A 115,343-nucleotide genomic window follows, 5' to 3' on the forward strand; every position below is an offset into this window, starting at 1 on the left:
GCGCCGCCGCTTTCGGGAGCAGGGCTTAATTGGATTGCAAGACCGGTCGCCGATTCACCGCAATCACCCTCAGAAGACGCCACGGCAGACGGCAAGGCGGGTTGCGACGCTCGCCTTGCAACATCCTGCATATGGTTGCAATCGCCTACAAGTTCTGCTGCACAGCGAGGGAATGCGCCTATCGGCGGTCACGGTGCAGAAACTCTTGAGAGAGCGCGGCCTCGGCTGCCGTCGGCAGCGATGGTTGACGCTTGAAGCGCTCGCTACCAAACGATCGCTCAGACTCACGGCCGAGCAGTCTGCCTTCGTCGAAGCCAGCAACCCGAGCTTTCGTGAGCGTCACAGTGAAACTCAGGCGCCCGGGGAGGTGCTCTGCGCCAACGTTCTGCCTGTTAGTCGCCTCCGTAACGAAGGCAGGATCTTTCTGTGTTTCGCCGTTGATATCTACTGCGCCTATGCCTTTGCCGCGCTTAAGGTCGGCTGGCATGAGCAAGCGCTCGCCGAGTTGATGCAAAACGTCGTCGTACCCTTCTATGGCGTGCGTGAGCTCGTAGTGAGGGAGGTGATCGCCAGCGCTGCGTTGCAATGCGGCGAGGTAAGAGATTACGCGCCCACTTTCGCGACTGACGAGATCAAATACCATGCCACTGGACTGCGCCCGGGGCATGCTCACGGCTTCGCCGAGCGTTTCGGCCGGATCGTGTCCGGCGAGTTCTTCTGCGGTCGGCGAGTGGCGTCGGATCGTTTAGACATGGATGGCATGCAGACGGAGCTGAGGCTCTGGCTTGAAAAATACAACGCCAAGCGCTCTCTCGACGGCTATCGCAACTACGGGACTCCGCCGGCTGAGATGATGGACCGATGGCTCGCGGTACGCGGTCCCACCACCAACTGAGCAGACGACAATGACGTTTCGTCGGCTGCGCTCATCACGATCTTCCTTGTTCAGGACCAAGGCTGACAACCTGTCATGCAACAGAACTACCATATTCAATCATTTACCTCAACAGACCTTGCAATTTTTCTATCATCTACTATCATTTCTTCGAAACCTTCAAAAGGAGGCTAGCCTTGGCCAAGCGACCAACGGTTTCGGATTTGGCTCGGGCATCCGGGGTCAGCGTGTCGACGGTCGACAGGGTTTTGAACAGCCGCCTTCCGGTGCGCGAGGAGACGGCGCAGCGGGTCTACGAGGCGGCGGCCGTCATCGGCTACCACGCTGCGCCCCTGATCAAGCAGCGGATCCACCAGGATCTCCCGGAATACCGGCTGGGCTTTCTTCTGCAGAAGCCCGAGCAGCATTTCTATCAGGAGTTCGCGCGCGAGTTGGAGGCCGCGACGACCCATGCGTCGCGGTTCCGCGGCGTTGCGGTCATTGATTTCTGGTCGAGCCAGGCTCCCGAGGACATCGTCGTCCATCTGGAGCAACTGGCAGCGAAAACGAACGCCGTCGCGTTGGTCAGCCCCGATCATCCAACGGTCACGGTCGCCGTGGAGAGCTTGAAAGCACGCGGTATTCCGGTGTTTTCGCTCCTGTCCGATTGCGCCTCCGGCGTACGGGAGGGCTATGTGGGCCTCAACAACCGCAGGGTAGGACGCACCGCCGCGTGGATGATCGCGAAGTGCGCCAGGCGGCCCGGCAAGGTCGCGGTGTTTGTCAGCAGCCACCGCTTTCACGGCCAAGAGTTGCGTGAGATCGGCGTGCGCGCCTATTTCCGGGAACACGCACCGGACTTCATGGTGCTTGAGACGCTGGTCAATCTCGAGACGGCCGATTTGACCCACGATGCAATGCTCGACCTGCTCGAGAGGCATCCCGATCTCGTCGGGTGCTACATAGCCGGGGGCGGCATGGAGGGAGCTATCACGGCGGTGAGAATGGCCATGCCTGCCCAGCCTCCGGTCATGATCTGCAACGAGATAACGCCTGAGTCGCGCGCTGCACTCGCCAACACCATCGTCACCATGGTGCTCGCAACGCCGCTGGCGCGGCTGAGCAGCGATCTCGTCGATCTCATGGCGCATACCATCAAGGACGGCGCCGCCAACGCGCCGGGACAGACCTTCCTGCCCTTCGACATCTACCTGCCGGAGAATATCTAAGCGTCTCTGCGATAAAATCTATCATAGATGGGCGTTGGTGCATGGGTCCGGACTTGAGCGGATGTCGATCTTTGAAGCGGCAGACTATGCGGTGGCCGCCTTGCGGCGGGCGGATTTCGGGCGTGCGCAGGCAAGCATGCGGTTGAGGACGGCGCAGCCGATGGCGACTTCGGTCTGCTGAACGGGAAGCGACCGTGCCCAAACGCCGCCCGATGGTGGACTTGTATCGCCGGCGTTGTCACGTTGTTTGAAATGTGGCCGCGTGAGGCCGATACCGCGCTTTTCAGGCAGGCCGTGCACTCACGGCTTCCCACGCGGCCATGGCTTGGCGTCGATGGGCTCGAATTTGTGCTGCGGAGCGGTTGGTCTGGGATGGGACGAAGAGATTTCGGACGGCGGAGAAGATCGACACGAAATGCTGCAATGAGCCGACCGACCGGAAACCCTGTCGCGTTCGTTCCCGTTTTCGGAACGGCAGGTGAGAATTCTCCACCCGGTTGTTCAAGCCTTTATGCGAGCGGTGTTCCACCTTCGGCATGACCTGGCGTTGGGCCGCCCCGTAGGAGCGCAGTTTGTCGGTGATCATACGCTTTGGCGGCAGACCCTGCTTCTTCAGAAGTCGCGTCAGCAGGCGCCTGGCGGCCTTGCTGTTGCGACGCGTCTGGACGATCTCGTCGAGCACATATCCGTCCTGATCAACCGCTCTCCACAACCAGAATTTCTGACCGTTGATGCGCACCACGACTTCATCCAGGTGCCAGACATCATCTTTCGTCGGCGACTTGCGGCGTATGCGGCGCGCATAATCAGGGCCGTGCTTTCGGTACCATCGGCGGATGGTCTCGTAGGAAACGACGATCCCGCGATCGAGCAGCATTTCCTCGACATCGCGCAGGCTCAGATTGAAGCGGAAGTAGAGCCAGACAGCACGGGCCACGATTTCGATCGGATAGCGGTGGTTCTTGTAGGTCGGTGCACTCACGGTCATGGGCGCGCTGCTACCTCAATTTCCTTACCCCTCAATCAATGTGACAGCACCCCATCGGCGCATCAAGCGCCGTATCCGGCCGATGCTCGGCTTCAAATCGACGGCCACCGCAGCCACCATCCTGACCGGCATCGAAATGATTCACATGATGCGCAAGCGACAGGCGAGGTACGCCTTCAATCCGAATCCGTCCTTGGCCGAGCAGTTCGAAAATCCTCGCCGCCTGATTGACCTCGCATCAGGGCCTCTCTGTGCCCCTATTCAGCCCTTGCAACAAAACCGCTCGACGTCACATCACAATCGATTCATTGTTCGCAGGAACTGCTTTAGAAGCGCGCCGGCAGCCTGGGCGGGGGGCTTGGGGTTAGACTGCCGGCGCACGCCACTCATGAAGAGCGGCCCCTTTTCGCGGTTCCGACACCCATAGTCAACCCGGCAGTGTCTGGGTGCCCGCTGTGCTCTTGTCAGAGCGGCGCGATGTCGACCGTGTCGGCCGATCCTGCCCAACTTGGTGGGCCGCTCTCATCGGCCAACCTGATGCTCCAGCCAGTATCGCGTTGCCGACCAGCATGAGTTCGCCGCTAGCAATCCTTCGTCGGTAATTACATGGGGGAATCGCGGGAGCCGCGCTATATCACCACCGAAACCGGCGTTTGGTTATCGGTTGCGCGAAGTCGAGTAAGTGGGCGGGACGTGCAGCCAATTCTGCTCCACAATGTGGGCAGTCTTATACGTTCCGATACTGGCTCGGGGCTTCGTTACTCCCGCAGCTTCAGCATGGTCTCACAAAGATCCCACGCTGGCTTCGAGGCTGATGAGCCTGCTAAGCCGATGGAGAACTCGCAATGCCGGCATGGCTACCATAACGTGGCGGCACTTGATATTGCATCGCAGCAAGCGTAGAGCACCGCGCGCTTACCGGAGTGTCGCCCATGGCCCTTACCAATGCTGGTAGTGAGGCAGAACCCGTCGAACAATCGAGCCATCCCGAGATCGAACAGCACAGCACCAAGGTTCTGATGCTGGGCGCGCTCGGCGTCGTCTATGGCGACATCGGCACCAGCCCGATCTATGCATTCCGTGAGGCATTGCATGCTTCGTCCGGTGGCAATGTCGCCGAGCGCGGCGATATTCTCGGCGTGCTGTCGCTGATTATCTGGTCGCTCACCATCACAGTCACAGTAAAATACATCATGTTCGTGCTGCGCGCCGACAACCGCGGCGAGGGCGGCGTGCTGTCGCTGATGGCACTGGCGCGCGGCAGTTTCCCGAAGCGCTCGGCGGTCATCCTCGGCATCGGCATCGTCGGCGCCTCGCTGTTTTTCGGCGATGCCGTCATCACGCCGGCGATCTCGGTGCTTTCGGCGGCCGAGGGCATGAATGTCATTACCCCCGCGTTCCAGCCCTATGTGGTGCCGCTGACACTGGTCATCCTCGCCATGGTGTTCGCGGTGCAGCGCTTCGGTACGGGCGGCGTGGGCCTGGTGTTCGGCCCGGTGACCGCCGTATGGTTTCTGGCCATCGGGCTTTCCGGCCTCAACCACATCATCGACGATCCGGAAATCCTGCTGGCAGTCAGTCCACATTATATCGTCGCCTTCCTGATCAACTCGCCCGACGTTTCTTTCGTGACCATCGGTGCCGTCTTCCTTGCCGTCACGGGCGCCGAGGCGCTCTATGCCGATCTCGGCCATTTCGGCCGCAAGCCGATCGTGATCGCCTGGCTGGCGATCGTGTTTCCTTGCCTGCTGCTCAACTATGCCGGACAGGGGGCCTTCGTGCTGGCGCATGGCGGTGTCGTCGGCCATCCGTTCTTCGAGATGAACGAGGGATGGATGCTGATCCCGATGGTGGTGCTGGCAACCGCCGCGACCGTGATCGCCAGCCAAGCGGTGATTTCCGGCGCTTTCTCGCTGACCAGACAAGCGGTGCAGCTCAACATGCTGCCGCGTTTCGTGATCCAGCATACGTCGGAAAAACAGTCAGGCCAGATCTACTTGCCGCGAATCAACCTGCTGCTGGCACTGGTGGTGATGCTGCTGGTGGTCGGCTTTGGCGAATCCAGCAAGCTGGCCTCAGCATACGGTATTTCGGTGACCGGCAACATGCTGGTGACGACGGTGCTGCTCTATGTGGTCATGCGGCGCATCTGGAAATGGCCGTTTGGCGTCGCGGCAGGATTGACGGCGCTGTTTGCCTTCATCGACATCGGCTTCTTTGCAGCCAACATCGTCAAGGTGTTCGAAGGCGGCTGGGCTTCGCTTGCCGTTGCCGCGGTGGTCGTGATGACCATGTGGACCTGGATAAGAGGCACCAGGTATCTGTTCGAAAAGACCCGCAGGAACGAGATCCCGCTCGATTTCCTTGCCGGCAATCTGTTGAAGAAACCGCAGTTGGTATCCGGCACGGCCGTGTTCCTGACCAGCGATCCGCAAAGCGCGCCGACCGCGTTGATGCACAGCCTGAAGCACTACAAGGTGCTGCACGAGCAGAACGTCATCCTTTCGGTGGTGACGGCGCCGCAGCCGGTGGTGCCCGACAGCGAACGCGTCAAGATGGAGACGGTCAACGAGCTGTTCATGCGGGTGACGCTGACCTTCGGTTATATGGAACAGCCCAACATTCCACGCGCGCTGGCGATCTGCCGCAAGCAGGGCTGGAAGTTCGATATCATGACCACGTCGTTCTTCCTGTCGCGGCGCTCGCTCAAGGCCTCGCCCAATTCCGGCATGCCTGTGTGGCAGGACAAACTGTTCATCGGACTGGCGCGCACGGCGGCCGATGCGACTGAATATTTCCAGATCCCGACCGGGCGCGTGGTCGAGATCGGAACCCAGGTGGCGATTTAGGGCATGCCGCGGCGTTGGTGCACGGATCTTTCATTGGTGTGGGTTTAGGCAAGCGGTAACCGCAATAGCCTTTGTAGCGTAGCCATGCCTTTCAAACACAATACCAGCCGCCGCCATCATATTGAGAAGATGAAGTTCAGGGTGACGAACTGGCCAGCACCGCTATTCTGATCTGGCGATCGAGACCACTTTGACGCTGGGCCTTGTGTTTGGCCGGTGGTGTCACATTGATTGAGGGGTAAGGGAATTGAGGTAGCAGCGCGCCCATGACCGTGAGTGCACCGACCTACAAGAACCACCGCTATCCGATCGAAATCGTGGCCCGTGCTGTCTGGCTCTACTTCCGCTTCAATCTGAGCCTGCGCGATGTCGAGGAAATGCTGCTCGATCGCGGGATCGTCGTTTCCTACGAGACCATCCGCCGATGGGTGCCGAAAGCACGGCCCTGATTATGCGCGCCGCATACGCCGCAAGGCACCAACGAAAGATGATGTCTGGCCCTGGATGAAGTCGTGGTGCGCATCAACGGTCAGAAGTGCTGGTTTGGGGAGCAGTTGATCAGGACGGATATGTGCTCGACGAGATCGTCCAGACACGTCGCAACAGCAAGGCCGCCAGGCGCCTGCTGACGCGACTTCTGAAGAAGCAGGGTCTGCCGCCAAAGCGTATGATCACCGACAAAATTGATAATCCATGGCGCTCGCGCTGCGCTCGGCAAAGCAGCGGGCAAGCAGGATCCTCGAAGCCTTTGGCTTAGTAAGTTGCGGCAAAGGCGGCATCCCAATGTCGCGGCTGTCGCGCTCGCCAACAAGAATGCGAGGATCGTGTGGGCCATGCTCTCGGGCGGCACAGTCTACGAGCACGCACCATCGGTGAAAGCAGCTTAAGGCGAAGCGGCAAACGAAGGAATAACAGAAGGAGGTCTCACCCCAGCAATTGCAACAAAATGGTAGGAGATGGTGAAACGGTCATTCCGTTGCTTCCCGAACCTGGTGTGTGGACCGGCTTGGCTTCGGCCAATGTCTAGGGGGCCGAAGAGGTGGAAGCGCGCGAAAATCCATCGGGGCTCGCGGCGACGACGTTGTCCAGCCGCATCAGGAAGCCGGATATACGTCAGCAGTTGTGACCGACGATCTTGATCTAGGAGACCTGTGCGCGGGAAGCATTTAGCGTTGATTTTGTTTGATCTTTTCCGCTTCCGGGGTAAAGGGTGCAAAGATATCAGCGCCGACGTCGTCAGCTGTGTCTTCTGACGCTCTCGTGTGAGCGTCAGTGGTGTTTTTGCCCGCTATCCAGCCATAGTGATGACCTTCAAACTGCGTTTCATATTGTAGGCGATGGCAGTGAGGCGAATTTGAACGCCTGCCTTTGCAAGCCCTCGCCATCGCATCCGGCGAAGGCCGTAGCTTCGTTTCCACGTGCCAAAGATCTTCTCGATCCGGCCACGAATGCGATGGATCGGTTGGTTCCAGGCCTCAAGGCGTGCCAGTGTTTCGGCTTCGTCCCGTCCCCACATGCCGGTGGCGACGATGCGTGGCGTTCCACCCTTGGCACGCACCGCGTCGCCGAAATGATTGCCGCGATAGGCGCTATCGGCAAACACCTGGCCGGGATTGTCAGGCAGAGCATCGGGACCGGCCTTGCCGTCGTTGATGTTGGCGGGTGTGACGGCGATCTCCTCGACCAGAGCTGTATCGGCGTCGGCACCGACATGGGCCTTGAAGGGGAGCATGAGGAACTGTGGGGCAGTCACGTTGCGGCCGACCAAACGGGCACTTTCTGTGGCGCGGTTCCGGCCCGTTCAGAGAGCCTCCGCCACCAACCGCCCCACAGTTCCTCATGCTCTCCAGTTTGCCTATGACCAGGTGCCATGATGTGCCGCAATGATCGACGGGCCGTCGTCTCGGAACGCAGCCCTTAGACTTCGAAACGAGCCTTCATCTCGTCCGTGCGAGCCCAGGCTGCCCCGGGTATCAACTCGATAAATTTGGCAAATACGCCTCGGAATGAGGTCCTGGTCGAGTCGTCTGTCAAAAGCGCGGCCTGGTTGGCAGGAAGCAGTGGCCTCATGTCGGTCAGAAAGCGCGGGTTTGCGAGTTTAGCGAGCATACGCTCCTCTGCCTGAGCCCGAGAAATCGCCTGGCCAGACGACTCAAGGTATTGGCCTAAGAGCTCGATAACATGCTTGGCATCCAGCCCTTCAAATGTTCCGAGCGCATGAGCAAGGTCGTATAGATCGCGACCCTTGTCGCGCTGGAGTAGCGCCCGCAGTTTCGTCGCCAGCATTTCCTCACGCGAGAATGTTGGCACATTGGTCTTGCCGGTGAACCAAGGGTTCTCGACGTCAAACTCGACTTCGGCAGGTGGATCGAACGCCGTGATCTCGCGTGTATTGATTTCGACCTTCAGCCGGATCAGGACACCGCTCCCGTCTTCCGGTTCGATGCGGAATCGGAGCTTGGGTGCAACGGGGCTTTGCTCGAACTGGGCCTTTCCGAGCCACGGCTCCAGGACCGCGCGCAGCCGGTCAAGAATAGGCCCGATCGGTCCATTCGATGTCCGAACCAGATCAATGTCCTCGGAGTATCGTAGGGGAGAAGCGAAATGCAGCTTGTTGAGTGCAGTGCCGCCTCGGAAGCGTAGCTCTTCTCGGAGCACCAGGTCTGAGAAGACTTCGACGATGGCGCGGCTAATGATCAGATCCTGTTCGATCTGACGCTGATCGGCCCACGGAACGACGTTGCCCCATGCAACAATGTTTTGAGTCGGAATCACTCGTCCACCTCCGGCGCGCGGCGGACAATGACATGCCATTTGGAATTGCGCTCAATCGGCACCGGCGCAAAATCCGAATCGCGGGCCTCTTTTCTATCCAACTCGATCCACGGTGGAACTCCGCGTTCATTCAGTGTTTTGAGCATGGCTTCGGCGCGATCCCCATGGCCCAGTCGTTCTAGAAGGTAGCCGAGCCGTTGAATGACGGGCCGTTCAGTGGCCACTGTCAACTCAGCGAGTTTCGTCGGCTCGATCGTCGGGCCAAGGTCATTCAGCACGGTCGCGACGTTGTCGATCCCGCCCGACGCCTGCGGATAACGCAATAGGTCGAAAGCGGTCAGCGCACTGGACGACACCTTCATCGTGCCGGTATCGGTCTTGCGCTCTTCAAGGCCACTCGCCACTGCACCCATGTCTTTGCGGTAGTAGAATGCAATGAGATTCCGTCCCGCTTGGATCTTGGGTATGCGCTTCGTGGCAACGACCTGGAACTCCATAACAGCCTGATGCGTGGCGCCATGCATTTCCGCCGCCTTGAGCAGACCCACATAGTAGGGTTGATTTGCATGGCGCATCAACGCATCGATGTACCACGAAGGCGGCGGGGCGCCCCAAGAGGCGAACTGGGGTGGTACGATCACATAGAATCCCTGTCGGGGATTGAGCAAATGTTTGCGGCGCTGCAGGCGCTCAGCAGCGTCGAGGAAAGCCCCACGCGACACACCCAATGCTTGCTCAGCTTCGTCAATCGAAAACACCACACGCCCGGCAGAAAGCAGGCTGGCCAAATATGTTGATAGGGCGGAGCGTTGATCGTGAACCATGTCCGATTATCCGCTTTTAGTACGGAATATTCAACATGGTTTGTGGAGCCGCGATAAATCGTGCCGACAAATCCGTTCCTAGAGCGGAGAATCCGACATGAAATGGTGGGCTGATAGCTCGATCAGCATCGAAATTGAGCGGTGCGAGCAACCGTCGCGGAAACCCTAGAAGGGGATCGCTTGGGCCTTCAGAAACAGCTCCCATTTTCCTAGCGCCTTGAGCGCAACGCGGTAGGTTTTTTCGTCCTTGCAGTAGATAATTGGCGGTAGGTTGTCGGTATCTTCGCTGCGGTCGCGCAGAAATGAATGGGCCGCGCTTCGGAGGCGGGTCTGCGCATCACGTGTCAGGCGGTCGCGATGTCGCTGGATCTCCGCAGCATGTTCAAACTCCGTGTGCCTTTGCCTCTCGATCTGATGGAGGATCTCTTTCGCCATTGCCAGGCCGTGCACTCCGCGCGCGGCAGCTTCAAGCGGCGTTCTCCCTTCCAGACGTTCGTTCGGGGTCTTCAGCCACTCCAATTCAGAACCACCAAACAGTTTCGCGGCCTCGGCTCCGATCTCATCGCCGCGGCCACGTCTGGCATCCTCGGCAGATTTGGCGGCAGCGGCCTTCCGTTCAGCCTCCTTGATCGCGATCGCATCAAGACGCCGTACGATTTCTTGCGAGATTGGCAGGTGAAGCAGGTCCTCAACATCCACCCTGCTTCCCCGGAACAAGGTCTGGATCAAACCGAGTTTCGCTGAAATATCGGCTTGAGTATCGGCGTCGTTCAGGAGATCAAAGTAACTTGGCCCTGCATCGCTTGCCGTGGCCAGCCAGCCTTTTATCGTCAAACCGCGCCGCTCATCGTCGGGAACCTGGCCCATGATCCACGTCGCAACTTTCACCGCATGGTCGAACACGGCGCGCCGCTGGGCATCTGCGAGTACCCACTCGGTCCATCGCTCGACCAGCCCGCCATCCAAGACAAAACCATATGTTCGTTCTACTGCGACACCAGCGTCAACGAGATATCGCAGGTAGGAGTCAACGGCCCGCCATGGGGCAGCGAACCGACCGTGCTCTTTGATAGCGGCAGCCTCGAGTTCGCTGCTGACACGTCGGAATAGCGGCGCAATGAACCGGCGCGTCTCGAGGTAATTCGCTATGGGAACGGCCTTGACGAGTTGCTTCCCCGTCTTCCGGCCCAACAGTACCTCGGTGAGGATAACAGCTTGCCAGATGGCCGGTGGTACCGAGAAACATCCGTAGCCCGCCACATCGACACCGATATACTGCAGAAGGCCAAGATCGCGGAGGGCGTCCATTCTCGGCACGCTGTCGCCCTTGCCCGAAAAGGACCCCATCGAGGTCAGGTAGTCCTTGATCAGCCGCCCTGCTTCCGACTGCAGCTTCTTCTCGGCCGCAATCCGGCTGTTCTGGTCTTCCTCTCTCAGTCCCGTGACTGCGTCGTCTATGGTTTTATTGAACAGCCATCTCCGAGGCGCCATGCACAACACAGCATCGGCGACAATCCCAGGAGAAGCATCACGCGGGATCCTTGAAAGATCGATCTCAATCGCCGCGATCCCGTGCTCACGAATGCGACGGATTTTCTCCTCGTCGCACGGATGAGTGACGGCCACCTCGACAAACAATTCATGCCCTTTGACGGTGACGTAGAGATCAGGAACAATTCCGTCGGGGTCGTTGTATTCGATGCGGGCAGATTCGAGCTTGATGTCGGTCGCGCCGGGGAGCGCCCTTTCCACCGCCCCGTGGATTGCGATCCGCTTCGGAACCACGAGGGTCAGGCTGTCCGCGACGATCTGTTTTGCGATCTTATGGAGAGCCGTTTCGGGGGCTCCACCGCAAGCAGGACCGTAGTGAGCAAAATGAGGCACGACCTTGTCGGCCTTCGTCCTGGCAACGAGTCGGATGCCACAGCCTGGACACACACAATCGCATTTCAGGCCGCGTTCAACTTCTGAAATGTGAACTAGCTTTCCCCCAGACTTCTGACCATAGACAAGCTCCGCCCGGTCCGATCCGAACAATCGATGACCTGCTGGACGCATCCTCACCGGTCCGCCGCCGCAGCTGGGCTAGCACCCCGTAGGATCGCCACCTGAATTGCTGCATCACCCGGCGTCGAATGAAGCCAAAGCTCAACTACGCTGTCACCCAAAATCGGTCCGGCGGCCCCTACGATACGCTCGGCGACGATGTCATCAGCGCCTTCCCCATAGATGAGATAGATTCCTCGCTGATATCCAGCCTGCGACGTGAAGAGAGAGAGCGTTGCGAGATCCTTTCGAATTCCCGCAGCACTCGGAGGTGCCGATTTCACCTCGATCACGGCGTAATTTTCCATATAGCCGGGCCGGTGAACCAGCAAATCTGGTTTTGTTCGGTCGGCACCAAACTGGGCGAGAATTGGGTGAGAGGCTTTGTCGGCTTCGCCTGTCAGGCGATATGTCGTGTCGTCTGGCCAGCGGCTTCGAAGCTGATGATAAAGCTCGTAACAATAGACACGCTCACGATATACGCCGTCACCGCCATCAAAGGGCAGGTAGAAATATTCTGGCGGGACCGCAGCCGTTGCGATAGCCAGAATGACCGAGAACTGTTCCATAGGCCCCCCATGTGGCAACGAGAATAACTCTGACAGGGCCTGAGCGGAATGGATTTCGCATGAGGGGTGGCGAAACCATGAAGCGGCCCCAGCGCCGACTTCGGAGATGGGGCTACGGCAGTCGAGGAAGGTTGCCCACCACACCCTGGTAAACGGTCATGGGCCGGTACCGGAGGCTGCCCCTTCGGTGTTCGAGGCCCGGAGATATGCTCATGCCGCCGCCCGAGGTGCCTGTGGCTGATACCGGGCCATTCGAGCCAATCCATCCGGGCTCGGCATCGGATTGATCTGCAGAAGGTGCGAAGCGAGACCCAGTTTAGCATTGATCCCTTGCGCCAGCAGGAATGGGGGGATTATGCGCTGCCAATGACCCGTAATTTCATCGCTCGGGTCTCGAGCAGATATGTTTCGACCCCCGCAACCAGATGCAGGCCTTCTTCAGTGATGGCTGCCCGCGAAAGACCCGGCTGGACGATGCGGACATCGAACTCATATCGGTAGTCCTGCCAGCCCGCCTTTAGTTTCTTGAGGAATGCGGCCGTGCCTTGCTCAAAGCGCGAGCTTTGTCCTTTGTCGAGACGCAGCTTTTCGCGCTTGAGCATATGCGTGAACATCCGGTTGGGACGATCGCGCCAACGGGCCGACTTCTGGGCTTGGCCGCAGACCTCATAAAGGTCCTTGACGCGGGCTCCAGGCGTCTCCGCGCTCGAATATTTGCAATGAGAGAGCGTGACTTGAACCAAACCTTCGGTGACGCGAAGCGAAACGACATCCGCGATTTCTCCGGCACCGTCGTCATCGAAGACGAGATCATGGGCCTCGCTATCGGCAAGCAGCATGTCGATCACGCGCCGCTGCACCGAATCCGCGCGTTTCTCGGGACCTTGCGCCTCGGCCCGGATATTGGTCTTCGACCAGTCCCAGGCCTCGATTCGGTCGGCGGGGTAGGGCTCGACCGCCACACCTTCCGCCAAGGCATAGAGATGGCTGTAGATCAGGAGCGAACCATCACCGAAGTCGATTTGTGGCGAGTCGTCGCCGAAGGACTCGGACAAGGTCTTCACCTTGCCCCCGACCTTGATAGTGGTTTTGGGTCCGCCACGCTGGGGGTAGCGGGCACCTCCTTCGGAGAACACAATCTCGAACTCGGCGGCGTGCGCATCGCTCCGAACCGCGAACCGCAGCGGCCCGGTACGCCCATGGTCGAGAAGATCGATGTCGCATGCGGTGAACAACACCGGCTGGTCGTCGAAGCTGATCTCGACTCGGTCTTCGATCTGCGTCAGCAGCGATTCCGGCCAATGGATCGCGACCGGTGGAACGGCTGGCCGCTCGCTAATCTGGCGAGGCCGCATCGCGCTCTTGAAGACCCCGTCGGTCGTGATGCCCGGATCGTTCACTGCTTCGCCGATGTCCGCGCACCATTCGACCCAATCGGCGAGATCGCGAACCGGGGTGATCGACCAGAACTTGCCCTTAGCCGAGCAGCCGCGCGAGGCCGGGACGCCATCGAGGAAGCCGGTCGCGAAGACGTTATTCTTGATCCGAGACTGGGACTTGGCGGTATCCAGCCCGTCGGCGACATCGACACCCATATACATGGAATAGCGAACGCCACGTCCCTGGTGATGGGTGAGGCCGAGATTGCGCAGAATCAGGCGATTGAAGCCGTGCAGGCTGCGGAACACTTCCTCGCCCTCGACGCGACGCGCGGTATCGCCGCCCACGACCCTGGCGAGCCGGTCATAGGGGCCTTTCGCCGAACTGCTGATGTAGAGGAGACCTCTGCTGGGATCCCAGTGCATCATATGCAGATCCCAGATGACGTTGGTCGCATGCAGCGCCGTCGTCCACCCTGCCTGTTCCTCGGAGCGAGTGACGAAGAGGGCCACGCGCTGGTGAGGATTGACCTTCATGCCGAGATAAACACCCGAATTGTATAGATCCTCAGCCCGCAGCGGCTCCCAGACATCGCAGGAGGTGCGGAAGACGACCGCATTCATTTTCGGTTCGAGGGTCTGCAGGGGAATGTCGCTGAGATCGCCGACAAAGCCCTTGAACATCTCGGCGCGGCGGACCTGCCGGTCGATCTTGGCCGTGCTCAGCGCCTCGACCAAGGCATTCCAGTCGGCATCTTCGGCATAGAGTTTGGCCAGCGACCGGTCGATGTCGTCCACGCCTGTGTTGGCGATCACCGTCGCGTCGCCAAGCCGGGGATCCTGCCGTGTGAAGCGGCCGACGAACTGAATGGTGACGGCAATGCTCTTGTGCGGATCGTGGAGGCCCGCGATTTTGAGTTCCGGCAGATCGAAACCTTCTCCCAGCATGTCGACGCAGACGATGATCTTGCTCTCAAAACGTCGCAGGGCGGCGAGGTTCGCGCGGCGCTCGCGCAGTGGCTGCTGGCTATGGACAATGACGGGGCGGAATTCGGGGTATAGGGTGCCGTAGAGCTGGTGGAGGTCCTTGGCGCGCTCGATTGTGGAGCAGCGCGCCATGGCGAGATGGTTGAGGCCCATATCGAGGTCGGCCTGAAGGATCTCTCCGAGCTTCTCGGCGATCGCCTGATCGGCATCGGCCTGATCGAGACCGAAGATCGCCTCAAAACGGATCGGCTTAAAATAGCCCTCGGCCTGCGCCTTCTTGAGTGGGTAGGTGTAGATGAAATCGCCATCGACCCTTCGACCGTCCTCGCGGAACGGTGTCGCGGTGAACTGGGTGATCGGTAAAGGTGGGGCGCGTTCGACGAACAGGCCGCGGAAGCGCGCCCAGGTTGGCGCGCCGATATGATGGGCCTCGTCGATAAACAGCGCCGAAGTGCGCGCGGCTATCTGTTCCTGAACCGGCGCATCGGCGCGCCCGGCGATCTGCATGGTGGTGACGACGACATTGGCGCTGTCGAAGATTTCATCGACCTCCGCCGGGCTGGTCGGAATATGGGATAGCCGCATGACCAGCGGGAAGGCCGCCTTGTCCTCAAGGCATTGCTGCTGCTTGAGGACACCGAAGGTCTCGAACTTGCCGGCGATCTGCTCGCGCAGGGCGTCGGTCGGGACCACCACCAGCAGGCGCTCGAAGCGCTGAAGGGCATTGAGGGCGAGCATCGTCTCGGTCTTGCCGGTTCCGGTCGGCATGACGATGGTGGCCGGATCGGTCGATCGCGTCGCATGGGCAAGGGCAGCATGAAGCGCGCCGATCTGCGGACGCCTCAGGCCCGGCCGCGCAGGCTGGCCGTCCGTGGCGGCTCGTCCTTCTCGTAGGTGGACCGCTTCGGTCCATGAGGCGGAGACCGCAGCCAATCGCTCTGCGCGCGCAGCGCGGTCCAGCGTGTCGATGTTGGCTGGAAGCCCATTCAACCACCGGCCTTCGCCCAGTTCTAGCGCTTCGGCGATCCGCGTTGGCTCCGTTGCACCGGACACCAGGAGAATAAGATCGGCCTCCAATGGCGTTGACGTCTTCGCGCTGATGATCTTCAGCGTTTCACCTGATTTGAGGGTGGTCTCATAGGCATTGACGCGGCGGATCGCGAAGCGGTGTAGCCTGCAGCGCACACGTTGCGCCGGGACTGCCAACTGGCGCACGGGGCTTCCCAACACCTTGCCATCGACGGCAAGGCGAGCGGGCAACAGCAGCTCGACCTCGGGATTGAAGAGGTCGTCCTGGCTGGAACCGGCAGCGCGCTTGCGGGAGGCCATTGGGACTTTCTCCGTCAAGCCGCCATTGCCGGCAGCGAGGGCGAAACAGTAATCACCGTTGCGCTCGTCATCAGGATGATCAGGCCCTGCTCGGCGCCCGTCATGTCGAGATAAGCGCGCACCTGCGCGCGATAGTGGTCAAGCGTCTGCGGGTCGGGATTCACGTCGCTCTTCCAGTCCACGACAACGACCGGCCAGCCTTTTGCACTGACCGTCAGCGCATCAGCGATGCCGGCCGTCGCTATAAGTTCAGTGTCCTCGGAGTGAAGCGCATAGACGGGGAACTCGGCGAGCAGCGCGGGCCGGAGGGCCGCTATCTCCGGCAAAGTCAGGGTCCTCGTGACGCAACCTGCCAGTTCGTGTGGGGCTAGCCCGGCAGTCGGATCGGCGACGGGAAGCTTGCCGAGCGCACGGATGAGTTCCTCGGCGCGGGTCGCGAGCGCCGCAGGCACGTCATCGGTCTCGCCGGTCAAAACCTCTTCCATGAGCTTATGCAGGATGAGCCCGCGCTCGCGGCCACCCTGCACGGGAGTAGGCGCTTCGAGCTCAACCGGCGGACCATCATCCGAGCTAGTCCAGATGTCAGCCTCCTCCTCTTGCAACATCGTGCCAGTTGAACTTTCGTCGCGGCTCGGGGCGAGCCAGGTCAATCGCATCTGTTGATCGGCGATCACGCTGGCCTCGCCGGCGAAGTCCTCTCGCGTCTGTGTGTTGCTGGCCCCACCAACCGCCACGATCGGATCAAGCGGCAAATGGGACGCGTCGAGGGCGGGTAGCGCGGCGAGCGAAAGATCGACAAGACCGATCCAGGCCGACTTGGAAGGCGTCACGTCGAGCCGCGGCAGAACCAGCAATTCCCGGGCGCGCGTCGCCGCGACATACCAGAGCCGGACGCGTTCGCGATCCAGCTCATCCTTTTCGGCCTGCCGTGCGATATCGTAGCCCAACGGCGCGACGCCGAGGACCGGGCACAAGAAGGTGTCGGTCTGGCGATCGATCACCGCGCTGTCGGGCGCCATCACGCCGGTCATGGTGTTGATTGGGATGACGACCGGCCATTCGAGGCCTTTGGCGGCGTGCATAGTGAAGAGGGCGACAGCTTCTTCCTGCGCGTCGGGCCGGCCCTCGACTGCACGGGCCTCATCCGTCCAGGCCGCCGTCATTGCCTCGGAGAAGGTCCGCAGGCCGCGCACCGCATAACCGGTCGAGAGGCTGAGATAGAGATCGACGTTGGCGAGCGCGCGCTCGGCCTGACCGCGATGCCGCTCGAGCAGAATGGGGCGCACCCGCAGTACATCCACGGCCTGCGAGAGCAAGTCATGCGGCGTCGTGCTATTGCCGCGGCGATAGAGCGCCTGCAGTTTTTCAATCACATCGTGGGCCAACGGATGGCCGATTGCCGCCGGGTCGACGCCAAGGTGGAGGCGCGGTATCCGGTCGGGTTCTTCCTCTGAGCGCGGAAGCGCCCAGACGATGTCCAGCAGTTCCTCTTCGCTGAGCCCGACGAGCGGGCCGCGCAGCAGCGCACCGAGTGCCAAGGTGTCGCGGCGATCGGCCAGCACTCGGGTCAACGCAATGAGATCCTGAACTTCCTGCCGGCGGAAAAGGCCCTTGCCAGCCTGGGTCGCCACCGGAATGCCGCGCCGTTCGAGGGCTTCCTCATAGCGCCACAGATCCGCGCCGGTCGGAGCAAGGAGGGCGATGTCTCCCGGCTGGCAGGGGCGCTCCGCGCCGGCTTTGCGATCCAGGACCGGATGGCTGCCAATCAACCGGGCGCACAGGTCAGCCACCGCATCGGCTTCGGCGTTGCGTTGCTGCTCGGCGCTGGCCTTGCCGTTCTCGTCGGCCACGGCAATGTCGAGCGCGGCGACGCAAAGGCCATCACCGCGATCCTCGTGGAAAGGATCAAGCGCTGTGAAGCCTGGCTGTCCATCGACCGACAGGATGGCCTCGAAGCGCTCGTTGACGAAGGCAAGGATCGAGGCGCAGGAGCGGAAATTGGTGGAGATCGACAGAAGGCTGTCGGGGTCCTGCGTGCGAAAGGCATCGCGAGCCTGCACATAGGCGCCGACGTCGGCGCCGCGAAAGCGATAGATTGCCTGCTTGGGATCGCCCACCAGGAAGAGCGCGCCCGGCCGGATCCGGAACCGTGTCCAGTCGTCAACGTCGTGGACCGGATCGCCGCACAGCCGCCAGAAGATCTCGGTTTGCAGGGGATCGGTGTCCTGGAACTCATCCACGAGGACACGCGCGAAGCGCTGTCCCAGCGCGCGCCGGACATCGTTATGGTCGCGCAGCAGGTCGCGCGCGGCGAAGATCAGGTCATCAAAGTCGAGCTGGGCGCTCGCCCGTTTGTAGTCGCGATAGCGCTGCAGGATCGGACGAGCGTCGTCGATCAGCGCCTCCAGAACCTGGCCGGCCGCGGCTTGAAGAAGCAAACCCCAAGCCTCGCAGCAAGCGTTGTAGGAGACCTCCGCTGCATCGTTCAGCCGATCTCCATCGGCCTTGGAGAGGCCGGCCTGCTTCGCCGCGGCAGCCCATTTGCCCTTCTTGCGATAGGAGGCGAAAGCGCCTGCCTTGGTGCAAAGATCCGGGTGCGGACGCAAGGTCAGAAGCTTGACCAGGCCGGAGGGCGGCGCGGGATCGGGACCGGCAGCCAACGCGGTCGCCATCTCGGCCAGCCGCTGGATGATCGCGAGCGTTTCCGGCTCGGTCGCCGCTGCCCTGCGCATGAAGGCCGCGAAATCCGCCGTCGCCTGCCGAAAGGCTGTCAGATGACCGTCAAGCGGCGAGACCGGTGGCGCTGCGAGGGTGCGGCAGCGGCGCAGATTCTCAGCGATCTTGTGGACGAGCGCCACGGTTTCACCGGGGCTGTGCAGCACCATTTCGGCTAGGATGCCGTCCTGATCGCCGGACAGACGCTCGCGCAGCCAGCCATCGACGATCTCAAGGAAGGTGAGATCGGCCTGGTTGCGGTCGATGACGCCGGCGCCAGGATCGATGTCGGCTTCGGCCGGATAGGGCTTTATCAGACGCTGGCAGAAGCCGTGAATGGTCGAGCAGGTGATTTCGTCGATCACGGCGGTCGCGGCGGCGAGATTGTCGCGCTGCGCCTGCGACAAGCCACCGGGCAGCGCCACGCGCAGCTCGGTCGAGATGTTGCCGACCGCAAGATCGGCAACAATTTCGCGCACCCGCGAAAACAGCTCACTGGCTGCTAGCTCTGTAAAGGTGACGGCGGCGATGGCGTGCGGGGGAACGCCCTCCGCGAGCATGACGGCGATGCGTCCGGCCATGACGGCAGTTTTGCCGGAGCCTGCGCCAGCTTCGACCAAGATCGAGCGATCATGGAGACTGATCGCGTCGCGTCGCGCGTCGTCATCCTTAAGGGCCCTAGACACGCTGCTCATTATTCCGCCTCCCAGATTTGAGTGACCTGACCGAGCCGTTCGGTCGCGGCCGGCATCTTGCGTTTGCAATAGGTGGCGCTGGCATTCGCCGGCAGGGCAAAGGCGAGATCGTCGTAGTCGCCGCCGGTGTCGGGGCCTGGCAGCGCGGCACCGCCGGCGAAGCTGCTCCTCGCCGCGCGCAGATAGTCAGTGATCTCAGCGAGGACCGCGTCCGGATCTTCGAGCTGGAGGTTGATTGGCTCACGCGGGTAGAGCAGCGAGGCGCTGATCGTGACATCATCGCCCAGCAGCGCCTTCACCGCGAAGGCATAGAGGCAGCGCTGAAGCTCACGGCCGCCGTTCAGCCGGATGTCGCCTCGCGGAGGACGGCCGGTCTTGTAGTCGCGGACCATCGCGCGCTTGCCGTCGCCTGCGATGTCCAGCCTGTCAATATAGCCGGCGATGTTGAAACCCGTGTCGGGAATCGTGACCGGCACATTGGGGTCCCACGGCGTCTGCGCGTCCGACTTGGGCTCGGCCCCGCCGAACGGCACCTCGCTATAGGAGCGGGCACCCGGCAGAAGCACATCGCCATAGGCAAGAGCCCGCGCCGCCATCAGCCGGGCATCACCCAGGGTGCGCCCCCAGATGACGGCCGGCGGGACCGCACGTTCGCTTTCCCAATCGGCGGCGACAAGCGCCGCGGCCCGGTCAACCGTCGCCGTGATCGCCGCGGCGTCGGCGGACACCAATCCACCGGCGCTCTCCAGATCGCGTAAGGCGCGATCGAGAACCATGTGAACCAGATCGCCGACGCCGAGTGCGTCGAGCACGAGCGGTTCGATGGTGCTTTCTGGCACGCGCCAGCCGAAGGCATAGACCCAGGCAAAGCTCAGCGGGTTGCGCAGCAGACGCCGGAGTGAGCTGGCCGATTGGGTGCGGGCCAGGATTGCGAGAATGAGCGGATGATCGGGCCGGATGAGGCCGTCATGCGGCGTGATCTCGGTGTGCCGCCAGTCGCGCCAGCAGCCTTGCGCGCTGAGCGCCTGCCGGTCGGCGCTAAACTCCTGCGGCCTGGCCATGAGGCGGTCGGTTTCGCTAAACGCATGGATCGGAACGGCGTTGCGACGGAGATAGATTTCCTGACCGTGCGCAGAGAGGAGGGGCTGCGTCCCAGCAGCCGTCCGTCGCTGTCGCGACGGGCGCGCGAGAGGACGACTTCGCCGGTCGTCGTTGCCAGAATCGTCTCGAAGTCTCGGCGATCGGCCAGGCTCACCGGGAGCGGGTCGAGCTCGGCAGTGGGGATGATATGGTCCGGGATCAGCCGGTCCTCGGCAATTCCGCGCGGCCAGTGCGAAGAGTTGAGGCCGATCAGCCGCACAAAGCGCCGCGGCGAGGCTGCTAGCGCGCTAGCAGGCATCCAGCAGACGGACACGCACGCCTCCAGCCCGTCATCCTGCTTCAGGGTTTCGAGGGTGGTGTCGATCGAGGCCGCCGGCCCGGCAAGGAGGCCCTTGCGCCAGATGGCGAGCGCGCGGCCCTTAAGAAAGCCCTCACCGATCTCCGGTGCTGCGTCGGCCCCCTTGGTGAGAAGGTCGATTGCCGCGCGCAAGGCCAGGGCATGATCCGCGTCGTCCGGCCAGTCCTCGGGCTTCAATCGCGCCAGCAGGCGGTCCCAGGCGTTGGGCGTCGACATCGGCGCATCGGCCGGCAGGATCCGCAGCCAGCCTTCGGGAAGTGACGCAAAAGGCGTGGAATCCCGACACAGGGCGGCGAGACGACGGATCCGGGACTGCGACAGGCCGCGAACGACGATGTCGGCTAGCGCGGCGGCGGCCTGGCCATCGCGGGTGGTGACGGTCTTGACGCCTTGGACGAAGTGCAGGTCGATGTTGGCGTCCGCGCGCAGGCCGAGGAAGTGATCGTCGTAGTCGCCGGGCGAGGCCGTTGCGATCGCGATATCGGACGACGCCGCGCGCCCAGAGGCGAGAAGCGACCGCGCCCAGCGCATGGCCTCGATGGCTTCGTGATAGGCCGTAGCCGCGCTGACGGTGCTGACTTCCGGGGTCTGCGACGGCGCGCGCAGCACCGCGACATCCGTGCCCTCCAACCAGGCCGGCGCCGGCCTCGGCCCGGCCGTCCATCGCACGGGAATGTGCGCGGTGAGCGCTTTCAGGAGCGGCCGCCAGCAGGGCGAGAGTTCGGTGAGGCCAGCGATCTCCATCGGGCCGAGAACGGCGGGCGCATGGGTGATACGGCTGGTAGCGTCGGCGACGATGTCGATGGGCCGCATCATGGCGGCTGGTAACTGCGCCAGGACCGCCGACTCCAATCGAGCGATGGCGTTGAGTCGCGGATGCTCGACCGCGCGCGCTGCAAGGTCGATACCAGCGCGCCAGGCCTTGTGCAGGGTGTCCGCGGCTGCGTCTATCATCCCGGGCAGCGACTTGATGCTCTCCAGCTCGCCCATCGGCGTTGCCGGCAGGACCGTCTGGATCGCCACGCGAAGGCTTTCATCATCAATTGGGCGGACGAAACCTCCAGCGAGCCGCACTGCCGCCTGCTCGAACGACATGACCTGCAGGCCATGACGGCGGTCGCGCGCCGCCGCCAGGCGGCCTTCCCGCATGGCGAGGAGGCCGTGAACGACGAGGGTGGATCGGCCCGAGATGGCCATGGTGGTTCCCTCCTTTCGAGGTCAGTTCTCATTCGGGCGCCGGCTCAGAGCCGGGGCTGCCGCGCTGGCGAGCGCGTGACTGTTGCGTGGCGGTATTATTTTGGCGGGGCTACTTTGTGGGAAGTCTGTCAAACCCGTTCAGAGAGGCTCTCTATAGCAGGTAGACAGTAGAATACCGGACGAGATGCTTCTGATGGAATGTAATCCACAAGTTTATCGTTAGTATCGACCAGATATATGGCTCCAAAGGCGCCGCCAGAGGCCTGGTGTCGCCTTGGGCGGAGCAGGTTGAGCAGAAGGCTCGACCGTGGGCGATTGCCCGTAGAAACGAGCTTTGGCGGCACGATCACGACTGCGCTCGGACTCCACCTGCTCGTCGCTCCACGGGCCGGCTTCGACCACCTTGCCGCGGTCGATCACATAATGTGACCGGCACTTCAACGTCCAGTTGCCGATTGACGGATGAAGCGAGATGGTCTCACCGTCGAAGGTCATCTTCCAGTCCGTCGGCGTGAACGGCGTGACAACTTCCTCGCCGCAGCCGCAGCAGCAGCTGTGGGCCGATGTCGCATATTCCATCGACACGTACAGCACGCCTGACCCAAGGCGCTCGGGGATGTGGTCGACGAAACGATGCTCGAGTCGCTTGTGCCGTATCACGTGAGATCCCCATTGATCAGCATGTTGCCGTCGGTGGTGTAAGTGCAGTGATGCTCATGTTCGAGGTCTCGGTAGAAGCCGCGGATTTTCTTCCACTTCACCACTGCCAGCACAGCATTCAGGGCATTAAGATCCGCAACCTGAATGTTGGACGCATAAATGTCCTCCACGCCGCCACCGACGAATGAAATACGCTGAGGCATATGATCCCGCTTCTGAGGCGTGCTGGCGGTCACCCGTAGGATGCCGCCGAGTGATCCTTCGTCGAGCTCAAGGCCCATGCCGACATCGACGAACGCAGCGCCAATCGTCTCGAGCTTCTCCACGATTAACCGCTTCGCGTCACCGGCATCGAGGGACAGGAACGCGAAGGTGACGCCGTTGAGAAGCTCGAGGTTGGCCGGGCCAAGCGCCACATCATGCGCCACAATGTTGCGATGCATCCGGCTATAGATACCCTTCAGATATTCGACTTTCTTTGGCGCCTCTCGCAGTTCCTCCAGGCTCGGAGCGCCCGGTGCCCGAAACGCGTTGTGGGTCAAGAACTCGTCGCTGTCGAAGAGTCGGATCTCGCGAACCGGCGTCTTGGCGACGAAGTCCAGAATGTAGCCGCCAGTGCCGCCGACGCCAATGATGGCAACCCGCTCGCCGGCCAGCCGCTCAGCCAAGGCGCCGATCCCGACACGGTCGGAGGCGGTCTCGACATAATTGAAGACGCTGTCCTCCTCCGCTTCAGGCTCACGGATGGTGCGGGCCGTCGTGCCGGGGTTCAGCACCGCGGCCGGACCGGCGATGATATTGGCGTAGCTGGTCATCTTGTGGTGATAGTCCGTGTAGCCCTCGGCCGGCTTGCTTGAGAAGGCATGCGTCGCCTTCAGGCCATGGCCGAGATCGAAGGCGCCAGTCTGGTGCGCGATGCCCTGGATGGGCGACCCATCGGCGTGACACGGGAAGTCGCCATCCCAGTGGGCGACATGGGTGTCGGGCTTGCGCGTCCGGTCCCCGGCCAGCGTGAGGCTGGAGATCAGCGTGCCGATGCGCAATTGCCGGTGCGCATCGACATAGGGTACCTCGCGCATGACGAGATACCCACCGCGCTGCTGGACAAAGTAGCCCTCGTCCCGCAACCGCTTGAGGTCCGGATTAAGACTGAACAGTGCGTGTGACATTGAACACCGTCCCCTTCTTCTTGACGTCGACAGAGCCGCCAGCGCCGAGCTCACCGGCGTGCGGCGTCGACGCCGCGTGCCGGTAGGTCATCGAGAAGACGACGTTGGGTTCGTGCTGACCCGGGAAGGCGAGCTGGACGATCTGCTCGAACGTCACCGTGCGGGCGTTCACGGTGCGCGGCCGCGAATTGACGATGATCTCGAACGTCAGCCGCGCGGTGATGAACCGCTCGATGCCGGGCTCGGCCAGATCGATAAGCTCGCCAGGCTCGATCAAGCGGTCTTGGCCGCCTCGCACCTCAAGGAAAACGCCCTCGCCATCGCCGGGCTTGGCAAGGCCATAGAGCACCGCCCCGCTGATGACGGGCTTGCCCCAGCGCAGCTCGTCGTCGTTGAGCGTCAGCTTGAAGTCGCGATCAGTCAGGAAGGCGACGAAGCGCTCGGTACCGTGCTCGCGCAGGTCGAAGGGTTCATCCAGCCGCACATCCTCAAAATCGCCCGAGGTTAGGACCGCGAAGAGGCTGTAGCCGTCCTGAGGGTCCAGAGCGGCGGCTTCGAGCAGCTGGCGGCCGAGCGGCACAGGATCGCTCACCTGGCGGGACAGGAAGTTGAGATCACCCTGGGCGAGGAGGAAGCGATATCCACGCGCCGGACGCAGCGACCGCCCTTCGCGCAGGGCGTCGCCGACGTCGTCGAAGTCGAGAAGTTCTTCAGTGTTCATACGATTGGTCCTTAGGTTGGGCCGAGGCGGGGCCACGGCTCTAAGGGTCCAATCGGATCGAGATTCGCCGACCGGTAAGGTCAGGCGAACTTTTTTTGCAGGGGGCCGTCGGGTGTCGGTCCGCAGATGAAGAAGGCCGGGCAGTTGGGGCAGGTGCGCGATGAGACCTCGGCCGGGAACCGTCCAGCGCGGATGTCGCCGAGAAACTTTGAAAGCTTGTCCGTGCGTCCCTTCAACTCGCGGTCTGAGAGGGAAAGCTCGGATGCCTCGCCGTCGGAGAGATGGACGAGCTCCGCAACAGCGCCTGGATAGGCCTGTTTGACCGCCAGGATCAGCGCCGCGGCGCCGACATCCTTGCTCTCGGCCGATCGCATGTGACCCGTGCGGACGCGGCGCACGGCGCGGATACCGTCCGGCCGCATCAACACCTCGTCCGGCTCGACGACGATTTCTTCGCCGTCGAGGTTGATACTGACCGCCACCGGCGCCTCAGCGATCGCTCCTGCGCGGCCTGACAGAAAGAAACGCAGCATCGCCGATGCGAGATCGCGGAATTCAGCGCGATAGCCATGCTCGCCTAGTCCCTCGCGGGCAAGCGCAGTATCGGTGCGATCAGTGAGTTCCTGCTCGGTCACAGGCACGTCCGACGCGATCACCGCCTCGACTACCGAGCGAACCGCCTCGTGCAAGTGCATAAAGGCCGTAGTGGTTCGGCGCCCACCGACATGCAGGACATGGGTGTAGAAAAAGCGGCGCGGGCAGGATTCATACAGAGCGATTTGCGGAGCTCCGAAGCGCAACCGCCCGTCGATGACCAATTCGACTCCCCGCGCTTCCGCCGGCACCGGAAGCGGCCGCGCTGGGACAACCGAGCGCCGTGTCAAGGCGCTCCCGAGGCGGTCGAGGAATGGCGAAAGAGGTCGACTGTGACCGTTGCTCTTCTCTGTCGGCGCATAAAGGATCAGGCGATCGCGGGCGCGCGACTGTGCCACGTAGAAGAGGCACTCCTGCTCCTCTGCCTGCCCTGCGCGATATGCCTCGAGCGCGCTGCCTTCGGCGCCCGCAATCATGCCGTCGGGCGCTGGACATGGCGGCGGCGGCGGCGTGCGCGGGATCGTATCGCTGTTGAGCCCCGGCATATGCACACCGCCGAACTCGAGGCCCTTTGCGCCGTGGATGGTCATTAGGCGCACGGCGTCGAGATGTTGAGCGGCCGCCGGCAATTGGCGCAGGTCGCGATCGTCACCGAGACGCACAAGCCTGCGCACACGATCGAGCATGCGTGTGATCGGTAGTCCGCGGCCCGCCGGCTGGACGCGCATGAAGTTGAGAAACTGCCAGATTGCGATGCCGCGCGTACGATCGGCGAGGTCCTCGGACGCGCCAAAGCGCGCGGCGATGCGCGTGCGATCGAGCAATAGCGTCGCGAGCACGGTCCAGGGCGAGGCTGTCTGGTCGAAGCCGCTGAGCGCGATCGCAAGCTTGGAGAGTGCCTGACGGCCGGCGTCGCTTACGCTCGGGATTGCATCGACGTGCTGAAGCCAGCTGCCGGGGGGTGCTCGGCTGCCCGCAGGTGCTCAAAGATCGCCGCCACGTCAGAGAAGGAAGTTGTGAAGTCGGGCCAGCACGCAATACGCAGCAGGCCCATGGCGCGCCGATCGACGAGAACGGAGAGCAAGGCCAGGAGATCCTTAACCTCGGCCCGCTCGAATAGGCTGCCAAGAAACAAGACGGGGACACCAAGCCGTTCGAGGTCCTGCCCGATCGTCGACAGCTTCTCATTGCCGGTGCATAGGACCGCCTGGTCACGGTAGGCAAAGCCCTCACTGCGAAGCTGCTCGATCGCGTCTGCAAGAGCAACTTGCTGCTGCTCGGCCCGCTGCACGGTCCGCAGTTCGGGCTTTTGATCATTGCCGTCGCGATCCGCGTCGAGGCCGCTGTCCGCGTCGCCCGCGCGCATCATGTTCCCGAAGCCGGAGAAGCTGGCGACGATCTCCGGCACCGAACGATAGTTGCGCTTCAGCCGTCCGCGCTTGCCGCCAGGAAAGTCCTCTTTGCCAAATCGGGTCATGTTGAAGGACGACGCGCCCCGGAACCGATAGATCGACTGCTTGGCATCGCCGACCATCCAGAGATTGCGGCCATTTTTCCGTAGCGCGCTCAGCAAGCGCACACTGCTGCGGTTCACGTCCTGATACTCATCCACCAGGACATGGTCATATTGCGCCTGTAGCGTTGCGCAGATGGCCGCGTCGGTCTCAAGCAGCTGTACCGGCAGAGTGACGAGATCGCCGAAATCAACACAATGCGCGTTGCGCTTGAGCTGTTCATAGGCGGCGTAGACGCGTGCCACCTCGCGGGCGCGTTCAGCGACCTCGCGCGTATCGGAGTCCCCGGCTTTCGCAAGCATTGCGTCGGCCAGCGTGGCGTAGGTTTCGGCGTCGACCACCTCGTCTTTTGCCCGCGAGACGGCGGCCAACATGTCGGCGATGATCTGGGTCGGATCGTAGAGATTGCGGTAATGAATAAGCCTCAGGCGCGGGAACTCCTCCTCGAGGAGCTCGACCGCCTCGGTCCGATCCATAATCCGCGGGTCTTTCGGCAGGCCCAGTTCTGCATGGAAACGACGGATGATATCGAGACCGAAGGCGTGGAACGTGCCGATCCACATCGCGGCAGCGGCCCCGGGCCGCTTGCGGGCGATCCGCTCCGCCATCTCGCCCGCCGCCTTGTTCGAGAAGGTCAGAAGTAAGATGCGCCGCGGATCGACACTCTCCTCCAGAAGGCCTTCGACGCGAGCGATCAACGTCTGCGTCTTGCCAGTGCCAGGACCCGCCTCAAGCAGATAGGCTTCGCCGCGATGGGCCGCCGCCGAGGCTTGCAGCGAATTCAGCGGCCGCTCGACATACGTCGCGGCTGGCGCGGGAGGCACCGGCGGCAACAGCACGGCGTCGAACAGCTGCTGCGCGACGACCTCGAACGGTGCGCCGAATTTCGCGGCAATGGCGGACGCGGAGAGCCCTTCGTCGATATGAAGTGCGCGCGCCAGTGTGCGCGGGAGCAGCAGCTCGCGTGCAAACAGGTCCATCTGGACCTCACGGCGTTGCCTGCGGCCATAGTCGACAATCCGATCCATTCCAACCGGCGACGGCTCTGCGGCGCGGCTGGGATCAATCGTCGGTACCGGCTCGCCCTCAGGATCGTCGCCGAGCTCGACATGACCAATCTCGTGCGCGACCAGGAAGGCTTGCTCGAACGGCGAGCCGACACTCTCGTGAAGGATCAGATCGTCGGCGGCGACGAAGGTCGCACGGCCGCCATTGAGGACGGCTGCCCCAGCGGCCGTCGGTTCGACATCAATCCCCCGTCGCCTGGCCTCGGCGACAGCAAAGTCATAGGGCGACCAAGGATCGGCGCCGGAAGCAACGAGGCGAGCATGAAGCTCTGCGGCGACTTGCCTCGCGAGCTCCACGCTGTCCATATCATTCCGCCTCTGCCAACAACCGGGCGCGCTTCTCTACCGGGACGCCTGCGTCGATCAGCACCTGCTCGAAGGTGACCTGCCCGCCGATCGCCGGCTTGCCGTCGGCCTTGTAGCTGCGCCCGGCAGCCAGCTGCGCGGGACCCCAGGACAATTCCAACTGTGTGATCGAACTGCTCAACGCCTCGGCCAACATCCCGAGAAACCGTCGCGGGATACTGATGAGGGAGATCCGTCGCTCGCGCAGCGCGGTCACGACCTGCCGGGGCACGTCAAGACGCTGGGCGACGGCACGCCAATCGGCGACCGTCAGCGCCGCGAAGGGGTCGGTCATCGCCGCCGGCATGGCCGCCGCGTGTTGCGACCAGGCAGCGTCGAGGAGGGCCTGATCGGCAGCGGCCAACGGCGCGTCATCGTCGTAGACTTCGCGGCTAAGCTCGCGCGACAGGTCGACGAGCTCTCGGGCATATTCCGGATAAAGCCGCAAATAGCGCTCCAAGGTTGACCGGCCAGGCTCGCTCTCGACCGCGAACGCGTCGAGCACAGACTCGCGGGTTGGACGTTCTCCTGCGGGGCTCACCGCTCTTCTCCATCGGCCATGGCGGCCCGCAGAGCGGCGAAGGCTTTGTCGCGATAGGTTCGGACGGTCTTTTCGGAGCGGCCCAGGGCCTGGGCGATGGTCATGACGTCCGGCTCCTTTGAGTCAATGGGGAAGCCCTGTCTCAGCATGTGAATGATCCTGCTTTGTTCTATCGGTAGAGCCGCAATCGCCGCATCTAGGCGCAACCGGTAAGCCGGATCGTCTAAATCCGACAAGGCGAACGGGTCGTGAGCCCCGGCAGCAGCCTCGACCTCCGGTGACAGCTCACCGCTTTCCTCGTCATATTCGAGCGGTCGGGAACGGTTCTCGTCGCGCCAGGCCTGCTCCTGAGCATCGCGCCGCAGGCTAGCCAGCGCGCCGTCGAAACGCACCTCGAAGTAGTCGACCTTGTCGAAATAGGCGGAGCGATCCGCCGACAGTAGCTCGACGAACCGGCCGAACACCCTGTCGCGCACGACCCCGCGCGTCAACGATTCCGTCTTGCCATCAGGGCTTTCCGCCCTGGACAAACTACGCATTACCCGTTCAATCAGGATCCGATAGAGGCGCTCAAACCACATCTCGTTGTTATCGCGACGGCTCGCGCGGATGAAATAGACGAGACATTCGCTGGGGACGTATGCTGGGTCGGAGCGCTTCCTGATTGCAGCCCTGGCGATCAACTCTTCACGCGACAGGGCCGCCAGTTTGGCGATCAGCGCTTCTACCCTCTGGTCGCGCTTGTAGAGTTCGCCGCTGAGGCGTCGCTTGCGCAGCGGTGTTACTGCCGCTTGGCGCGTGCGCTGCGCGTCTGCCTCTTGCCCTCCACCGGCAGCTCCCTCAAACTGGTTCATCGCGCCGCCTCGCTTTCCATATCGCGCCTCTTGTTCAGACGCGTCTCGAGCGAGCGGATGCTGTCGAGCACCGCCTCAAATTCCGGAGGATCGCCGAAGATCATACCCTTCATGGCTCTGTAATCGACGCGCAACTGTTCGATCATGGCGTCATGCGGTGCAAGCGCGAACGAGCCAGGCACGGCGCTCGCGAGATCGAAGTCCGGTCGATTGAAGAACATCCGGGCATGCGCGACGCAGTCCGCGCCGAGCGCGCTGTTAGCGATGGCGGCGTCGCCCACCGGCGCCGCTCCGAGTTGGTGCAGATCATAGTAGTGTCGAGACACGCGCTGGCCGCCCCCACGCAGCTCTCGGCGCTTGTCGAACCAGCGTCGCAGCCCATGGAGGATGACGATCTTATCCCAGAAGGTGCGTTCAGGGTCGACCGTTCGCACGGCCGGCACGGTCAGGTCGAGCGCCGGCAGATCATCGTCGACATAGGGTTTGATCGGCACTTCGCTATTGGGGTCGAGCGCGGATTTCGCGCCAGACTCGATCTTGATCGCCGCTCGCACATAATCCGATCGCGGCGTTGCCGCCGGATACCAGATCAGCAGCGTCTGCCCATCGGGATCGGCATCGTCGGCGTCCACTCGTCCCGCCCCGGTATCGAGGCCGGCGGCCTTGAGCCTTTCTTGTAGGATCACAGTCAACTCGACGCGCAGCGGGCCGTTGATGCAGGCTTGGCAGGCGTCCTTGATCGCATCGAGGCGCGCCTTGCGTTTCTTACCGCTCAGCGCATCGAGCTCCTCGATGGTCGCCGGTTCGCCAATGTCGTCCCGAAACACCGTGACGTCGATATCCTCGGAGAAGCGATTGATCAGGCCGAAGCCTTTGGACAAGGAGGTTCCGCCCTTGAAAAGAAGGCGGGGTCCCCCCTCTTTCAGTCCATTGAACAAGGCATCCAGCGTCCAGCAGACCCAGAAGTCCTTTTCGATATTCTGGGATGCCGTGCCGAGGCGCAGCGCCGTCGTATCGAAGGCGCTTAACATCGTGTCCGACCCTGCCGCGAGGACCTCGTCGAAAGCCGCATTCATGTCTTCACGGTCCGGGTCGCGCCGCGCTTGGCGGTTCGTGTCTTGTCGGCAGAGTGCGGTTTCGGCTTCCGTCGGCCGATGGCTGCGTGATCATCGTCGCCGTCCCTCGGTCGTTGTCGCTGACGATCATGATCAGCATCGGCACCAGCATGATCATCATCACCGACATGCCAACGACCAACGCCAGCGTCGTTTTCGACAAGCGGCTTGAGAAACACCCACATCCAGGTTGGCAGCGCCGTCATACCCGCAGTGATGTCAGCTTTCAGCTGCGGGCCCGCAACGTGATCCTCGAAGAGCTTGGCGAGCTTGCGCTTGATGTGATCACTCTCTCCTTCACGGACCAGGAGATCGCGGAGCCAGTGAAGCGCCTGAACGACGCGCATCGCCGGTCGCCCGGCCCAGAACAGCTTGCTGGCCGCAGTCGGACGGAAGGTGATCGTGACGTTACCGAGCTTGATTGCACGACGGCGGGCGTCTGTATGAACCACGATTTTTGCCGGGACCGCGTCGGTCAGGCCCAGATCGTTTGCTGCGGTCATGCCATCGACAAGCATCCGGGTTTGGTCGCGTCGACCAACGGCGTCGATGACCGAGCGCGGATCGGGCGGGTTGGTTTTTTGGGTGAGCTTGTTGAAGCCAGGCTGATCGTAGAGTCCTCGATCGATTCGCCTGAGGGTTTGGGCTTTCGTCAACCGCTGCAACGCCTTATCGACGGCGTCCCGCGAGGCGAGATCCACGAAATCACTGGGCGTCCACACCTTGCGCGGCGCGTCTGCACGGATGCGGTCAAGCATGGCTGTCTTCAGATCGGGCGAGTCGCTGCTCATGTCCGAAAATTGTAGACGTTTTTCGGACGCTTAACAAGCAGCCTGTCCGAAAGATATATACAAGTTTCGGACAGAGCCATCTCATTTCCGCTTAGGACCGACTCGGTTGCCAGTCGCTCATCTGCAAAATGTTTCCGCCGAGTTTTGCGAACGCGCGTTGGCGGCAGGAGAAAACGAGAATCTGCTGATCGCGTGATTGACGATGCAAAGCGTCGAACATGCGCTCAATGCGATCGTCATCGGAATAGACCAACGCGTCATCCAGGATGACCGGTGTGGGTCGCCCGTCGCGGGCGAGCAGACGGGCGAAGGCCAGCCGGGTCAGAACCGAAAGCTGTTCTCGCATGCCGCCACTCAACCTCTCGACATCCTCGTCCTGACCATTGCGACGAACGGTCTGCGGCAACAGTGTATTCTCATCGAACACTATGGAGATGTCGTCGAATAACAGTCTGAGCAGCGGCCGCAGCTCGGACATGACCGGCTTGAGATATAGATCGCGCGCTGCCGAGCGCGCAGCGACCAGCGTTGTGCGCAGCCGGTCGAGGATGGCCTTTTCGATTTCGAAGCGTCCCACTCGCTCTTCAGCGACTTGCAATTTTTCCCTGGTCTCGCGCCAAGCTTCTTCCACCGCGTCGTCGGACCGAGTGCGAATATGGCCATTGAGATCGGCTAGAGTTACACGCAACTGACCTGCCTCCTGAGTGGCGGCATCCTGAACCGAGCGGGCACGGCGCAGAACGGCCTCGGCGCTGGTGAGATCGTGAGCGCCGTCGCGCAGGGGCGCAGCGCGCATTTCGGCCGCTTCGCGCAGAGTTTGTCGTGCGTTGGCCTCGGTAAGCAGCAAGCGCTCTTTTTCCTCGCGCGCTGCTTCAGGTCCCAATATGACGTCGAGGCTGGTCAGTTCCGCCTGGATGGTCACGTAAGCAGTCTCCGCGGCCATGACAGCCTCGTCGGCATGGCTGCGCAGGGGCAGGGCCTCGCGCACATTGTTGCGTGTTGTCGCCACACGCTGCTGGGCTGCTGCATGATGTTGCCGGATCTGTTGCGAATCGACTTTTAGTTCGAGGTCCCCGGCCGCGAGGGCACTCAGTCGAGCAAGCTCTTCGTGCAATTGCTGTATTCCCTTGGGCGCGAGATCGCCGAGCCGCTGACGCGCCAAGCTCAGCTCGGCGGCCTTGTCGCGCGCTTCAACCAGGCGCTGGCGTGCCGTCATGAGGCTGTCGACACCAAGGGCCGCAAGCAGGCTGTGGTGCTTCGCTTCGGCTTCTTCGATGGTCCGGTTGGCTTGCTGAGGCCGATTTGAGCGCAGGGTCAAAGCTCCGATGCCGGCAATATCTATGCGTACGGTGCCAGCAAAGCTTTGATCTTCTGCATGGGCCAAAGGCTTGGCATTGATGGTCACCAAATCGGCGGCGCCGTCCCGGTATTCCATGCGTAGCGTCGGCAGGGTTCCCTGTTGCGCTGCACGAAGGCCGGCAAGGTCGATTTCGAGCGCTTGGAGTTGCTCGACAGCCTGTTCCGGCACCGCCAGCATAGCTAGCGGTGCCTCTCCGTCTTCGATCTGGGTTCTGGCGACTTCGGCTTGGTTCAACCGGTTGTGTAGGCTGGCCAGTTGTTCGGCCGCGTCGCGCGCCAAGAGGGTCGCATCCAGCCGCGCGAGCACTTCGCGAGCTTCGCGCTCTTCCTGTTCGGCTACTTGAACTTCGGCCATCGCTTGTTCGTTTTCGGCAATGGCTGAAGCGCGCCGATCGAGAACCTCACTGCGGCGAAGCTGCGCAATCGTCGACTGCTCGCGCAAATCCGCGGCTCGTTTGAGCGCGGTCCGAAAACTATCGAGGGCCTGCTTCGCTGCGTCGTGGTGAATTACGGCCAGGGCAGCTTCCGCTTCAGCAGCTTTCAGGGCTTCGCTGTGCGATTTGGCGGCCTCGACTGAGGCTTCGGCGGCCGAGATGTCCTCCCGCCGGGTAGCGCCTTCTTCGGGGTTTTCAAGCTCAGACAAACGCGCCAACGCCATGCGCCGCTTGTCGAGCGCATCGCGCAGACCGGCAACTTCGGCGCTGAGGCGCAGTTCTTCTTTCAGCAGTTTGTCACGCTCATCGAGCGCCGCCGCATAGAGACCCCCGCTCTTGGGACGCAGCGTTGACGTAACCAGGCTATAGAGTTCTTCTTCACATGCGGCGGCGATTTCGGCCATGCGTCGCCCGCCGGTCAGGGCTTCAACTTCCCCCTGAACCGAGGACAGTAGGCTTTCGCGTACGCGTTTTTCGCCATCCTCCTCGCTTTTGCTGCGCTTTTCGATGCCGGTGACCCCTTGGCGAACCCAGAGCAATCCTGCCGGTCCTGCGGTTCCGCCATGGATTAGTTTGCCAATAAACGCTTCGGCCTCGTCCGCTTGAGCCAACAGTCGCCCCCGATCGAGGTCGATAACGCTGGCCAGCTTGCCTCCATAAAACTGCTTGGTAAGCCGATAGCGTCCTTCTGAAGTGGTGATGTCGGCCTCCACCACCGGATTGCCCCCACTATAAGGCCGTAGCAGTCTCACACCTTCGGGCGTCCCCGTATGAGGCTGGAAAAAGAGTGCATGGAGAGCTTCGAAGAAGGTTGATTTGCCGAATTCATTGACTGCGCAAAGCACGTTGACGCCGTCGCCTATGTTCTCGATGGCGACGCCTTGCCCGGCGAACCGTTTGACGTTGTGGAGCCGAAGGGCTGAAAGTTTCATGATCCCATCGCCTCGCAATAGCTAAACAGCCGAACCAGTGCTTCTCGCGATATGTCGCGTTCGACAGTCGACCGCCTTTCGTCGGTGCTTTCATCCAACAGTGCCTGCGCTGCCTCGCGAAGGGCACCGGAGCGATCGATCCGATCCAAATCGCCGCTTTCGCAGTCTGTCGCGAGCCCGTCCCCTTGCAGCTCCAGATAGGCGTAGTCGGGCGCGGCTGCCGCGACCGCCGCTTCGAGGGCGGTTCGTCTGCTTACCCGTACCCGGCCAGACGCGACAATTCGCAGCAAGGTTTGACGCCGCAAGTCTGCCGGTGGTAGCAACGCTTCAAATGCCGCCGCGCTCTCATCGCCAGACAGCAAATGCAGTGGAGCGGTTTTCCAGGAAAAGCTGGCTGTTTCGACGGCCACGATCTCGGGCAGGGCGCCAGGCCCGGTAATGGAAACGACAAGGGCCTGACCGGGTGTATCATGCTTGAAACGGTCAGGTTCGGGCGCACCGCTGTAGCGGCTGCGCTCATTGATGGTGACGGGCCCGTGCCAGTCGCCAAGTGCCAGATAATCGAGGCCGGCCTTGGTCGCGCGATCCGGTGCAATGACGTCGGACGCTGCTGAATCTTCGGAAAAGTTCTGAATGGCGCCATGAGCAAGGCCGAGCCGGATGGCGCCTTGCGGCGTCGCGGCGCTGTTCATCCACTCGGTAAGGTCGCGACCGGGTCTGCGGGTCGTGCACGGTGCGGGCAGCAGCGCCACGTCTGCAGCAATGGTCAGGATCTCGGGCCGTATCGCCAGCATGACATTGTCTGGCACAACGCTTCCAGCCGCGCTCCACAATTGATCAGCTAACAGTGAATCGTGGTTGCCTGGGAGCAATATCCAGCGCAAGGGCGCGCTCTGGCTCATCTCGGCAAGGGCCTGCCGCAACATCGCGGGTGAAGGCGTTTCGGTGTCGAACGTATCGCCGGCCAGAAATATGGTGGATGCACCATTGACCCGTGCCTGTTCTGCCAGCCGGCTGATCGCGCCATGGCGCGCTTCACGGAGCCGCCCGCGCAGATCCTCCGGCATGTTGCCGAACCGCTTGCCGATATGAAGATCGGAGCTGTGGATGAAACGAAACATGAGTCTCCGAGACTATGTCGATGCCAGGTTGCGCCGGACGCGATCGATGGCTTCATCCAGCCGGGAGCGTGATATCGCCGCAAGTCGCTCGACGCCGAGCAGACGTGCAAGGTCGAGAGCGGGGTCGGACTGTTCCAGAATGCCCTCGTTCGCAACGACGACAGCGGCCAGCTCGGCGATTGGAATGTCGGCAATGGACCGGCGGGCATCGGCATCGAACGGCATGCGATAGTCAAGCAGGTCGACCACCGTCCCTCTCTTCCATAGGAAGCTGCCGCTGGATTCTTCAGTTCTATCGAACTCGCGCAGATGCAGGTCGATCCGCTCCCGAATCTTGTTGCCCGTTCTGAGCCAGCCATGCGCCCGTGCGATGCGCTGCGCAAGGACGTCTTCTCGCAGAGGCCCTTCCTGTTCGATCACCGCGTCGACCATGGACCGCAGCGTGCCTCGGTAGACGAAGTCATAAAAATGATCCGGGCTGGTAGCGAATGCTGATAGGTCAGTGAGGCGATAACGGCCGCCCGTCGGTACAGAATCATGCGTCGAATTCGAGGCCGCAGGCAAAATTGCTCCAGATGCCGATGGCAGCTCTCCCGTCGCGACGGGAGCGGCGACAAGTTCTGGCTCTGATATTAGCGACAAGTTTTCAGGTTCGCCGATCGATGCAAACTCTTCGGCTGGCAATGGGTCTATGGGGTCGACCTTATGTCCCATGTCCCATTGGATCGTCGCTTCACTTTCCCGTTGTTCAGCTTGCTTGCGACGGCTTTCCTCGAGCAGTGCGGCGAGGCTGGCATGAAGCCTCTCGGTGCAACCTTCGAGATCAAACCACCAATCGGTTGACCATACCCGGACGATGTTCCACCCGAGGCCCCGTAGGACCTGCTCGCGGACCTTGTCTCGATCTCGCGCCGTGGCAGAACTGTGATAGGTCGCGCCGTCACACTCGACCCCCGCCAGATAGGCGCCGGCGAGATCGGGATGCCGAATCCCTATATCCACTCGAAAGCCAGAAATGCCGACTTGCGGAACGATGGTCCATCCGCGCTTCTCAAGCTCGGCGGCTACAGCTTCCTCGAAAGGGGATTCCAAGGCCCCGACCGATCCGCGTTCCTGCGCTGGCAATGCCACGGCGCCGCGGTTAGCAAAATCAAGGAAGGTTTTAAGATGCTGTACACCGATTGCCTTGGTCCGGTTGGGGTCGATCTGGTCGGCGGTAAAACCTGAAAATACTATCAGTTCCTGCCGCGCACGCGTCACCGCGACGTTCAGCCGGCGTTCGCCGCCATCCCGATTTAGCGCGCCGAAATCCATGGAGCGCTTGCCGGCGTTATCTTGAGAGAAAGTGATCGAAAACAGGATTATATCGCGCTCGTCGCCCTGGACATTTTCCAGGTTCTTGACGATGGCGGGTTCAATACGATCGTCGGCAAAGAACCATTCAAGCTCAGGCTCCATCTGCCGCGCCTTGTCGAAAAAGTCGAGGATGAGCGACTGCTGTTGCGCGTTGAAGGTGATGACTCCGAGCGTGGGTCGGTCCTTTTCTGGAAGAATCAGCCAACGCCGCATCCTACTGACCGCCTCATCGGTGACCGCTTGGGCTTCGATGCGGTTGGTGCGACTTTTTCCACGATCGTAGATGCCGGTCGTGATTTTTCGCAGCTGCACCGCCCGATCTTCCACCGTTGGGGAAGGGAAGGTGATGAGCCGATTCTGATAGTAATGATGATTGGAAAAGGCGATCAGCGACTCATTGCGGCTACGATAATGCCAGCGCAGATCACGCACCGGGATGCCGGCCGCTTTGGCTTCGTCGAGAATGCTCTCAAGATCCTTTTCGTGCTCGATGACTTCCTCGTCCTCCTCGTTGCGGCCAAAGAAATTGGTGGGCGGCAACTGCTTGGGATCGCCTACGATTATGGTTTGATGGGCTCGCGCGATAGCACCGACAGCGTCCCAGGTGGTGATCTGCGATGCTTCGTCGAAAATAACTACGTCGAACAGCGCTTGGTCGGGAGGTAGGTATTGAGCGATTGAAAGAGGCGACATCAGCATGCAGGGCGCGAGCTTGGCAAAGCTCGACGGCATAGCGCCGATCATCTCGCGGATTGACCTGCTGGGCCGCTGCAATTCCATCTGATGGCGCAACAGGCCCAACTCGGAATTGCGAGGGACGCTTTGCACAGCCGGCAGACCATGAGCGATGGCACTGATGACGCGAAGGCTTGCTTGAGCGCGGACAAGATCGTCGATTTCCCGGAAATCTTCGATGGCATGCTCGTGCTGGAAGCGCCGGAAATCTCGCAGCACCGGATCGGCATCCAGCGTGGCCGGCAGCCACCAGCGTACATAGGCCAGGCGGAACGCGGATTGAGCTTCGGTTGGTCGCACTAGACCCGCTTCGATATCGTCGACCAACGCTCCCAGATCCTGACTGACAGCTCTGCGACGAATGCCGCACCACGAAGTCCAGTCCCGCAGAAGATGGCGGGCAGCGAACAAGTCTCCCATCGCGGTCGTCAATTCGGTCAGTGGCTTGTCATGTCCTGCCCACGAAGGCGCCTTTCCAGCGGCGATCGCAAATTGGGTTCTCGCAGCCTCGAATGCCGCAGAAGCCGTAAGGAAGCGGGCTGCCCCATGGCGCATCGCGCTATCTGCTGCGCCGCTTCGCAGGCTCGGGGCGGTTGCTTGGAGGAGCGCTCTGAGATCCTCCGTACCGAGACCGGGCAGGCGTAGCGTCTGTCGAAGCCTTTCGGCGATCGAGAGTATCTGATCGATACTATGGGTGTCGGTATCAAGTGCAGCAAATCCGATCGGCTTGCCAGATAGGATGTTGGCTTCGACAGTGGCGCGGCGGTCCTGCATCACGCGCAACAGCGGCAAGTCGTGCTGAGGATCGGCCACGCCCTCTGTGACATAGCCTTGAAGCAGCTTCTGGACTTTGCGTTTGCCCAACTGACTGTTTGGCCAGAACGCAGAAGTGGCCTGTTGCCATTGCTGCTCTATGTCCTCTATTCGTATCCGCGCAACGGCTGCCTCGTCATAGCGTGCCGACAGGTCCTTGCGAGACTTGCGATAGTCTCCGATTGCATCATTGAGAGTGGCAAGGGCTCCCCGCAACTGGGCGAAATTTCGATCAAAGACAATGCTGACGTCATAGCCGGCACTGTCCTGGAGTGCCGCTGCTAGTTTTCGCAGCGCTTCGAGCTCCGCTTTTGACGCATCGCCTTTGACGCGCAGGCCGATGCTCACCAGGAAGGCGTCGAGTGCGGTCGCTAGAACCTCGGACGCGCTCTTGAGGGTCTTTGCCCCTTCGAGCAAATTGTCCTGCCAGCCTGACGTCCACTCGGTGACATCTATGAGACGCAAGACCGGTCGCATCTCCACCGACTGAAATGCGAGACCTGTTTCGGCGGCAATATGCTCCAGCCCCAGCCGGCTTGCCTCGTCATGGCCATCGCGTGATGGCCATGATAATCCCGGAGCGTGCTGTTGCTTGTTCTTGAGAGCGATGCCAAGCGCCAGGTAGGGCGTGAGGCCATTGATATGGCGCCGATGCAGCGCTTCGACATAGGCATTCAGTTCGTCGCGACGGACGCGAAGCCGCTCGTTGATCGCAATCCACTCCGCTCCGTCCACGCGCACGCCGCTTTCCCAGCTGATCCTGAGCTGGTTGAGAAAGTTGCGTCGGTCCGCCTTGCTGGAATGGAGTTCGAGACAATGCGCGCCCAGGCCATGTTCGCGCAAGCGGCGATACACTACATCGAGCGCCGCCGTCTTCTCGGCCACAAACAGCACGGTTTTGCCAACTGAAAGACAGTTGGCAATCATGTTGGCAATGGTCTGGCTCTTGCCAGTGCCGGGAGGACCGATGATGACAAAGTCGCGGCCCTCAGCGGCGGCAAGGCTTGCCGCGGTCTGTGAAGAGTCGGCCGGCAGCAGCGAAACGATATCGGACGGGGCATAGTGCCGGTCGAGTTCGCGCTCGTCCCGGAATGATGCGCCACTGCCCTCGAACGCTATCTCCGGCGTATCGATGAGGTGTCGCACGACCCGGTTTTCGCGCAGCGCATCGGTACGCTCGACCAGATCTTTCCACATAAGAAACTTGGCGAAGGAAAAGGTGGAGAGCGCCGTCTCGTCCACCACCTCCATGCCGGGGACGTCGCGCACTGCCTGACGCATAAGACCTAGCAGACGCGGCACATCAACGCCGCTTTCGTCTTCGGGCAGCTCACCGGAGAACTGTGGCAGTTTGAGTTCGAAGTCGCGCTCAAGAAACTGCAACAAGGTCGCATTGAACCGCGGCTCATCTTCATGAAAGCGCAAGGTAAAACGCGATGTTGCGCTGCGGCGCTCGATTTTGACCGGCACGAGCAACAATGGCGCGCGATAGCTGCGCTCGTCCTCCGGCTTTTTCTTCCAGCGCAGGAAGCCGACCGCCAGGAAAAGCGTATTCGCGCCGCCCTCGGCAAAGTCATTGCGTACTTGACGGTAAAGGTCGATCAGTCGGGATTCCAATTGGCGTCCATCGAGCGTCGATGGGAGCTCGTCGCGCAGGAGCGCTTCTGCTGCGAAACCGCGCTGCAGGTCACGTCCATGGACTTCGCGATAGAGAGCAGCATCACGCTCGCCCAATGGATTCTGTTCGGGCAGCGAAATCACCCGGATCGAGGCGCCCGCCATCAGGCGATCCTCGAGGTAGCCGACATCGGTGCAAAGAAAAGGAATTGTCTTCTTGGAGTCGGGAAAATTGAGCAGTCGGTTTCGCAGTGTCAAATCAAGGAGCTTTTTCTGCCAGCGGTCGATCCGCCCGGCCGCGGTCGTCGGCTTCACCTCGACGATGTCGGCAGGCATGGCTGTCACGACCGGTGCCGCTGGCAGCGGCAGCGCGATTTCGGTCGCCACCTCGGTATCCACGCCGCGACGCATCGGTTCGTGCGAGGCAAGCGGTGTAATGCCGCCGCTGCGCGAGCGGCGGATATCGATAGCGGCGACAAAGGTGCCTACCTGCGTTTCATCGAGCCGCTGCTCGATTGCCCGTTGCGCAGCCTCCAGCGTCATCGCCGGCCGATGCGTTACGCCAGTCGTCTCAAATACGATCAGTTCGCGCGATGCCAGCGCCTTGCGGATCTCCATGGCATCGGCTTCGATGGCGTTGGCGAGCGTCTTTTGTGTCATCCAGACGCCGACGGCAGCGTGGCCCTGGAACATAAGCACGACTGGGTGCAGGCCTGTCGCCTCCAGGGCAGAGGCGAACAGCAGACTGGCATCGAGACAGGTAGCCAGCCTCTCCGCCGTAATTGTTGAGGGACGTCGGATTTTTTGGCCTCGGCTTTCGAAGCTTGCAGGAGGCTCTGCATAATGCAGGGATAGACCAGCAACGGCCGAATAAATTGCGGCCGCCAGCATGAATGCGCGTTGCGGATTGCCGCTTTGATAGCCATCGAGGCTGGAGGCATGACCGTGCGCTGCGAGCCGCTCCGCTGCGGAACGCAGCAGTCCTGCGATCGCCGGGTCGTTCGGCATGACGAACGCAGGCAGCAATTGCGCCATATCGATGACGCCACCCCATTCGTCGCGGGCAAGCAGGCGCACCGCAACGCGCTGTTCGGCCAGCACTGCGCCTCCTGAGGTTAGGCGCAACGTTATCTCCCCGCGCTCAGCCTCGTTGAGACCGGCCAGATAGCTGGCGTCGAGATCGATTTTTCGATCGCTTAAGGGAAGCCGGTCGCCAGCAACGATCCGATCAATTGTCCAGCTTTTGGCGCGCAAAAAAGGGGGGGTTCGATGTCAGCTCGAGAGTGCATTTTTCGAAACCCTGCTGGGTCGGGTTGTTGAGCGCGATAGACCGGATCACCGGAATAGCATTTTGGAAGGATGCATACGTAAAGCTGGCGGCAATGTCGGCCACGACTTCTATTACGGGCGCGGCTGATATACCGGCGGCATCGCCAGTGTCAGAACTCGTTTCCATGCCCCATCCCCTATTTTCATTTACGATAGAACTTTGCGGCCAGAATTTGAAAGTAAATTCTCGATATGGTCGCCGCTTAGTTCTTCAGCAGCATAAATCTCTGAAATTCGAACCGCCTCCGTCAGCTCGACAGTTGTCGACCGCTGCAGGGATTGTGATCCTTGCCGCCGGGACAGCACGCTATTGCGTGGTGAGGCAGCTGCTCGAGGAGCTTTCGTGGCAGCCGCGCTTGCTTCCACGTTTCGTTGAGCCGCGCTGGTCGCTCGTTTGAGGCCGGACTGCGCGCGTTTGACAACGCAACTGGTGGGTCTTTGGTCCGACTCCTTTCAAGACCATAGGTAGTCGCCCCTTTTGGCTCGAAGCAAACAATCGCAGGTGAAGCCGCGCATCACCGCTTAGCGCCTCTTTTTGGTCGTTCGCTCTCTCAGGCGGGATCCCGAAAGCTGCCGGTCTGCTGAACGGACACGATCGTCTCAGATGGCTGGAAAGCGGACAAGTTGAGAGTCAACGAGCATCTGGCTGCTACGCGTCGGCAGACACTGATCAGTGGGGTGAGAACCCGAGATGATGAATCCATGTCTTGGATACGTTAAGCTATGGATAGGCGACGCGGTTCACCTCGAGGTCGCTTTCGGACCGCGGGCTGCATCATCTTTGATTAGGCACGTCGATGCTCAGCGGCTTGGACCTTCAGCGTTGTCTGGCCAAGCGCGAGAGATCTACACCGGTCGACCGTGAGTTGCTGTTGAGCAGTTCCACACGAAAAAAGGGCGTGAACAACGCAGCCTTCTGCGCTAGTTCTGGATCACGATCTCGGAACGCGGAGCCAGTCCCTGCGCCTGCCTCAACCTCATCCCCTTGACTTCGACTGGCGATACTCTGCCGTATCAGTTCAGGCGATATGTGGCTTGGTCTCGCCTGAGGCAACCGTCCTCACCGTAGGCACGCCCTCTATCTCTCGCTACCTCGATCTAGCTTCAAGAGATTCGATCCTGGTCGATCGTCAGCCCTTTCAAAACGTCAGGAAACACATCGTAGCCGACGTCGGAGAAGTGACTCTGAAGATCCAGCAATCGATAGCAATTCTGGATCCACCTTGGTATCCAGCCGAAGCGAAACGATGGATAGCTTGGGCGGCTTCGGTCGTCGGCCAAGGAGGGCAAATCCTTGTAACCCTTTGGCCAGAGCATACCCGGCCAACCGGGAGGGCGGAACGGCAAGAGCTCGCTAGCTGGGTCGGTGGATGGGGGAACCTCGATGATGCTGGCATTGAGGTAGAATACCTTTCACCAGAGTTCGAACAGGCGGCCGTCAGGAGGGCTGGGGGCATAAGTTCCGATGGAGAGGCTCGACTTGGTGACCTTGTCAGCATATCGGTCAACTGCGAACCTAGTATGCCGCCACCCCACATTGAGCCGAGGCGATGGATTCGCTTCACGATCAACGACTATCAGCTCGCCGTCCGTGATGCGCCGCACTCCACCGGTCTGTCGAGAGTGGCACAAGTCCTCGGAGCCGAGGGATGGACCTGGCCTCATGTAAGCCGGCGGGCGCTTGGCCGGGATAGTATCGGTTTGTGGAGTTCACAGAACGAAGTCGCAGTGGTCAGCCAGGGCCATCATCTGATTCAGGCGTTGCGGGCATACCTGACCTCGGAGCTACCGCCGACGGAACTGTTTCGTGCGTATCCGGCACTTGAGCAGTGGCGCATCCCGAAACCACCTTTTTGGAGAACTGCAGAGTGGCAACACCGGTCATAGCGCTGAGGTTCAGGGACACCACCCCGGGCGTCGATACCATTCAGTCCCACCGTGAGATTATTTCGACCAAGGGCTTCGTGTGGTGGGGCTGGTGGAAGAAGGCGTTCGAGGACGAGCACCTCGATGCGCTCGACACAATGAATGGCCCAACGATCGCCTATATCGTCGACCGCTCCACTAGGCGGATGTTCACTGCGACGGTTGAGGTCTGGCGCCGCGGGGTGCTGGACGGTGACGAGCTGGCTGCCGTTCCAAACTACTATGTCGACGAGCGTGACCGCATCTTCGGCTGGTTCAAGGTCACCGAGATCCAGGCATGCGAATATCTCGACGAAGTCGCAAACAGATTTGGCGATCACACTCTGGTGCCACTCGACGGGAGGGCCCATCAACCCAATCGCGTAGCCGCGACTACCCGCGCCAACCGGTCGGCGATCCTCCACCTGTCCGATCTTCATTTCGGACCGGACTACGACTTTCTCCTGCAGGGCGAAACACCGGCTATCGGCAACACGAAGAAGACGCTCACGGAGGCCCTTATGGATGACCTACGCAGGATAGCTGCCCAGAATGATATCGGCACGATCCTGGTTACGGGCGACTTCACCACCAAAGGCGACTGGAGCCAAGCCAGACGCAGCAGCATCCTGGCCGAGTTTGTGAGCCTCACTAAGGCGCTCGGTCTCGAGCGAGACCAGATCGTAGCCGTTCCCGGAAACCATGACATTGTCCGCGCGATGGATCCGTCGAGCGTCGATCCCGCCAAGCTGGCGGTGAGTAACCAAGCGACATACGAGCATGAGCTCCAATACCGCGTCTTCTGCGAGGAGCTGATGGGCCGCAGCTGGAGGAAGACGCTGAACTATGTTCGGCGACTGCAGCTCGGTGATGTAGATGTGCTGATCGGGGTGCTGAACTCATGCACCATCGTTCAAACCGAATGGAGCGAGTACGGCTACATCGGCGACAGTGGGATCGACGCCTTGCGCGAACTCGGCGCCGAGCGGATCGATAGACCGACATTCAAGATCATGGCCCTGCATCACCATCTTTTGCCGGTGACCAGTGTGGCGACGCTGAGCAAAAAGGGTATAACGCTTTCGGTAGATGCTCCGCGAATTCTGGACGCCGCTGAGCAGGCTGGAGTGCAACTGGCAGTTCACGGCCACGAGCACATGCCACGGGTGGTAAAATACGACAATCAGTCGCTTGCCGGTGCTCCACAACAGCCGGCGATTTATGTCGTTTCAAACGGCAGTACCGGCGTTTCGCCGGTGCGGCGTCCCGGCAACGAACGCAACACCTACTGCGTCTTCCGCTTGAGCGACAAGGAAATGCACCTGACGATGCGCGAGCTGCGTGCTGACGGCAAAGCGGGTTTATCCCTCTTCTGTGGCGACTTGGAAATCTCGCCGATCTTGCCGAAGGCGGCGGCCTGAACCTCATCCCGATCGACCTGCTTGTCCCCCCGCGTCAAGGTGCGACATTTGAGTGTACCGGCGCAGTTACTCTTGGGCTGTGCAAAACTGGCGGGAAATCGGGGAACATTCGCTTGCCCGGGTGGCGCCAAAGGGCACTATGTGCCCTTTAGCCGGACGGCTTGCTGTCGGCCAAGGAAGAAATCGGTTGGGTATCGCTTTGAATTTTCGGAAGGATGAATCGCTAGACGCGTTGGCGCAGGCCGGGAACGTGGCGCAATTCATCAGCTTCTTTCCCACGTCCGGTGGAGCGTTCTCTCAGAGTTACTCGCGCGTCTTCGGCTACGCCCTCAATCACCACTTCTCAGACGCCCAAGAGGGACTTGCCGCGCTGCTGGCCGCGAGTGTGGATGCCTCGATAAATCTGCGCAGCTATGCCCCGGACAGTCCGCGGAGCAAAGAATTTGTCTACGGCATCCGCGACGTGCGGGAAGCCCTCGCCGGGCTGAAGCGGCTTATTTCGTCGGGCCTGTTCGTGATCGCCAATGAGACCATCGACATCAACGATGGCGGGGTTTCCGGCCTGGTCCAGGGCGGCATCATGGAGTTCGCTCCTGACGACACACCGAGGTGCGTCGAGAAGCCCGGGGTGACTTCCCTGCCCTTGCCTTGGGCGCTTGACCTGCTCACGAAGGTCTATGGATTTCGACCTGAGCTGGAGATGCAGGGCCACGGACGACTCGAGTTCAGCATTCATCCTCGGCCACGCGGCTGGAAAAACAGCCACACGCTATGCTGGGAGTGGGAGCCCGAAAATACGGCGACGGCGACTGCCAGCATGAACTGGCCTAACCGCTTCAGCCGACATATCGGCGACAAGGCGTTCGGGCTGCTCATGGCCGAACTCGTAGGCGCAAATGTGCCAGCTACCACTGTCTTCGGGCGGCGCGTTGCGCCTTTCACCTTCGGAAAGCCAACGGGAAGTCACGAGATCTGGACCCGCACCTGTCCGCATGAGCCAGAGCCAGGAAAGTACACAACCCTCAAGGGCTGGACTGACCCATTCAAGCTTATGTCCGCGGAAGATCCCAACCACACTGCCATCGCTTCCCTAATCTGTCAGGCCGCGGTGCCGGCGGTCTATTCAGGCGCCGCCATTGTCACGATCGATGGAACGCTGCTCGTGGAAGGTCGCTCGGGCGAGGGCGATGGTTTGATGCTGGGTCTCGATCACCCCGAAGAGCTGCCATCTGCGGTCGCCAAGCAGATCGACGCGGTTTACGGCATGTTGTCCCGCTCGCTTGGAGCTGTACGGTTCGAGTGGGTCTACGACGGTCAGACGGTCTGGGTAGTACAGCTCCATCGCGGTGCAACCCAGACATCACATACCGTCCTGGTTCCGGGAGAGGCGACCTACTGGCTGACCTTCGAAGCGGCCGAAGGGCTCGAGGCGCTGCGAACGTTCCTGCATGATATGCCGGCCGATGCAGGGGTGAAGATTAAAGGCGAGATCGGACTTACCAGTCACTTGGCCGACCTCGTCCGAAAGGCCAAGCGACCAGCCAGGTTGGCAGTACCAGCCTAGAGGCCCTCCTGCGGATGGCTGCCTGGCCTCCGCCACAGGTCCTCGATTTCATTGCCGTTGACGCGTTGCGCTGCCAGAAGGTGGCTGGCGGCGTCCGGAACGCTGTAGGCGACGGTCAGCTCGACCAAGGCATTTTCCAGCGGTCTCGTTTGCCTTCGCTCGCCAAACGGATAGTCGGCAATCTTCATGAACGTGCCCTTCCCTCTCGGTTGGGGATTCATGATCGTGGACCCGCTGTTTATTGGGCTGAGGAGAATGTTGTCGCGGTGGGCGGCGACCAAGGACGCAGTGTCAAACGTCAGAATTGTGTGCGGTCGATCCCGGTATGCCTTGGCTGCCAGAAGCCTGTGCAGCCTCTTCTTGTGCAGCCAAAAGAAGGTCTTGCCATTGAGTATCTTGTACCACTGAAAGGGTGTCAGCCCGTCCTGAATGCGCATTTCGCAAAAACGGGACAGTCGTTCCGCTAAATCGCGGACAGCAGTTTCACTAAGTCGCGGACAGCAGGATGGGGTCGGTCCTCGGTTGCCTGGTTGAGCTCATTTGCGATTGATTTCGCCGTTTTCGGCGCCGGTCAAGAGCGGCGGTGTTTTTTGCTTTCTCATGCTGTCGCCTTCGAGGGTGACGCGATGGGCGTTGTGGATGATCCGGTCGAGAATGGCGTCGGCGATTGTCGGCTCGCCGATCATGGCGTGCCACTGGGCGATTGGCAGTTGCGCGGTGATCAGCGTCGATTTCCGGCGATAGCGTTCCTCGAAGATTTCCAGCAGATCGAGACGCTGCTGGTCGGTCAGGCTGTGGGTGCCCCAGTCGTCGAGGATGAGCAGTTGCACCCGAGCCAGTTTGTCGATGAGACGGGGAAAGCGGCCGTCGAGACGCGCCAGGGCGAGATCTTCGAACAGGCGCGGCATGCGCAGGTAGAGCACGGAATGGTCGAGCCGGGCGGCCTGACGTCCGAAGGCGCAGGCCAGCCAGGTCTTTCCGGTGCCGGTCTGCCCGGTGATGATGAGGTTTTCATGCGCCTTCAGCCAGGCGCCGTGGGCCAGCGACAGCGTATTGCGCCGGTCGAGCCCGCGATGCGCGGCGAAGTCGATGTTCTCGATGCAGGCGTCGACAAAGCGTAGTCTGGCAACGGCGAGACGGTTGGTCAGACGCTTGTCGGCACGCATGGCGGCTTCACGATCGAGCATCAGGCCAAGCCACTCTTCGCGACCGAGATCGTCGGCGTTGCTCTGGTCGGCCAGGTCCCGATAGGCGGCGGCCATTCCGCCAAGGCCGAGAGCCTGCATCTGGTCGAGGGTTGGATGTGTCAGCATGGTTGGTTTCCTTTCCTTCATTGATAATAGGAGCCGCCGCGGATGTTGGTGTGCGATGGCGTGGGCTTGACCGGCTCGGCCGCGGGCGGCACGCGGTCGAGGCCGGATTTGAGGATGGCGTTGACGGAGGAGTAGGTGATCGCATTGATGGTCAGTGCCCGCGCGCAGGCTGCCTCGAGCCGATCCCGCTCGTAGCGACGGGCCAGCGAGAGGATGCCAAACGCGGAGCGGTATCCCTGCTCGGGATGGGGCCGGTCGCGCATCATCCGCTCGACCAGGATGGCGGTGTTGGCGCCGATCCCGGCTGCCTGCCGGATCAGGTTCGCCGGCGTCGTGTTGGCATAGCGCTGGTGCGCCTTGGGCATGTGCTCGTTGACGGTGACATGGCCGCAGCGCTGCGAGCGGCGGACATGGCTGGCGACGCGCTTGTGATCATGGAAGAGCTCGACCACGCGGTGGGTGAGACGCACATCCACGCGCCGCCCGATCAGCGCGTGCGGCACCGAGTAGAAGGTCCTGTCGATCTCGACATGGTAATCGGGATGCACCTTCGCCGATTTCCACTCCGCATATTCGAACGGCGCCGGCGGCAATGGCGACAGGGCCGTTCGTTCGATCTCCTCGAACAGCTCCCGGCGGCTTTTGCCGACATGGCGCATGGGGCGATTGTTCAGATCCTCCAGCAACACCACGATTGCGGCGTTGAGATCGCCGAGACTGAAGAAGCGCCGGTTGCGCAGCCGGGCCAGGACCCAGCGCTCGACGATCAGCACCGCGCCCTCCACCTTGCCCTTGTCGCGCGGCTTGCGGCTGCGGGTCGGCAGGATCGTCGTGTCGTAATGTTCGGCCATGGCGGCGAAGGTCTGGTTGAGCGTCGGCTCGAACCACAGCGCCTTGGCGACGCCGGCCTTCAGATTGTCGCAGACGATCGCCTTAGTTACCCCGCCGAAGAAGGTGAGTGCCCGGCACTGGCCCTCGATCCAATCCGGCAGCTTCTGGCTGAAGCTGGCATGGGCGAAGGTGAAGGACGACGCGCCCAGCACCGCAACGAAGATCTGAGCCTGGCAGATGACGCCAGTATCGGGATCAACGACGGGCACGGTGTGGCCCGCATAGTCGGTCTGCATCACCGCGCCCGCTTCGTGGCGGTTGCGGAACGTCGCGCTCGACCGGCGCTGGAAAGCGCCGAACCGGTCGCAAAACCATGTGTAGCCATAACCATCGGGGTGCGCCGCGCGGTATTCCTGCCACAACAACGTCAGCGTCACGCCCTTGCGCTTCAGCTCGCGCGAGATCATCGCCCAATCGGGCTCGTCCAGATCCTGCGGCGGACGGCCAACCCGGCGAAACAGAAGCCGCTCAAGCAATGCGTCATTGTCATAGCCCGGCGGCAGCGGCCAGTCCGAGATGCCAGCCTCACGGGCCCGCAACAGATAGGTCGAAACCGAAGTCTTGCTGATCTTCAGCCGTTCCGACACCGCACGCACCGAGAGGCCCTGCTCATGCGTCAGGCGCAGGATTGATCGTAGGTCTTTCACTGTCGTTCGTCTCGCTTGCTTCCGTCTTGGCATGGCCCCTCTCAACCCGATGATGAGAGGGCAAAATGCCAGAACGGCGCTCCCGAGAACCGACCGTTACATCCGCACCGAAAACTGTCCGGGAACTAGCGGAATCACTGTCCCGTAATTACTGAAATCGCTGTCCGCGAATTAGCGGAATGGGTGTCCGCGAATTTCTGAAACACGCATCCTGAAGGCACTTCTGCAGCGCGCTGTCGCTCATCGGCTTATTGTCGCGGATGACGGCGTTGGGCAGCCCATCCATTGCGATATTGACGCTCTCGGGCCGAAGCCTCTCCTCAAGGGCAAGTCGCTGGTCGCCAGAAATCCCATAGGCATCGAGCAGCGCTGTCGCGCTCATCAGCCCGTAATCCCGGATCGATGGGAACGAACCGTCCTCCGCCATGTGGTACAGCCGCGGATAGGTGCTGATCAGTTCGTGTTCCTGCACCTGCAGCTCCTTAGTTCCACTGCCGCCGGTCAATGATGACGGCGTCCTTCCCGAAGTCCTTGGAAATCAGCGACACGCGGGCGTTGGTGACCTTCTCCACCCGCTCGATGAAGTCCCTAGTGGTCGCGTTGAGCTCCTCGAAGGTCTTCGCTTTGCGATTGTCGATTCCAAGATAGTCAGCGAAGGTCAGCGCGATATCCGTTACCCCGTTGATGCCGGCGGCGCGTCGCACCTGCTCCCAGTCAAACTCGGCGATGCGGCGTTCCTTTCCAGAAACAGTGCCAACTTCGATCTTGTGGAGGTCCGCCGCAGGAATATCGCTCCGCGCGGCAATGTCCTCGACCGTAATCTCGTGCATCATCGGCCCCGACGTGCCGCCGACGCGAATGGGATAGGTCCGCATGACCATGATCACCCGTCGGACCCTCGTTGGTGCGATGCCGGCATCGGCGAGGCAACCGGATGCCGTTGTCTCGCGCGAGGTTACAAATGGGTACTCACCGTGATGCAGGCTGAGATCGGTTCCCTGGGTGCCCTCGAGGAGCACCGACTTGCCGGCAGCATAAGCCTTCTCGAGCTCGACCTTGGTGTCACGGATGAACGGCTTGAACTCCGCGACGTGTTTGGCGAGGCGGACCTTACTGCCCCAGTATTCGTTGCCGTCTCGCCCCAGGATCTTCCGCGCCGTAGCAACTCCGACGCCCTTTTTCGTGGAACCGATGATCTCGAGGGTGCCTGCTTCCAGTTCGATGTCGCTGTCCTCGATGATGATGGCCTGCGGATCGATCGAAAGCCTGTCTTCGGTGAGCTTGAGGTCAGAGCTCTCTTTGAGCACCTGCTTGACTGAAAGGGTTGCGCCAGCGCCAATCAGGATCTTTGCGTCAGGATTGCTTTGCGTGCCCGAGGGCAGCTGGATGTAGTCGTACTTGGGATCGGCGACCTTATGTCCGGCATTGGGTCCGCCTACCCGCACGAGGACATCGTAGTTCTTGGCGATAAAAGCGCAGATATTGCCCTTCCCCTCGCTTCCGTACTGAGCGCCGACCAGAACGTCGACACACCGGACAACCTCGCGGGGGGAACAGGCCAAGTCCCGCAGTTGCCTGGGCCAGCAACGATCGGGGGCTCGAACGGTGGGTTTCCAAAACCACGTTGGCGATTTCCGCGAGCGCCTCGATCTTGCTTTCCGTCGCCCCGTGCTCGCGTGCCGCGTCGTAGCTGTTGAACTCCCGGATCTCCGCCTTGCGTGCCAGGTACCTCTCGCGCAACACACCAATCGGCGCAGTGAGGTGGACGTGAACGACTTTGTCGCCGAATTTGTCGCGGAAATGTTTAACTTGGTCCAGCGTCCGGACCGCATCCACCAGCCAAATCCAATCCGCCGGAGCCCCGTTCGTTTCAGCCAAAAAATGATCGAGGACCCACTTTCCGTTGGTCTCAATGTCGAGCTTGTCGCCAAGCTTGATCAGTGCGTCGCGATCATCGGTGTCGCTGGCGCGTAGCAATAGCGCCCGTGTGGACACGCGTTTCGCGTCGAAACGTGACATCAATTGCTCGGTAAGCATCGACTTGCCGGCCGCAAGCGGACCGGACACCAAGAAAATCGGATTCAGTGCAACCTCCCGCCACTACCAGTCCTGATCCTTCCCCGACTCCTATCGGAACCCCAGGACTCAGACTCTCCACATCGAAGAGATACGCATCGATCTCAAATCAATCCATAGCTCGCGCGAAGGTTTTTCGCTGGGAGATCCCGGATTGAGTTAGTTTTTTGCTGCAGTTCTATTGCAAGGCTTGATATCGGCGAAGGAACTCGCTCTTGGCTTCGCGCGGCGACAGGAATCGTACCTTTACTAGGGCGGGTGCGATCCGATCGCGCTTAGCCCATTCATCCGTGCCTGCCGGCATGATCTGAGCCTGCTCGGCGGCCAGCACACTCAGATCGGCTAGCTTGATAGCCGGACTTGGCTGAGTGCTAATGCCAAAACGCTCAGCGATCGCGCGCTGCATCTCAGTTTCAATCTGCCTGTAGTCCGGAAGCATCTGCTTCAGGGGACGCGTAATATCGCCAAGGAAGGCTTCCGCAGCATCGTGCAGCAAAGCTGCCAAGGGATCCTCTTCCACGAGGTCGCTGACCAGCAGACTGTGCTCGGCCACAGAGTAAAAATCGAGACACTGGCCCGCATAACGGCACTGGAGCGCCAGGCCGTGGGCAATATCCTCGATGGTAAAGTCGCTGGTGTGGGGCGAGAGCAGGTCCAGCCAGGCGCCGCTGTGCAACATGATCGAGGGCCCGACATCGATCTTCACCGCTGTCACCTGCTGCCTGCTCCACGCCATGCCCACACCCCTAAACTACCGATCTGCCATCACAGATCAATGAACTTGCAAATTTGCAATTTCTACCCTATGCGAAACGAATGAGGCTGACAACGGAAGAAGCATTAAGAATCGCGAAAGACCTCAAGATTGCACTAGCCGATCGACACCTGTCTGCCACAAAAGCAGCACGCCTAAGTGGAATCGAGCCCAGCCGTCTCAGCCGCATACTAGGCGGGCACTTCGCAACATTAAATCCCAATTTGGTTCAAATTTGCATGTTCTTAGGTGTAGCGCTCCCGGGGGGCCAGTACACCGAGGGCGTTACACGCCTAATTGGGAGCGCTCTAAATGTGTGGGACGGGAGTCCCGATGATGTCGAGGAAGTGGTGAAGCTGTTTAATCAGATTGCCGCCCTTCGCCGTCGTTAGTGCAGAGCAATGCAGAGCAAAAAAGATTGGGGTTAGGGTTGAGCGCGCAGTCAAAGCTAGAACATGGACTACCTTTGCCATACGCATGAGACTCGCTGCTAGCGAGTGTAGCTTTGGGCCAGCTCGAGACCTCAGCCGGTAAGCTGAAGGTCCATTTTCGTCGGAGTGGGAGCCGAAGGCGGACAGTCCGCAATGCCCCGGTCCTGACAAGCTCCCTGCGCCGGGCTTAGCCTTGGTCGAGCGAAGCCGCTCGAGACGAGATGAGCGGTGCGCACTATGTGTCGCCGGCCCGCTTGAAGCCAGCGGTCTTCAGGCGCGGCTCGAGGTCTTTCATGGCATTCTTGGGGATTGCCAGGACGAACAGGTCGCGCGCCCTGGTCAGGGCGACATAGCCAATTCGTCCGACCTCGGTAGTCGCCCCGTCGAGAAGGGCGGTCGCTTGGGGCTTGGTCACGACATACATGACGGCGTCGATGGACTCGCCCTTCGCCTTGTGGACGGTACACACGCGCATCCTCTTCGCATGTGGCTCTATCAGACTCGGCACCTCGACGAGCGGATGGTTCTCGAGCGCACGGTTCGCAAGCCGCTGGCCGAGGTTTCCGCCCGTCGCCATTCCGTGATCGGCCGCCAGCCGCGCGAGGAGCGACCGGACGCGCGGGCCAAGGAGAGGATGCCACTCGGAGGCCGCCAATAGCTTGCCGTCCGGCAGTCCATTCGCCGTATCTCGGACGAATGACCAGATGGTGCGCCGAAGGGAGGTCGTTTCGCTCGTCATTGCGTCTCGCAAAAGCCTGCCAGCGAGACCCGGATAGTCGTCTTCCAGCAACCCTAAGATACCGGCACACGCGCTTTCGAAAGCTTTGTCCATTCGGCCGTGCGTGTCACGGTGGATCGCAGCCGCTGCGAACGACCTAACGATGCCCTGCCCTTGCTCTTTTCCCAGGCCTGCCCATTCCGCAGCCCATTCCGAAGACCGGCAGAGTACGGCGCAGCGGCTGTGGGCGATCTTTGCCGTCGCCATCAGATTGCGGAATACACCGAGCGCGGCATCCCTACCTCCCGGCTCAAACGGAAAGTAGAAGGCCCCGTGCAGCGTCGCGGGTGCGCTGCGTTCTGGCTGGTCCTTCCGGCCGCACAGAGCGTTGGCAATATCCAGGATTGGAGACACCGACCGGAAGTTTCTGCTGAGGTTGCGAACCGTGACGCCCGCAATCGACCCATATCGGCTCAGGAACCTGCCATCGGCGCCGGAGAACTCGTAGATGCCTTGGTTGGCGTCACCGATCAGAGACACTACCGATCCGGCTTTCACGAGTGTCTGCAGGACTTCCTCGTGGAGCGGCCCGATGTCCTGTGCCTCATCGACCAGGATTTGCGGATAGCGTCTCGCAAAAGCGTTCAGCAGGACCGGAAACGCACGAAGGAGCTTGAGTACCCAATACGGAGCCGCCGCGTGGGTATAGGCTCCGTGCCTTCGGAGCTTGGCCAGCGCCGCGGCTGCGAAAGAGGCGTTGACGGGCTGGAAATGGTTGCCGAGCCCGAAGTCGAACTTCGAGGCCGTGCACCTGATTTTCAGCTGGCTGATAGGATGGCTCCTCGTTCCGTCATACACGCCGAAGGAGCTGAGGAAAGGTTCCCTACCTTCCACGAGATAGGGAGGCCCCGAGCAGTTCATCACGCGGTGTCCATGGGGCCGCAGGATGTTGGAAACGATGAAGCCATCGACCGTGTCGATTTCGATGCCGGAAACTTGGCGGCCAGATTCTCTGACGGCCGAAAGCTCGCGATAGTCGATCCTGAACGTATCTACCGCCACGTTGGAGAACGATAGCAGGGCCACAATGCCGCGGTCGTCTTTCAACCGCGAACGAATCTCGGCGAGACGATGAACGGCCGTCCTCGTCTTGCCGCTACCCGCGCATGCCGTGACGGCGATGGGTCCCGGCGGAAGCCCGACGACATCCTTCTGCTCTTCGGAAAGCTCGATCAAGGCCTGCACGCATGCTTGATGGCGTCCAGAACATATCCCGGAACCTCGAACTCCACGCCATCTTCCTGGATCGTGGCGGCCATGGCCTGCGCGAACTTGCCTTTCTGAACGTTTTCGCTTTCGCGCTCGAACATCCCCCGGAAGAGCGTCTCCGCCTTCTTCCTGTCGTCTTTGGCGGCGTCGACGGCCGTTTTCAGTCCGGCCGCTATGCTGGGGTGTATTGTGGCGAGCGCGGCAAGCATGGCCGTGCGGTTCTTAGCGAAGAGGGCGAGATCGTATTCGAATGTCTTCACGCCATGGAAGACCTTCACGCACGTATCCTGTAACGTCTTCATGGCCGCGGTGTTGTCCGAGACTTTTATGGAATCGCCGGCGGCCGGGAAATGGGACACGAATCCGCCCGATCCGTCGGGGACCTTTTGAGGATCGGCGTCCGTAATTACCGAAACCGGAATCCTGATCCCCTTCTCGCCAAAGAGCGGCAGGAAGGAATCGAAGTTGAGACCTTCGACGCTGACCACGCTGACCCCATGGTTTCGCAGATCGAATCCTGCCCTTTTCGCCAGCACGCTCACGAGCAACAGCTCAGCCGCTCCTTCGACGAAGACGATGCGCCTGGCGAAGAAGAGTTCGGCGCGCGTGACGTCCAGGTAACGTTTCAGCTTCTCGCGTTTGCCCTTTCCGAATTTTACGTCACGGGGATGAAACGTTTCGACGCCTGTACCAGCGTCGACTAGGCACACGATGGCGTCGAGGTCGGCGATGCTGGCGAAGTTCGGGGAGTGGCTTGTCACGAAGATCTGGACGGGCCTTTCCCCCTCAGCTGCCTGGAGCTCCGAAAGGTATCTGAGGAGGACCGCCTGTAACTGTGGATGCAGATGCGCCTCTGGTTCTTCGACGATGAGACTGCGGAATGCGGCGTCGGCGTTCTTCGCCAATTCGCTCAGCACGACGGCCATGAAGATCAGATTGTTGTAGCCCAGCCCGTTACGCTCGATTTCGAACGCGTCGACGACGAGCGAGAGACGGGCCGCCAGCTTTGCAAAGTCGCTGCCCGCCAGCTCCACGTTGAGGACCTGCGCGAGCTGCGTTCCGAGCATCGTCCCGTGCCGCCCTGCGATCGCCTTCTGCGTGTCCTTGATCGGCTGGAATTTTTTCAGCTCGACGTCCAACTTCTTCAGTGCGTCCACCATCTCTCCCTTGCCGGCGTCGTCCGACAGGAGATGGAGGAGGCGTGAAAGCTGGCTGGTACGGCTCGGGCGCAGTCCCTGTTCGGCATCCCGCAACGGCTGAAGGTATACGCTGCGCAGATTGTCGAGCATGCTCGATGTCATCGCGACGACGTCGTGCTCGCCACACCATTTTCTGGACCGAAGCCTCCCGGACTTGTCGGGGTCGCTGTAAGTCACACCAAGGAGCGCGTCACACTTACCATCAGCCACCGGCTTCAGCGCGTGGAGGAAGTCAGCTTCATCCGGGGCGGTCAGGCCCTGGAAGACGTACTCGAACCTGATTTCGCCTGAGGCCGTCCCGCCTTTGGGGACATGGCGATCGTCGACTGTGAAGCGCGGGTAGGGGTCGTCGGCTCCGGCGAGGAGCGCCCTCAGACCATCCACCACGGCGGTTTTGCCGATGTTGTTCGGTCCCACGATCACGTTGAGACCGGGCGCGAAATGCAGGGTGGCCTTCCTCAGACGACGGAAGTTCGTGACAGTTAGCGATGCAAGGTAAATGTGGGCCTCCGGTCTTTTGGTTGAGGCGCACAGAAGGTTTAGCGCCACACAGCATAGGACCCGATCGAGTGATTCGCCGCAACATGCCTGACACACCAGGAAATGCCGATCGAGAACATCTCCAAGGGTCAGAATCAGTCCGTCCGGCTGTTGTTGACGGTCTTTTTCGATCTAATCTTCTGGTGCGCTTTAGCACCTGCGCAAATTCAGGACGCTTTAGGCAAGTCGGTGTGCTGTCCAGAATTATCTGTCGTCGGCGTCCAGAATTATTTGTCGTCAGCCGGACTGCTAAGTGGCTGATATCCCGCCACTTTCGCACGATTGGGTTACCAATGCCCTTCGGTCAACAGGGTTACCATTGTGTCCCAACGACAATAATTTCGAAGTGGTGCTAACGCGCTGTATTCATTGAGATAATTGCGACATCGATTGGTAACCCAAGGCCACCCATGACGCGTTTTGGTAACCCACCAGCGACAGGTTTGGTAACCCTCACCGGGTGAGTGCCGCTCGCGCCTCTCGGCGGATTCTTTTCAGTTCTGCTGCGGTTAGTAGATTCCCTTCCGCAGTGCGCATGGCTAACCCGACAAGACGGCTCGCCACGTATTGGTTATCGATCGTTTCGTCGATGCGCTCTGCCTCATCGAGCTTTACGATTTCCTGGAATATTCGAAGGCGGTTGTCAGCGATCCAACTGGCCCAGTCCCTAGCGGAGGCCTCATCGAGCTGACGTCCCAGCGAGATTGCAGCGCTTAAGAGTATCTTCTCGCCGGCGGCTGACATTGATGTTGCCTCCGCGAGGTGATCGCGGACGATCTTGAAATAGTCGACACGCTCACCATCCAGCATGTCTTTGCAAAAATCTTCAGGAATTGCCCCGCGGCGACGCCAGCTTGCTAGCGTTGACTTGCCTATGTTGATCTTGCGCGAGAGGTCGTCGTCGCTCATTACCTTGAAGTACCGCTTTAGGTCGTCAATGTAGCGATCAACGATCGAGTTTGTCATCTGGGGGAGTTGACGACATTTCGTTTTGAAGTCACGATTGCAATGTGATTGCAACACGGCTTCAAAACAGCGTGGAAACAGGTTCCTCCGATCTCCTCGTAGAAGTTCGTGCGGGGTTTGTGGCGCAAGGCTTATCCCTAAGCAGGTGGTACCGGATCACGGCATTTGCCGAATGGTAGCCGTTTATGCGGTGACCGAAAAGCGCAACGGGCCGAACGTACTGGCCCTCCGCGAGATGCTCTGCCGCGAGAGTAGCGGCCATCGCTATGGGTGAGTGGCTGTCCACGGTTGAGTTTGCTGCGCTGGTCGGCATTCGGCGACAAGTCGCCCACCGCGCTCTTGTTCTGCGTCGCTGGCGCAAAACCGCGCTCGAAGTACGAAAGGTCAAAGGGCGGCGCGGCGGCAACGACGGAGAGCAATATCAGGTCAATTCCACGTCTCTGCCGCTCGAATATCAGCACCATCTAAAGGCCTCTCAAACCCCCGTTGGAAACCAGTCGAAATCGATCACCGGCAGGACGGCAGAGAACGCATGGTGGCTCGATTACCTGGGGCCAGCGGTTCAGTATGCAGCCAACTCTACCGCCCGCGCCGCCGTATTAGCCGAGCTGGCGGGCAAGCCAACGCGGAACTGGGAGGGTAGGGCGGTCAGCTACTGCCTGCGGACGCTACAGCGTCATGCAGCACGCTTTAACGGAGGCATGAAAGTCGGCCGGCATGGTCGATCGGACAAGGGCAAGAAGCGTGTCATCATAAGCCGAAAGTGGGACAAGCTGGTCCCGTTCGACACCTCCACCAGGACGAAAATCGCTGGCGACCTAAAACAGGAAATCCGCGGCCTGCTCAAAGGCGGCATGTCATGGGGCCACACCCTGAAAGAACACGAGAAGTTCCTGATCGACGCGACTCGAGCGTGGGGCTTTCGTCCCGGCGATCCTAACGTACTGGAGCGCGCTTGTTCTGTCCCACCCGAACTCGTCTCGGCGGAACTCCATTTTCGAAACGTCCACCGGTTTAAGCGAGATCATAAGGCGTATGATGATCGCCGGCCCCGGATCCGCCGAACCCTCGCCGGCATGCAGCCGATGGAGCTGGTGGTGGGCGATGTACACCCAGTGGACATTCACCTCACTCGTCCTGACGGCACGCTCGCGACTGCTAGGCTGATCGGATTCTTAGACTGGGCGACGCAGCGCCTCTGGATCGGGTTGATCTTTTTCGAAAAGCGCGGCGGCGTGCAAAATCGCGACGTAATCGAAGTCTTAGCGTCCATGATCGAAGCGTGGGGCATGCCGCAGTCGCTCTATGTCGACAACGGCGCGGAATTCGGCTTCGCCGCTTTTCTAGACGATGCCATGCAGCTCACCGTGCAGAGCTTCCATGGCCCCTCCCGATCAACCCGCGTTATCAACGCCTTGCCCTACAACGCCTCCGCAAAGCCGATTGAGCGTCTATTCGGTGATTTGGAGACGCGCTATTTCAGCACGGCGCGTGGCCACATTGGCGGCAACCGAATGAACAAGAAGCAGGAGGCGATCGGCAGGACGGTCGCTCCGTTTGGGGCGTTCGAGGATGTAGTGCCAGCCATAGAAGGTTTCGTGCGCACCTACAATCACACTGCGCAGGGTAAGAAGAGCGCGCTCAAAGGTCTCTCACCTCAGGCCGCATACCGCGAACACCTCGAGGTGGGATGGGCGCCGACTGCGGTGAGCCGCGATGAAGTGCGCGCGGCATGTGCTCGAACTGAAGAGCGGTCGGTTATTCAGGGTGCGATATCCGTCGGCGGCCGTCATTGGACATGTCCGGAATTGCAGGCTTACCAGTACGAGAAGGTATGGGTCCGTGTTCCGGCCTATCACACACCGGCCGAGTTGCTGTTGCTTGACCGGCATGGTGAACGAGTCGGCATAGCCTTTCCCGATGTCGAATTCCATCCGCTCGACAAGCGTGGCGCAAAAACAGCAGCCGAACGCGCGAGGGCGCACCGGCAGGCGGTGCGTGACCTTGATCGATCAGCGCCTGATATCGATGTGGCTGCACGCCTGATCGCCCGCGGCCAAGCCCAGCCTGACACGGTTCCCAACGAGCCTGTCGGCGTCGTCTCTTACGATCCGGCGAAGCGGCAGGCACGCATTGTGATGCCGAAGAGGCCTTTGCCCGCCGACGAGTGCCGAAGCGAACAGGACGAGCGCATAGCTGCTCAGATGGACCTGGCCAAGCGGATCGTCGGATGACGTTTATCGAAACCCGCGCCGCGCTCACCGTGCAGGCTGCCTTTGATACGGCCGTGAAGATGCGATATCCGGTGCTTGCGGTCGGCAAAGCCGGGCTCGGCAAGACTGTAGCGCTCAACTGGATAGCCACCCAAAGCGGAGCTGCGTACTGTGAGGTTGCGCAGCATACCAAGGCTATCAGGCCGATGTTCCTGATGCTGCACGACGCGTCGGTCGCGTCCCCGGACGTGGTGTAGCTCGGCGGTAGCGAAGCCGCTCGCGAGCGCGCCCTCAACAGCGCCGTAGCGAGCGAGCGGCTTTGCGGCGGTCATCGATGTTCCCCGGTAAGGTCGGGTTGCTGACACCAACCTGATTCGAAGGAACCACCGATGACCGACGACATGATGAACCTGCGCACGCTCGTGGAGAAGACCCCCGACGCCGATATCTTGCGCGAGATGATCGGCTTTGCCGCCGAGCGGCTGATGGAGCTGGAGGTGGGCGCCGCCACCGGCGCCGGCTATGGCGAGAAGAACCCGCTGCGGACGGCTCAGCGCAACGGCTATCGCGATCGCGACTGGGACGCATGTCATCGGAAGCGGCACCCTTCGGTGGAATGAAGCAGTCCGGCATTGGGCGGGAGGGCTCCCGCCACGGGCTCGAAGACTACCTCGAAATGAAATACCTCTGCATGGGTGGTATCTGAAGCACCTGCTTGCGAAATCGCGGCGCGGCCCGAGCAAGCGATCTCCGAACATGTGAAGCGCAATCGCTGCTTGGTCGGCGCCGGCGGCGGCCCCGGACCCGCTGAAACCGTCGCGTTCGTCACCTTGAAATCAGCTTCGCGCCGACGCCCGCAGTCAGGCAAGGTCGTCGCCTCGGGTGAGCGCGGCCCTGGAAAGCGTCGGGATACCGGACCTGGACAAATGTTCACATCATCGTTCCAACAACGGCTGTCCCGGCGATGGTCAGTCAGCAGTCCTGAGCATCCCAGCTTTCTAATCGCTGCGCAGAATCTTTGCTTCAAGCGCGGCTGCCACGAAGGCTCTTCGAGCTGCCGCTGGATAAGCCTCACCGCGCAATACCTGCAGACAGGCATCCATCGCGGCCTTCCGTTTCACGGTCTGACGTTGAAGATCACGCAGCAAGATAGCAGCCGCGTCATTGACCTCGAACACGATCCGCTCTGAGCCGTGGTGGCTAACCTGAACAACGACTGGCCTCTCAAATCTGCTCAAGCCGGTCATGTCTCCGCTCCTGTGAGGCAAATAGCCTCGATCGCACCTTGGCCAAGCCGAACGGATCCGCTGGTCGCAGAACCTGGCCCCTCGCAATCCATGTGCGGTAGCTGATTCATGATGGGATTGCGCCGCTAATGTCGAGACCTGCTTCTGCTTTCTGCTATCCGTGAAATCTCAACACAATGCCGCCCTCGGCTTGCCCCCGTGCCAGATGCCTATACCTGCACCTTTCCCCGGCCCGACTTGCAGGCAGCGAGCCATTGCATGGCGGAAATTGCATCTTCCAATATGGCTGCCCGTTTCGCAAAACCGAAAAAGGCATTGCGTGCTGCGCTTACAGGTTTTCGCCCATCGTATGCATCATAGCAGGCCCTGAGCGCGGCTTCGTGGATCAGGTCCCGGCGATCTTCTGGCCAGTCATTGAGGAAGTCCATAGCGTCCGCAAGGCTGGCAATCTCCTGCACGATGCAGGTTGCACGCTTCACGAAAACTGGGTTGCTGAAAGCTTCAGGGTTCATTGGTTCCTCCCGACCTGCTGAACGACTGGTCCGCGTGAACAGGCGCTTCATCGACACCCGCGCACGATTGCAGAATGTGTTGTCAGGGCAATGACGGTTCAAGAGGAAAGCAGCGGCTTTGGTAGGCAAAACCTGCCGCGGCTCCCGAACCTCGCAATTAGGATGCGATGACCCGGCTTTGTCGGGCTGTGTGTGTCGTCGCACGGGCGCATCCGAGACCGCCCACTGGACTGACAGCCGGGCGCCAGCTCAAAGCGTCGCCGACGATCGGCGCTCTGGCCGGCATACGCGCCGCAGGTCCATCAACAGCATGAATCGATCGCTCGTGATCGATTCCGAAAATGCGTTGGACGCGTCTGGTGCACTCGGGAACATGAAGTATGGATAGGAGCGGCCACCATTTTCATTGCATCCTGAATCTCCTGCGGCTTCGCGATGGGCCCGGCAAAGGCGACTGCGTGGGCGATATGATCGTCATGACGATCATGCTGACAGCAGGACAAGAAATCGGGAGCGCGGGCCCAGGCGTGGAAGGTGAGCAGCTTTCGTCGTGGCTTGGACGGGGGCAAAGTCTCCGAAAACCTTTGGAGAATGCGTGGCGGCGGGTGGACGACGGCGTGCGCTCCGCCTAGAGGACATCAGCAACTCCCCCAAAAATCCGCGAGATCACCATGAGGCAGCCGCAGCGACCCTTTGTCGTCGAGATCAAACAGAAGCGTGGGCTCGTGAAGCGGCCACAGTCGATCTGGGGCGGCATCGACCTGGCTGCCATCGCGAACGACGTCGCGGAAGCAAAGACGGAAGATGCGATCGCTGAAGCGATCCCGCAGCCGATTTCTGCCCAAGATGATCGCGCCCAGCCCTTGCCAACCACCGGTGAAGCGGTATCCGACGGCCAGGGCGTGATCGTGCCCGACGGATCGTCTCCTAAGCCGCCGACTGTTGAGGAAGCGCCGATGCCAGAAGCATCGAACGCACAGGCTGGAGGCAGGCGAACCCGCAAGTTAAAGCGCTGGCAGAAAGATGTTCCTTTGCCGCGAGGTCAGCGATGGAAGCGCCGCCTGCCTTGGGTTCTCCGCCAGATTCGGGCCTAGCAGTAGCTCGATTGCTCCAAACTGCCCTTGTCAAACTCAGAGACCGGCAGTGCATCCAAGTAACGAAGAAGCTTGAACCGTACTGTAGGTGTTGTCTGTCAGCCGCTCCCGGATTTGGGTGCGAGGATGAAATCGAAAATGGGCTCAGGCAGGCCAGGCATCGGCTCCCGCAAAACAACCGGGAGAGTTGTGGCCGCTTCGGCTTCGACCGCAAGGGTGGCGGGTGTCATTCCGATTGCGGCCTCAAATGCCCGGCTCGGCAGAAGCGCCACCTGACGAAAGAGCGCTGCGGCCCTTGTCGCATGGCGCGCGGCAGCGGCCCGCTTTCCCTCGCGGATCTTCACCCCGGCTGCAGCCAACAGGATCAATCCCTTGAAGAAAAGGCGATGCTGGGCGCTTTGTTTGGCAGCATGCCATAGAGGCTCCCAAGCCTCATGAGCTTCCCAGTAATAGCCGTGGTTGAAAAGGTCGATTCCCCGTCGGAACACGTTTGAGCTGAGTGATCCCTCGACCGTGACAACGGTCACCGGGTCGCTTTGATAACTGTGACCCAACGCGTCACGAACCGGATGCGGATGTTTGCCAGGCAGGTATGCGTAGCCCGGGAAATTCTTTTCGGGTAGCAGCCGAGGACGTGACATAGACCCCAGCAATCACGAAAGCTCATTGGTGGCAATTCCAGATGAAGCAATCGCTTGCGCCAGAGTGCCAGCGGTAGGCGTTGGTGCATGGGTCCGGACTTGAGCGGATGTCGATCTTTGAAGCAGCAGACTATGCCGTGGCCGCCTTGCGGCGGGCGGATTTCGGGCGTGCGCAGGCAAGCATGCGGTTGAGGACGGCGCAGCCGATGGCGACTTCGGTCTGCTGAACGGGAAGCGACCGTGCCCGCAAACGCCGCCCGATGGTGGACTTGTATCGCCCTATGGCGGTCTCGACCAGCGAGCGTTTGCCATAACCGTTGGAGACCTGCCATTTCATCCGGCCGTCTCTGCCGATTGCGGCGATATGCTGGTCCCTTTGGCCGGCAGGTCTATCGTCGAATGGTTCGACCGCGTTGACGCGAGGCGGAATGACGATTGCGGCGGCAGCGCTGTGATCGATGACTGCGTCGTAAGTCGGTTTTCCGTCATAGGCGCCGTCAGCAGTAAACTGTCCGATCGGACCGCCAATCTGGTCGAGTAGTGGCTCAACTTGAGAGACATCGCCAGTGTCCTGATCAGTCAGGGTATGGGCAATGATCTCGCCGCTGTCGGCATCCAGTGCCAGATGCAGCTTGCGCCAACTGCGACGGGATCTGGCGCCGTGCTTCTCCTCCAGCCACTGACCCGCGCCGTAGACCTGCAGGCCGGTGCTGTCGACAAGAACATGCACTGGTCCCTCCGGCGGAACCTGGCGATCATGCCGTTTGTTGGGCGATTGCCATGTCCGCGCCCGACGGCTCAGGGTGGTATGATCGGGGACAGCGAGCGCCAGCCCCATCAGTTGCAAACCGATTCCAGCAAGCCTTCTGCTTGGCGCAGCCGCAGGCCAAACACAAGGCCCAGCGTCAGGGTGGTCTCGATCGCCAGATCAGAATAGCGGTGCTGGCCGCCACGTGTCTTGCGTCTTGGCGCTTGCCACCTGGACAGGGCTTCCGGCGTCACCCACAGGGTCAAACTGCCGCGATGACGAAGTCCTGCCTCATATTCTGGCCAGTTCGTCACCCTGAACTTCATCTTCTCAATACGATGGCGGCGGCTGGTATTGTGTTTGAAAGGCATGGCTACGCTACAAAGCCTATTGCGGTTACCGCTTGCCTAAACCCACACCAATAAACGATCCGTGCACCAACGCCTTGCGCCACGGCAAACGCAGAATGGCTCCTGTCAATCACGACAACGAACGAGTCCGGCTGGTCCGCAAGTTGCAGCGCCACTGCCCGACCGACCGGCCCGGCTCCGATGACGACGTGTGATCTCCCGTGCATAGTGCCCTGCTTCAGCCTTTACTGCCAACTACGGTCGGGGTCGGCTTGCGCCGGATCGTGCGATAGCCAAGGAGAGCGATAGCCGTTTGCACTAGAGCCAAGCCGGCAATCAACAGCGTCAGCGTGTCGTATCCCAGCTGGACTGAGACGAGCCCGGCGGCGAAGGGGAAGAAATACAGGCCAAGAAAATAGGAAAGGCTGAAGATGATCTGCACCAAAGTCCGGGACTGCGGCGCAGTCACGCGGATGGCTTCTGCCTGCATCAGGGGATAGGATAGCCCATAAGTTATGCCGGTCGCCAGCGATGCCATTGCGTAAATGACGGGGTGGCCCGGGGAGTAGTGAAAGCCGAGAAGCGAAACGACCATCCCGCCCAGGAGTAGCGGCAAGGTGCGGTCGGCCGCACTGCGGGTTACGCGCGGACCAATTGCAAATCTGGAGCCGACTACTCCTATGGCCCAAAAGCCAAAGAATATTTCGTACGGAAGACCTGAATTATTCGCAAATAGAGCCTGGAAGTTTATCAAAAAAGTGTAAATGCTTGCGGACAACAATACAAGAACAAAAAACAGAGCAGATTTGCTGAAGAGGAGATCGAAAAGGTCGCGCGCAATCGAGGCGTTATTCGGAATAGCGGCTTCGCGGATGTTCGCCGCACGTTGCGCTGCCCACGATGACAACGCTGACCCTGCCGTCGCCGCGAGCATTGCCAGAATGAACATATCCAGCGTGCCCAAGCCGGCGTACCGGGTAAGGAGGCTGCTCAGCAGCGGTCCGCAGGTTAACCCTAAGGTGGCGAATGCAGAGTAGGCCATGAAGCTCGATGGCCGGTCTGCATCGCTTGAGAGGGCGGAAATGCATATCGAGCCCATAGTGAAGTGCAGCGCCCATCCGCCTGATTGCAGCATGTAGCTGAGGAAGTAGGGGAATGTCGCGCGCACCCCCGACAATTCGTTCAAGAGTATGGTCGCGCAGGCTGCTGCACAGAGAAGCCCGCCGATGGGTGCGAGCCTCCGCACACTAAACTGGCGTATCAGCGTAGGACTGATCAAAACTATTAATATAGCGACCGCCATGCCTGCTGCTGAGATCGAACCAAAAAATATCTCGTCGCGCCCAACCGACAACAGGTAGACTGGAAACAGCGCAAAAACGCCCATCGCGAAGGAAATCAGAGATCGTTCAGCAATGAACATGCGCCTGTACCACAAAAGGCGCATATTAGTGATCGAGATGCTGCGAGCGTTCATTTTGTTATGTCATGAAATTGTACTTTGCGTCGGTTAGGACGAAGATAAATTATGTACCCGAATATGATTCGCGTTTTTGGTGCGACCATTGTCATGGTCGAAGGAATACGTTGCCTTAGATCGAGAGCCTGAAGCATTGCGGTCCTTCGCCTGTTCATCGTGTCTACCCGTGACACGAGTTATGGCCGGCAGCTGTTGCCCGCCCGGCAACGAAGGCTCTCAAGAGTCATGCCAGCTTGCTTGATTGAGCTGAAGAAGGAACTTTGTGGTTGCTTTTCAGTCGATTAGCCCGGAGCAAAGCAAGAGATCGACTGAAAATGGCCATATCGCGAACTCGACAAACCCGACAAAAGATGTCGGATGGCGTTGTTGAGACTGCTCCGCTCTGACCTCGCCGGTGAGCCACGAACATCGTGCTGTGTCCAAATGGAGCCCGGAGTTGAGGTAATTACCCACCCCCTAGCCCCCTCGATGCGGCACGGTGCGTCGTCACTCGTCGTCGATGTCCGGGTACTGCGGGGGAGCCTTGCCGATCTTGCTGACGATCCTCGGGTAATTGGCATCGGGCTGCGCCTGCCCTGTTCCAATAACTTCAACGCGGAATCGCCACTCGTCACCGTAGTCGTACAAGAAGGTCATTGCCGAGCCCGCCTTCTGGAAGGCTGTGGTGACGCGCGTGCCCTTCACGCTGCGAGAACCGCTCCCCTCTATGTCCGCGAAGAGTTCGAACCGCTGGGGCGAGTCGAACAGCTTTCCCGTCAGCTTTGAATAAAAGCCGTAGGCGTGGTCCATGTCGAAGCCGAATGCCGCTACCATGGCTTCGGCCAGATCCGCTAGCGTGCTCGAACTCGACACCTCGATGTCCCGATAAAGCCGCGCCCGAAGAGAGGCTCGGAAGATCAAGGTCGCGGGCTCGGTCATAGCGGATTTCAGGCGCTGACGGTTTGAAGGATGATTTTGAAGGGGTTCGTGCCTGGCGCGAGACGAGCTGTGTCGACGACGGTTCGAATGTCGGCTTCGCCCTTTGCGGCCCACATGGCGCGATAGCCGTTGGTGATCTTCCGTTGAACGACGGCGGGTCTCAGAGCCTCTCTGATTGGGGTCGTTGAGGTCAAGATGCTCCTGCACTTTTTTCTGGACCGTTCCGTGGGTCACTCGCTTCTCTTCGCGGTCGGCGCTCTGGCCGCCGCATGATGGGGTCAGGAGAGCGAGGCGTCTCAATCTGTTTCACGACTTTGCCGAGTTTTGGCCGGCAGGTTCGGGACTCTCAACGAGATCGCCTCGCCCATCGTCCCCACGGAACGATCCGGGCATCGCCCTTTCGGGCGAAGGCTTTGTTCGTGTTGCGTGTTCCTTTGATTGGCCTCGGTTCACGCCGCCACCGCGGCAGGCTCCTTTCCAAAGCGGAATTCGGTTGCCTCGGCCCACATGCGATGCAGGATGACCGCCAGCTTGCGGGCCACCGCCACCCGCGCCCGCGCCATGCCCCGGCGCCTGGCGATGGTCATGCCCCAGGCCCTGAGGCTCGACCACTTCTTCGATCGCACGAGCAGCGAATGCGCTGCCTCGTAGAGGGCGGTGCGGGCGAGTTCATCGCCGCAGCGGCTGACCCTTCCCTGGATGTCGGTCTCGCCGGACTGGTAGCGCGCCGGCGTCAGCCCCAGATGCGCCCCTACCGCCCGCGACGAGCCGAACCGCTCCGGCCGGTCGATCGTGGCGCGGAAGGCAAGCGCGGTGATCGGCCCGACGCCCGGCGCGCTCATCAGCCGCCGGCAGACTTCCTCCTTGCGCACGATATCGAGAACCTGCTTGGTCAGGCGGGCGAACTCTCCCAGCATGACGGCGAGGATCGCAAGCAGCGGCTCGACCATCGCCATCATCTGGGCGTCGGCGCCGGCCAGTTCCCGCACGCGGCCGGCAAAAGCGCTGCGCGACGGCAAGCCCAGTTTGACGCCGGCCTCGCGCAGCATCGCCCGCACCACGTTCTCGATCGAACGCATCTCGTTCAGCACCGTGCGGCGGGCAACCAGCAGCGAGCGCCAAAGCCGGCACTGCCGGCTCTTGACGTGCACCTGCTGATACCAGCCGGTGCGCATGATCTGCGCCAGCGCGCGGGCGTCATTGCGATCGGTCTTGTTGGGCATGGTCTTCATCGCCGCATTGGCCTGCCGCGTCTCGATGCAGATCGCCGGCAAGCCTTCGGCGTGCAATCCATCGTGAAGCCAGGCCGTCAGCGAGCACGCTTCCAGGCCGATCCGCTCAAGCGGCAAGCCGGTCCCCTTCAGCGCTTCACACAACGCCTGCGGATCGCTCAACGCTCTCGCCTCCTTCACGATCCGGCCAGTCTCGTCGACAATGCAAATAGAGGTCTCTTCCAAAGACACGTCCAGTCCGGCAAAGTACTTCATGGCTGCTCCTTCCAAATGTTTGTGGCGACTCACATCGACCACGTTTTCACATTTCGACAGGAGCAGCCGCCATCATCTGGCTCGGCCGAGACCCCAATCACCCCATCTGTTCGCAGGCGTTGTTCGTCGCGTCGACCATTCCTGGCAATTGGGCAAAGGTCAAAAGTTGATCGCGAGCTCGCCTGAACTTGTTTTGGATGTCGCGGGCCAGATCGCACGACGTTGTGGTGGCGAAGATATCGTCCAGACTTCGCTCCAGGGCGCGACGCTTGCCGGCGATGGTCGAGGCGGCGAAGGTTTCGATACCGTCGGCTAGGGCGAAGACCCTTTGCAGCCAACGCTTGAGCCGTGAGGGCAGCATGTCCTCACTTGCCTCGTGCGCATAGGCGACGTCGCGGGCGAGATGCGCCAGGCAGGTCTGATGCGCATTTGCGTGACCTTGTTGCGCGGCATAGCGATCGGAACACCAGACGTCGGGCCGATGGCCGTCCATCAGGGTCCGGACCACGACGGTGCCGCGCGTTAACGCCGCTTGATGAACAACCGCTTCGGCGCAGCGAAACACCCAGTGGTAGGCGTTGCTTCCTTCGATCCGCACGCCGGTCTCATCGGAGGCGATGACCTTGGCCCGGCGCAACGCCGCGACGGCTTTGTCGCACTCGGCCGCGAACGCGCCCTGCGCACGGCGCAACATGTTCATCAGTCCGCCCTGGCTGATGGTGAGACCGAAAAGGTTCGCGAACGCGCCCTGCAGCCGCTCGTAGGACAGGGCCTGGAAAGTCTTGAGATAGGTCGCTACGGCGTGCACGCGTGGCCCGAAGGGCGTCCCCTTCGCCGCATCTGGCACAGCCGCGACGACCAGCGTGCCGCAGGACGGGCAACGGACTGCCGGACGCCGATGGCGCTCAATCAAAGGCCTGATCGCGGGAAGCTCAATCTTGTCGTGCTCGCTGACGGTTTCGGCAGCAAGGTCGCTCGACAGGCTGGCGCGGCAGCAAAGGCATTGGTCGGGGTGATGATCGATTGATCTTCCCCTGGTTTGATGGACAGGGGATTAGCCGATCTGGTGTTCGGCCTGTTCTGGCGTCCTGTACCCCAATGCGGAGTGGATGCGCCTTCGGTTATAGTAGCCTTCGATATAAGCAAGGAGGTCGCGGCGCGCTTCGTCGCGAGTTGACCATTGCCGTTGGTGAACGAGTTCGACTTTGAGCGTGTGGAAGAAGCTTTCCATCGGGGCATTGTCGTAGCAGAGGTGTCCATCAAAACGAGGGAAGATCATTGCCATGGTGCGCACAATACCGCACACGACCTCCGAAGCCCGGCTTAATTCCGGACAACGACAGATAATTCTGGACGGTACAGTGGAACCGGCTAGCTGCTGGTTGACCCTGGAGGGCGTCAGCACTGGATTGTTGGCGCAAGGGGAGGCTGGCGCCACCGATCGCCGACAAGGGCTATGACGCCGACCACCTACACGAAAAGATCGCAGAAACCGGCCGAAATCGTCATCCCGCCGAAGCGCAACCGCAAGGTCCAGCGTCCCGACGACACTCACCTCTACAAAGAGCGCAATATCATCGAGCGCTTCTTCAACAAGCTCAAGCAATTCCGCCGTGTCGCAACTCGCTACGATAAGCTGCTGGCCAAACTTCATGGGCTTCGTTAAACTCGCCGCTATCGCTATCTGGCTCAGATAGTTAAATCGTCACTACGGCCTAGCATTACAGTTGCGTTTTAGATTTCAGATGAGCTCGTCGAGCGGCCGCCTGATGGGCGCGCCTCCAGCATGACCATGCGATGACGTAGGCGGGGTTTATGCGACGCTGGGCGAGTCTGACGGTGATGCGCCGGACTTCCTGGATAGACCAGCGGATCAAATCCTGATGGTCGGCATCCGCGGTCTTTTTTGGGGCGTCACGTCATTGGCGCGGTATCGGATCACCGCCATCATGGCGAAGGCCAGCATGACGAGGGAGACGTGGCGATGCCAGCCATGCCATGACCGGGTTTCGTTGTGATCGAGTCCGAGCTCGTTCTTGGCGGTCTCGAAGCTGTCTTCGATCGCCCAGCGATGGCCTTCAACGGAAACGAGCGTCTGGATGCCCGTCCCGGCCGGGCACCATGTGGTGAAGAATGCGAGATCACCGTCGCTGATATTGCGCCGGATTAGGAGGCCACGGGTCCAAAGCCCCGATTTCGTCTCGTTATATTCGTCGGCATCGAGATCGGCGAGTTGCAGTAGGCCCAGTCATGAAGCCGCGCGCCTTTGGTGCCCTCACCGGCGGAAAGACGCTGCCATGCAGTTGGATCAAGATCACGGGCGATCTCCTGAGCTGTGCCGGCGACCGGAGGCCTACCTGACCAGGAGCCGAAATGGTGGTCCGATTTGACCCCAAGAACGTAGCCTTTGCAGGCTCGGCGCAGGGTTCCTTCGACGTCCCCCGACGCCATACACCGCATCTGCGGCCACCCATGAAAACGGCACATCGGCTGCCAGCGCACGCCGTATCATATCGACAGCCAAGCCTGGCTTGGTGGCGAAGGCTATAGCCTCAGGAACATGGGTTGCTGCAAGCCTTGCCCGATCTCCGGTCCAGCTTTTGGGCAAGTACAAGGCCCGGTCGATAAAGGCATGACCGCGAGCGGACACATAGGCGGCGAACACACCGATCTGGCAGTTCGTTATCTTGCCTGCCGAACCTGTATATTGACGCGCAACACCGCACGATGTCTTGCCCTGCTTGAGGAAGCCCGTCTCATCGATGACCAGGACCGCATCATCCGTGGCGAGGTTTTCTACAACATACTCTCGCACGATGTCGCGAAGTGCGTCCGCGTCCCAACGCCCGCGACCCAGAACGGCTTGTTGCCGCCACGGGCCAGGGTCACCGGCCGCCTCAGCGCGCATCCAACCTGTCTTACGCCGCTCGTCACCCAGCAGGCCGTCCAGGAAGAGGTTCGCAGAGGCTGCAACTCGCTCCTGCGTAAACAGTCCGCGCATACGAGCCTTCACGTCACGCAGCGATGATGCCCAAAGCTCAAGCGTCGTCTCGATTGATGCACCTGTCATCCATGACCTCCGAATCATGGAGACCCATAGATTCAGACCATAGATAAATATGCAACTGTAATGCTAGCTCAAGGGCCCATGCTGGCGCATCCGTTGGCAGCGCCAATTCGCTATGGACGTCCCCCGCTTGTTCGAGAAATCGTGGGAACGACCATAGGTCTCATTCGTCATGGCAGCGCAATGCCGATAGGCCGCCGCAGTCAAGAAGGTCGAGGCCGTAGTCGCGAGCGGGGGTCGTTGACCGCCCTCTCAAACCGCTTCATCCGAAGCCTCTAATCGGGAGCCACCTGCGGCACGGTACGGTAGTCACCGAGATCCGCCTCCTTCAACAACTTCCAATAATCGACCAGACGCCAAGGGCTGTTTGTTACGATTCGCCCTCGATCATTGCGGAAAAAGGTGGACATGCCGGCATGGCTCCAGATCATCTGCTGGTGCATTTGTTGGATTGTCCGGTTGTAACGTTCATATACATCTTGCCGGCATTCTACTTCGACAAGCTTATTCTTGCCCATCTGGCGCAGAACACTCAGCACGTAATCGATTTGGCTCTCGATTGTGAAGATGAAGCTGCCGCGATGGCCGTGCGCCGTATTGGGGCCGTAGAGCATGAAGAAATTCGGGAATCCCGCTACAACGGTGCCAAGGTACGCCTGACAGTCATCATCGTTCCAGACCTCACGTACCGTCCGACTATTGCGTCCGATCACCTGAACCGGAAGTAGATAGCGTGTGGTATCGTAGCCCGAGGCGACGATGACAACGTCTGCCCCATGCGTTTCACCATTAATCGCATGGATCGACCTGCCCTCAACACGCGCAGCAGCTTCGTCTACTAGGGTAACATGCGGCTTCAGTAGGGTTCTGTACCAGCCGTTGTCTAGGAGCATCCGCTTGCCGAATGGCGGGTACGACGGTATGACCTTGGCGACAAGGTCAGGGCGCCCCGCCAGCTGTCCCTCGATGTATCGTGTGTAAGTCTCGCGGTCGCCGTCATTGACCGCATTCACGGAACGGTCCGGATGCGGCCAAGCCGGATCCTTCTGCAGGGCCTCGTGCACTTCACTGTCGAAAATCCAACTCAGCCGGAGCCTGTACAGCCATTCGTAGTGTGGCACCTCGCGGAAGAAGAACTGCACCGGTTCCGGAACCGGCTTTTGAAATTTCGGGAAGGGCGCTGCCCATTGGCGTGAGCGCTGGAAGATTGTCAAGGCACCCACCCGATCTGCGATGGCGGGAACAACCTGCATTGCCGAAGCCCCATTACCAATCACGGCCACGCGTTTACCGTCGAGCGCGACTTCTGGATCCCATTCCGAGGTGTGTACCACCGGGCCGTCGAAGTCGCGCAGGCCCGAAACGTTCGGCCATTTCGGCGTGGTGAAGCCCCCCACGGCCGAGAGGACCACATTGGTCACGAGGGTTTCTTCCGTACCGTTGGGCAAGCGTAACCGGGAGTGCCAAGTTAGGCTCTCTTCGTCATAGCGGGTGACCAGGCACTCGGTGCCGTAGCGGATGGAGCTCTCGATCCCAAAGTCGCGGGCAACACGGTTGAAGTAGTTGTCGATTTCCTTTTGTAACGGGAAGAACTTGCTCCAGTCGCCACTGGCAAAAGTGTAGGAGTAGAGATGCCCGGGCGTGTCCACTCCGCAGCCAGGATAGTGATGTGAGTGCCAGACCCCGCCGGCGCTGTCTTGCTTTTCGATCTGGATGTAGGAGATGCCCAATTGACTTAACCGAATCGCGGCTGCGACACCGGACATGCCCGCCCCGATGATGAGCACACGAAACCCCTCCGGCAAGGACACCGGATCCGGAATGGCGCCTGAATATCTCCGCAGCTTATGAAGCATCATTTCAGCGTATTCTGGCGGGATAGGCTCGGCCTCAGACACAGTTAGCATGCGGATCAACTCTTCTGCCGACAGGTCCTGCCTGGCGACTTGTGCGCCGCGGCGCCAAGAGATGATGGCGGCCAGTGCTGCATTGCGAATCTTCGTCTGCAATTCGTCCGCGAGCCCCCCTGAATCGTTGTCGCCCCAGCCACTTTTCACGGGAACAAACGGCGGGTTGAGCCAGTACTCCTTTCCTGTGAACTGGTACAGAAGGAGTAGTAGGGTTGGGATATTGGCCGAAGGGAGCGCCTCGGCGATGCGTTGGCGGAACAGGTCGAGGTCCGCAGAGTGAGCCATGATTTAGGTTCCTACTGTTGCATGTATCCGGATCCACCCGCCAGACGCTGCACTTCAATGCAAGTTTCCTGCCTCGGCTTCGGCGTAGTTTCCGCTATCGGCAGCAGAGAAGCTTCGACAAGCGAGTTGCGGAATCTCTGATCCAAATCGCGCTTGAGCGCGTCGGCATCGATCACTTCTCCCACGCCCGCGCCAAGATTGCAGCGCCCGAAACCTGCGCCCTCGTGCCGGTAGCCGGGGCACGACAGCGGAATATGCGCCTGTGCTGCCTCGACCAGGCGCGAACAGCCAGTTACTTCTGCATCTGAAACGATCCGCTCCTTGATGATCGGAAGTTGGGCTCGGCAGAAACCATTGTGCTAGCATATCGATATCTCCGCGCGATAAGTCGGTCCGTGGCGTGTCCTGCAAATGCCTAGAAGCAATATGAGTGCCAAAGGAAGAACTCTTTCTAATACAACGAACTGGCTCAAACAGGCGGTCTCGCATGTCCAGCATTGTCGTACATCGGACGAGCCTAACGCGGCATTGACCTACCGCAGTCAACGCACTCCGCGCCCAGGGCCCTGTTCGACGACGCCGATGTTGGCGGCGGAGCGTCTCGACCGTGAACGAATCACGATTTTTGGGGCGCTGCAGCCTTGCGAGATAGGCCTGCGCGAAACTGTCGTTTTGTGGGGCTCCTAGCATCTGGCGATGCCGGCCAAGGCGCCGTATGTAAATCGGCAAAGCCGACAGAATTGTCGGATATCACTCAAAGGCTGAGCGTGGTCGGATCCGCCTGTATGAATAACGCTGTCGGAACAGCTGCGATGAGGCGAGCGCCTTCGCCGATCAACGAGTGGCGGACGATTGCGACCGTTTCTGGGTTTGTCGACCGTGAACAATGATCGGCGCTAGGCGGCGCGCGGTTTCGCTCTGCTGTGGTGGCAGGCCAGCAGCAGCCACAAAAGCATCCTCAGCCAGTTGAGGAGGAGCGAGATGTTGTAGCCTGCAGCGGCCAGGACGGCATTGATGGCATCGCCGTGTTCGCCGGCGTGATAGTTGCGGCCCATGCGGTGCTCCGCCTTGACATGGCCGATGACCGGCTCGATGGCGGAGCGGCGCCGCATCTCGCGCTTGATCGCCGGCGTGACGGGGCGCTTCTGGCCGCTGGTGAAGACCCGGAACCGGTGGCTTTCGGGGGCATTGTGGCCGCGGTAGCCGGCGTCGGCGAGCATGCGCTCGATCTCCTCGCCGATGGTTTTCTCGATGTCGGGAATGACGGTCGCCAGCGTGTGGCCGTCATAGGGATTGCCGGGCAAAGCCTTGGCATACAGCGCGAACTGGCCGCCCTTCGAGCGTTTCAGCGTGGTCGCGACAGAGACTTGACGCCTCCTGGTCATTTTTTTATCTGTTTAATTCACCTTCTCTAACACGTGAATGTCTGAGCCGGCGTTGTCTGAGAGCACATCGATTGACACAAACCCCGCTCGGTGTGCACATTTTTTGAAAAACAACTCAGAAAACGAAAACGAGTTCTTTAGATGAAGTCGATCACCACTTAACAGTATAATCTCGTTACCACCAAGGCAAAAGTCCATATCCCTTTTGACCACCGCAGTGTGTATGACTTGCATAAAGTGGTCTTCACCTCTTACATCTGACTCATACTCAAATGCCTCTGGATCGAAATTAGCGTCGACCGGCAGCTCTGCCTTCATTCTATAGAACACGTTTAGCTGAAATTCAGGATGCGCTTCATAGTAGCACTTCGCCACGTCCCTCCTCAGATCTGAGCCAATTGAGATCGCAACCCAGCACCTCTTCGCACTATTCGATATCTTCTTCAGCGTCTCGACGACCGGCTCCACGGGAGGCGTATCATTTATTCGGGCGGCAAGATTTCCAAATGTCCGGCCAAACATGACAACAAATGCCGCTTCATCGTCGCAAAAATAGCGTCGCCCAGAGAATATATCGTCGTGTATGAACTCGATTTGCAACCCCAAAGCGGACGGCAATTGCGCTATGTCCCCGAGGAACTCTTTTGACCGGTCGACGAGCGTGCAACGTGAGGTTTCGCCGCGCAGACCTGTTACAAGGGGAAGCGTTTTCTGTTTGAAGGCTCGCACTGTTCCGGGCCCATACTCCAGAACCGACACCCCTTTACGACATCGTTCGTCCTGATGATACCATTGAACATAATCTCTCACTCTCTCGTGAAGTTTTTGGGTCAACTTGAGTTCAGCATCCACCATATTGGTCGTGCCAGTGACGAGCGCATTACTGATCCTCTGAGCTTCAGCCTTGGCCCATAACAATGCGCCACTCATTGGATTGCCATCCCGGTCGACTCCAGTGTGGTGAGCGTATTGTTCAGGACCTAAGTCAGGCGCATATTTCTGCTGAAACAGCTGCAAACTCGTTTCAAGAAAGCTCAAACTGATCTCCTCTCAACCCTTTAGCGGCTCCTCGGATTTCCCCAGTTGGCTCACTTACCGCCGTAAACGAAGGTGGTGCGCGTAGTCCGCGTATGCCGTCACCGATCCTAGGAACCCGCCAAAGCGCGGCTCGCTCGTCAGAGCAGAAGCACGGCGCAACCGCCGATAAGCCCGTTGAGTCTGTTCATGGGATATCTCCATGAACCCAGAGGAGAGGCTACGGAGAGGCTACAGGATTGGAAGGAGTAATCCTTGACGTAGATCAATGGCAACCCGAATTCCGGGACGGTGCACCGTCCGTTTTCGGCTATTCAAGAATCGCCCACCCGACAATCGGACGTGCCGAAGGAAAGCCGTCTACAATATATGCGTAAACGCAGGCGTATCGCATCTTACATCGACGGCGCCCAGAACGCCCGCCGCTGGTAACGAGCACATTTAAGAGCGGCCGCACTGAGCCTGTCGGCCAGAACCAAGCCTGAATGGTCAACGCTGGCTCGCACTCAGCCGCACAACTCACAGCAGAGGAAGATCTGTTCCTCCGGCAGCAAGTCGGCCGCCGCAGGGGCGTAGGCGGAAGACGTCTCCTGCACGATTGTGAACCTTGCCGCTTCGACCGCCGTACGCAACTCCTCTCGCGGATAGGCTGAGACCCGGATAGTATTTCCGAGGAATGGGACCGGGAAATCGTCCACATCCGCCTCCACCATCGAGAGGGCGAACAAGCCCCCAGGAGCGAGCAGATGACGGACCGTCGTTAGCGCGAGGGGAATCTCCACTCGTGGAAGCATCAGCAGCGAGAAGAAGGCCGCAACGGCCTGGAACCGGCCGAGGCCCCTCGGCCCGCCGGGTCGCAAGTCAGCAAGCTCCAGTTGATGGAACGTCGCGCCCTGAACATGCTCGCGGGCGAGTTTCACCATCACGGCAGACAGATCGACACCCACGACCTCCAAACCGGCGTCGAGCAATTGACGTGCGGTTGGGACGCCGGTCCCGCAGCCAAGATCCAGAACCCGTGAACCCGTCGGCAAGGACTTGATCAGCCATTCGCCCGCCAGGACTTGGCCTTCCTTGTGCGGAAAGGCCTCGTCATAGCGATCGCCGATGGCGTCGAAGGCTATTGCCTGACCCTCGCGGTGGAGCCGAAGTGTCTCGCATGTCGCGGTCACGAGTGGATGTTTGCCAGGGCTGTTCACGGAAGTATCCTGCTGGTCGGGAAGTTGTGCATTAGCCAAGCAAATGGCGTACCAATCCAGGAAACCCATTTATAACAATGGGACCACTCTGATAGGCTCGCGCTTGATCTCCGTTGGGCACCGTAACGTTAACCGGGCATCGATCAAAATGTGGGATCTGGCGGCATGACCAGATTTTCCCGTGATCCTCTTTATCGTCGCCACCGATTTCCGGCGCAGGTGATTGCCCATGCCGTTTGGCTCTATTTCCGGTTTCCGCTCAGCCTGCGGATGGTCGAGGATATGCTGGCAGCTCGTGGCGTCATCGTCTCTCACCAGACCGTGCGACTTTGGGCTGAGAAATTTGGCAGACACTTTGCCAATGATATCCGGAAGCGATCGGCCGGCAAGCTCGGCGACAAATGGCATCTCGATGAGGTTGTCATCACCATCGGTGGAAAGAAACACTGGCTTTGGCGCGCCGTTGATCAGGACGGGTTTGTTCTCGACGTGTTGGTGCAAAGCCGTCGCAATGCCAAGGCGGCAAAGCGCTTGATGCGAAAGCTTCTGAAAGGGCAAGGCCGTTCGCCGCGTGTGATGATCACCGACAAGCTTCGATCCTACGGTGCGGCGAAGCGGGAGATCATGCCAGGCGTCGAGCATCGCTCGCACAAGGGCCTGAACAATCGGGCGGAGAACTCTCATCAACCCGTCCGACGGCGGGAGAGGATCATGAGCGCTTCAAGTCAGCGCGACATCTTCAGCGTTTCGTTTCCGTCCACGACCCGATCGCCAACCTCTTTAACGTTCCCCGCCACGATATTCCATCCACCCACCATCGAGAACTGCGAGCAACTGCCATGCAAGCATGGCGCCAAATCGCGCGCCTTCACGCCGAATGAACCAAAGCCTCACTCCCAGATCTTGTTTTCACAGCGTTAAGTTTACGGTGCCCGGCATAGTCTGCCGCTTCAAAGATCGACATCCGCTCAAGTCCGGACCCATGCACCAACGCCGCCGCGCTCTTGATCCGCCGCGCGCTCTTCGGGTTGAGGCCGACGCCGTTGCCAGAAAGCTGTGTCCCACCGCGCGGCGGCGGCATAGTGAGCGGCGAGCGCGGAGGCGTAGTCGGCAAAGCCCTGCGCGGCGATCATCGCGTAGCGCGTCCTTGCGAGTTCGTCGCGTCCGTCGACCATGTCCGACGCGGCATAGGCGGCGAGGATACCTGAGCGCAGTGCATGCACGATCCCGCGCGACGACAGCGGATCAGCGGCGAACAGGCTGTCGCCCGCCGCCACCCAGCGCTCGCCGGCGGCCGGATCGACAGTGGCCGTTCCCGCCGATTTCACCAGCGTTGCAGTTTCACGCGCGCCAGGAGGCAGCAGCGGTGCGATCATCCGTGTTGCCGCCATTGCGTGGTACCAAGATTTCGGGTCCCGCAGTTCGCTGCCGAGGTCAGGATCGCTCAGGCACGCCACCACCCGGCGTCTGTCAGGCAAGTCGGCGCTGTACCACCAGCCCTCGGGGCGCGCCTCGATGACCACTCGACAATTGCCCGGCGCGCGGTCGAAGAAGCGGGTATACGCCGCGAGGTGACCGTGCACCCGGAGTTTCGCGCCAAAGGATCGGGCCAGCCTCCAGCTCCGGCCGGTCGCCCAGATCACGACGCTGGCGACGATATCTCCATCGGCCAGGTTGAGCCGCCAGCCCTGGCCTTCACGCACCGCCGAACGCACCTCGCTGCCAAGCCGCACCTGCGCGCCTGCTGCCGCTGCTGCCTGTATCAAGAGCTGATCGAACCGTGCCCGGTCGAGTTGCCAGCCCCCGCCCTGGGCGGAGAATATGCTGTGCCGCTCGTCGAACGCCTCGCCAGCCCATACTGAGACGACTGCGCGGTTCTCCACGAAAGCCGCGGCAACGAACGGTGTCCAAACCCCGAGCTGGCGCAGCAGCCCCTGCGCCACCGCCGCCAACATCTCGCCCGGTTTCGGCCGATCGTGCCGCCCCGCCTCGAACAACACCACGCGCCGTCCCGGAGCGTGGTGGCGCAACATCAGCGCTGCCGCGGCACCCGCCGGCCCGCCGCCAATGACGACGAAATCAGCCTGCTCGGACGGCATAGAAGGACGCCATCACCCCTGCCGGATTGGTGCTGCCGCCGTCACCCGAATGTGGGACGGTGCGCACCACAGAGCCGACGATCGCGGGTACTTCCAGCGGGTCGGTGCTATCAGGACAAACGGGTACTAGCCAGCCGATATAGTCGTAGATGATCCACGGCTCGCCGCCGACCACGCCCTTGCCCTGGAAGCGGACCTGCATCGGCGAGCCGTAGCCGAAGCTGCCGCGCAGATCGAGCGACCATCCCCGCCCGCCGATCGTTCCCGAAAGCTCGGTCTCGGACTGCTCCGCAATGGCCAGCGTGCCTTTGCCGAACAAGAGGTCGTTGGCCGCCTTGCCGAGGTCGGGGTCGTTGTTGAAGCTGCGATAGGTCCAGTTGCCGACAAACGGATTGGTCACGCTCATTCTCCCGAATCTTCGACGCAGATGTACTTGACCCCGGGCGAGGGCTGATCGAGCCCGCCCGCCGGATTACGGACGATGAAGCCGAGCTTCGACCATTCGGTCACCATTTTGAGGTCGCCGGCAAGCGTCTGCGGAATGCCGCGCGCCCAGTTGCGGAACTGGAAGTCCGTGCCGACGGGATAGTAGGCCTGCATCGGCCGATGCGCCGGCCACCACAAGGTCTCCCACACGCGCCGCTCGCGCTCCATCAGCGTGTTGCCGACACTGTCGGGATAAAGGACGTTCCATTCTTCGTAGGTGACGTCGATCGTCTGGGTGGAGCATTCATTGAAATCGGCCTGCCATGGCAGCCCGCTGAGCTTGGTCAGGTCGCCGGGCTGCAATCCGACATCGAGGTCGCTGCCTTGCGACAGCGGGTCGGAGGCATAGGCGATATAGCCTTCCTCGCTGACGCCCGCTCCCCATCGATTGGCATTCTCCTGCGCCGCGGTCAGCGCAAAGCCGTACCATTCCGGGTCGGCCTTGATCCGATAGGGCTCGCGCCAGATCGCCGGGTTGCGGATGATCCACGTCACTTCACCGCCCGGGCAGAAGGCGCCGCCGAGCCCGTTCGACAGCACACCCTGATCGAGACCGCGTCCGCCCGGCACGTTCCAGTCCTTATAGGGCTGCCACGGATCGATCGCTGGGGCGAAGCCTGCATCCACCTCGTCAATGAAGATGCCCGCCGCCCATTGCCGCAGCAGGAACAGTTGCGTGTCGGTCAGCCGAAGGAACTTGCTCACCGTCTTGTTGGTGATCGGATTGTCGCCCGCAAGCAACGGCATCAGCGGCAGGTGATAGGTTCGGGTCGCCGGATTGGCATCGAGCCGGAACAGGTTCTCCTCGCCCGGCTTGCGCAGCAGATCGAACAGATACTGCCGCGCGGTACGGCCGGGATCGGTCGTTGCGTCCTTCGCGGCCGCGGTGAGCGCACGGTCAAGCAACTGGCCGGAGCGATATTCGAACGCCAGCCGGCGCAACGCAGCTTCAATCGGCTCGTCCGGATCGGCGGTGCGATCCGGTTCACCCGGCTCCTGCCGCGACGAGGACCGGGCAAGCGTCAGCATCCGCTTGCGCGGTGGCGCGGCGGCCGCGGCGATGCGCTCGATCACGCTCGCGACCACCGCGTCGAAGGCGCTGCGCGCCTCGGCATAGGCGGGCTCGGCCACGGTGTCGTTGTCAGCAAATGTCTTTTGCCAGCGTGCGGCATAGGCGCGTGGCGCTTCGCCATTTTCCGGCGTGCAGACCGCGGCGGTGAATGCCGCCGCTGCCGCCTTGAGCGTGGCGCCGGCCTCGCCGACCACGGTATCCTTTGCCGCGCCCGGTGCCTGCGTTGCGTCGAGCAGCATCAGGCTCGGTTCCACCGCTGCCTCGAGCAGCCGCCCGCCGACATGATCGTCCTTCGCGCGGCCTTCCTTTTGCGCCAGCGCACGCGGCGCGATCCGCGGCGGGATGCACAGGCGATAGGGATCGAACGTGCCCCGGCTCGACTGGTTGTGCGGAAAGTTCGACTGCTGGAGGATGTTGGTGAAATAGGAGAATTCGTCGGCGCGGAATATGATCGGCCAGATGTCGCGCCAGAACCACGGCCGATAGGCCGGGTTCCACTCCACCGGTCCTGCCTTCCAGTGAAGCAAGGCCGCCGTATCGGTCGGATCGATCTTTTGCGGTGCGTCAAACGTTCCGGCGGTGCCATACATGTCGGTGCGATAGGCAAATTCGCGGATCGACATGTCCTCGACCACGTCCTCAAGCGTGACCATGTCGAGCACCTCCGGAGCGTAGCGCGGATAACCGACCAGCACCCAGGCGGGATATTCGACGTCGATGTAGCGCAGCACCTGGACGCGCTCCTCCATCATCACCAGCCGCGCCATCACCGGCCCGTCCGAGATGTCGTCGAACCAGCCGTCGCTGTTGGCGTAGGTCTCGATACGAGGATGGCCAAACCCGCTGAGGAACGAGCCGCTGTTGCCGTGCCCGCCAAGCAGCAGCAGCCGTCCACTGTCGTCGGTCATCATTTCGCCCAGCGTGTCGATGTCGTTTGGCGCCATCCCGGTTGGCGGGAAGGTGACGGCATATGCCGGGTTGGTGTCTCGCCCGAAGCTCGCCTTGCGTCGCGCGCTGCAGTCGACGGCTTGCGGGCCGGCGTCGATGATCAGCTTCTGCCGTTCGACCGGATCGGTGATGCCGGCGTTGCGCAACGGCTCGTCGGCGACATAGCCAGCCTCGCCGCGCAGCCCGTCGAAAGTGAACCATGCCGCCTTCTTGTTGGCGAGCTGAACGCGCCACTGGATATCGACCAGCTTGCCGCGATTGCCGCCGCCCTCGACATGGTCGCCGATCTTCAGCGGGCTGCCCTGCGGATTGGCCGCGTCATAGACGAAGATTTGGAATCGCGCGGCCTGGCGCTTGATGCGGCCCTTGCTGTCCTTGAAGTGTTTGATCGGCGCATCGCCTTTGGCGGCATTGCCGTTGGCGTCGCATTCGATCGGCAACTGCGCCGGCTTTTCCGGCGAGATGCAGAAACCTTCGGGGCTGTCGCCGAGCCGGGCGATGCCGACGGCCGGGTGGATGCGATAGACTGTTGGGTCGGCCATTTGATTTCCCCTCGGTGCCAGTGCCGGCCGTGTCTGCTTGGTTCAGTCGAGAAAGTTGAGCGAGACCCCATCGAGCCGCAGCAGCTCACGGTCTTCCTCATAGGAGGCGCCGATCACGACCAGGCTGACGGTGAGGCTCGTGGCGCCGGCCGCGATCAACCGGCGTGCCGCGCGCGTCACGTCGATGCGATGGTTGCGCGGCGTGTTCATGCTGCGCTCGCGCAGATCGAATTTGCGGTTCTCCGCTTGCGGGATCTCGCAATGCCCGGGCCCGCCAAAACATTCGCCATGGCCGAAGATCGCGGCGTAACCGGCATAGCCTGCCAGGTTGAGCGGCGTGCTGGCGTCGGCATCCGGCGTGTTGAGAAACACGCGGATGAAGCATGAGCGCAGCAGCTGAGGCACGCGGTGCAACCGCACTTCGGCCGAGCGGAAGCTCTTGGTCGCGTCAGGCACCGCGATCGGCGCCGAGACGAAGCGCCCGACCGGATTGGTCAGGCCTACCGGCATCAGGCATCCGCCGCGCACATATTCATAGCCGAAGCGGTTCATGTCGAGCGTATCGCGCACGGCATAACTCCACGGCGTCAGCGCGGAATCGAGGTCGGCCGGCAGCCCATCGGGATGCTCCTGCTGCCAGCGCCACCACAGCCGGTCGATGTTGGCGTGCACCGGCCAGAAGATCGGGTCATAGGACGCCGTCAGGTTCGAGAACATGTCGCCGAACTGCGGCTCGGAATAGAGGTCGTCGCGCTGGTGGAATTTGCGGCCGGCGACCCGAACCGCGCTGTTGCGGTCGGCGGGAGCGTCGGTCTTGAAGGCCGGGTTCATGCCGCCGGTCCAGATATGCATGGTATTGTGCGGGTTCTGGTCGAGGAAGCCGAAGCTGTCGACATAGAGGCTGCCGCCGCCGAAGTCCCGGAAGGTGCGCAGCGACAGGATCTCGTCAATATCCTCCTGCGCCGGGTAGTGGTAGTGGATGACGGTGTTGATCGAACCTTTGCCGAACTGGCTGGAATAGCGCAGCGGATACCAGAGCGAATTGGCCTCGAGCAGCGCGTCGATCAGCCGTTTGCGGTTTTCGCCGGCCACATACTCCTTGCCGCATGCCTTGCTGACCGCGTCATAGACCTCAGTCGGATTGGCCCAGAACTGGCCGACCAGCGTGTCGATCTTGGCCGGGAAACCCTTGTCGCGCAGGACACGTGCCGAGTCCTCGGTGAGGAAACCCTTGAACGCATCGGGGAGGATCGCGCCGTTGGCCGGATCGTCCGGCTTGTAACGCTCGGCCGGGAAATCCCACCACGGCATGGTCACGTCGGGGCAGAAATCCTGCAGCGCCTGCTCGAATTCATAGAGATAGACGCGATGCCAGGGCAGGAAGCGCTCCCAGCCATGCTGGCAGTGGTTCTGGTGGATCAGCGCCAGATTGTTGTAGCTGCGTTTGTCGCCGACCCATTTGTTGAGCTTGTACAGCTCGCGAAATGCATAGCGCAGCCGCTCCTTTTGCGCGTCGTCCAGCACATCGACATCCATACGCTGCCGCAGCTCGCCCTTGGCGTAGCGCCATGCCGCCGGATCGGACGCCGCGCCGAAGACGGGTCCGGCAATCCCCTTCACCTCGATGCGCGCCTCGGTCGTTACGCTCACCTCGCTCGCGAGTGCAATCGATCCGATCAACGCGCCGGGGCAGCCCTCTTCGATCCACGTCTCGATCCGGTCTATGTCGTCATCGGCGACCGGCTTGCCGCCCCATGGCAGGCGGGGGAACTGCTTGCCGTCGAACGGCGGCAGCCCGCGCAAGCCGCGGATCAGCGCCGAGCGAGCGCCACGCCCCTTGGCATCGCTGGTACCGCAGCATGTGGTGGTAAGCGGCGCAATCAGCGGCATGCCGTGCAGTTGCAGCGCCAGGAATTCCGGCAGCGTCAGTCCCGTCAGGCTGCCGGGTCCCTCGGTGCCGCCCGCCGTGGCGAGGATCGCCTCCACGTCGCTCCAGGTGAACGGCGCGGCGGGCATTGGCTGCGCCTCATTTGTGGCCATCGTGGCCACCCATCTGCATCCCATCCATCTGCATGGCGTCGCTCTGCGCGGCGTCGCCCACCTGGTCAGGCAGCACCACGGCAACGTTCTGCATCATGCCCTGATCCTCATGGTCGAGGATGTGGCAGTGCAGCACGTACTCCCCGATATAGCGCTCGTAGCGGGTGCGCAGCGTGATCGTGTAGATGCCTGAAAAACCCGTGGGCAGGTTTTGCGGGATCAGGCTCTTGATCCACAGCGTGTCTTTCCACACGCCCTTCAGTCCCGGATATTGCGGGTCGGGTGTCCCGGCGATGTCGTCTATCGCTCCAGGCGCGCTGACGTCCTTGCCGAGGGGATCGGTGATCGAGACGATCTGGAACGGATTGACGTGGATGTGGAACGGATGGCTGACGAAATGCGATTGCAGCGTCCAGACCTGCGCTTTGCCGAGCGGCAACTGGCGGTCGATGCGGGTCGGATCATAGGGTTTGACGTCGGCCGTGTTGAGGGTGTTGCCGACCTCGAACTTCACGTCCGGTCCCGTCGTGTCGATGAAGAAGGTCAGTTCCTGCGTGCCGTTGCCTTTGACCTCCTCGTCCGTGATGTCTGGGTGCGGCGTGAAGCTGGTGAATTTCATGCCAGCCTTGAGATCGGCCACCACCTTCGCCTTGACGTCGGCGGGCATGTTGGCCTCGGCGAGCGCAACCAGCTTGCTGTTGATGTAGGTCTCGACATTGTCGACCGGCTTGCCCGGCGCAACATCGACCAGGCCGAGCATCTGCGGGCCGACATCGAGCCCGTTGACCACGCCCGATTTGGGCGCCGAGGTATCGATCACGCAGTAGCGCCCGGCGTCCGGAAAGACCACCAGCGCGTCGAAGCGGTAGCCGGGCTGGAACGTCGCCAGCTTGGTCGGTTGCGCGGCCGCCATCGTCAGGCCATCGGCGGCGACCAGCGCATAGGGCACTGGTTTGGTGTCGCAGGTATCCTTGATGAAGGCAGCGGTGGTCTCGGCGCTGAGCAGGGTCTTTACCCCGGGCTTCAGCTTGCCGTCGAGCACCTTGAAGAACTGCAGGCTGATCGTGTCGCGCACGCCGGCATGGATCATACGCCAGCGCTCGATCTGGCCCTGGGTCGCCTTCATCGGGTCGGCGGGATTGAACACCTTGCCGTTGAGCGAGGTGTAGCGCCCCGATGCCGGCCATGTGCCCGGGCCGAACTGGTCGTAGCCTTCGATGCCGCCGACATCGCCGGGGTCGCAGAAATAGCGGCCCTTAATGTTCTGCTTGATTGGGCCGAGGTCGCCGGGCTTGGCCGCCGGCCCGCGGCAGGCATACTGGATCTGCTGCATCACCAGCACCCGCTCGGGAATTGCCGAGGTCGGGATCAGCGTATCGATGTCGCCATGCGCTGTCGGCGTCGGCGGACGGTTGCCGCGAATGATCAGCGCGCCGGCCATGCCGCTAGACACCTGCAGCGCGGTCGAGCCGTGGCGGTGCGTGTGGTACCAGAACGTGCCGGAGGGGTGGTCCGACGGGATATTGTACTCGTAGGTGAACCTGGTCTGCGGGTTGATCGACAACAGCACATTGTCGCTGTTGCCGGTCGGGCTTACCCACAGCCCGTGGGTGTGCAGATTGGTGCCGTTGAAGCAGTGCGGGATGTCGGGCATCTGGCCGCCGGGCATGCAGCCGGGGTCGCCGGGCTGTGGCCCCGCCGGCAACTGATTGTCGAGGGTGACGCGCACGGTGTCGCCGGGAATTGCCTCGATCGTCGGCGAGACATAAGGGGCGAGGGGATCGACGCCTTTGCCGGTGTAGCCGCGCAGATGGACCTTGTCGTAGCCGCCCGTGGACGGGTTGTAGATCTGGTTGTCGATATAGTCGAGCTTGAGATTGAGCAGGCGGTCGCCGCGCACCGGCAGCGTGTTGCCGGGCAGTGGTGCGGCGGGTGCGGCCTCCGTCAGGGCGGGCTTGGCGATCGGCGGGCGTTCGTCCTGCAGCACCGGCGGATTGAGGATCTCGGCCGCCGCGGGCAGCGCCGCGACCGGTCCCAGGCTGCTGAGGAAAACCCCCGCGAGAATTTGCGCACGCACCATCAATCCAGGACGCGACATGGGTCCCCTCCCTACATATTAGCTCGAGATTGTATTCCGAAAAGATAGTGCGCCAGATCCGGAGATCTGTCTAGCTTGAAAAGCCGCAAAGCTAACAATTACTTCCACCACAACTGTGCGAACGAATTTTAGAGCGCGCTTATACAGATAACTATCAATTCGTTTCGAACTCATTCTATCTTTATTCGTCTAAGATGCCGAGCCGCGATCGACCAACCCAGTCTCTCGATCTTTACCGAAAGCAACAATTGCCAGCTGAGCGCAGCTGATAGCAAACAGTACCACTGCCAACAAACACGCTGAAGGGAGATCGTTCGCGCTGCAGGTCGTTGCCTATCCCGATCGCCTGGTTCGCAAGCACCAGCGCGCACCGGAGAAGACCGATATGCCATCTCCACCCCTTCTACCCTTCTTAGTTCACCCACCCAAGCTGGACAGTTCCCGCCGCTGGCGCCGGGCCACACAGCGGCCCAAACCAGTCACACTGGTTCGGATTGCTTGGGAGTAACCGCGCCCACAGTCGCTTTCCAAAGTGCCCCGGCAAGCCCCCACGTCTGCAAATATCGTCTCGTCTGAGTTTCCGGTAAGCGTGATCATCGGACGACTTCTCCTCAGTCTATGCGCCTTTGTAGAGGACTACGCATGTACCGTGCCAAAGGAGAAATCGTTCTCAAGCAATACGATAGCCCTAACACTGCTATGTCACTTATCCGACATCGCCGTACATCGGACAATTGGGCGCGCTGTCAATCGGCCGTTCAATTGCGGATCGCCGTCAAGCATCTGCCGCATCATCGACAGGTTCGTCTGTCAAAAACCGAGGAATTGCCCCTCTTTGCCTCATGCTGAATGTAATCGATAGGGTCGCCGTCGAGGTTGGCTTCCTTGCTGAAGATCTTCCTGAGCTCCCCGCGCGTGACTGCCTGGAAATACCAGACCGTCATCAGGACCATCGCCCGGCGCTGTCACGTTGTCCGCGTAAAACGCGCTGAAGCGGTGTGCTCGGCTGTCAGCGGTGAAAATCCCAACAGCTTCGGCATCAATGCCGACCCGACAGTCTTCGGCTCCGAGCCCTCAATGCAAAAAAGAAGAAAGAGCGCGACGGAATTGCGGCGGCCCAAATTGAGTATAAGCGCGCAGCTACGTCCTCAGAATGGTACGTCACTTGCACGGTCAATTTTGAGAAGCCGTTGTGACGGTTTCCCTACAACCAACGGAGATGACGATGGCAATTGGCCCAGAAGTACTGAATTGCTCGGGGGCAACTGACGATTTGGGCTCAAGAGCTGTAGGCGTAGCGTGCCGTAGGCGTAGCGTGCCGATGCAGGGGGATTAACGATGTCGCGAGCTGAGGTAGAGCGATTCGTCGGCGATCTGGCGAAAAACGATAGTCTGCTCGAAAAGGTGAAACCGAATGCTACGGGTCTCGCATCGGTTGTGGCGACCGGAAAGAAGCACGGCTACAATTTCACGCTCGATGAGGCTAAGAGTTACATTCAATCGCGAAGCCCACGCGAGTTAACCGACAAGCAGCTCGATGCGATTGTCGGCGGCAAGCACCATTCGAGCGTTGCGACCTCGACCAAGGTTGTGCAGACCACTGCGGTCGCTACCTCCGCTGTGGAGGCAGCGGAGGTAGCGACCACCGCTGCCGAGGCAGCGGAAGCAGCTTCGACTGTCGTTGCGGCAGCCGAAGCCGTTGTAGTTGCGGTCGTGATCTGACCACGCACGTTATGGTCTGAGCGCATCCACCCATACTCGATGAGACGTGTGAAGAAAACTTAAAATCAGGCCACTCGTGAGGAGCGATCATGGAATCCTTTGGCAGCTGGCCTGCGAAACGCGGCTTCAAGGGGGCCCGCCTGTAACGTCATGACGCACGCTGCTACCGAACACTACCGACAGATCTTTGACCGACGCACCCCCGGACAGCTTCGCACGCTGGCACATATCAAGCGCTTCATGGAGCGCCTGGTCGGCGACATGGCGTTCCGCAGCGCGCTTTCGGAGAACGTCGACAACCCTCGAACGGTAACCGAGCGCTACGGCATCGAAGTCGACCCGATGGAGATGCTGCCGCTCTGGCGCGGTAGCTACCTGAATTACCGCTTCAAGCCGGAGTGTGCGTCGTGGCCGCTGGCTGTGATGTGGGACGAATATATGCGCGAGATGTTGCGCCATCGCGACATCCTGCGCGACGAGGGCGAAATGTCGACGGTCAACCCTCGCTTCCATGCGTGGCGCGAGCGCCAAATCCGCCGCTGCAACGGCGAATTGGGCGGATCGGCGCCATCGGTCACACACCCCGTCATCGCTTTCGAGCTGAGCGAAGGCTGCACCGTCGGTTGCTGGTTCTGCGGCCTGTCGGCCGACCGCTTCGAGGGTTACTATGAATATAGCGAGGAGCATGCCGATATCTGGCGCGGCGTGGTCGGTGTCGCGAGCGAGATGTTTGGTTCGGCAGCCCGCACTGGCTTCTGCTACTGGGCCACAGATCCGATCGATAACCCGGACTACGACCGCTTTCTGTTCGACTACTATCAAATCACGGGCGCATTGCCACAAACGACGACGGCCGCCCCGCTCAAGGATCAAGCACTCACCAGGCGCGTGCTCGAACTGTTCAAACGCTACCGTGGCGTGACGAATCGTTTCTCCGTGCTAAGCACGAACCACCTCAATCAGATTCACGCGGCGTTTTCGCCCGAGGATTTGATGGGGGTCGAACTCGTCCTGCAGGGCAAGGAGGCGCTGACCGCAAAAGCTTTCGCCGGGCGCGCGCGCGAGCGAAAGGAGAAACTCAGGGCAGCCAACAACGACGATGCAATCGCGTTGCTGGAGCGCGATCACACGACGATCGCCTGCGTTTCCGGCTTCCTCGTAAACATGCCGCGGGGACGAGTACAGCTGGTGACGCCGGTACCGGGGAGCAAACGCTGGCCTCTCGGCTACCGCATCCTGGATGAGCGTTTCTTCAGGACGCCCGACGAGTTCCGGGAGGGGCTCCAGAGCATCATCGACGAGCATATGCTCGAGAGCCCACCTCCCAACCTGCCGATCCGCTTCCGCGGAGACCTGCAATACGAGGCCGGGAACCTGCACTTCCACCTCCGCTCACGCAACATTGAACACCGGATACTCGACGACGTCGCTCCGATCTCCGTTGGCGATCTAATCGCGTGCGGCGACTGCACAGCGTCGGAGTTGGTTGTGCGCGTCATAGCTGACGGAGCGAGCGCCCTTGCAGTCGCCGATCTGCTAGACCAGTTGTACGCGGCGGGGGTGATCGAAGAGGACCTCGACGACCGCTTTGCCTGGCAGACCAGCGAGGGGATAACGAGCCGCATCGAAGCGGCCAAACACGCGACCTCCCGCACGGGCGTCGACCATGCCGATTCGCCTTGAGATACTGGACTACGTCAGCCTAAAGGAGGTGCGGCATCTTACCTATCCGGCAGTGTGGAGCGTGGTGACAAGCCGTTTCGCATCCACGGTCCGCGGCGTCGCGGCGTGCACAACCGACGTGACCGCAGGACTTGCCCTGGCCGTGCCAGGCCCTTCCGGACAGTTCGAACTCCTTTCGGTCTACGTCCTGCCTATGCTCCGCCGAATGGGCTTTGGCAGTTCCATGCTGGGCACGATCGAAGAGGAGTTCCGCCGTCTTGGCTTCAGGCTAGGCGTTCATTTCCTGCGCGTCGGCGAGCACAACCAGGACGCCGCATGCTTTTTCGTGAAGAACGGCTGGACCCGACCCGTGGTCAACAAACTGGTCTGCCACACAACCGTGCCGCTGGCGTTCGAGACGCCGTGGCTTGTCGAGGCACGCCTGCCGGCCCGCTACCGCATCGTTGGCTGGCGGTCGCTCGGCGCCGACCAGCGAGCGATGATCCGGGATTTCGACGAACCCGGCGTGAATGACGACGTCAATCCGTTCATCTACGAGGAGGATAGTGACCCGCACACCAGCCTGGCGCTGGTTGATGCCGAGGGCGGAACGGTGCGTGGCTGGGCGATCACCCACCGGCTCGATTCCAGCACGCTGCGCTGGACCTGCTCGTTCATCCATCCCAGTCTCCAGGCAACGGCCTTGATGCGGCCGCTGTGGCTCGAAGTAGCGCGCCGCCAGCGCGCTTTTCCCGAACTGGTCAACCTCATGTTCACGGTTCCGGTCACGGAGCCGCGCATGGCTCGCTTTGCACTCCGGCGCATGAGACCGTGGCTGAGCGAACTCGCCTATGCCTGCATCACCATGAAAAGAGTGGCATGACATGAGCGCCGATGTGCCGATCGTGCTGGTCAACATGCCGATGTCGGCAATTGAACGGCCGTCGCTGGCGCTTGGTCTGCTGAAGTCGGTGCTGACGCGGGCCGGACTGCGATCCAGGATAGCGTATGCCAACATCTGGTTCCTGGAATACACGGGCCTTGCCGGCTATAATCTGCTTGAGAGTTCCCCTCCAGAGGAAGCGCTTGTTGACTGGCTGTTCGCAGGCATCGCTTTTCCCGACTTCGAAGCAGACCACGACGTCTTCCTCGACCGGTATTTCGAGCGCAATCCGATACACCCAGATAAAGGTATGGCCGAGCGTCGTGCCAATTTCCTTGAGCTGCGCTCGCTCATCGGCGGCTTCATCGATTGGACAGCCGACAAGATACTGGAGCAACGGCCGGCCATGGTCGGGTGCACCTCGACTTTCACCCAGCATGTTCCCTCGCTCGCGTTGCTGCGCCGACTGAGCGGGCGTTCACCGGGCCTAGTCACTCTCATGGGTGGCGCAAATTGCGAATCAGTGATGGGGCGTACCACTCACGCGCGTTTCCCGTGGGTTGACTATGTCGTGTCGGGCGAGGCCGACGCCCTGATCGGCGCGCTGTGTTGCGACATCCTCAATCACGGAAGAGACATTCCGCAGGCCGATCTGCCATTCGGCGTTTTCGGTCCAGCGCATCGCGAGGCCGGCTATCCCGCCACGTCGATGGGCGACTTGGTGCCCCGCGCAGTGGTCGAGAACATGCATGACCTGCCGCTGCCCGATTTCTCGGACTATTTTGCCGAACTCGAGCGATCGATCTACGCCGACCGCGTCTATCCCGGGCTGCCGATGGAGTTCTCTCGCGGCTGCTGGTGGGGGGAGCGCAGCCACTGCACGTTCTGCGGGCTGAACGGCGGATCGATGACCTATCGCCAGAAACCGGCGGAGCAGGCCGCAGAGGAGATGATTGAGATGTCGGCGCGCTACGGCTCGTCGCGCATCGAAGCGGTGGACAACATTCTGGCCATTGACTACGTCGAAAAGACCTTGCCTCGCCTCACCGCCCTACCCGACAAGCTTGCGATCTTCTTCGAAGTCAAAGCCAATCTGAAGCGCCATGAAGTCGAGAAGTTGGCTGCCGGCGGCGTCCGCTGGATCCAGCCAGGTATCGAGAGCCTGGATACCCGTGCTTTGAAGCTGATGGGCAAGGGAACGACGTCAGCGCACAATGTTCAGCTCTTGAAATGGTGCCGCCAGTATGGCGTGAGGGTCAGTTGGAGCATGCTGTGGGGCTTCCCCGGCGAGAGCGACGCCTGGTATACGGAAATGGCCCGCTGGTTGCCGCTGCTGCATCATCTCCAGCCAGGACGTGCGGTGCGGTTGCGTTACCAGCGCTACAGCCCCTATCATCGCGCAGCCGACAAACATGGGCTGAAGCTGCGCCCGGCCGTCTCCTTTCGCTACGTCTATCCGCTCTCGGAGCCCGATCTCGCGAATCTGGTTTACTACTTCGAAGACAGTGAAGACAATGATGTCGGCGGCCATTTCGCTGCTCGCGACGCGAACCGCCGCCCGGGGCTGCATGCCGTTACCCAGGGTATCGATGCCTGGCTGAAAGCCTGGTACGAGCCGAAGCTGCCCATGCTGTCGATGCGCGACAGCGGCGACGAGATCACGGTCGAAGACACGCGCGCCATAGCAGTGGAGCGTGAACACCGGGTCAATGGCCTCGCGCGCGAAATTCTTCTGGCTGCGGACGAAGGCATGCCAGACACCCGCCTGCGCGAACGGCTGAGCACGGCGAATGTGATGCAGACCGAGATCGACGGGGCGATAGCCGACATGATCGCTCGCAAGCTGATCGTGCGGCTGGACGCGCGGCTGGTTGGGCTCCCGCTTTGGAATCCCCATTCACCAATGCCCGCGCCGACCGCGTTTCCGGGAGGCTATTTCGACCGACGTGTCAGGCCCGTGAGTGCCGCCACGTGAACAAGGACAACTGCGATTTGCTTATTCGCAGGGAGACAGCCCGCTGGTGTTCTCAGTTGCCTGGGAAGAGAAAATGCTGAAGTTTGTGGCGACGAGCGCAGAGAGACGTGCCCTTCGTGATCCTGAGCATGGCGTTGGTGCACGGATCTTTTATTGGTGTGGGTTTAGGCAAGCGGTCACCGCAATAGCCTTTGTAGCGTAGCCATGCCTTTCAAACACAATACCAGCCGCCGCCATCATATTGAGAAGATGAAGTTCAGGGTGACGAACTGGCCAGAATATGAGGCAGGACTTCGTCATCGCGGCAGTTTGACCCTGTGGGTGACGCCGGAAGCCCTGTCCGGGTGGCAAGCGCCAAGACGCAAGACACGTGGCGGCCAGCACCGCTATTCTGATCTGGCGATCGAGACCACCTTGACGCTGGGCCTTGTGTTTGGCCTGCGGCTGCGCCAGGCAGAAGGCTTGCTGGAATCGGTGCTGCAACTGATGGGGCTGGCGCTCGCTGTCCCCGATCATACCACCCTGAGCCGTCGGGCGCGGAAATGGCAATCGCCCAACAAACGGCATGATCGCCAGGTTCCGCCGAGGGACCAGTGCATGTTCTTGTCGACAGCACCGGCCTGCAGGTCTACGGCGCGGGTCAGTGGCTGGAGGAGAAGCACGGCGCCAGATCCCGTCGCAGTTGGCGCAAGCTGCATCTGGCACTGGATGCCGACAGCGGCGAGATCATTGCCCATACCCTGACTGATCAGGACACTGGCGATGTCTCTCAAGTTGAGCCACTACTCGACCAGATTGGCGGTCCGATCGGACAGTTTACTGCTGACGGCGCCTATGACGGAAAACCGACTTACGACGCAGTCATCGATCACAGCGCTGCCGCCGCAATCGTCATTCCGCCTCGCGTCAACGCGGTCGAACCATTCGACGATAGACCTGCCGGCCAAAGGGACCAGCATATCGCCGCAATCGGCAGAGACGGCCGGATGAAATGGCAGGTCTCCAACGGTTATGGCAAACGCTCGCTGGTCGAGACCGCCATAGGGCGATACAAGTCCACCATCGGGCGGCGTTTGCGGGCACGGTCGCTTCCCGTTCAGCAGACCGAAGTCGCCATCGGCTGCGCCGTCCTTAACCGCATGCTTGCCTGCGCACGCCCGAAATCCGCCCGCCGCAAGGCGGCCACGGCATAGTCTGCCGCTTCAAAGATCGACATCCGCTCAAGTCCGGACCCATGCACCAACGCCATTCCAGCGGTGAGTATGTGCGCGACGCCGTCCACGTCAATTCGGTGGAGGGCTTCAACTCCCGCGTCCGCCGTACCATCGCCGGCGTCTTTCATCATATCAGCCCGCAGCATGCCGACCTGTATTTCCACGAGATCGGCTTCCGATGGTCGCAGCGCGTCGTCACAGGAAACGTCATTCGCAAAACCCGGCATGGCCGGGAGAGCGTGCGAACCCTGTGGTCGCGCGTGCCGCCTGCGCTGCAATTGACGAATGTTTTTCGCACCGCCACGGGTCGTCAGATGCGCCGAAGCCCGCATGGCGGCATCATCATCAAATCAGCCGTAGCTGTCTTTGGTTGATAAAGGCCGCGTGTCGCTGGGAACAGTTCTTGTTCCGACCCCACCAACGCCCGGCGGCAACGATGCTTCAGTTCGTAACCGGTCCGGCGACGACCCGCCAATTGGGCCGACCATAGCCATTCGGCCAAGGATAGATCTCGCGATCGTTGAAGTAGACGACGGCAGTCAGGTGCGGAAACTCCGGATGCGTCTGCGCGACGTTCTCGGCCCAGTTCGTCACATAAGTCTGATCGCCTTCATAACCGAGTTCGGCCACCATGATGGGCTTGCCGAAGCGTTCGGCCAACCGGTATCCGGGTTCCAGCGCCTCTGTGAACGTCCGGTCTTTTCCGAAATGGCCGCGATCGTATTTCTGGTAACCGAACACGGAGAGGCCGACGATGTCCACATCGTCGTCGCCCGGATAGAAGTTAGCCAAGGCGGGATTCCCTTTGGGTGACCACATGAATTTGGCCGTGTTCAGATGTTCGCGGCATACACCAACCATCCGGCGATAGGCGGCGATGTAGCTTTCCGGTTTCCAGTGTGCCCAGCTGAACTGGTTGTCGGTCTCGTCCATCTCCTGCGCCCACCGGATGATTACCGGGCTCTTGAGCGCGGCGGCGCCCGAACAAACAGACGCCATGTTGGCATCGTAGCGGCCACTCAGGATTCCGTTCAGGAGCTGGTCCGAGCTCACCCGCCAGTCAACCGACCAGGACCAGGGCTCGACGGTAATCAGAAGCGTGCGCTTACGCTGAAGGGCATACCCGTCGGCAATGGACAGGGTCGACAGGTCGACGTCTTCCCATGGAAGGAAGAGGTGTTCGATGCTGACGTTCTTGTCACTGCCGAAGTCGCCGTGTGGGTCATAGGCGCCGAAGTCGATTGACGTCTCGGTGATGATGCGCCGCTTGTCGGTAACCTGCTCGTTCGCCGGCGTGCCTGCTGCGGGAACGCCGAGCGGGAAGTTTGCGGCCAGCACGGCTCCGGATAGCGCAAGTATGCCGAGCGAGAATGCTGTCACTCGCACGGCCTTCCTGGTGAACGTCTTCATGATTTTGTCCTCATATTAGAATGGATTTGGGGAGCGGGTTGAAGGCCAGCCTTGATCCGCTCGAGATTCTTGGAGACCAGATCCTGGTCAGCCAGCTTGCTGAACTCATCGTCAGCAGGTTTGGCATGTTTGAAGACATACCAGTCTCCCGATGGCTGCCTTTTCTGATAAACAATGTTGCCGAGCTTCTTGTGGCTGAAGCAGGTGGTGTTCGGATATACCCCCGACACAGTGTGCCATTGGGCCTTGAAACACAGACGGCCGTGATCGCTTACGGTCCATCGTCCTACCGCCCAGCTAGCCTTGTCTCCCGAGCCCGACCAGGCGGTAAAGCGGCGTCCGTCGGTCTGCAGCCGGCCCGCTCCGACGGGCCACTGCCACGACTTGTCGCGGTAGAGCATGTAGAGTTCGGCGCCGGTCATGGCGTGGGCATTCGCAGGAGGTGTGGGATTACTGGAGCCGATATCAATCGGGCTCCCGGATGCGAAGGTCGACAGGAGGCAGGCCGCCGTTAGAAGGCAGGCCCGACCCGTTTTGACAACTGTTGCCTTACGGCTGACGTGAGGTGACTTTTCCATGATTTCAGTTCTCGTTCACAAGATCTTTTCCCCGGCAACGGCCGGGAGATATTCATTAATGGGTGCGGTGGGACGCAGCGGCGCAGGACAGCCAATACTCGTTACTTGAAAACCGGCAGCCTGCGCCGCGCCCCGCCTGAATGCGTTGCGCAGGTCGACCATGATCGGAGACCGCATCGTACGCCCCAGGCGATGAAGATCGAGCTGGCGGATGCTCTCCCATTCGGTAGCGACGATCTCGAAGACCCGCGCGACATTCTTCAATCCGACCGGGTCATGTGCGCTGATGCTGGCACCAAGCCCGACATAACCGGTCCCAATCACTGCGATTTTCATCATTTTCTTAGCCTTGTGCTTTGTTGCCAGCCCAATCCGATGCTCAACTTGGCTCGCGTGGAAGCAATCTGGGATGGAATGTTGTCTTGCTGATCTGCGTCGTTCCGAGCCCGGCACCGGCGACGGAATATTTTGCTTCAAAAAGGCTGAGCCGACCTGCGCCCCAGGCCAGCGATTCCAAGCCGTCCTTCCCACGCTCGGTCGTCGCGATGCCGGGCAGCAGAAAGAGCACAAGCAAGCTCGCCGCCATCGCGGTACGGCTGAACCCGCGGGTACGCCTGACGCGGTTCTCCCGGCTGTGCTGGACGACGATAACGAGAAGCAACAGTGCGTACAGCACAGAATTGATGATCGCGAAGACGTAGAAGCCGCGGGTCTCGCCGGCGTGGCTTATCAGCAGCACCGGAAATATTGATGCGAGCGACAGAAATGCGTAAGGGGCGAGCACGCGCAACGGCAGCGGGTCAACCTCCGACGTTCCTTTCGGCGTGATGCGGAAGTCGACGAACGAACCCGTAAGCCAGTCGTGAACAGCCGCGATCGTCCCGGCCAAGGCCCAGGGCCAGCGCGCGAAGAGGAAGAGCATGCTCTCCCAGCTCAAGATCTTTGCGTTAAATGGCCGAAAGGTCCCTGTCGCACGCCAATGGAAAGCCAGAGCGATCAGGACCACTGAAAGCGGCGCGAAGTGCGCAAGAAAGCCGGGATAGGTCACCGCGACGAAGTTTTCGTTGCGCAGAAGCGCGATGATCGGCAGCGCGAACATCAGCGCCATGAACACCGCGAAAAGTGGATACCAGAGCTGCGAGAACAGGAATTGAAGCTTCAGTCTGGTCGGCAGACGGGGGACGAAGCTCGGCGAATATTGGATGAGCAGCATAACGAGGCTGCGCGACCATTGAAATTCCTGGGTTACGAGATCCGCAAAAGTGCGCGGACCGTCGCCATGGGCAATTGCATCCAGCGCGTGGACGCCACGCCACCCATAGGCGTTCATCATCAGCGTCGTGGAGTGATCTTCCGCAAGTTCCGGACCAAGCCCACCGATCTCCTTGAGAGCCGCGCAGCGGACAGCGTAATGCGATCCGATGCAAAGCGGAGCGAGACCACCATTGTAGCCGGCCTGGAGCGATCCATGCATGCTGGCCTCGGCATGGAGCCGTCCGCGTGCGGACCAGCTCTCGACTGCATTGGCGTCGCATATCGATGGAGCCGACACGTAGCCGACTTTCGAATTTGCAAAGGGCCGAAGTATTTCATACAGGTATCCGGGCTCTGGGACATGGTCGGCGTCGAGCTGCGCCACAAAATCGTAGTGTTCATAGCCGTAGCGGTCATAGAAAAAAGCAAGGTTTCCTTCTTTGCAGCGCATACGCCGCGGCCAGGTGGTCCGGTGATAGCCGCTCCTGCCCTTGCGCGTGGAAACGAAGACGCCGTGCTCTTCGCACCAGCGCAGCGTTTCCGGGGAAGGATCCTCGTCGGCAAGCCATGTGTCATGCGGCACGTCCTGAGCCAGCATCGCGTTGAGCGTCGTCGCCACCACAGAAAACGGCTCGGAAGGGGCTTTGGTCACGACCATCGCAACATGGCTGCCGGTAGGCAGCCGCAGCGGGCCGTTCGGTTTGCAGGCACGATTGAAGACAGCGAGAAAATAGCCCGGCAGAAACGTGACCCAGGCAAGCGGCAGCGAAACCGTCAGAAAGCCAAAGAGCCCGAGGTAGTGCGATGGATCGATCCACCACGCCCAGAAATAGACAAGCGCCGAAAACCAGACGCACGCGCCGGCCAGATGCTCGGCGCGGCGGTAGCCGGCGAGCAGTGGAACCATCAGCGGTTCGGCGCCGTCATCCATCTCCGGTGCGCGATTGTCGCAATGCCGGGTCATGCTCGCGGCTCCAGCCCGAAAAAGGGCGCAGCGGTTCGCACGATCGTGTCGAGATCGGAGCATTCGGTTGAAAAACCCAAGGTCCGCTGGGCCATGCTCGGATCGGCAAAAAGCGTCGGCGGATCGCCGGAACGCCTTGGATGCAACACGATGGGAACCAGCCGTCCCGTCCCCCTGGCAACCGCATCCAGGATCTCGCGGACGGACGATCCCTTTCCGGTCCCCAGATTGACGGCCAAGTTCTCGCCGCCTGCCTTCAGATGGTCGAATGCAAGCAGGTGCGCGCGGGCGAGGTCGTTGACATGGATGTAATCGCGAATGCAGGTTCCGTCCGGCGTCTCGTAGTCATCGCCGAAGACCGGCAGATGCGAAATCCTGCCTCCCGCGGCAAGCAGTGCTTTTGGAATGAGATGTGTTTCGGGATCGTGCCATTCGCCAAGCTGGCCGTCAGGATCGGCGCCGCAGGCATTGAAATAGCGCAAGGCGACGTAACGCAGGCCGTAAGCGGCTGCGTAGTCGCTGAGCATGTGCTCGGCGATCAGCTTCGTGCGTCCGTATGGGTTGATGGGATTCTGCGGCGTCGTTTCCTTGATTGGAAGGCAAGCAGGCACGCCATAAGTAGCGCAACTCGACGAAAAGATGACCTTGTCGACATGGGCCAGACGGCAGGCGTTGAGCACGGACAGCATGCCCGCCACATTGTTTCTGTAATATTTCGATGGATCTTCGACGGATTCGCCGACATAGGCCGAGGCTGCGAAATGCATGACCGCCGCGGGTTGGTATCCAGCCAAGGTATGCGCGAGATAGCTCGTATCAAGGATGTCCCCGTGAACGAAGGGACCCCAGCGGACCGACGATCGGTTCCCGGTCACCAGATTGTCGTAAACGACCGGCTCTATGCCGTGCGCGCTCAGAAGCTTGGCGGCATGACTGCCGATATAACCGGCGCCACCGGTGACGAGGATCCTGTGCACGGACATCACGCCGTTACCGCGAGTTCGTGCACTTGCTGCGTCAGGAGACCGTCAAAGTAACGGATGGTTTGTTTGAGTCCGTCCGACAGTGACACCTTCGGCGCCCAGTCGAGTTCGCGCGCCGCGAGCGAAATGTCGGGGCGGCGCTGCCGCGGATCGTCGACTGGCAACGGATGGAGAACGATTTTCGAACGCGAGCCGGTGAGATCAATGACCTGTTCGGCCAATTCCCGAACGGTGAATTCGACAGGGTTGCCCAGATTGACCGGACTTGCTAGCGACCGTCCCGACGCCATGAGCTTCAAGAACCCGTCGATCAGGTCGTCGACGAAGCAAAAGGAACGCGTCTGCGAACCATCGCCATAGATCGTGATGTCCTCGTTCTGGAGTGCCTGCACGATGAAGTTGGACACCACGCGGCCGTCGTCGGGACGCATGCGCGGACCGTAGGTGTTGAATATCCGGGCAATCTTGATCTCGACATCGTGCTTCGCGTGGAAGTCGAAGAACAGGGTTTCTGCGCACCTTTTGCCCTCGTCGTAGCAGGAGCGCGGACCGAACGGATTGACGTTGCCCCAGTAGGATTCCGGCTGCGGATGGACGTGCGGATCGCCATAGACCTCGGATGTGGAAGCCTGGAAAATCTTGATCCCGCGCTGTCTTGCCAGTTCGAGCAGGTTAAGCGCGCCAAGCACACTGGTTTTCATAGTCTGTATGGGATCAGCCTGATAGTGCTGCGGCGAGGCAGGGCAAGCCAGATTGTAGATCTCGTCGACTTCGGCAGCGACAGGCAAGGCAACGTCCTGCCGGACAAATGTGAATTTGGGGTCGGACGTGAGGTGCTCGATGTTGCTGAGACGGCCCGTCAATAAGTTATCGAGGCAGAGCACCTCACGTCCTTGTGAGAGCAACCGCTCGCACAGATGTGACCCTAAAAACCCAGCACCACCCGTGACCAGAACACGCCGCGGGGTGAGTGCTGACCGCAAGACGCGACGTTCGCTTGATCGCGCTTCGTCGATAGATGTTACGAACGCCGAATGAATTTTCGTCATTTCAACCCAAATGCCTCCGCTATACTCGTGCGCACCTTCCTTAAGGATGGCTTGCCGAGGAATCTTCTTGCTTTTAAACAATGGCCGTTTTCTTACGAGAAGCGTATTATGACTGAGGCGCACTATGTTTCTTTTCGTAAATAGGCGACATTCTCTTCATAACCTCGTTATATTAACCCTGATGAAGGTTGTCGTTGTCGTCGGGTTCATAAAGTTATCTTGGGATGCATTTTTTCATTTGCCCTGTCAGATTTGTGCAGGCCTGCCCGCCTGTGCTTCATTTGAAGCCTGTCCCACCGCGCCGCTTGCCACGGAGCGCGGTACACCACATAGTTGAAGCGGGCTGGGGCGTACCGATTCGGGGTAGGCGCCAAGCATGGGAAAGCACGAGGACGCGCCGGGAAAGCTGGCACCGCAATCAGGTCGCGAGCGGAGGCGTTGGCCTCGCGACACTGAGCCTCGCGACGAGGCAGCTCCGCTCCGTCCACCAGTACTTGAGCCTTTGGTTTTTTCGACCCGTTTGTTGGCGCTGGAGGATCAGTTTCCTGCCTGGCAACTGTACGTGGCGCCTCTGGTCGATACTCGGCTGCCGGACGACAAGTCCCTCAGGGACGGCTTCCCCGCCCAGCACGTAGCCTGGAATCTCGGCCGCATGATCATCGTCCAACTAGACACGCCGGCCCACAGTTACATGCGATCGGCCGCCAAGCTTCGATCGAGCTCCATCGACCATTGGTGCGTCGTGTTGCGGCGCAGAGGCTTGTCATGGACGGAGGTTGACGGTCGCGTTGTCGAAAGCCAGCCCGGCGCTGTCGAACTCAGATCCCTGGGCTATCCGTTTCGTGGGCGGACCACGGATTCCGAATGCCTCTGCCTCTATTTGCCACGCGATCTCTTCACCGACGTGTTGGCGCCATTCGACGCGAGGAACAATTCGGTTCTGTCCGGCAATTTTGCCACGCTCCTGGCGGACTATATCAATGCCGTTGAAGCACGGTTGCGCAGTTTGAGGGCCGAAGATTTGCCCCAGGTCGTCCAGGCAACCCGCGACATGATCGTTGCCGGCCTTGGATCGCCGTCGGACCACAAAGCCGCTTTCGAACAGTTGACGGGGGTCGCGCTTATGGAGCGCGCACGCCGGTTCGTCCAGAGCTACCTCGACGCGCCGGATCTTGGACCGGAAAAGATATGCCGAGCGCTCGGCGTCTCCCGGTCACGTCTTTACCAGCTGTTCGAGCCCAGCGGCGGCGTTGTGCACTACATCCAACGGCGACGGCTGCTGGCGGCTCACGTTGCGCTGAGCGATCATGTGGATATCCGGCGTATCATCGACATTGCCGAAGCTGTCGGGTTCAGTTCGTCGGCGAACTTCAGTCGAGCCTTCAGCAAGGAATTCGGCTACAGTCCGCGGGAGGCACGCAATGCCGAATCTGGCCGCTATCCCGCGCATCCGGCATCGTTTGCCGAAGCAGAGAAGGTCGTGTCTTTCGAAGATTGGCTGAAGGCGCTGGGGAGCTGATTTGGCAGACTCGCCCCTCAGTTGACCAGCAGTACCAAGTCCGGATGCAGCTTTTTCAGGTTGGGCAACGATTTCGATTGCCAGGGAATGGTTGACGTCCCGCGTATCGTGAGACGGATGCCGGGAAGTTTGCGAGCGCCAATGGTAAATTTTGCCAGGAGATTGATGCCGGATGAGTTGAGAAACTGAAGGTCGGTCAAATGCACGGTGATCGCGGGAGGTTCTGAAGCGAGAATTTCCGTCAGCAAGGCCAGAATAGGCGCATATGCCTCGGAACTGGCCAGCCGCATGATACCATCGAAATAGATATCGTTTCCCTCCGTCCACACCCGGTAGTCATCCGTCTTGATTTCCATGGCTTAAGTCGTTCCCGCTAATTATGGGTTTGGGAGATTGGAATAGAAGCATAGGTTTCCAGGCAGATTCGGCCGTTCTCGTCCGTCGGGCTGAACATCCACGCCAGGCGCGCGCCATAGTCGCTCATCAAGGTCAGCAGGCCGAGGCCCGAACCGGATATCTCAGGGTCTGCTGCATTGGCTTCGATGCGCTGGATCAGGAGTTCCCCCGGGTCGCCAACAGTGATCTGTGACAATAGGCCCTGGAAATCGAACGCGACGTCGCCCTCGACCACATTCGATACCTTTATCTTGAAATTCTCCCTGTCCATCGTAGCCTCGATCATGATTTCGCCAAGAGCGCGAAACTTGATGGCATTTTCAATGAGTTCGTTGGTGAGATAGCCGATGCTATGTCGTACCTCGTTGTACTCGTTTCGAGACGAATGCAGGCGCACAGCGAAAACGTTGGCGATGAAGTCTGACGTTGTGGCACAATGATGCCAGCTGATCTCGATGGGCCCGTCGAATAGGCGCACGCGGTTGAGCCAGCCATCCATATCGATGGCCACGTCAGCCCTGCCAAAGAGCTTAGTCATCTATCTGTGCCTCATGATCACGAGTGTGATGTCATCGTGGATCTTTTGGGTTCCGATATGGGCCATCAGATCCTCGATAATTCCAGTCTTGATCTCCTCGGCGCTGCCCCCATAGTGGTCACTTGCACTCTTGCAAAGCCCTTCCAGACCAAACAACGTGCCCTCTTGGCTCTCTGCCTCCGTAACACCGTCCGTATGCAGCACTATCACATCGCCCTGGTGGAAGGGAATCTCGCGCGTCGCTATGAAAGACCTGATGTCCTGTTGGAGACCGATGGGTAGACCGAGATCGCTTGTATCGATACGCTCGACTTTGCCTTCCCCACGAAGGACGAGAACTTCCTCGTGCTGACCCGATAAGGTCACCCGCTTATCTCGGAAATCGAGAAAGGCCAGGGAGAGATGTTTGTCGGTGTTGGTCCGCTCGATGTTCTTGTAGATCGCCCGGTTGAGCCGGTCCAGGAACTGTTTTGGTTCTTCATCACCGGTCTCCTGGAGGGCGCGCGCGACCGACTGGACCATCAGCATCAATACGCCGCTCGCCAAACCGTGGCCAGTGACATCGCCGATGCCGATCTTGACGTGCGCTCCGTCCTGCAGAACGTCATAATAGTCACCGCCGACCTCGTCGGCCGGCCGCATATAGGCAGCAATTTCCACGTCCGGAATCGCCTCCAATTCGCATGGTCTCGGCAGGACCATCATCTGGATTTGCTTGGCGACCGCTAGCTCAGCGCCTAGCCGCACATTTTCATCCCTGAGCTTGTCGTTAAGCGCGGAGATCTCCTCATTGGCGCCTTCGAGTTCCTGGGTTCGCACCTCAACGAGCTGCTCGAGATTTTCGGTATGATAGCTGATCTGTTCGGCCATACGGTTGAATGCCGATCCGGCCTCGCCAACCTCATCGCGCGTCGGGATGTTGACCCTGACGGAATAGTCTTTTGTTTGAAGCCGCCTGGCGGCGCCTGCAAGAGCGCTAAGGCCGGCTGTTATGCGCTTCGAGATGCCCAACACCGCGGCAAACACAATAAGCAATGACACAGCAATGGCGGCGGTCTGGTAGATGAGGATACGGTTTGTCGCGCGCGAGATGCTCTTCTGGGCGGCAAACAAGGAGGCGTAGATTTCCCGTTCGGGAACAACGATTCCAAGCGACATCGTTTCAGATATCACGGGCCCCGAGTTCCAAAGATTGGTCGGGTGCAATCGTTCAAGAACCACAATGTAGGGCACGTTCTCGCCCTGCTTGGCGAGCAGAACATGCTGGATCACGCCACCATTGTTGCGGTCGAGCGGCAGTGAGGCGATGGCTGGCTGAGTGCTTTCACGAAGCGATCGCTTTAAGCTGGTGACGCCTTGCGTGCCCGTGTCGTTGGAGGAGGTCAGTCCGATAACGGTTTCGCCAGTCGGATTGATCGCGACCACGTTGCCGTTCGACATTGTAAGGAAGCCGAACCCGGTTTGGGCGATTTTTACATTCTCGACGATCTCTGCAAGTTGATCGAGCGTGATGTCTGCCCCGGCCGTTCCGGCAATGCCCTTTCGATCCCGCGTCCACAAGGGATTGAAGAAGCTGACGATCAGTTTCCCGGTAATCGCATCGGTATAGGGCGCGGTCTGCGTGATATCGGTGGCGACCGGCCGCGAGGCTTGATCCCCAGCCCATTGTTGCCATGAACCGTAGATCCCCGGAAAGAAGAACTCCCAAAAGTCTGCCTTGTTGTGGCCAGGATAAAGACGGTCGAAGGTCTGAGCCTGGTTTGTGTAAGGCGCCGTACGGAAGATCGGGCCCTCCTTGGGGCCGATAAAGTACATCTGCAGCTTGGACGATCCGCTGGCCAAAAGGCTGGGAGCGACGAGGTCCAGGACAGCGCTGGCCTCGATCTCTTCCTTAACGGCGGGCAATGGCTTGTGGTCGGCGTCGAGCATATAACCCCAGACGCTCACAACCGACGGCGCCCCGGGCAGATTCTGTGCCCATCCTCCTTGCGGGTTATAGACTACTTCCACGGCCTGGGGAGCTTGCCGCGCCAAAGTCGCACCGACTTGTTCCTGCCTGGCCGGATCGTCCATCTGCGCCTGCAGTACGCCGGCCAGGGTTTTTACGTCCGCATGCACCCGGTCAAGCAGGAGATCGACGCGCGATGCCGTGGATTCGGCATAGGAGCGCAAATACGCCTGATTCGCCGTCGCCAGTCCTGCACCGACTTCGGATGTGGCGTCCCGCGAGAGGTTCTGTACATTCCAGAGCGCCAGCCCTCCGCTGACGACGAGGTCGAAGAGCACGGCGCCACCGACGACTAGGACGAATTTCGCCCGAAAGGAGCGCAGACCGAAGCGTGGCGGGCGCTCATCGACAACGATCATGACGGCTTTCGCCCCGATGCCACCCAAATTGGCCAGCCGGCGTAGCCCTTGGGGTGGAGCGCTGCAAAAATATGGTCCTGGAAGCCCTGTCGAAAACGCCTGATCCAGTCAGGATCGTCACCGCGTCTGGTCGCCATGTCACCGGCATAGACGGTTTGCCAAGCAGCAACGATGTCTGCGAAGTCCTGCGGATCGCCGTCGCCATTGCTGACCATGAAGGATTCGACGCGAATATCCTCCAGTCCCGCTTCTGCCAGATATCGCCGGCTCTTAGGCCCAAGCTCCACGTCCATCTCGAAATACTTGAAAAGGACCGCCACCTCATTGTAGGTCCATTGGATGCTCTCGGCGCGCGGTTCGCCGAGACAGTGCGAGTTCTTCTCATTCGTGATATAGACGCGCCCGCCTGGTCTGCATATTCGATAGAGTTCCTTGAGGATCAACTCCGGCCGATTGAATATCTGCAGCGAGTGCCGGCAGGTGACCAGGTCGAATTGGTTTTCGTCGAGCAACATTTCCGATGCGTCGCCATACGTGTATTCAACACCCCGGATATCGAAGGTCGCCGCAACGTCGCGGGCGTAAGCCAGGCTGGATCTGGAATGGTCGAGGGCAACAATCCGTGACGGCTGGAATTCCCTTTGCACAAGCACGACGAAATCACCAATGCCGCAGCAGATATCGGCCATCACGATGCCGGGCTGCATGCCGTGTCGCGGCAAGATCGTGCGCTCATGGCGCCAGGTCATCTTAGTCTGAGTTCGCAGGATCGGGATAAAACTGCCTTCCTCAAGAAAACTCTGCCCGGGATAGAACTTGCTATCGTATTCCTCGACCGTGATGTTTGGCTCAAGTGCGTTCAGGCGACCAAACTTTCGCGTCGTCCACCCGACGACGCTTGATGTGACGACGACAAATTTGAGATCCGGTCGGGCACGACAAGCATCCAGGATGACGCGCGCGAATGCATGAAAGGCGGTATTATTCATTTGTGTCAGGCGCCGAATGTTCACATACAGAACGCCGCGAACGCGAATGATCGCGTCCTTCAGAAGTGTCAGGCTTGGCGCAAGCTCGTCGATCGATTGGGGTCGAATGACTCCGGCAAGTGAGAACTCCTGATTGTTGAGGTCGTATTGCGCTTTGAAACGCGGCGCCAAGTCATACGGATTCATTTGGCGAATCCTCAAACGGGAGGTCGACGATGAGCTTGATTTTGCCCGTGGCGACGTCCTCGAGCGACAGGGCCGCATCGTGGTCAACGGTCAATGCCAAGAGGAGGACGTCCCGGCTGGGCGCCAGATCGCCGGGCACCGAGTTCATGTATCGTGACTTTGCGTCGGGTCCGGCGATCTGGAAGATGGCGTTACCATAGAACTGTCGTTCCTCCGGCGTGCTGGGGAAGGTCAGTTCGATCCTGTCGACTTGACCTTTGCACGATACTTTGCACGTCAATTCGCCGTCAGGGTGACGCGTGCGGAAGGCGACCTCCAGCAATTCGTTCGCCACTGCGGAAAACAGGTTGGAATGTCGAGCAGAGTCGGACCTGTTGTGGCTGATCATGCGCGCCAGATACGTCGACATTTGATCACAGTATCGCCACGTCGAAAGGAAAGCCTTGATCTCCATGTCAACCTGGATCACGGGCCGAAACTCGGTGTCGTTGGAAACTGCACTCATTGACCATTCTCCGTCGGTATCCATTTGCGATGGGACGCCTGGAACGATGAAACGCATTATAGCTATCGCATCGCCTCCCACCCGACAGGCTAAGTTTGCTCTCTCTTTTTATGCTGTGATGGCCGCCGAGCGCTTGGCGAACGCACGCGCTGCATCAGCCCCCATGGGGCGACCAAGAAGAAACCCTTGTACGCAATCACAACCTTCCTTCTTCAGCCAGCTACTCTGGCCTGGTGTCTCGACGCCTTCGGCGGTGACACTGATTCCAAGGCCGTGGGCCAACCCTATTATCGATCGCACGATCGTTCGACTTTTCAGATCTGTTTCCAAGTCGTTTATAAAATATTGATCGATTTTAATCGTGTCGAAAGGAAAATTCTTTAGATAGCTCAACGAAGAATAGTACATTCCGAAGTCATCTAACGATATTTTGACGCCCAAAACATTAAGGGTGTTTAGTGTGTCAAGATTGTCAATCGTTTTCTCGAGAAGCACTGTTTCGGTTATTTCCAGCTCCAACCGGTCGGCCCTTATCCCGACGGCATCGATGACCTGAGCAACCGTATCGGTCAGGGAACCGCGGAGGAACTGCGCTGGAGACAGGTTCACCGCGACCGTCAGTGATCGCGGCCATGTAAGGGCCTGCCGGCATGCTTCCTCAAGCGCCCACCGTCCGATTTTGTCCATAAGCCCATCTGCTTCGGCGATCGGAATGAAGACACTGGGCGGGATGGTCCCGATCTCCGGGTGGTTCCAACGCAGCAGTGCTTCGAAACCGACCACCATCGACGGCGGGCGAAACAGCGGCTGGTACAGCAAGTAGAGTTCACCCCGCTCAAGTGCCGTTCGCAGGCCGCGCCTCAGATTTTCGCGCTGTTCAAGCATAAGCAACATCGAGCGATTGAAGATTCGGGCGCAGCCGCGTCCGTCCCTTTTTGCCGCATAAAGAGCGATGTCCGCGGCTTTCATAAGTTCCTCGCTGTCGGTCCCATGATCGGGTCCGAAGCCAATTCCGATACTGGCACCGATAAATACGGAGATGTCATTGAGGACGAACGGCGACTTCAGTGTCTGGATCAATGATGCGGCGAGGCGTTCGGCTGCGGCCGGTTGTTCCTTTCCCGCCTGAAGAACCGCGAATTCGTCACCAGCGTACCGATAGGCGGATTCACCATCCTTCAGTATGTCCTGGATGCGTGCCGCCGCTAGCTGAAGCAGCGTGTCGCCTGCTCCGTGGCCGAGCGTGTCATTCACGGCTTTGAACTCGTCCAGGTCGATTTGCAAAAGGGCTGCCTTCTCCATCGACGCATCGACAGCCATAAGGACTTGCTGTAGCCGTTCGCTGAACCGCCGCCTGTTCTCCAGCCCCGTCAAAGCATCATGCGTTGCCTGGTGCAGGAGCATTGTGTGCTCCTTTTCCTTTGCAGCCATCTGGTCATCGGTTACCTCATCCAACTCGCGTATTGCGATGCCGTTGGCAGCCTCGAATAGCTCCGCTGAATGCGGCGGGTCGTCGGGCGAGCGGCGAAGATTGACTTCCTTCGGCGATGCACCGTGAAGTACGCGAACAAGTTCGTGCCTAAGCTCCGCATCGAGAAAACTAGGGTAAAGATCCCAAATGTACGCGCCAGTTTTGACAACTCTTCCCCGCAACCTCTCAAGGCTTGCTGAAGCGTGGGTGAGGCGAAAGTCGCCATCGTAGAAGGATACGAGGTCGTTCGTATTGCTCAAATGGCTCGCGAGGCGCGCATCGCTGACCGACGACGACTCGATTGAGGAAGATTGCCTTGCACTCCAACGTATTGCACTCTGGAGCCAGCTCGATAAACCGCAAAATCGTGGCATCACCTCATTTTATAAGCTGCGAGGCAAAAGTAAAAAGTTAAATGAGCCGCCAGCCTTCCGTGATCACGCCATACCGACTGCCTCAATCTTTGCTAGCTTGGTTCTGCGGCGGACCTGATTTCCGCTTTGCCGGCGCTTATTTCCGGCCATGAGCATTTTCGAAAAGGCCTCGCCCGCGGCCCGGCTTAAAACCGCCAGGGGTGGGACTGTCCGCAACGATCAGTTTCGATTTCAACCTCGCCAAGGATCATAATACGTCAGAAGGGTCATGCCGTGCCAAAACCCGAAATGCATGACCGGGGTTTCGCCTCAAGGATACGTCATCAAGATCGAGGTCAGCTACGGTGCCGACCCAGTCCTGCTGGCCGTAAATATGGCCCAACTCAAGCAGCCCTACTTTGACGACCTCGGATTCGCGCCTTCCGAGATTCCCTGCCTCAACCTTGAGGAGGCGATCGGCGAAAAGGTGCGCGCGGCGTTCCAGCGGCCGGGGCATCATTTATGGCCTGGGACTGACTTCAGGGCGCATTCCCTCGGGCTCTGATCTCGATGCGATTTTGATATCGGACTGCGAAATCGTGGTAATTGTGACTCAGTCCCTAGTTTCCTTGGGGGCAAGTCTCATTTTGCGGGTATTTACACTTCGTGGGCTATGGCGAATCTCATACCGTGCGCCCATGGACTTCGCAGGACTTCATCACGTTTTGGCCATCTCACGGCAGCTTGCTGCTTCTAGTCGAGACGGAAAGCATTTTGGAGTTGGCACATCCTCACTGTTGACGGCCGCAGCTATTGGGTCCGTTCTGGTACTTGGCGGCTGCGCGAAGCCGTCACCCCTGGTGCGTGCCACGGGAACGAGCCTGGTCGCGTCCGAGACAGCGCTCGCGTTTCCGGCACCTGGCGGCCCGACCATCACTGCAGTTCTGGAGCGGCGGTTTGGCAATGCGATGCAGCAGGACATCCTGCTGGCAACTTCGGCGCACACGCCGGGCCAGAACATGTTGCGAGTGCAGTTCTTCGGACCGGTCGACACTTCTGTCGCCGGAGAAAGCCGACTACGCGAAGGCTACCTTCCCCTTGGCGAAGTTGGCTCGGAGATGCGGCAGATGTTGCCGGGCATCCGCATGCAACGTTCGCCTTACTACGTGCAGAACAAATATGGACCATTCGGCTATGCCGCGGGTCGCACCGCGTCGGGCGATACCTGTCTCTATGCCTGGCAACGCATCAGTTCGACCGGGGTGACGCAGACCTGGGTCGGCCACAAGGGTTCGATCCAGGTCCGCCTGCGGCTCTGCGACAAGAATGCACCCGAGCAAAGACTTCTCGAGGCCATGTACGGCTACACGATCACGTCGTATTTCAAGACGCGCAGCTGGAATCCCTATGGCGACCCCGTCGCGCCGGAAGCGTCGCTGGGCAAACCCGGGCAGCCGATCTATCCGGTCGGTGTTTCGCGCTTCGAAACTGTAACCACGCCGCCTGCAGTACGGGCACCGCGTCGCACTCGCAGCATACAACGGCAGGCTTCGACTGAGCCGGCGCGTGAGTTGCCTGCGGCGATGGGGCCGATCGTGCCGCCGCCGCCGGGATCGCAGAGTGCCGATTCCGAGCTGCCGGCTGCTATGGTTCCAGCACCCGCGACACCGACTGTGCCTGCGGACGTCGCCAGTAAAAGCACAGTGCCGATTGTTCCGCCGCCACCGTGCGTCCCGAGCGACGCGACAGGTAGCTGCAATTGAATATCCTACACCATTCGTTAACCGTCACCATGAGTAGGTGGACGGACAGCAAGTCGATATCAACCATTGCGTGTTCCAGTGCGTTGCCAGCCGTGTGGCGTGCCGCTCCTTCGAAGGAAGCGCACACCCGGTTCGCAATCGGCGGCGCAGTGGTGCGATCGACCGGTGGCCGGCAGGGCGTCCGAAGACAAAGGCGCATTGAATGCAGAAATTCCTGACCATTGTGCAATGGGCGTTCGCGTCCATATGCGTGATCACGATGGTGACGCTGCCCATCAGCCTGGAAACCCAGCTGGTTGCCGGCACCTGCGTGCTCCTTGCCATGATGGTGCTCAAGCTGATCCGGCCCGATGGTATCTGGCGTCTGGTGGCGCTTGCCTTCGGCACCGCCATCGTGATGCGCTACGTCTACTGGCGCACAACGAGCACGCTCCCCCCGGTCAACCAGCTGGAAAACTTCATCCCTGGCTTTCTGCTCTATCTGGCGGAAATGTACAGCGTGATGATGCTGGCGCTCAGCCTTTTCGTCGTTGCGCTGCCGCTGGCACCGCGCCCGTCACGCGCCAATTTCAATGACCGTCTGCCTTCCGTCGACGTCTTCATTCCCACCTACAATGAAGACCCCGAGTTGCTGGCCAACACGATGGCCGCTGCCAAGGGCATGGATTATCCGGCCGACAGGCTGCACGTCTGGCTCCTCGATGATGGCGGCACGGTTCAGAAACGCAACTCGGACAAGATAGCCGACGCCAACAATGCAGAACGGCGGCACGCTCAACTGCAGAGGCTGAGCGCCGAAATGGGCGTGACCTATCTGACCCGCGATCGCAATGAGCACGCCAAGGCAGGCAACCTCAACAACGGACTGGCACAGTCAACGGGCGAACTTGTCGCTGTGTTCGATGCGGACCATGCGCCGGCGCGTGATTTTCTCAAGGAGACCGTCGGTTATTTCGACGAAGATCCCAGGCTCTTTCTCGTCCAGACCCCGCACTTTTTTCTCAATCCCGATCCGGTTGAACGAAACCTGAGAACTTTCGAAAACATGCCGTCCGAGAACGAGATGTTCTACGGCATCATCCAGCGCGGTCTCGACAAATGGAACGCCGCGTTCTTCTGCGGATCGGCTGCGGTGCTGCGACGCGCGGCCCTTATGGAAACCCAGGGTTTCAGCGGCGTCAGCATTACCGAAGACTGTGAGACGGCCATCGAACTGCATGCGCGCGGATGGCACAGTGTCTATGTCGACAAGCCGCTGATCGCCGGATTGCAGCCGGCGACCTTCGCCAGTTTCATCGGCCAGAGAAGCCGTTGGGCGCAAGGCATGATGCAGATCCTGCGGTTTCGATTCCCGCTTTTCAAGCGGGGTCTCTCGATACCACAGCGTCTGTGCTATATGTCATCGACGCTGTTCTGGCTGTTTCCGTTCCCGCGCACGATCTTTCTGGTCGCGCCGCTGTTCTATCTGTTCTTCGACCTGCAGATATTCACCGCCTCCGGCGGCGAGTTCATGGCCTATACGCTCACCTATATGATCGTGAACCTGATGATGCAGAACTACCTCTATGGCGCCTTCCGTTGGCCATGGGTCTCGGAGTTGTATGAGTATGTGCAGACGGTCCACCTGCTTCCAGCTGTAATCTCGGTGATCCTCAACCCGCGCAAGCCGACGTTCAAGGTCACTGCAAAGGACGAGTCCATCGCGACAAGCCGACTTTCCGAAATCGGCAAACCGTTTTTCGCCATTTTCGGCATCCTGCTCATCGGCGTGGTGGTGACCGTCTGGAAGGTCTACGCCGAGCCGTTCAAGGCCGACGTGACACTGGTGGTGGGCGGCTGGAACCTGATCAACCTGATCATGGCTGGCTGCGCGCTGGGCGTCGTCTCCGAGCGGGGAGAGCGCGCCGCCACGCGAAGGGTCAAGGTTAGCCGTCGTTGCGATTTCGAGGTCGCCGGCAAATGGCTTCAGGGCACGATCGAGAATGTATCGGCCAATGGCGCGCGGGTGCTGGTATTCGGCGCTGATATGGACGAGCTGGCCAAGGACGCCAAGGGGGGCATTCGCTTCAAGTTGTTCGCTGACGGTACGGAAGCCGTGTTGCCGGTCACCATTCGAAACTTCGAGCGGACCACGGATAGCATTGCTGTCGGCTGTCTCTACATGCCGACCGAAGCCGTACACCACCGGCTCGTTGCCGATCTGATCTTCGCGAATTCAAAGCAGTGGGAACAGTTCCAGCTCTCCCGCAGGGGAAATCCGGGCCTGCTGTGGGGGACGTTCTGGTTCCTGCGGCTGGCGATTTTCCAAACCTGCCGAGGCCTGATTTACTTCTGGCGCGATATGCGCGGCCGCACCGGCGGCGAGCCCTTCGGCAAGCTTGCGGAGAAGCGGCAATGAGGGCCGGTTTTGCACCGCTTGCCTTGCTTCTGCTGTCTGCGTCGCAGGCAATCGCCCAGACAAGCCCGTTCGATATGTCCTCCGAAAAGCCGGTCGTTTCGGCGCCCGCCAAGCCAACCGCGCCGATACCCGTTGCGCCGGCAGATTTGGCACCCGCACAGAGTGATACCAAACCGGTCGCCGCTGCGTCTGAGGTCCAGACGCCGGCGCGACGCTACATCGTTCCGTTCGCCGAGCTTGTGTTCCCGGGAGAATACTCGCAGCGTTCCTGGTCGATCTTTCTGACGCCCGAACAGGCCACGTCGAAGTCGGAGTTTCATCTAGGCTATCAGAACGCCGTCATGGTCGCCCCCGAGGCATCGCGCTTGAAAGTGTCGATCAACGGCAGCATGCTGGTCGATGCACCAATTGCTTCATCTGACGACCCGTCCGAAATGTCGGTCGGCATTCCGGCAAAGCTTCTCCACGCCGGGCTAAATGATATCACCATATCCGCGGTGCAGCGGCATCGCACTGATTGCACGATCGAATCGACCTACGAGTTGTGGACTCAGGTCGACACCAGCAGAACTTTTCTGTCGTTTGACGGACCGGATGCCGGTCGCTGGAAGCGGGTCGAGGACCTGCGCGCGATCGGCGTGGACGAGAACGGCGCGACGACCTTCAACCTGATCGTGCCCTCGATGGGACAGACCGTCTCGACATCGCCGGCAGTGCGTCTAGGCGAAGCCCTGGCCCTGATGGCCAATATGCCGAACCAGTCATTTGATGTCAGCGAGGCCGGGGCACCACCCCCCAGGTCTGGCATGGCGACCATCGTTCTGGGGCCGGCCTCCGAACTATCAAAGGTCCTGGCGACAATTCCCACTGGCGCCGAGGCAGGGCCAATAGCGACTTTGGTTGACGACCCCCGGCTTGGTCCTTCGACCCTGGTCATCAGTGGTCCAAATTGGCAAGCCATCGATTTGGCGATCGATGACATTGCCAAGCAGGTCGATCGGCCGAGCAGCAGCCTGCGGACCAGCCTTTCTACCCGTGCTTGGCGGACGCCTGACGTGCCTATGCTGGTAACCGCCAGCAGTTTGAAATTTTCCGAACTTGGCGTGAATACTCTGGAATTCGCCGGACGCAGGGTGCGCACCGATTTTGCGGTGGGCGTGCCATCGGACTTCTATGCCGAGGCCTATGGCGAAGCGACCATCCTGCTGGATGCCGCCTATTCGCAGGATGTCCTGCCGGGAAGCCACATTGACGTGTATGTCAACGACAACATCGCCGCGACGGTGCCGATCACCACCTCCGGCGGCGAAATCCTGCGTCATCTGCCCATCAAGGTGACGATGCGGCATTTTAGGCCAGGCGATAACACCATAGCGCTCGAAGCCGTCCTGATGACCCAGGCCGATGCGACCTGCGCGCCAGGCGCGACGGCACAGGGCAGCCAGCGTTACGTTGTTTTCGACAGCTCCGAGTTCGTCATGCCTGCCTTTGCGCGCATCGCCAGGACGCCCAACCTTGCCGCAATCAGTGGAACCGGTTTCCCCTACAGCCGATCTGAATACGCGATCCCGATGATCATGGATCGGACCCAGTCGGAGACCGTTTCCGCTGGGCTGACGCTGATGGCGCGCATGTCGGTGGCTGCCGGACGCCTGATACCAGTCGATTCTTCGACTGCGGCGGCTGCGGTAGGCGATAGGAACGCACTTTTCGTCAGTGCGATTTCGCAAGTGCCGCCGGCGGTGCTGGCGCAGGTAGGCGTTTCGAATGAAACCTCCTCCACCTGGGGCGAGAGCGTTGCCTCCATTCGGCCGAACACTGAAGCGACATTTGACCAATGGCGGGAAAAGCTGCGTGGCAGCGGCTGGCGCGGTCAGATCAGCTCGCTTCAGGATTGGATGAATCGCACTTTCAACATCTCCACCAATACCTTTCGCATCTTTCCGGGGCCTGCTGCCGAATTCACCCCACAGGGCAGTGCCAGTCTGGTGGTTGCCCAGGAAGCAAGTCCGACTGGCGACGGCACCTGGACGCTCGTTACCGCCCCGACCGTCGGCGCGCTCCGTGACGGGGTCCGTTCGCTGACACAACAGGACACATGGCGGCAGCTGGCAGGGCATATCACGACGGTGGACTCCGGTGACGACAAGGTTGAGACGGTTAACGTCACGCGGTTCGATTTCGTCGAGACGCAGCCGTTTTCGCTGTCGAACTACCGCCTCATCATTGCGAATTGGCTGTCTGCCAATGCGCTGTCCTATGCGGTCATTCTGACCCTGCTGTCGATCCTGCTGGGCTTCGCCACGGCCGGTCTCCTGGGATCACTAGGCAGGAAAAAGTGAGGTGCTCAGCGCGATATTTCCTTCTGCTTCTTGCCGTGGTGGTTCCGGTTGTGACGATACAAACCCAGCAGGCCCGAGCGGCTGGCACAATAACGCCCAAGGAATGGAACCTTTACAGGGAAAAGTTCCTCGACCCGGCAGGGAGAATCGTCGACAACGCGAATGGAAATATCAGCCACAGCGAAGGACAGGGATACGGACTGCTATTGTCTTACCTTGCCGACAACCGGGGTGATTTCGATCGCATCTGGGCGTTTACCCGCACGGATATGCTGGTGCGGGACGATGGATTGGCTGCGTGGAAATGGGACCCTGCCGCGGTCCCGCATGTTACCGACACCAACAACGCCACCGATGGCGACCTGCTGATCGCCTACGGCTTGGCGCTTGCCGGCTCTGCCTGGCATCGCCCCGATCTTACCGGCGCGGCCACTGCCATTGCCACCGCGCTCACTGCCGGAGGCTTGGAAACGCTGGGCGATCTCTTACTGCTCAAACCTGGAAATTCGGGTTTCGGAGCAGGCGAACGAGCGGATGGTCCGGTGGTTAACCCATCCTATTGGGTGTTCGAGGCGCTCCCGGTTATGGCCGAACTGGTGCCGGACGGCCCTTGGGTTGAGCTCGCCGACAATGGCAAGGCCCTGCTTGCCGGCAGCATGAAGACCGGTCCATCCAGCCTTCCGCCGGATTGGGTTTCATTGAAGGCCAGACTCCGGCCTGCCGATGGATTTCCCCAAGAATTCAGTTACAATGCCGTTCGCATCCCACTTTATCTCGTTCGCGCTGGAAGTCGCGACCGGGCATTGCTGGAGCCATTCGTGGCACAGATGCAGGATGCTGAAGGACGCGTCCGTGTCGTCGACATCGCGACGGGGCAAACGCGGCAGCTGCTTGCCGATGCCGGCTATAGGATCATCCCGGCTCTGGTGTCATGCGTGCTTGATGGAACGCGATTGCCCGACGACATGCAGTTATTCACGCCGACCGACTATTATCCCTCGACCCTCCAGTTGCTGGCGCTCTCCTATGCGCGGAGCCATCATCCGGAGTGCCTATGAAACCGGTGGTCTTCATAACCGCCGGCGTCGTCGCGCTCGGCGCGGTCATCCTCCGAAACGGCGGCTATTTCGATGCCGCCCCGCCATCGATGTCCGGCACGACGCGGAACGCCGTCGCTGAAGGCCAATCCCAGGCGGGATACTCGCAACCGACCACGGTTGCACAATCGGCTCCCGCGCCGACGGTTCCGACAACGGCCAAAGCCCGACCGGCTTCGCCGCCGCCGAAGGT

Annotated in this window: 75 protein-coding genes and 20 pseudogenes (2 of these 95 cut by a window edge); 31 read left to right on the plus strand and 64 right to left on the minus strand. The window is 60.6% G+C overall.

The window, feature by feature from the left end:
* Positions 1–895: the 3' portion of a helix-turn-helix domain-containing protein gene (locus AC56QX_RS35115; protein WP_497118339.1), read on the plus strand. The gene continues 110 nt to the left of window position 1, outside the view; the window shows 895 of its 1,005 coding nt (coding positions 111–1,005); its start codon lies beyond the left edge, outside the window; it ends in the stop codon at positions 893–895.
* A 176-nt stretch (positions 896–1,071) separates the two neighbouring features.
* Positions 1,072–2,103, plus strand: a complete 1,032-nt coding sequence (locus AC56QX_RS35120) for a LacI family DNA-binding transcriptional regulator (protein WP_497118340.1) — start codon at positions 1,072–1,074, stop codon at positions 2,101–2,103.
* An 84-nt stretch (positions 2,104–2,187) separates the two neighbouring features.
* On the opposite strand, the pseudogene AC56QX_RS35125 reads toward AC56QX_RS35120, so the two are convergent.
* Positions 2,188–2,332, minus strand: a pseudogene (locus AC56QX_RS35125) (IS5/IS1182 family transposase); the annotation flags it as partial.
* A 54-nt stretch (positions 2,333–2,386) separates the two neighbouring features.
* Positions 2,387–3,091 carry an IS6 family transposase gene (locus AC56QX_RS35130; RefSeq protein WP_497118342.1) on the minus strand — a complete coding sequence of 235 codons (705 nt, stop codon included), beginning with the start codon at positions 3,089–3,091 and terminating at the stop codon, positions 2,387–2,389.
* Between the two features lie 49 nt (positions 3,092–3,140).
* Here AC56QX_RS35130 and AC56QX_RS35135 point away from each other — a divergent pair.
* The 5 genes and pseudogenes from AC56QX_RS35135 to AC56QX_RS35155 all read left to right on the plus strand — a co-directional run.
* Positions 3,141–3,302 (plus strand): annotated as a pseudogene (locus tag AC56QX_RS35135) (DDE-type integrase/transposase/recombinase); the annotation flags it as partial.
* Positions 3,303–4,023: 721 nt separating this feature from the next.
* Positions 4,024–5,940 carry a potassium transporter Kup gene (locus tag AC56QX_RS35140; protein WP_497118343.1) on the plus strand — a complete coding sequence of 639 codons (1,917 nt, stop codon included), beginning with the start codon at positions 4,024–4,026 and terminating at the stop codon, positions 5,938–5,940.
* Between the two features lie 84 nt (positions 5,941–6,024).
* A pseudogene (locus AC56QX_RS35145) lies at positions 6,025–6,154 on the plus strand (IS5/IS1182 family transposase); the annotation flags it as partial.
* Positions 6,155–6,206: 52 nt separating this feature from the next.
* Positions 6,207–6,625 (plus strand): annotated as a pseudogene (locus tag AC56QX_RS35150) (IS6 family transposase); the annotation flags it as partial.
* Positions 6,624–6,827: pseudogene (locus AC56QX_RS35155) on the plus strand (IS110 family transposase); the annotation flags it as partial. The pseudogenes AC56QX_RS35150 and AC56QX_RS35155, both read left to right, overlap by 2 nt.
* 401 nt (positions 6,828–7,228) lie before the next feature.
* Here AC56QX_RS35155 and AC56QX_RS35160 read toward each other — a convergent pair.
* The 19 genes and pseudogenes from AC56QX_RS35160 to proA form a co-directional block, all read right to left on the minus strand.
* Complete coding sequence (locus AC56QX_RS35160; RefSeq protein WP_497118345.1) at positions 7,229–7,672, minus strand: transposase; 444 nt, start codon at positions 7,670–7,672, stop codon at positions 7,229–7,231.
* 185 nt (positions 7,673–7,857) lie between these two features.
* Positions 7,858–8,715, minus strand: coding sequence for a nucleotidyl transferase AbiEii/AbiGii toxin family protein (locus AC56QX_RS35165; protein WP_497118347.1), 858 nt, complete (start codon positions 8,713–8,715; stop codon positions 7,858–7,860).
* Positions 8,712–9,539: a type IV toxin-antitoxin system AbiEi family antitoxin domain-containing protein gene (locus tag AC56QX_RS35170; RefSeq protein WP_497118348.1), complete on the minus strand. Its 828-nt coding sequence runs from the start codon at positions 9,537–9,539 to the stop codon at positions 8,712–8,714. Before AC56QX_RS35170 ends, AC56QX_RS35165 begins: the two co-directional genes overlap by 4 nt.
* A gap of 165 nt (positions 9,540–9,704) precedes the next feature.
* Positions 9,705–11,576, minus strand: a complete 1,872-nt coding sequence (locus AC56QX_RS35175; protein WP_497118349.1) for an antitoxin Xre/MbcA/ParS toxin-binding domain-containing protein — start codon at positions 11,574–11,576, stop codon at positions 9,705–9,707.
* A 23-nt stretch (positions 11,577–11,599) separates the two neighbouring features.
* The gene (locus tag AC56QX_RS35180; protein WP_497118350.1) at positions 11,600–12,154 is read right to left on the minus strand and encodes a methionyl-tRNA formyltransferase-like protein; all 555 of its coding nucleotides are present in this window, start codon (positions 12,152–12,154) and stop codon (positions 11,600–11,602) included.
* A gap of 353 nt (positions 12,155–12,507) precedes the next feature.
* Complete coding sequence (locus AC56QX_RS35185; protein ID WP_497118352.1) at positions 12,508–15,849, minus strand: DEAD/DEAH box helicase; 3,342 nt, start codon at positions 15,847–15,849, stop codon at positions 12,508–12,510.
* Positions 15,850–15,863: 14 nt separating this feature from the next.
* Positions 15,864–19,259: a UvrD-helicase domain-containing protein gene (locus tag AC56QX_RS35190; protein ID WP_497118353.1), complete on the minus strand. Its 3,396-nt coding sequence runs from the start codon at positions 19,257–19,259 to the stop codon at positions 15,864–15,866.
* Positions 19,259–21,915: pseudogene (locus AC56QX_RS35195) on the minus strand (PD-(D/E)XK nuclease family protein). Before AC56QX_RS35195 ends, AC56QX_RS35190 begins: the two are co-directional and overlap by 1 nt.
* A gap of 219 nt (positions 21,916–22,134) precedes the next feature.
* Positions 22,135–22,575, minus strand: a complete 441-nt coding sequence (locus AC56QX_RS35200; protein WP_497118354.1) for a ubiquitination-like system serine protease family protein — start codon at positions 22,573–22,575, stop codon at positions 22,135–22,137.
* Positions 22,572–23,744 (minus strand): ThiF family adenylyltransferase, encoded by a 1,173-nt coding sequence (locus tag AC56QX_RS35205; RefSeq protein ID WP_497118356.1) that lies wholly within the window; start codon positions 23,742–23,744, stop codon positions 22,572–22,574. Before AC56QX_RS35205 ends, AC56QX_RS35200 begins: the two co-directional genes overlap by 4 nt.
* On the minus strand, positions 23,719–24,465 hold the full coding sequence (locus AC56QX_RS35210) for a multiubiquitin domain-containing protein (protein ID WP_497118358.1): 747 nt from the start codon (positions 24,463–24,465) through the stop codon (positions 23,719–23,721). The genes AC56QX_RS35205 and AC56QX_RS35210 overlap by 26 nt, the downstream gene beginning before the upstream one ends.
* Before the next feature lie 80 nt (positions 24,466–24,545).
* A pseudogene (locus AC56QX_RS35215) lies at positions 24,546–27,946 on the minus strand (UvrD-helicase domain-containing protein).
* 1 nt (position 27,947) lies between these two features.
* The gene (locus AC56QX_RS35220; RefSeq protein WP_497118359.1) at positions 27,948–28,526 is read right to left on the minus strand and encodes a hypothetical protein; all 579 of its coding nucleotides are present in this window, start codon (positions 28,524–28,526) and stop codon (positions 27,948–27,950) included.
* On the minus strand, positions 28,523–29,380 hold the full coding sequence (locus tag AC56QX_RS35225) for a DNA-binding response regulator (protein ID WP_497118361.1): 858 nt from the start codon (positions 29,378–29,380) through the stop codon (positions 28,523–28,525). The genes AC56QX_RS35220 and AC56QX_RS35225 overlap by 4 nt, the downstream gene beginning before the upstream one ends.
* Complete coding sequence (locus AC56QX_RS35230) at positions 29,377–30,456, minus strand: nucleotidyl transferase AbiEii/AbiGii toxin family protein (protein ID WP_497118363.1); 1,080 nt, start codon at positions 30,454–30,456, stop codon at positions 29,377–29,379. The genes AC56QX_RS35225 and AC56QX_RS35230 overlap by 4 nt, the downstream gene beginning before the upstream one ends.
* Positions 30,453–31,253, minus strand: a complete 801-nt coding sequence (locus AC56QX_RS35235) for a DUF6088 family protein (protein WP_497118365.1) — start codon at positions 31,251–31,253, stop codon at positions 30,453–30,455. The genes AC56QX_RS35230 and AC56QX_RS35235 overlap by 4 nt, the downstream gene beginning before the upstream one ends.
* A 124-nt stretch (positions 31,254–31,377) precedes the next feature.
* Positions 31,378–34,011, minus strand: coding sequence for an AAA family ATPase (locus AC56QX_RS35240; RefSeq protein ID WP_497118367.1), 2,634 nt, complete (start codon positions 34,009–34,011; stop codon positions 31,378–31,380).
* Entirely contained in the window at positions 34,008–35,132 is a 1,125-nt protein-coding gene (locus AC56QX_RS35245; RefSeq protein WP_497118369.1) for a metallophosphoesterase family protein, read from the minus strand. Before AC56QX_RS35245 ends, AC56QX_RS35240 begins: the two co-directional genes overlap by 4 nt.
* A gap of 12 nt (positions 35,133–35,144) precedes the next feature.
* A pseudogene (gene proA, locus AC56QX_RS35250) lies at positions 35,145–41,109 on the minus strand (anti-phage protein ProA).
* Between the two features lie 1,741 nt (positions 41,110–42,850).
* Here proA and AC56QX_RS35255 point away from each other — a divergent pair.
* Positions 42,851–44,308: a metallophosphoesterase family protein gene (locus tag AC56QX_RS35255; RefSeq protein WP_497118371.1), complete on the plus strand. Its 1,458-nt coding sequence runs from the start codon at positions 42,851–42,853 to the stop codon at positions 44,306–44,308.
* 187 nt (positions 44,309–44,495) lie between these two features.
* A complete protein-coding gene (locus tag AC56QX_RS35260) occupies positions 44,496–45,872 on the plus strand; it encodes a hypothetical protein (RefSeq protein WP_497118372.1) in 1,377 nt (458 codons plus the stop codon).
* On the opposite strand, the gene AC56QX_RS35265 is transcribed toward AC56QX_RS35260, so the two are convergent.
* The 10 genes from AC56QX_RS35265 to AC56QX_RS35310 form a co-directional block, all read right to left on the minus strand.
* Positions 45,869–46,309 carry a DUF7002 family protein gene (locus AC56QX_RS35265; protein ID WP_497118374.1) on the minus strand — a complete coding sequence of 147 codons (441 nt, stop codon included), beginning with the start codon at positions 46,307–46,309 and terminating at the stop codon, positions 45,869–45,871. The two genes, AC56QX_RS35260 and AC56QX_RS35265, sit on opposite strands and share 4 nt — an antisense overlap.
* Positions 46,310–46,408: 99 nt before the next feature.
* On the minus strand, positions 46,409–47,185 hold the full coding sequence (gene istB / locus AC56QX_RS35270; RefSeq protein WP_497118202.1) for an IS21-like element helper ATPase IstB: 777 nt from the start codon (positions 47,183–47,185) through the stop codon (positions 46,409–46,411).
* A 17-nt stretch (positions 47,186–47,202) separates the two neighbouring features.
* Positions 47,203–48,756: an IS21 family transposase gene (istA, locus tag AC56QX_RS35275; protein WP_497118203.1), complete on the minus strand. Its 1,554-nt coding sequence runs from the start codon at positions 48,754–48,756 to the stop codon at positions 47,203–47,205.
* A gap of 115 nt (positions 48,757–48,871) precedes the next feature.
* Positions 48,872–49,195, minus strand: coding sequence for a DUF7002 family protein (locus tag AC56QX_RS35280; protein WP_497118375.1), 324 nt, complete (start codon positions 49,193–49,195; stop codon positions 48,872–48,874).
* A 10-nt stretch (positions 49,196–49,205) separates the two neighbouring features.
* Positions 49,206–50,243 (minus strand): adenylosuccinate synthetase, encoded by a 1,038-nt coding sequence (locus AC56QX_RS35285; protein ID WP_497118422.1) that lies wholly within the window; start codon positions 50,241–50,243, stop codon positions 49,206–49,208.
* Entirely contained in the window at positions 50,137–50,790 is a 654-nt protein-coding gene (locus AC56QX_RS35290) for a DEAD/DEAH box helicase family protein (protein WP_497118447.1), read from the minus strand. The genes AC56QX_RS35285 and AC56QX_RS35290 overlap by 107 nt, the downstream gene beginning before the upstream one ends.
* A gap of 187 nt (positions 50,791–50,977) precedes the next feature.
* A complete protein-coding gene (locus AC56QX_RS35295; RefSeq protein WP_497118377.1) occupies positions 50,978–51,505 on the minus strand; it encodes a hypothetical protein in 528 nt (175 codons plus the stop codon).
* Between the two features lie 714 nt (positions 51,506–52,219).
* Positions 52,220–53,938 carry a UvrD-helicase domain-containing protein gene (locus AC56QX_RS35300; protein ID WP_497118379.1) on the minus strand — a complete coding sequence of 573 codons (1,719 nt, stop codon included), beginning with the start codon at positions 53,936–53,938 and terminating at the stop codon, positions 52,220–52,222.
* Positions 53,935–55,671, minus strand: a complete 1,737-nt coding sequence (locus AC56QX_RS35305; RefSeq protein WP_497118424.1) for an ATP-dependent nuclease — start codon at positions 55,669–55,671, stop codon at positions 53,935–53,937. The genes AC56QX_RS35300 and AC56QX_RS35305 overlap by 4 nt, the downstream gene beginning before the upstream one ends.
* A gap of 492 nt (positions 55,672–56,163) precedes the next feature.
* Positions 56,164–56,619 carry a hypothetical protein gene (locus tag AC56QX_RS35310; RefSeq protein WP_210328740.1) on the minus strand — a complete coding sequence of 152 codons (456 nt, stop codon included), beginning with the start codon at positions 56,617–56,619 and terminating at the stop codon, positions 56,164–56,166.
* 323 nt (positions 56,620–56,942) lie between these two features.
* Between AC56QX_RS35310 and AC56QX_RS35315 the strand changes: the two genes are divergently transcribed.
* The 4 genes and pseudogenes from AC56QX_RS35315 to AC56QX_RS35330 all read left to right on the plus strand — a co-directional run.
* The gene (locus AC56QX_RS35315; RefSeq protein ID WP_497118381.1) at positions 56,943–58,910 is read left to right on the plus strand and encodes a hypothetical protein; all 1,968 of its coding nucleotides are present in this window, start codon (positions 56,943–56,945) and stop codon (positions 58,908–58,910) included.
* The gene (locus tag AC56QX_RS35320) at positions 58,907–59,146 is read left to right on the plus strand and encodes a hypothetical protein (RefSeq protein ID WP_497118383.1); all 240 of its coding nucleotides are present in this window, start codon (positions 58,907–58,909) and stop codon (positions 59,144–59,146) included. Before AC56QX_RS35315 ends, AC56QX_RS35320 begins: the two co-directional genes overlap by 4 nt.
* Positions 59,147–59,278: 132 nt before the next feature.
* Positions 59,279–59,470 (plus strand): annotated as a pseudogene (locus AC56QX_RS35325) (transposase); the annotation flags it as partial.
* Positions 59,467–59,595, plus strand: a pseudogene (locus AC56QX_RS35330) (aldehyde dehydrogenase family protein); the annotation flags it as partial. The pseudogenes AC56QX_RS35325 and AC56QX_RS35330, both read left to right, overlap by 4 nt.
* Before the next feature lie 292 nt (positions 59,596–59,887).
* On the opposite strand, the gene AC56QX_RS35335 reads toward AC56QX_RS35330, so the two are convergent.
* Together AC56QX_RS35335 and AC56QX_RS35340 are read right to left on the minus strand one after the other, a co-directional pair.
* On the minus strand, positions 59,888–60,136 hold the full coding sequence (locus AC56QX_RS35335; protein ID WP_095774230.1) for a DUF982 domain-containing protein: 249 nt from the start codon (positions 60,134–60,136) through the stop codon (positions 59,888–59,890).
* A gap of 209 nt (positions 60,137–60,345) precedes the next feature.
* Entirely contained in the window at positions 60,346–60,648 is a 303-nt protein-coding gene (locus AC56QX_RS35340; RefSeq protein ID WP_497118385.1) for a DUF982 domain-containing protein, read from the minus strand.
* Between the two features lie 671 nt (positions 60,649–61,319).
* Between AC56QX_RS35340 and AC56QX_RS35345 the strand changes: the two genes are divergently transcribed.
* Positions 61,320–61,742, plus strand: a complete 423-nt coding sequence (locus tag AC56QX_RS35345; protein WP_497118387.1) for a hypothetical protein — start codon at positions 61,320–61,322, stop codon at positions 61,740–61,742.
* 98 nt (positions 61,743–61,840) lie between these two features.
* Here the strand turns inward: AC56QX_RS35345 and AC56QX_RS35350 are convergent, their stop codons facing one another.
* From AC56QX_RS35350 to AC56QX_RS35390, 9 genes and pseudogenes are all read right to left on the minus strand, one after another.
* Positions 61,841–62,269, minus strand: coding sequence for a DUF309 domain-containing protein (locus tag AC56QX_RS35350; RefSeq protein WP_497118388.1), 429 nt, complete (start codon positions 62,267–62,269; stop codon positions 61,841–61,843).
* A gap of 244 nt (positions 62,270–62,513) precedes the next feature.
* Positions 62,514–63,502: pseudogene (locus AC56QX_RS35355) on the minus strand (IS5 family transposase).
* Positions 63,503–63,504: 2 nt separating this feature from the next.
* Entirely contained in the window at positions 63,505–63,708 is a 204-nt protein-coding gene (locus tag AC56QX_RS35360; RefSeq protein ID WP_497118323.1) for an NAD-binding protein, read from the minus strand.
* An 11-nt stretch (positions 63,709–63,719) separates the two neighbouring features.
* Positions 63,720–64,958 (minus strand): MFS transporter, encoded by a 1,239-nt coding sequence (locus tag AC56QX_RS35365; protein ID WP_497118324.1) that lies wholly within the window; start codon positions 64,956–64,958, stop codon positions 63,720–63,722.
* Between the two features lie 489 nt (positions 64,959–65,447).
* Positions 65,448–65,879 (minus strand): IS1096 element passenger TnpR family protein, encoded by a 432-nt coding sequence (locus tag AC56QX_RS35370; RefSeq protein WP_258580661.1) that lies wholly within the window; start codon positions 65,877–65,879, stop codon positions 65,448–65,450.
* A gap of 8 nt (positions 65,880–65,887) precedes the next feature.
* Positions 65,888–66,052, minus strand: a pseudogene (locus AC56QX_RS35375) (IS66 family transposase); the annotation flags it as partial.
* Positions 66,053–66,328: 276 nt separating this feature from the next.
* Positions 66,329–67,366, minus strand: a complete 1,038-nt coding sequence (locus tag AC56QX_RS35380; RefSeq protein ID WP_497111068.1) for an IS110 family RNA-guided transposase — start codon at positions 67,364–67,366, stop codon at positions 66,329–66,331.
* Positions 67,367–67,472: 106 nt separating this feature from the next.
* Positions 67,473–68,396, minus strand: a pseudogene (gene tnpC / locus AC56QX_RS35385) (IS66 family transposase); the annotation flags it as partial.
* 24 nt (positions 68,397–68,420) lie between these two features.
* Positions 68,421–68,615, minus strand: a pseudogene (locus AC56QX_RS35390) (IS3 family transposase); the annotation flags it as partial.
* A gap of 191 nt (positions 68,616–68,806) precedes the next feature.
* On the opposite strand from AC56QX_RS35390, the pseudogene AC56QX_RS35395 reads away from it, so the two are divergent.
* Positions 68,807–69,063: pseudogene (locus AC56QX_RS35395) on the plus strand (transposase); the annotation flags it as partial.
* A 176-nt stretch (positions 69,064–69,239) separates the two neighbouring features.
* Here the strand turns inward: AC56QX_RS35395 and AC56QX_RS35400 are convergent.
* Positions 69,240–70,454, minus strand: a pseudogene (locus AC56QX_RS35400) (IS701 family transposase).
* A gap of 254 nt (positions 70,455–70,708) precedes the next feature.
* Entirely contained in the window at positions 70,709–72,628 is a 1,920-nt protein-coding gene (locus tag AC56QX_RS35405) for a flavin-containing monooxygenase (protein WP_497118390.1), read from the minus strand.
* A 17-nt stretch (positions 72,629–72,645) separates the two neighbouring features.
* On the opposite strand from AC56QX_RS35405, the gene AC56QX_RS35410 reads away from it, so the two are divergent.
* Complete coding sequence (locus AC56QX_RS35410; protein WP_497118391.1) at positions 72,646–72,936, plus strand: hypothetical protein; 291 nt, start codon at positions 72,646–72,648, stop codon at positions 72,934–72,936.
* 588 nt (positions 72,937–73,524) lie between these two features.
* Here the strand turns inward: AC56QX_RS35410 and AC56QX_RS35415 are convergent.
* The 3 genes and pseudogenes from AC56QX_RS35415 to AC56QX_RS35425 form a co-directional block, all read right to left on the minus strand.
* A pseudogene (locus AC56QX_RS35415) lies at positions 73,525–73,998 on the minus strand (transposase); the annotation flags it as partial.
* 27 nt (positions 73,999–74,025) lie between these two features.
* Entirely contained in the window at positions 74,026–75,051 is a 1,026-nt protein-coding gene (locus AC56QX_RS35420) for an L-histidine N(alpha)-methyltransferase (protein WP_497118393.1), read from the minus strand.
* Positions 75,052–75,554: 503 nt separating this feature from the next.
* Positions 75,555–76,247 carry a class I SAM-dependent DNA methyltransferase gene (locus AC56QX_RS35425; protein WP_497118395.1) on the minus strand — a complete coding sequence of 231 codons (693 nt, stop codon included), beginning with the start codon at positions 76,245–76,247 and terminating at the stop codon, positions 75,555–75,557.
* Between the two features lie 165 nt (positions 76,248–76,412).
* Between AC56QX_RS35425 and AC56QX_RS35430 the strand changes: the two are divergent.
* Positions 76,413–77,128 (plus strand): annotated as a pseudogene (locus AC56QX_RS35430) (IS6 family transposase).
* 87 nt (positions 77,129–77,215) lie between these two features.
* On the opposite strand, the gene AC56QX_RS35435 reads toward AC56QX_RS35430, so the two are convergent.
* Genes AC56QX_RS35435 through AC56QX_RS35455 form a run of 5 tightly spaced genes read right to left on the minus strand, consistent with a single transcriptional unit; the run spans position 77,216 to position 85,532 of the window.
* The gene (locus AC56QX_RS35435) at positions 77,216–78,346 is read right to left on the minus strand and encodes an NAD(P)/FAD-dependent oxidoreductase (RefSeq protein WP_497118397.1); all 1,131 of its coding nucleotides are present in this window, start codon (positions 78,344–78,346) and stop codon (positions 77,216–77,218) included.
* Complete coding sequence (locus tag AC56QX_RS35440; RefSeq protein ID WP_497118399.1) at positions 78,327–78,752, minus strand: hypothetical protein; 426 nt, start codon at positions 78,750–78,752, stop codon at positions 78,327–78,329. The genes AC56QX_RS35435 and AC56QX_RS35440 overlap by 20 nt, the downstream gene beginning before the upstream one ends.
* Entirely contained in the window at positions 78,749–81,394 is a 2,646-nt protein-coding gene (locus tag AC56QX_RS35445) for a LodA/GoxA family CTQ-dependent oxidase (RefSeq protein ID WP_497118401.1), read from the minus strand. The genes AC56QX_RS35440 and AC56QX_RS35445 overlap by 4 nt, the downstream gene beginning before the upstream one ends.
* A 42-nt stretch (positions 81,395–81,436) precedes the next feature.
* Complete coding sequence (locus AC56QX_RS35450) at positions 81,437–83,434, minus strand: tyrosinase family protein (RefSeq protein WP_497118403.1); 1,998 nt, start codon at positions 83,432–83,434, stop codon at positions 81,437–81,439.
* Positions 83,421–85,532, minus strand: a complete 2,112-nt coding sequence (locus AC56QX_RS35455; RefSeq protein ID WP_497118405.1) for a multicopper oxidase family protein — start codon at positions 85,530–85,532, stop codon at positions 83,421–83,423. The genes AC56QX_RS35450 and AC56QX_RS35455 overlap by 14 nt, the downstream gene beginning before the upstream one ends.
* An 885-nt stretch (positions 85,533–86,417) precedes the next feature.
* Here AC56QX_RS35455 and AC56QX_RS35460 point away from each other — a divergent pair.
* The 7 genes and pseudogenes from AC56QX_RS35460 to AC56QX_RS35490 form a co-directional block, all read left to right on the plus strand.
* Positions 86,418–86,801, plus strand: coding sequence for a hypothetical protein (locus AC56QX_RS35460; protein WP_497118406.1), 384 nt, complete (start codon positions 86,418–86,420; stop codon positions 86,799–86,801).
* 69 nt (positions 86,802–86,870) lie between these two features.
* Positions 86,871–87,254 carry a Nif11-like leader peptide family natural product precursor gene (locus AC56QX_RS35465; RefSeq protein WP_497118408.1) on the plus strand — a complete coding sequence of 128 codons (384 nt, stop codon included), beginning with the start codon at positions 86,871–86,873 and terminating at the stop codon, positions 87,252–87,254.
* Positions 87,255–87,404: 150 nt separating this feature from the next.
* Positions 87,405–88,937, plus strand: coding sequence for a radical SAM family RiPP maturation amino acid epimerase (locus AC56QX_RS35470; protein ID WP_497118410.1), 1,533 nt, complete (start codon positions 87,405–87,407; stop codon positions 88,935–88,937).
* A complete protein-coding gene (locus tag AC56QX_RS35475; RefSeq protein WP_497118412.1) occupies positions 88,921–89,799 on the plus strand; it encodes a GNAT family N-acetyltransferase in 879 nt (292 codons plus the stop codon). The genes AC56QX_RS35470 and AC56QX_RS35475 overlap by 17 nt, the downstream gene beginning before the upstream one ends.
* A 1-nt stretch (position 89,800) precedes the next feature.
* The gene (locus AC56QX_RS35480; RefSeq protein ID WP_497118414.1) at positions 89,801–91,774 is read left to right on the plus strand and encodes a RiPP maturation radical SAM C-methyltransferase; all 1,974 of its coding nucleotides are present in this window, start codon (positions 89,801–89,803) and stop codon (positions 91,772–91,774) included.
* 204 nt (positions 91,775–91,978) lie between these two features.
* A pseudogene (locus AC56QX_RS35485) lies at positions 91,979–92,967 on the plus strand (IS5 family transposase).
* Between the two features lie 50 nt (positions 92,968–93,017).
* Positions 93,018–93,362 (plus strand): annotated as a pseudogene (locus AC56QX_RS35490) (transposase); the annotation flags it as partial.
* 67 nt (positions 93,363–93,429) lie between these two features.
* Here AC56QX_RS35490 and AC56QX_RS35495 read toward each other — a convergent pair.
* From AC56QX_RS35495 to AC56QX_RS35520, 6 genes are read right to left on the minus strand one after another with little or no spacing between them, the layout of a single operon-like run.
* Positions 93,430–94,398, minus strand: a complete 969-nt coding sequence (locus AC56QX_RS35495; protein ID WP_497118144.1) for a glycoside hydrolase family 26 protein — start codon at positions 94,396–94,398, stop codon at positions 93,430–93,432.
* The gene (locus tag AC56QX_RS35500) at positions 94,395–94,976 is read right to left on the minus strand and encodes a DUF995 domain-containing protein (protein ID WP_497118146.1); all 582 of its coding nucleotides are present in this window, start codon (positions 94,974–94,976) and stop codon (positions 94,395–94,397) included. Before AC56QX_RS35500 ends, AC56QX_RS35495 begins: the two co-directional genes overlap by 4 nt.
* A gap of 15 nt (positions 94,977–94,991) precedes the next feature.
* A complete protein-coding gene (locus tag AC56QX_RS35505; RefSeq protein ID WP_497118148.1) occupies positions 94,992–95,315 on the minus strand; it encodes a hypothetical protein in 324 nt (107 codons plus the stop codon).
* Positions 95,316–95,355: 40 nt separating this feature from the next.
* Entirely contained in the window at positions 95,356–97,194 is a 1,839-nt protein-coding gene (locus tag AC56QX_RS35510) for a glycosyltransferase family 2 protein (protein WP_497118149.1), read from the minus strand.
* Positions 97,191–98,177: a UDP-glucose 4-epimerase GalE gene (gene galE, locus AC56QX_RS35515; RefSeq protein ID WP_497118151.1), complete on the minus strand. Its 987-nt coding sequence runs from the start codon at positions 98,175–98,177 to the stop codon at positions 97,191–97,193. Before galE ends, AC56QX_RS35510 begins: the two co-directional genes overlap by 4 nt.
* Entirely contained in the window at positions 98,177–99,226 is a 1,050-nt protein-coding gene (locus AC56QX_RS35520; RefSeq protein ID WP_497118425.1) for a UDP-glucuronic acid decarboxylase family protein, read from the minus strand. The genes galE and AC56QX_RS35520 overlap by 1 nt, the downstream gene beginning before the upstream one ends.
* Positions 99,227–99,602: 376 nt before the next feature.
* Here AC56QX_RS35520 and AC56QX_RS35525 point away from each other — a divergent pair, with 376 nt between their 5' ends.
* Entirely contained in the window at positions 99,603–100,745 is a 1,143-nt protein-coding gene (locus AC56QX_RS35525) for a helix-turn-helix domain-containing protein (protein WP_497118152.1), read from the plus strand.
* Positions 100,746–100,762: 17 nt separating this feature from the next.
* Here the strand turns inward: AC56QX_RS35525 and AC56QX_RS35530 are convergent, their stop codons facing one another.
* The 6 genes from AC56QX_RS35530 to AC56QX_RS35555 all read right to left on the minus strand — a co-directional run bounded on the left by AC56QX_RS35530 (position 100,763) and on the right by AC56QX_RS35555 (position 107,457).
* Positions 100,763–101,101, minus strand: a complete 339-nt coding sequence (locus AC56QX_RS35530; protein WP_497118153.1) for a slr1659 superfamily regulator — start codon at positions 101,099–101,101, stop codon at positions 100,763–100,765.
* Positions 101,102–101,118: 17 nt separating this feature from the next.
* Entirely contained in the window at positions 101,119–101,679 is a 561-nt protein-coding gene (locus AC56QX_RS35535; protein WP_497118154.1) for a slr1658 superfamily regulator, read from the minus strand.
* Complete coding sequence (locus AC56QX_RS35540; RefSeq protein WP_497118156.1) at positions 101,680–104,046, minus strand: SpoIIE family protein phosphatase; 2,367 nt, start codon at positions 104,044–104,046, stop codon at positions 101,680–101,682. It abuts the gene before it with no gap.
* A complete protein-coding gene (locus AC56QX_RS35545; RefSeq protein WP_497118157.1) occupies positions 104,043–105,221 on the minus strand; it encodes a methyltransferase domain-containing protein in 1,179 nt (392 codons plus the stop codon). Before AC56QX_RS35545 ends, AC56QX_RS35540 begins: the two co-directional genes overlap by 4 nt.
* Positions 105,208–105,726 carry a ubiquinone biosynthesis methyltransferase UbiE gene (locus AC56QX_RS35550; RefSeq protein WP_497118159.1) on the minus strand — a complete coding sequence of 173 codons (519 nt, stop codon included), beginning with the start codon at positions 105,724–105,726 and terminating at the stop codon, positions 105,208–105,210. Before AC56QX_RS35550 ends, AC56QX_RS35545 begins: the two co-directional genes overlap by 14 nt.
* A 108-nt stretch (positions 105,727–105,834) precedes the next feature.
* A complete protein-coding gene (locus AC56QX_RS35555) occupies positions 105,835–107,457 on the minus strand; it encodes a putative bifunctional diguanylate cyclase/phosphodiesterase (RefSeq protein WP_497118160.1) in 1,623 nt (540 codons plus the stop codon).
* A gap of 406 nt (positions 107,458–107,863) precedes the next feature.
* Between AC56QX_RS35555 and AC56QX_RS35560 the strand changes: the two genes are divergently transcribed.
* The 6 genes from AC56QX_RS35560 to AC56QX_RS35585 all read left to right on the plus strand — a co-directional run.
* Positions 107,864–108,115: a nucleotidyl transferase AbiEii/AbiGii toxin family protein gene (locus tag AC56QX_RS35560; protein WP_497118162.1), complete on the plus strand. Its 252-nt coding sequence runs from the start codon at positions 107,864–107,866 to the stop codon at positions 108,113–108,115.
* 133 nt (positions 108,116–108,248) lie between these two features.
* Complete coding sequence (gene bcsN / locus AC56QX_RS35565) at positions 108,249–109,313, plus strand: cellulose biosynthesis protein BcsN (protein WP_497118164.1); 1,065 nt, start codon at positions 108,249–108,251, stop codon at positions 109,311–109,313.
* 202 nt (positions 109,314–109,515) lie between these two features.
* A complete protein-coding gene (gene bcsA / locus AC56QX_RS35570; RefSeq protein WP_497118166.1) occupies positions 109,516–111,711 on the plus strand; it encodes a UDP-forming cellulose synthase catalytic subunit in 2,196 nt (731 codons plus the stop codon).
* A complete protein-coding gene (locus AC56QX_RS35575) occupies positions 111,708–114,053 on the plus strand; it encodes a cellulose biosynthesis cyclic di-GMP-binding regulatory protein BcsB (protein WP_497118168.1) in 2,346 nt (781 codons plus the stop codon). Before bcsA ends, AC56QX_RS35575 begins: the two co-directional genes overlap by 4 nt.
* Before the next feature lie 50 nt (positions 114,054–114,103).
* Entirely contained in the window at positions 114,104–115,111 is a 1,008-nt protein-coding gene (locus AC56QX_RS35580) for a family 8 glycosyl hydrolase (RefSeq protein ID WP_497118170.1), read from the plus strand.
* Positions 115,108–115,343, plus strand: partial view of a cellulose synthase gene (locus AC56QX_RS35585; protein WP_497118171.1) — the 5' end (the start) only. It continues 1,897 nt past the right edge of the window; 236 of the gene's 2,133 nt are visible here — the first part of the coding sequence; its start codon is at positions 115,108–115,110; its stop codon lies beyond the right edge, outside the window. The genes AC56QX_RS35580 and AC56QX_RS35585 overlap by 4 nt, the downstream gene beginning before the upstream one ends.

The organism is Mesorhizobium sp. RCAM 06353, assembly GCF_059683585.1.

Excerpts from the sequence above, each read along its gene's own strand:
- AC56QX_RS35130 (WP_497118342.1), bottom strand. The coding sequence starts at position 3,091 with ATGACCGTGAGTGCACCGACCTACAAGAACCACCGCTATCCGATCGAA.
- AC56QX_RS35140 (WP_497118343.1), top strand. The coding sequence starts at position 4,024 with ATGGCCCTTACCAATGCTGGTAGTGAGGCAGAACCCGTCGAACAATCG.
- AC56QX_RS35160 (WP_497118345.1), bottom strand. The coding sequence starts at position 7,672 with ATGCTCCCCTTCAAGGCCCATGTCGGTGCCGACGCCGATACAGCTCTG.
- AC56QX_RS35170 (WP_497118348.1), bottom strand. The coding sequence starts at position 9,539 with ATGGTTCACGATCAACGCTCCGCCCTATCAACATATTTGGCCAGCCTG.
- AC56QX_RS35180 (WP_497118350.1), bottom strand. The coding sequence starts at position 12,154 with ATGGAACAGTTCTCGGTCATTCTGGCTATCGCAACGGCTGCGGTCCCG.
- AC56QX_RS35185 (WP_497118352.1), bottom strand. The coding sequence starts at position 15,849 with ATGGCCTCCCGCAAGCGCGCTGCCGGTTCCAGCCAGGACGACCTCTTC.
- AC56QX_RS35190 (WP_497118353.1), bottom strand. The coding sequence starts at position 19,259 with ATGAGCAGCGTGTCTAGGGCCCTTAAGGATGACGACGCGCGACGCGAC.
- AC56QX_RS35205 (WP_497118356.1), bottom strand. The coding sequence starts at position 23,744 with ATGTCACACGCACTGTTCAGTCTTAATCCGGACCTCAAGCGGTTGCGG.
- AC56QX_RS35210 (WP_497118358.1), bottom strand. The coding sequence starts at position 24,465 with ATGAACACTGAAGAACTTCTCGACTTCGACGACGTCGGCGACGCCCTG.
- AC56QX_RS35225 (WP_497118361.1), bottom strand. The coding sequence starts at position 29,380 with ATGAACCAGTTTGAGGGAGCTGCCGGTGGAGGGCAAGAGGCAGACGCG.
- AC56QX_RS35230 (WP_497118363.1), bottom strand. The coding sequence starts at position 30,456 with ATGAATGCGGCTTTCGACGAGGTCCTCGCGGCAGGGTCGGACACGATG.
- AC56QX_RS35235 (WP_497118365.1), bottom strand. The coding sequence starts at position 31,253 with ATGCTTGACCGCATCCGTGCAGACGCGCCGCGCAAGGTGTGGACGCCC.
- AC56QX_RS35240 (WP_497118367.1), bottom strand. The coding sequence starts at position 34,011 with ATGAAACTTTCAGCCCTTCGGCTCCACAACGTCAAACGGTTCGCCGGG.
- AC56QX_RS35245 (WP_497118369.1), bottom strand. The coding sequence starts at position 35,132 with ATGTTTCGTTTCATCCACAGCTCCGATCTTCATATCGGCAAGCGGTTC.
- AC56QX_RS35265 (WP_497118374.1), bottom strand. The coding sequence starts at position 46,309 with ATGCGCATTCAGGACGGGCTGACACCCTTTCAGTGGTACAAGATACTC.
- istB (WP_497118202.1), bottom strand. The coding sequence starts at position 47,185 with ATGCTGACACATCCAACCCTCGACCAGATGCAGGCTCTCGGCCTTGGC.
- istA (WP_497118203.1), bottom strand. The coding sequence starts at position 48,756 with ATGCCAAGACGGAAGCAAGCGAGACGAACGACAGTGAAAGACCTACGA.
- AC56QX_RS35310 (WP_210328740.1), bottom strand. The coding sequence starts at position 56,619 with ATGAGCGACGACGACCTCTCGCGCAAGATCAACATAGGCAAGTCAACG.
- AC56QX_RS35315 (WP_497118381.1), top strand. The coding sequence starts at position 56,943 with ATGGGTGAGTGGCTGTCCACGGTTGAGTTTGCTGCGCTGGTCGGCATT.
- AC56QX_RS35320 (WP_497118383.1), top strand. The coding sequence starts at position 58,907 with ATGACGTTTATCGAAACCCGCGCCGCGCTCACCGTGCAGGCTGCCTTT.
- AC56QX_RS35335 (WP_095774230.1), bottom strand. The coding sequence starts at position 60,136 with ATGACCGGCTTGAGCAGATTTGAGAGGCCAGTCGTTGTTCAGGTTAGC.
- AC56QX_RS35340 (WP_497118385.1), bottom strand. The coding sequence starts at position 60,648 with ATGAACCCTGAAGCTTTCAGCAACCCAGTTTTCGTGAAGCGTGCAACC.
- AC56QX_RS35345 (WP_497118387.1), top strand. The coding sequence starts at position 61,320 with ATGAGGCAGCCGCAGCGACCCTTTGTCGTCGAGATCAAACAGAAGCGT.
- AC56QX_RS35360 (WP_497118323.1), bottom strand. The coding sequence starts at position 63,708 with ATGCACGGGAGATCACACGTCGTCATCGGAGCCGGGCCGGTCGGTCGG.
- AC56QX_RS35365 (WP_497118324.1), bottom strand. The coding sequence starts at position 64,958 with ATGAACGCTCGCAGCATCTCGATCACTAATATGCGCCTTTTGTGGTAC.
- AC56QX_RS35370 (WP_258580661.1), bottom strand. The coding sequence starts at position 65,879 with ATGACCGAGCCCGCGACCTTGATCTTCCGAGCCTCTCTTCGGGCGCGG.
- AC56QX_RS35380 (WP_497111068.1), bottom strand. The coding sequence starts at position 67,366 with ATGAAGTACTTTGCCGGACTGGACGTGTCTTTGGAAGAGACCTCTATT.
- AC56QX_RS35405 (WP_497118390.1), bottom strand. The coding sequence starts at position 72,628 with ATGGCTCACTCTGCGGACCTCGACCTGTTCCGCCAACGCATCGCCGAG.
- AC56QX_RS35435 (WP_497118397.1), bottom strand. The coding sequence starts at position 78,346 with ATGCCGTCCGAGCAGGCTGATTTCGTCGTCATTGGCGGCGGGCCGGCG.
- AC56QX_RS35440 (WP_497118399.1), bottom strand. The coding sequence starts at position 78,752 with ATGAGCGTGACCAATCCGTTTGTCGGCAACTGGACCTATCGCAGCTTC.
- AC56QX_RS35445 (WP_497118401.1), bottom strand. The coding sequence starts at position 81,394 with ATGGCCGACCCAACAGTCTATCGCATCCACCCGGCCGTCGGCATCGCC.
- AC56QX_RS35450 (WP_497118403.1), bottom strand. The coding sequence starts at position 83,434 with ATGGCCACAAATGAGGCGCAGCCAATGCCCGCCGCGCCGTTCACCTGG.
- AC56QX_RS35455 (WP_497118405.1), bottom strand. The coding sequence starts at position 85,532 with ATGTCGCGTCCTGGATTGATGGTGCGTGCGCAAATTCTCGCGGGGGTT.
- AC56QX_RS35465 (WP_497118408.1), top strand. The coding sequence starts at position 86,871 with ATGTCGCGAGCTGAGGTAGAGCGATTCGTCGGCGATCTGGCGAAAAAC.
- AC56QX_RS35470 (WP_497118410.1), top strand. The coding sequence starts at position 87,405 with ATGACGCACGCTGCTACCGAACACTACCGACAGATCTTTGACCGACGC.
- AC56QX_RS35475 (WP_497118412.1), top strand. The coding sequence starts at position 88,921 with ATGCCGATTCGCCTTGAGATACTGGACTACGTCAGCCTAAAGGAGGTG.
- AC56QX_RS35480 (WP_497118414.1), top strand. The coding sequence starts at position 89,801 with ATGAGCGCCGATGTGCCGATCGTGCTGGTCAACATGCCGATGTCGGCA.
- AC56QX_RS35495 (WP_497118144.1), bottom strand. The coding sequence starts at position 94,398 with ATGAAGACGTTCACCAGGAAGGCCGTGCGAGTGACAGCATTCTCGCTC.
- AC56QX_RS35500 (WP_497118146.1), bottom strand. The coding sequence starts at position 94,976 with ATGGAAAAGTCACCTCACGTCAGCCGTAAGGCAACAGTTGTCAAAACG.
- AC56QX_RS35505 (WP_497118148.1), bottom strand. The coding sequence starts at position 95,315 with ATGATGAAAATCGCAGTGATTGGGACCGGTTATGTCGGGCTTGGTGCC.
- AC56QX_RS35510 (WP_497118149.1), bottom strand. The coding sequence starts at position 97,194 with ATGACCCGGCATTGCGACAATCGCGCACCGGAGATGGATGACGGCGCC.
- galE (WP_497118151.1), bottom strand. The coding sequence starts at position 98,177 with ATGTCCGTGCACAGGATCCTCGTCACCGGTGGCGCCGGTTATATCGGC.
- AC56QX_RS35520 (WP_497118425.1), bottom strand. The coding sequence starts at position 99,226 with ATGACGAAAATTCATTCGGCGTTCGTAACATCTATCGACGAAGCGCGA.
- AC56QX_RS35525 (WP_497118152.1), top strand. The coding sequence starts at position 99,603 with ATGGGAAAGCACGAGGACGCGCCGGGAAAGCTGGCACCGCAATCAGGT.
- AC56QX_RS35530 (WP_497118153.1), bottom strand. The coding sequence starts at position 101,101 with ATGGAAATCAAGACGGATGACTACCGGGTGTGGACGGAGGGAAACGAT.
- AC56QX_RS35535 (WP_497118154.1), bottom strand. The coding sequence starts at position 101,679 with ATGACTAAGCTCTTTGGCAGGGCTGACGTGGCCATCGATATGGATGGC.
- AC56QX_RS35540 (WP_497118156.1), bottom strand. The coding sequence starts at position 104,046 with ATGATCGTTGTCGATGAGCGCCCGCCACGCTTCGGTCTGCGCTCCTTT.
- AC56QX_RS35545 (WP_497118157.1), bottom strand. The coding sequence starts at position 105,221 with ATGAATCCGTATGACTTGGCGCCGCGTTTCAAAGCGCAATACGACCTC.
- AC56QX_RS35550 (WP_497118159.1), bottom strand. The coding sequence starts at position 105,726 with ATGAGTGCAGTTTCCAACGACACCGAGTTTCGGCCCGTGATCCAGGTT.
- AC56QX_RS35560 (WP_497118162.1), top strand. The coding sequence starts at position 107,864 with ATGACCGGGGTTTCGCCTCAAGGATACGTCATCAAGATCGAGGTCAGC.
- bcsN (WP_497118164.1), top strand. The coding sequence starts at position 108,249 with ATGGACTTCGCAGGACTTCATCACGTTTTGGCCATCTCACGGCAGCTT.
- bcsA (WP_497118166.1), top strand. The coding sequence starts at position 109,516 with ATGCAGAAATTCCTGACCATTGTGCAATGGGCGTTCGCGTCCATATGC.
- AC56QX_RS35575 (WP_497118168.1), top strand. The coding sequence starts at position 111,708 with ATGAGGGCCGGTTTTGCACCGCTTGCCTTGCTTCTGCTGTCTGCGTCG.